General features: G+C 45.2%; 95 protein-coding genes and 14 pseudogenes (2 of these 109 cut by a window edge). 90 read left to right on the forward strand and 19 right to left on the reverse strand.

The features are described from left to right. The 7 genes from pulA (ACTWJ7_RS10240) to ACTWJ7_RS10270 all read left to right on the forward strand — a co-directional run. Positions 1-1,361, forward strand: the 3' portion of a protein-coding gene (pulA, locus tag ACTWJ7_RS10240) for a type I pullulanase (protein ID WP_443145387.1). Its footprint begins 313 nt before the window's first position; 1,361 of the gene's 1,674 nt are visible here — the last part of the coding sequence; its start codon lies beyond the left edge, outside the window; its stop codon occupies positions 1,359-1,361. Further along, on the forward strand, positions 1,307-1,531 hold the full coding sequence (locus ACTWJ7_RS10245) for a hypothetical protein (RefSeq protein WP_443145388.1): 225 nt from the start codon (positions 1,307-1,309) through the stop codon (positions 1,529-1,531). The genes pulA (ACTWJ7_RS10240) and ACTWJ7_RS10245 overlap by 55 nt, the downstream gene beginning before the upstream one ends. A gap of 410 nt (positions 1,532-1,941) precedes the next feature. Continuing rightward, positions 1,942-4,821, forward strand: a complete 2,880-nt coding sequence (gene pulA / locus ACTWJ7_RS10250; protein ID WP_301878288.1) for a type I pullulanase — start codon at positions 1,942-1,944, stop codon at positions 4,819-4,821. A 340-nt stretch (positions 4,822-5,161) separates the two neighbouring features. Beyond that, on the forward strand, positions 5,162-5,329 hold the full coding sequence (locus ACTWJ7_RS10255; protein WP_443145389.1) for a hypothetical protein: 168 nt from the start codon (positions 5,162-5,164) through the stop codon (positions 5,327-5,329). Positions 5,330-5,439: 110 nt separating this feature from the next. After that, a complete protein-coding gene (locus ACTWJ7_RS10260; RefSeq protein ID WP_443145390.1) occupies positions 5,440-7,407 on the forward strand; it encodes an Ig-like domain-containing protein in 1,968 nt (655 codons plus the stop codon). Between the two features lie 372 nt (positions 7,408-7,779). Further along, complete coding sequence (locus ACTWJ7_RS10265; RefSeq protein ID WP_301878285.1) at positions 7,780-9,321, forward strand: pectinesterase family protein; 1,542 nt, start codon at positions 7,780-7,782, stop codon at positions 9,319-9,321. 238 nt (positions 9,322-9,559) lie between these two features. Further along, positions 9,560-10,678 (forward strand): pectate lyase family protein, encoded by a 1,119-nt coding sequence (locus ACTWJ7_RS10270; RefSeq protein WP_443145391.1) that lies wholly within the window; start codon positions 9,560-9,562, stop codon positions 10,676-10,678. A gap of 53 nt (positions 10,679-10,731) precedes the next feature. On the opposite strand, the gene ACTWJ7_RS10275 is transcribed toward ACTWJ7_RS10270, so the two are convergent. After that, positions 10,732-11,580: an AraC family transcriptional regulator gene (locus tag ACTWJ7_RS10275; protein WP_301878283.1), complete on the reverse strand. Its 849-nt coding sequence runs from the start codon at positions 11,578-11,580 to the stop codon at positions 10,732-10,734. A gap of 147 nt (positions 11,581-11,727) precedes the next feature. Between ACTWJ7_RS10275 and ACTWJ7_RS10280 the strand changes: the two genes are divergently transcribed. The 6 genes and pseudogenes from ACTWJ7_RS10280 (at position 11,728) to ACTWJ7_RS10305 (ending at position 18,247) form a co-directional block, all read left to right on the forward strand. Continuing rightward, positions 11,728-13,314 (forward strand): glycoside hydrolase family 43 protein, encoded by a 1,587-nt coding sequence (locus tag ACTWJ7_RS10280; protein WP_301878282.1) that lies wholly within the window; start codon positions 11,728-11,730, stop codon positions 13,312-13,314. A 13-nt stretch (positions 13,315-13,327) separates the two neighbouring features. Continuing rightward, positions 13,328-14,908, forward strand: coding sequence for a glycoside hydrolase family 43 protein (locus tag ACTWJ7_RS10285; RefSeq protein WP_301878281.1), 1,581 nt, complete (start codon positions 13,328-13,330; stop codon positions 14,906-14,908). Positions 14,909-15,167: 259 nt separating this feature from the next. Next, a pseudogene (locus ACTWJ7_RS10290) lies at positions 15,168-15,799 on the forward strand (50S ribosomal protein L25). Positions 15,800-16,082: 283 nt separating this feature from the next. Then, positions 16,083-16,601, forward strand: coding sequence for a hypothetical protein (locus ACTWJ7_RS10295; protein ID WP_301878280.1), 519 nt, complete (start codon positions 16,083-16,085; stop codon positions 16,599-16,601). Positions 16,602-16,871: 270 nt separating this feature from the next. Beyond that, positions 16,872-17,837, forward strand: coding sequence for a helix-turn-helix transcriptional regulator (locus tag ACTWJ7_RS10300; protein ID WP_079350638.1), 966 nt, complete (start codon positions 16,872-16,874; stop codon positions 17,835-17,837). Between the two features lie 47 nt (positions 17,838-17,884). Next, positions 17,885-18,247: an HIRAN domain-containing protein gene (locus ACTWJ7_RS10305; protein WP_301878279.1), complete on the forward strand. Its 363-nt coding sequence runs from the start codon at positions 17,885-17,887 to the stop codon at positions 18,245-18,247. Between the two features lie 27 nt (positions 18,248-18,274). Here the strand turns inward: ACTWJ7_RS10305 and ACTWJ7_RS10310 are convergent, their stop codons facing one another. Then, positions 18,275-19,372: a glycosyltransferase family 4 protein gene (locus tag ACTWJ7_RS10310; RefSeq protein WP_301878278.1), complete on the reverse strand. Its 1,098-nt coding sequence runs from the start codon at positions 19,370-19,372 to the stop codon at positions 18,275-18,277. A 170-nt stretch (positions 19,373-19,542) separates the two neighbouring features. Between ACTWJ7_RS10310 and ACTWJ7_RS10315 the strand changes: the two genes are divergently transcribed. From ACTWJ7_RS10315 to msrA, 6 genes and pseudogenes are all read left to right on the forward strand, one after another. Further along, entirely contained in the window at positions 19,543-19,857 is a 315-nt protein-coding gene (locus tag ACTWJ7_RS10315) for a DUF3817 domain-containing protein (RefSeq protein ID WP_079350635.1), read from the forward strand. A gap of 278 nt (positions 19,858-20,135) precedes the next feature. Beyond that, positions 20,136-20,954: a TerC family protein gene (locus ACTWJ7_RS10320; RefSeq protein WP_024633128.1), complete on the forward strand. Its 819-nt coding sequence runs from the start codon at positions 20,136-20,138 to the stop codon at positions 20,952-20,954. 760 nt (positions 20,955-21,714) lie between these two features. Then, a pseudogene (locus ACTWJ7_RS10325) lies at positions 21,715-22,997 on the forward strand (RtcB family protein). A 20-nt stretch (positions 22,998-23,017) separates the two neighbouring features. Next, positions 23,018-24,297 (forward strand): annotated as a pseudogene (locus ACTWJ7_RS10330) (AAA family ATPase). Positions 24,298-24,824: 527 nt separating this feature from the next. Next, entirely contained in the window at positions 24,825-25,082 is a 258-nt protein-coding gene (locus ACTWJ7_RS10335; RefSeq protein WP_017686880.1) for a GlsB/YeaQ/YmgE family stress response membrane protein, read from the forward strand. 165 nt (positions 25,083-25,247) lie between these two features. Continuing rightward, the gene (gene msrA / locus ACTWJ7_RS10340) at positions 25,248-25,763 is read left to right on the forward strand and encodes a peptide-methionine (S)-S-oxide reductase MsrA (RefSeq protein WP_301878274.1); all 516 of its coding nucleotides are present in this window, start codon (positions 25,248-25,250) and stop codon (positions 25,761-25,763) included. Positions 25,764-25,894: 131 nt separating this feature from the next. Here the strand turns inward: msrA and ACTWJ7_RS10345 are convergent, their stop codons facing one another. After that, a complete protein-coding gene (locus ACTWJ7_RS10345; protein ID WP_301878273.1) occupies positions 25,895-26,761 on the reverse strand; it encodes a putative RNA methyltransferase in 867 nt (288 codons plus the stop codon). 299 nt (positions 26,762-27,060) lie between these two features. Then, the gene (locus ACTWJ7_RS10350; RefSeq protein WP_301878272.1) at positions 27,061-28,332 is read right to left on the reverse strand and encodes a hypothetical protein; all 1,272 of its coding nucleotides are present in this window, start codon (positions 28,330-28,332) and stop codon (positions 27,061-27,063) included. A 256-nt stretch (positions 28,333-28,588) separates the two neighbouring features. Between ACTWJ7_RS10350 and ACTWJ7_RS10355 the strand changes: the two genes are divergently transcribed. The 3 genes and pseudogenes from ACTWJ7_RS10355 to ACTWJ7_RS10365 all read left to right on the forward strand — a co-directional run bounded on the left by ACTWJ7_RS10355 (position 28,589) and on the right by ACTWJ7_RS10365 (position 30,893). After that, complete coding sequence (locus ACTWJ7_RS10355; protein ID WP_079350631.1) at positions 28,589-29,185, forward strand: restriction endonuclease; 597 nt, start codon at positions 28,589-28,591, stop codon at positions 29,183-29,185. Between the two features lie 97 nt (positions 29,186-29,282). Next, positions 29,283-29,507 carry a hypothetical protein gene (locus ACTWJ7_RS10360; protein WP_079350630.1) on the forward strand — a complete coding sequence of 75 codons (225 nt, stop codon included), beginning with the start codon at positions 29,283-29,285 and terminating at the stop codon, positions 29,505-29,507. A 250-nt stretch (positions 29,508-29,757) separates the two neighbouring features. Then, a pseudogene (locus ACTWJ7_RS10365) lies at positions 29,758-30,893 on the forward strand (DNA glycosylase AlkZ-like family protein). A 100-nt stretch (positions 30,894-30,993) separates the two neighbouring features. Here ACTWJ7_RS10365 and fabV read toward each other — a convergent pair. Next, positions 30,994-32,183, reverse strand: a pseudogene (gene fabV / locus ACTWJ7_RS10370) (enoyl-ACP reductase FabV). A gap of 253 nt (positions 32,184-32,436) precedes the next feature. On the opposite strand from fabV, the gene ACTWJ7_RS10375 reads away from it, so the two are divergent. The 3 genes from ACTWJ7_RS10375 (at position 32,437) to ACTWJ7_RS10385 (ending at position 35,290) form a co-directional block, all read left to right on the forward strand. Next, complete coding sequence (locus tag ACTWJ7_RS10375) at positions 32,437-33,717, forward strand: XRE family transcriptional regulator (RefSeq protein ID WP_301878267.1); 1,281 nt, start codon at positions 32,437-32,439, stop codon at positions 33,715-33,717. Positions 33,718-33,991: 274 nt separating this feature from the next. Continuing rightward, the gene (locus tag ACTWJ7_RS10380; RefSeq protein WP_367620518.1) at positions 33,992-34,411 is read left to right on the forward strand and encodes a hypothetical protein; all 420 of its coding nucleotides are present in this window, start codon (positions 33,992-33,994) and stop codon (positions 34,409-34,411) included. 84 nt (positions 34,412-34,495) lie between these two features. Further along, the gene (locus ACTWJ7_RS10385; RefSeq protein ID WP_301878262.1) at positions 34,496-35,290 is read left to right on the forward strand and encodes a hypothetical protein; all 795 of its coding nucleotides are present in this window, start codon (positions 34,496-34,498) and stop codon (positions 35,288-35,290) included. 148 nt (positions 35,291-35,438) lie between these two features. Here ACTWJ7_RS10385 and ACTWJ7_RS10390 read toward each other — a convergent pair whose 3' ends face one another. The 3 genes from ACTWJ7_RS10390 to ACTWJ7_RS10400 all read right to left on the reverse strand — a co-directional run bounded on the left by ACTWJ7_RS10390 (position 35,439) and on the right by ACTWJ7_RS10400 (position 38,146). Then, positions 35,439-36,227, reverse strand: coding sequence for a MerR family transcriptional regulator (locus ACTWJ7_RS10390; RefSeq protein WP_301878260.1), 789 nt, complete (start codon positions 36,225-36,227; stop codon positions 35,439-35,441). A 95-nt stretch (positions 36,228-36,322) separates the two neighbouring features. Further along, positions 36,323-37,138, reverse strand: a complete 816-nt coding sequence (locus tag ACTWJ7_RS10395) for a class I SAM-dependent methyltransferase (protein ID WP_301878258.1) — start codon at positions 37,136-37,138, stop codon at positions 36,323-36,325. Between the two features lie 105 nt (positions 37,139-37,243). After that, positions 37,244-38,146, reverse strand: coding sequence for a helix-turn-helix transcriptional regulator (locus tag ACTWJ7_RS10400; RefSeq protein ID WP_443145392.1), 903 nt, complete (start codon positions 38,144-38,146; stop codon positions 37,244-37,246). Between the two features lie 127 nt (positions 38,147-38,273). Between ACTWJ7_RS10400 and ACTWJ7_RS10405 the strand changes: the two genes are divergently transcribed. Continuing rightward, positions 38,274-39,707, forward strand: a complete 1,434-nt coding sequence (locus ACTWJ7_RS10405; RefSeq protein ID WP_443146360.1) for a glycoside hydrolase family 1 protein — start codon at positions 38,274-38,276, stop codon at positions 39,705-39,707. A 124-nt stretch (positions 39,708-39,831) separates the two neighbouring features. On the opposite strand, the gene ACTWJ7_RS10410 is transcribed toward ACTWJ7_RS10405, so the two are convergent. Further along, a complete protein-coding gene (locus ACTWJ7_RS10410; protein ID WP_443145393.1) occupies positions 39,832-40,500 on the reverse strand; it encodes a phosphatase PAP2 family protein in 669 nt (222 codons plus the stop codon). Between the two features lie 120 nt (positions 40,501-40,620). Here ACTWJ7_RS10410 and ACTWJ7_RS10415 point away from each other — a divergent pair, with 120 nt between their 5' ends. Continuing rightward, a complete protein-coding gene (locus ACTWJ7_RS10415; RefSeq protein ID WP_301878253.1) occupies positions 40,621-41,184 on the forward strand; it encodes an undecaprenyl-diphosphatase in 564 nt (187 codons plus the stop codon). On the opposite strand, the gene ACTWJ7_RS10420 is transcribed toward ACTWJ7_RS10415, so the two are convergent. From ACTWJ7_RS10420 to ACTWJ7_RS10430, 3 genes are read right to left on the reverse strand one after another with little or no spacing between them, the layout of a single operon-like run. Further along, on the reverse strand, positions 41,144-42,106 hold the full coding sequence (locus ACTWJ7_RS10420) for a sensor histidine kinase (protein WP_443145394.1): 963 nt from the start codon (positions 42,104-42,106) through the stop codon (positions 41,144-41,146). The two genes, ACTWJ7_RS10415 and ACTWJ7_RS10420, sit on opposite strands and share 41 nt — an antisense overlap. Before the next feature lie 29 nt (positions 42,107-42,135). Beyond that, positions 42,136-42,564, reverse strand: coding sequence for a hypothetical protein (locus ACTWJ7_RS10425; RefSeq protein WP_443145395.1), 429 nt, complete (start codon positions 42,562-42,564; stop codon positions 42,136-42,138). Beyond that, the gene (locus ACTWJ7_RS10430; protein ID WP_301878251.1) at positions 42,561-43,232 is read right to left on the reverse strand and encodes a response regulator transcription factor; all 672 of its coding nucleotides are present in this window, start codon (positions 43,230-43,232) and stop codon (positions 42,561-42,563) included. Before ACTWJ7_RS10430 ends, ACTWJ7_RS10425 begins: the two co-directional genes overlap by 4 nt. Positions 43,233-43,643: 411 nt before the next feature. On the opposite strand from ACTWJ7_RS10430, the gene ACTWJ7_RS10435 reads away from it, so the two are divergent. Further along, the gene (locus ACTWJ7_RS10435) at positions 43,644-44,279 is read left to right on the forward strand and encodes a hypothetical protein (protein ID WP_443145396.1); all 636 of its coding nucleotides are present in this window, start codon (positions 43,644-43,646) and stop codon (positions 44,277-44,279) included. A gap of 178 nt (positions 44,280-44,457) precedes the next feature. On the opposite strand, the gene ACTWJ7_RS10440 is transcribed toward ACTWJ7_RS10435, so the two are convergent. Together ACTWJ7_RS10440 and ACTWJ7_RS10445 are read right to left on the reverse strand one after the other, a co-directional pair. Continuing rightward, positions 44,458-45,243 (reverse strand): AraC family transcriptional regulator, encoded by a 786-nt coding sequence (locus ACTWJ7_RS10440; RefSeq protein WP_301878248.1) that lies wholly within the window; start codon positions 45,241-45,243, stop codon positions 44,458-44,460. A 21-nt stretch (positions 45,244-45,264) separates the two neighbouring features. Further along, positions 45,265-45,846 (reverse strand): LysE family translocator, encoded by a 582-nt coding sequence (locus ACTWJ7_RS10445; RefSeq protein ID WP_079350617.1) that lies wholly within the window; start codon positions 45,844-45,846, stop codon positions 45,265-45,267. Positions 45,847-46,053: 207 nt separating this feature from the next. Here ACTWJ7_RS10445 and ACTWJ7_RS10450 point away from each other — a divergent pair, with 207 nt between their 5' ends. From ACTWJ7_RS10450 to mmsB, 6 genes and pseudogenes are all read left to right on the forward strand, one after another. Then, positions 46,054-47,061: a substrate-binding domain-containing protein gene (locus tag ACTWJ7_RS10450; RefSeq protein ID WP_443145397.1), complete on the forward strand. Its 1,008-nt coding sequence runs from the start codon at positions 46,054-46,056 to the stop codon at positions 47,059-47,061. Between the two features lie 52 nt (positions 47,062-47,113). After that, complete coding sequence (locus ACTWJ7_RS10455; protein ID WP_443146361.1) at positions 47,114-49,006, forward strand: cache domain-containing sensor histidine kinase; 1,893 nt, start codon at positions 47,114-47,116, stop codon at positions 49,004-49,006. Next, positions 49,003-50,279, forward strand: a pseudogene (locus ACTWJ7_RS10460) (response regulator transcription factor); the annotation flags it as partial. The gene ACTWJ7_RS10455 and the pseudogene ACTWJ7_RS10460, both read left to right, overlap by 4 nt. Before the next feature lie 334 nt (positions 50,280-50,613). Next, a pseudogene (gene chvE, locus ACTWJ7_RS10465) lies at positions 50,614-51,698 on the forward strand (multiple monosaccharide ABC transporter substrate-binding protein). A gap of 22 nt (positions 51,699-51,720) precedes the next feature. Then, positions 51,721-53,271: a multiple monosaccharide ABC transporter ATP-binding protein gene (gene mmsA / locus ACTWJ7_RS10470; RefSeq protein ID WP_301878245.1), complete on the forward strand. Its 1,551-nt coding sequence runs from the start codon at positions 51,721-51,723 to the stop codon at positions 53,269-53,271. Next, a complete protein-coding gene (gene mmsB / locus ACTWJ7_RS10475; RefSeq protein WP_079350611.1) occupies positions 53,255-54,418 on the forward strand; it encodes a multiple monosaccharide ABC transporter permease in 1,164 nt (387 codons plus the stop codon). The genes mmsA and mmsB overlap by 17 nt, the downstream gene beginning before the upstream one ends. Before the next feature lie 352 nt (positions 54,419-54,770). Here the strand turns inward: mmsB and mgtE are convergent, their stop codons facing one another. Beyond that, complete coding sequence (mgtE, locus tag ACTWJ7_RS10480) at positions 54,771-56,141, reverse strand: magnesium transporter (RefSeq protein WP_301878244.1); 1,371 nt, start codon at positions 56,139-56,141, stop codon at positions 54,771-54,773. A 176-nt stretch (positions 56,142-56,317) separates the two neighbouring features. Here mgtE and ACTWJ7_RS10485 point away from each other — a divergent pair, with 176 nt between their 5' ends. The 8 genes from ACTWJ7_RS10485 to ACTWJ7_RS10520 all read left to right on the forward strand — a co-directional run bounded on the left by ACTWJ7_RS10485 (position 56,318) and on the right by ACTWJ7_RS10520 (position 62,436). Continuing rightward, the gene (locus ACTWJ7_RS10485; protein WP_301878243.1) at positions 56,318-57,022 is read left to right on the forward strand and encodes a DNA alkylation repair protein; all 705 of its coding nucleotides are present in this window, start codon (positions 56,318-56,320) and stop codon (positions 57,020-57,022) included. A 62-nt stretch (positions 57,023-57,084) separates the two neighbouring features. Continuing rightward, positions 57,085-57,639, forward strand: coding sequence for a methylated-DNA--[protein]-cysteine S-methyltransferase (locus tag ACTWJ7_RS10490; RefSeq protein ID WP_443145398.1), 555 nt, complete (start codon positions 57,085-57,087; stop codon positions 57,637-57,639). Positions 57,640-58,151: 512 nt separating this feature from the next. Next, entirely contained in the window at positions 58,152-58,904 is a 753-nt protein-coding gene (locus ACTWJ7_RS10495) for a DUF1361 domain-containing protein (RefSeq protein WP_443145399.1), read from the forward strand. A gap of 102 nt (positions 58,905-59,006) precedes the next feature. After that, positions 59,007-60,230, forward strand: a complete 1,224-nt coding sequence (locus ACTWJ7_RS10500; protein WP_301878239.1) for an amidohydrolase — start codon at positions 59,007-59,009, stop codon at positions 60,228-60,230. A gap of 216 nt (positions 60,231-60,446) precedes the next feature. Then, a complete protein-coding gene (locus ACTWJ7_RS10505) occupies positions 60,447-60,878 on the forward strand; it encodes a GNAT family N-acetyltransferase (protein ID WP_301878238.1) in 432 nt (143 codons plus the stop codon). 65 nt (positions 60,879-60,943) lie between these two features. Further along, positions 60,944-61,354 (forward strand): DUF6157 family protein, encoded by a 411-nt coding sequence (locus ACTWJ7_RS10510; protein WP_079350604.1) that lies wholly within the window; start codon positions 60,944-60,946, stop codon positions 61,352-61,354. Positions 61,355-61,469: 115 nt separating this feature from the next. Beyond that, a complete protein-coding gene (locus ACTWJ7_RS10515; RefSeq protein WP_079350603.1) occupies positions 61,470-61,943 on the forward strand; it encodes an NUDIX hydrolase in 474 nt (157 codons plus the stop codon). Between the two features lie 31 nt (positions 61,944-61,974). Next, positions 61,975-62,436, forward strand: coding sequence for a DUF6896 domain-containing protein (locus ACTWJ7_RS10520; RefSeq protein WP_079350602.1), 462 nt, complete (start codon positions 61,975-61,977; stop codon positions 62,434-62,436). A gap of 86 nt (positions 62,437-62,522) precedes the next feature. On the opposite strand, the gene ACTWJ7_RS10525 is transcribed toward ACTWJ7_RS10520, so the two are convergent. After that, positions 62,523-63,425, reverse strand: coding sequence for an ArsR/SmtB family transcription factor (locus tag ACTWJ7_RS10525; RefSeq protein WP_301878237.1), 903 nt, complete (start codon positions 63,423-63,425; stop codon positions 62,523-62,525). A gap of 789 nt (positions 63,426-64,214) precedes the next feature. Between ACTWJ7_RS10525 and ACTWJ7_RS10530 the strand changes: the two genes are divergently transcribed. The 10 genes from ACTWJ7_RS10530 (at position 64,215) to ACTWJ7_RS10575 (ending at position 73,673) form a co-directional block, all read left to right on the forward strand. Then, positions 64,215-64,520 (forward strand): YfzA family protein, encoded by a 306-nt coding sequence (locus ACTWJ7_RS10530; protein ID WP_079350601.1) that lies wholly within the window; start codon positions 64,215-64,217, stop codon positions 64,518-64,520. A 759-nt stretch (positions 64,521-65,279) separates the two neighbouring features. After that, the gene (gene yfmF, locus ACTWJ7_RS10535) at positions 65,280-66,320 is read left to right on the forward strand and encodes an EF-P 5-aminopentanol modification-associated protein YfmF (protein ID WP_443145400.1); all 1,041 of its coding nucleotides are present in this window, start codon (positions 65,280-65,282) and stop codon (positions 66,318-66,320) included. A 5-nt stretch (positions 66,321-66,325) separates the two neighbouring features. Beyond that, positions 66,326-67,612: an EF-P 5-aminopentanol modification-associated protein YfmH gene (gene yfmH / locus ACTWJ7_RS10540; protein WP_079350599.1), complete on the forward strand. Its 1,287-nt coding sequence runs from the start codon at positions 66,326-66,328 to the stop codon at positions 67,610-67,612. Positions 67,613-67,720: 108 nt separating this feature from the next. Then, positions 67,721-68,572 (forward strand): ABC transporter ATP-binding protein, encoded by an 852-nt coding sequence (locus ACTWJ7_RS10545; RefSeq protein WP_079350598.1) that lies wholly within the window; start codon positions 67,721-67,723, stop codon positions 68,570-68,572. After that, positions 68,573-69,223 carry an ABC-2 transporter permease gene (locus ACTWJ7_RS10550; RefSeq protein WP_079350597.1) on the forward strand — a complete coding sequence of 217 codons (651 nt, stop codon included), beginning with the start codon at positions 68,573-68,575 and terminating at the stop codon, positions 69,221-69,223. It abuts the gene before it with no gap. Between the two features lie 308 nt (positions 69,224-69,531). Further along, on the forward strand, positions 69,532-72,144 hold the full coding sequence (gene lanKC, locus ACTWJ7_RS10555; protein WP_301878235.1) for a class III lanthionine synthetase LanKC: 2,613 nt from the start codon (positions 69,532-69,534) through the stop codon (positions 72,142-72,144). 88 nt (positions 72,145-72,232) lie between these two features. Then, positions 72,233-72,358: a class III lanthipeptide gene (locus tag ACTWJ7_RS10560; RefSeq protein WP_218672001.1), complete on the forward strand. Its 126-nt coding sequence runs from the start codon at positions 72,233-72,235 to the stop codon at positions 72,356-72,358. A 35-nt stretch (positions 72,359-72,393) separates the two neighbouring features. Next, on the forward strand, positions 72,394-72,522 hold the full coding sequence (locus tag ACTWJ7_RS10565) for a class III lanthipeptide (protein WP_218672000.1): 129 nt from the start codon (positions 72,394-72,396) through the stop codon (positions 72,520-72,522). 33 nt (positions 72,523-72,555) lie between these two features. Further along, a complete protein-coding gene (locus ACTWJ7_RS10570) occupies positions 72,556-72,684 on the forward strand; it encodes a class III lanthipeptide (RefSeq protein WP_218671999.1) in 129 nt (42 codons plus the stop codon). A gap of 155 nt (positions 72,685-72,839) precedes the next feature. Continuing rightward, complete coding sequence (locus tag ACTWJ7_RS10575; protein ID WP_301878234.1) at positions 72,840-73,673, forward strand: class I SAM-dependent methyltransferase; 834 nt, start codon at positions 72,840-72,842, stop codon at positions 73,671-73,673. A gap of 754 nt (positions 73,674-74,427) precedes the next feature. On the opposite strand, the pseudogene ACTWJ7_RS10580 reads toward ACTWJ7_RS10575, so the two are convergent. Next, positions 74,428-74,505, reverse strand: a pseudogene (locus ACTWJ7_RS10580) (GNAT family N-acetyltransferase); the annotation flags it as partial. Positions 74,506-74,755: 250 nt separating this feature from the next. Then, a complete protein-coding gene (locus ACTWJ7_RS10585; protein ID WP_079350594.1) occupies positions 74,756-75,658 on the reverse strand; it encodes an ArsR/SmtB family transcription factor in 903 nt (300 codons plus the stop codon). A 177-nt stretch (positions 75,659-75,835) separates the two neighbouring features. Between ACTWJ7_RS10585 and ACTWJ7_RS10590 the strand changes: the two are divergent. The 21 genes and pseudogenes from ACTWJ7_RS10590 to ACTWJ7_RS10690 all read left to right on the forward strand — a co-directional run. After that, a pseudogene (locus ACTWJ7_RS10590) lies at positions 75,836-76,851 on the forward strand (glycoside hydrolase family 43 protein). Continuing rightward, complete coding sequence (locus ACTWJ7_RS10595; protein ID WP_443146362.1) at positions 76,793-77,326, forward strand: hypothetical protein; 534 nt, start codon at positions 76,793-76,795, stop codon at positions 77,324-77,326. The pseudogene ACTWJ7_RS10590 and the gene ACTWJ7_RS10595 overlap by 59 nt, the downstream one beginning before the upstream one ends. Before the next feature lie 131 nt (positions 77,327-77,457). Beyond that, positions 77,458-78,027 carry a hypothetical protein gene (locus ACTWJ7_RS10600; RefSeq protein ID WP_443145401.1) on the forward strand — a complete coding sequence of 190 codons (570 nt, stop codon included), beginning with the start codon at positions 77,458-77,460 and terminating at the stop codon, positions 78,025-78,027. A 110-nt stretch (positions 78,028-78,137) separates the two neighbouring features. Further along, entirely contained in the window at positions 78,138-78,683 is a 546-nt protein-coding gene (locus tag ACTWJ7_RS10605) for a GrpB family protein (RefSeq protein ID WP_301878229.1), read from the forward strand. A gap of 41 nt (positions 78,684-78,724) precedes the next feature. After that, positions 78,725-79,147 carry a hypothetical protein gene (locus tag ACTWJ7_RS10610; protein ID WP_301878228.1) on the forward strand — a complete coding sequence of 141 codons (423 nt, stop codon included), beginning with the start codon at positions 78,725-78,727 and terminating at the stop codon, positions 79,145-79,147. Positions 79,148-79,193: 46 nt separating this feature from the next. Then, positions 79,194-79,721, forward strand: a complete 528-nt coding sequence (locus ACTWJ7_RS10615; RefSeq protein WP_301878226.1) for a cysteine hydrolase family protein — start codon at positions 79,194-79,196, stop codon at positions 79,719-79,721. Positions 79,722-80,194: 473 nt separating this feature from the next. Beyond that, positions 80,195-80,641, forward strand: coding sequence for a GNAT family N-acetyltransferase (locus tag ACTWJ7_RS10620; RefSeq protein ID WP_443145402.1), 447 nt, complete (start codon positions 80,195-80,197; stop codon positions 80,639-80,641). Positions 80,642-80,885: 244 nt separating this feature from the next. Next, positions 80,886-81,368: a DinB family protein gene (locus ACTWJ7_RS10625; RefSeq protein WP_079350586.1), complete on the forward strand. Its 483-nt coding sequence runs from the start codon at positions 80,886-80,888 to the stop codon at positions 81,366-81,368. 57 nt (positions 81,369-81,425) lie between these two features. Further along, complete coding sequence (locus tag ACTWJ7_RS10630) at positions 81,426-82,310, forward strand: phosphotransferase (protein ID WP_079350585.1); 885 nt, start codon at positions 81,426-81,428, stop codon at positions 82,308-82,310. 214 nt (positions 82,311-82,524) lie between these two features. Next, positions 82,525-82,722: a hypothetical protein gene (locus ACTWJ7_RS10635; protein ID WP_443145403.1), complete on the forward strand. Its 198-nt coding sequence runs from the start codon at positions 82,525-82,527 to the stop codon at positions 82,720-82,722. A gap of 430 nt (positions 82,723-83,152) precedes the next feature. Further along, the gene (locus tag ACTWJ7_RS10640) at positions 83,153-83,701 is read left to right on the forward strand and encodes a hypothetical protein (RefSeq protein ID WP_079350583.1); all 549 of its coding nucleotides are present in this window, start codon (positions 83,153-83,155) and stop codon (positions 83,699-83,701) included. A 214-nt stretch (positions 83,702-83,915) separates the two neighbouring features. Next, the gene (locus ACTWJ7_RS10645) at positions 83,916-84,203 is read left to right on the forward strand and encodes a serine hydrolase (RefSeq protein ID WP_301878222.1); all 288 of its coding nucleotides are present in this window, start codon (positions 83,916-83,918) and stop codon (positions 84,201-84,203) included. A 53-nt stretch (positions 84,204-84,256) separates the two neighbouring features. Further along, entirely contained in the window at positions 84,257-84,625 is a 369-nt protein-coding gene (locus tag ACTWJ7_RS10650) for a serine hydrolase (RefSeq protein WP_301878220.1), read from the forward strand. Positions 84,626-84,725: 100 nt separating this feature from the next. Further along, the gene (locus ACTWJ7_RS10655) at positions 84,726-84,902 is read left to right on the forward strand and encodes a hypothetical protein (protein ID WP_179132922.1); all 177 of its coding nucleotides are present in this window, start codon (positions 84,726-84,728) and stop codon (positions 84,900-84,902) included. Between the two features lie 394 nt (positions 84,903-85,296). Next, positions 85,297-86,115 carry a purine-nucleoside phosphorylase gene (locus ACTWJ7_RS10660; RefSeq protein ID WP_079350582.1) on the forward strand — a complete coding sequence of 273 codons (819 nt, stop codon included), beginning with the start codon at positions 85,297-85,299 and terminating at the stop codon, positions 86,113-86,115. Between the two features lie 196 nt (positions 86,116-86,311). Beyond that, positions 86,312-86,518 (forward strand): hypothetical protein, encoded by a 207-nt coding sequence (locus tag ACTWJ7_RS10665; protein WP_443145404.1) that lies wholly within the window; start codon positions 86,312-86,314, stop codon positions 86,516-86,518. Between the two features lie 263 nt (positions 86,519-86,781). Beyond that, positions 86,782-87,111: a hypothetical protein gene (locus ACTWJ7_RS10670; protein WP_218671998.1), complete on the forward strand. Its 330-nt coding sequence runs from the start codon at positions 86,782-86,784 to the stop codon at positions 87,109-87,111. A 146-nt stretch (positions 87,112-87,257) separates the two neighbouring features. Next, a pseudogene (locus tag ACTWJ7_RS10675) lies at positions 87,258-88,180 on the forward strand (DUF7638 domain-containing protein). A 250-nt stretch (positions 88,181-88,430) separates the two neighbouring features. Further along, positions 88,431-88,970: an SMI1/KNR4 family protein gene (locus ACTWJ7_RS10680; protein WP_079350580.1), complete on the forward strand. Its 540-nt coding sequence runs from the start codon at positions 88,431-88,433 to the stop codon at positions 88,968-88,970. 45 nt (positions 88,971-89,015) lie between these two features. Beyond that, positions 89,016-89,456 (forward strand): GNAT family N-acetyltransferase, encoded by a 441-nt coding sequence (locus ACTWJ7_RS10685; RefSeq protein ID WP_079350579.1) that lies wholly within the window; start codon positions 89,016-89,018, stop codon positions 89,454-89,456. A 139-nt stretch (positions 89,457-89,595) separates the two neighbouring features. Continuing rightward, a pseudogene (locus tag ACTWJ7_RS10690) lies at positions 89,596-89,958 on the forward strand (LLM class flavin-dependent oxidoreductase); the annotation flags it as partial. A gap of 153 nt (positions 89,959-90,111) precedes the next feature. Here the strand turns inward: ACTWJ7_RS10690 and ACTWJ7_RS10695 are convergent. After that, complete coding sequence (locus ACTWJ7_RS10695) at positions 90,112-93,261, reverse strand: alpha-mannosidase (protein ID WP_079350578.1); 3,150 nt, start codon at positions 93,259-93,261, stop codon at positions 90,112-90,114. Between the two features lie 248 nt (positions 93,262-93,509). Between ACTWJ7_RS10695 and ACTWJ7_RS10700 the strand changes: the two genes are divergently transcribed. The 17 genes and pseudogenes from ACTWJ7_RS10700 to ACTWJ7_RS10780 all read left to right on the forward strand — a co-directional run. Next, positions 93,510-95,324 (forward strand): cache domain-containing sensor histidine kinase, encoded by a 1,815-nt coding sequence (locus tag ACTWJ7_RS10700; RefSeq protein WP_443145405.1) that lies wholly within the window; start codon positions 93,510-93,512, stop codon positions 95,322-95,324. Next, a complete protein-coding gene (locus tag ACTWJ7_RS10705) occupies positions 95,321-96,163 on the forward strand; it encodes a response regulator (RefSeq protein WP_443145406.1) in 843 nt (280 codons plus the stop codon). The genes ACTWJ7_RS10700 and ACTWJ7_RS10705 overlap by 4 nt, the downstream gene beginning before the upstream one ends. Beyond that, positions 96,100-96,879: a helix-turn-helix domain-containing protein gene (locus ACTWJ7_RS10710; protein ID WP_443145407.1), complete on the forward strand. Its 780-nt coding sequence runs from the start codon at positions 96,100-96,102 to the stop codon at positions 96,877-96,879. Before ACTWJ7_RS10705 ends, ACTWJ7_RS10710 begins: the two co-directional genes overlap by 64 nt. Positions 96,880-97,163: 284 nt before the next feature. Next, positions 97,164-98,068, forward strand: a pseudogene (locus ACTWJ7_RS10715) (ABC transporter permease). 24 nt (positions 98,069-98,092) lie between these two features. Continuing rightward, positions 98,093-99,049: a carbohydrate ABC transporter permease gene (locus tag ACTWJ7_RS10720; protein WP_079350575.1), complete on the forward strand. Its 957-nt coding sequence runs from the start codon at positions 98,093-98,095 to the stop codon at positions 99,047-99,049. A 57-nt stretch (positions 99,050-99,106) separates the two neighbouring features. Then, positions 99,107-100,605: pseudogene (locus tag ACTWJ7_RS10725) on the forward strand (ABC transporter substrate-binding protein). A 98-nt stretch (positions 100,606-100,703) separates the two neighbouring features. Further along, positions 100,704-103,361, forward strand: a complete 2,658-nt coding sequence (locus ACTWJ7_RS10730; RefSeq protein WP_301878204.1) for an endo-beta-N-acetylglucosaminidase — start codon at positions 100,704-100,706, stop codon at positions 103,359-103,361. Positions 103,362-103,685: 324 nt separating this feature from the next. Beyond that, positions 103,686-104,693, forward strand: a complete 1,008-nt coding sequence (locus ACTWJ7_RS10735) for a zinc-dependent alcohol dehydrogenase (RefSeq protein ID WP_079350572.1) — start codon at positions 103,686-103,688, stop codon at positions 104,691-104,693. A 12-nt stretch (positions 104,694-104,705) separates the two neighbouring features. Continuing rightward, on the forward strand, positions 104,706-105,533 hold the full coding sequence (locus tag ACTWJ7_RS10740; RefSeq protein WP_301878203.1) for a sugar phosphate isomerase/epimerase family protein: 828 nt from the start codon (positions 104,706-104,708) through the stop codon (positions 105,531-105,533). A gap of 35 nt (positions 105,534-105,568) precedes the next feature. Continuing rightward, positions 105,569-106,447, forward strand: coding sequence for an AraC family transcriptional regulator (locus ACTWJ7_RS10745; RefSeq protein WP_079350570.1), 879 nt, complete (start codon positions 105,569-105,571; stop codon positions 106,445-106,447). Between the two features lie 99 nt (positions 106,448-106,546). Then, the gene (locus ACTWJ7_RS10750; protein WP_179132919.1) at positions 106,547-106,978 is read left to right on the forward strand and encodes an RrF2 family transcriptional regulator; all 432 of its coding nucleotides are present in this window, start codon (positions 106,547-106,549) and stop codon (positions 106,976-106,978) included. A gap of 74 nt (positions 106,979-107,052) precedes the next feature. After that, positions 107,053-107,921 (forward strand): annotated as a pseudogene (locus ACTWJ7_RS10755) (aldo/keto reductase). 219 nt (positions 107,922-108,140) lie between these two features. Further along, entirely contained in the window at positions 108,141-109,637 is a 1,497-nt protein-coding gene (locus ACTWJ7_RS10760; protein WP_301878201.1) for a dockerin type I domain-containing protein, read from the forward strand. A 21-nt stretch (positions 109,638-109,658) separates the two neighbouring features. Further along, the gene (locus ACTWJ7_RS10765; protein WP_301878200.1) at positions 109,659-112,058 is read left to right on the forward strand and encodes an S-layer homology domain-containing protein; all 2,400 of its coding nucleotides are present in this window, start codon (positions 109,659-109,661) and stop codon (positions 112,056-112,058) included. 235 nt (positions 112,059-112,293) lie between these two features. Beyond that, the gene (locus tag ACTWJ7_RS10770) at positions 112,294-115,077 is read left to right on the forward strand and encodes a histidine kinase (protein WP_443145408.1); all 2,784 of its coding nucleotides are present in this window, start codon (positions 112,294-112,296) and stop codon (positions 115,075-115,077) included. Between the two features lie 40 nt (positions 115,078-115,117). Continuing rightward, a complete protein-coding gene (locus ACTWJ7_RS10775) occupies positions 115,118-115,285 on the forward strand; it encodes a sensor histidine kinase (protein ID WP_443145409.1) in 168 nt (55 codons plus the stop codon). 23 nt (positions 115,286-115,308) lie between these two features. Then, positions 115,309-115,343 carry the beginning of a response regulator gene (locus tag ACTWJ7_RS10780; protein WP_079350564.1) on the forward strand. The gene runs 1,096 nt beyond the window's last position, so the window shows 35 of its 1,131 coding nt (coding positions 1-35); it begins with the start codon at positions 115,309-115,311; its stop codon lies beyond the right edge, outside the window.

Here is a 115,343-nt window from a genome sequence, read left to right on the forward strand (position 1 = left end):
TTACCGAGACGGGCCTACGCGATTCAAACGGGAATACGCTGGGGATCGATCATTTGGCTGAGCTGGGCATCACTCATGTACACCTGCTTCCGGTATTTGATTTTGCGACCGTAGATGAATCCAAGCCAGATGACAGGACTTCCGATGACTCACGCTATAACTGGGGATATGATCCACTTCATTACAATGCCCCAGAAGGTTCCTATGCTTCACGTGCAGATGAGCCCGAGACCAGAATTCGTGAGTTCAAATCGATGGTGCTTGCCCTTCATGAGAAGGGAATCGGAGTCATTATGGATGTGGTGTACAATCATACGTTTGACACCGCAGCCAGTTCATTTGAGAAGCTTGTCCCAAGGTATTACTACCGTCAGAATCCGGATGGCACGTACAGCAATGGATCGGGTACAGGCAATGAAGTGGCTACGGAGCGCCCTATGGTGAGGAAGTTTATCATCGACTCCGTACGGTACTGGGCAGAGGAGTACCATGTGGACGGGTTCCGTTTTGACCTGATGGGTCTGATTGACACGGCAACGATGAAAGAGCTCACAGCAGAACTGCATGCTGAGGTCTCACCGTCCATCCTCTTGTACGGCGAACCATGGGGAGCACTGGAATCACCACTTGGGGATCAAATGACCCTTAAGGGAGCACAGCGTGAAGCCGGATTTGCTGTATTTAACGATAACTTCCGTGGAACAATCAAAGGCGATAGCGACGGAACGGGAACCGGATTTGCTACAGGAGCGGAGGGAAAGGAAGATGGTATATGGACAGGCGTGCGGGGAGCTATTACCGATTTTACGTCCAGTCCATCGGAAACGATTAATTATGTAACTGTACATGATAATCTTAACCTGTGGGACAAAGTCGCACGGACACAAGGATTGCACGATACGCTGGGATTTATCACATATAGCGAGGATGGTCGTGTGAAAGGCAGCGACAGCGTGGAAGAGGCTGTAAAGCATGCGAAGCCCTACTTGCACGTTAACCCGGATTGCATACTGGAGAACGAGACGGTCCGGCGCTGTCTGCTTGCTAGTGGCATCGTGTTGACTTCCCAAGGGGTTCCATTGATTGCGGCTGGAGATGAATTTCTGCGTAGCAAGTATGGCGATGCCAACAGCCACAAGAGTGGGGATTCAATTAATGCCATTCGGTGGGAGCAAAAGCAAGCATTTAAGCCTGTTTATGATTATTATCGTGGCCTGATTCGTCTTCGGCACGAGCATCCTGCGTTTCGTCTTCGCACCCGGGGAGAGATTGAGGCGCATATCCGATTGCTTGAAAAGGAGAAGGAATGTTGGCCTATGAACTGGCAGGAACGGCTGTCGGAGATTCATGGGGACGGATGATCATTATCTATAATGCTTCCAAAGAAACCCGTACAACCTCCGTCCCTTCAGGTATATGGAATGTGGTTGTAGAGCAGGGGCGAGTCGGCACCGATGTGCTGCGCACGGTCAAGGACGGTCAGGTCAGCGTTCCCGCGATATCCATGATGGTTATGTATTCAAACGAATGAACCTTTTCCCTTGGTCTAAAGCTGGCTCAGATTGACATCCGTGTTTCATGTCGGCTCCGCGAGAAGCTGCCCGTGCAAAATTATAATAGCGTGTCCTCGATTCGTTAGAATGGAATAAGGTTTCAAAGGGGTGTTCCCGTCATGCTGATGACTTGGGGACACCCCTTTTGGTGTGCTTTCTTCTTTTTCATCAGGACAGGTACAAATGCTGTCAATCTATGGCACTTGTTTACATATGCTATATCTTGAAAGCGATTGCTATCAGGATTTGCATCGCTTTTACCATGCTAATTGAAAGCCTCTGTTCAACCGATAATGTTGAGTACAGACAACCCCGGGTTGACAAATGACGTCCTGCTCCGTAACATCGGGACAACACGAAATCAATGGATATAAAGGCGGTGGGAACGATGCCGGAATGGACAGCTTATCGATATGAAGGCAACGATCTTGGCTTAGCATATACTCGTGCGGCAAGCACATTCAAACTGTGGGCACCTACAGCACAGCAGGTTTCCCTACTCATTTTTGATGATGAGGGACGTTATGATGCAAGTGGAAAAGTAACCGAACATGATGATGGACAGAAGCGGTTGATGACCCGTGACCCGGACGGAATATGGAGTGTACAGCTTGAAGGGGATTGGGCCGGACATTATTATATGTATTCCATCACGCATGATGATCAGCATGTTGCCGTGGCACCCGATCCATACGCACGTGCTGTATCCGCGAACGGGCAGCGAACGGCCATAATTGACCTGGATACAACCGATCCAGTGGATTGGGAAGAGGATGTGAAGCCCGTATTTCTGCGTCCGGCAGATGCTGTTCTATATGAATTGCACGTGCGTGACTTCTCCTCCGACCCTCATGCCGATATTCCTTATAAGGGAAAATATTTGGCATTTACCGCCTCCGGGTTGACGGACAGAGGTGGCAACTCCATCGGCGTAGATCATCTTGTCGAACTTGGCATTACGCATGTGCATCTTCTGCCTGTAGCGGATTATCAGACGGTTGATGAACTGGCGGCAACAACGGAAGCCGGTTCGAATGCCAAGTTGCCATACAACTGGGGGTATGATCCTCAGCACTACAACGTGCCGGAAGGTTCCTATGCCACCGATCCTCGTGATCCTTCGGTTCGGATCCGGGAGTTCAAGGCGCTCATTCATTCCCTTCACCGACAAGGCATTCGTGTCGTGCTTGATGTGGTCTACAACCATACGTATAGCGTGGATGAGGGACCTTTTGAACGAATTGTACCGGGTTACTATTATCGTTATCGTGAGGACGGCACATTGAGCAATGGCTCGGGTGTAGGCAATGAACTGGCTACAGAGCGCCCCATGGTGCGAAAATACATTTTGGACTCTCTCCTGTACTGGGCAGAGGAATATCATGTGGACGGGTTTCGCTTCGACCTGATGGGTCTGATTGATACAGACACAATGAACGAATTGACCCGCGAGCTGAGAGAACAGATTGATCCTGCGTTTCTGATCTACGGGGAGCCGTGGACAGGCGGAGATTCGCCTCTGGAGCGGAAAACGTTAAAAGGAACACAGCGAGGTCAGGGATTTGCCGTATTTAACGATCATTTCCGCAGTGCCATCAAAGGGGACAGTGATGGCATCGGCAAAGGCTTTGTTACCGGAGCAGACGGTAAGGAGTACGAAATTGCCCAGGGTGTAGCCGGAGCGCTGGATGATTTTACGTCTTCACCTGTGGAATCCGTCAATTATGTGACAGCGCATGATAATCTCAATCTGTGGGACAAAATCGCCACAACGATGTACCTCAGACATGATCTCGGGTTTCCGGTATGGAGGGATGGTCAGCCTGTGGAAGGAGGCAGTGCGGAATCGGCGGTTAAGGCGGCAGACCCTTATCGGTATGTTAATGCAGATGATGTGCTTGACCATGAGATGGTCCGCCGTTCCTTGCTCTCGACGGGAATTTTGCTTACCTCACAGGGTATTCCATTCCTCCACGCAGGGGATGAGATATTGAGATCCAAAGCAGGAGATCACAACAGTTATCGCAGCGGGGACGCCGTGAATACGATCACTTGGGCGAACAAATCTCGCTTCAGACCTGTTTTTGACTATTATTGTGGCCTGATCCATCTGCGCCGCACACATCCGGCTTTTCGCATGATGAATGCCGAGCAGGTACGACATCATCTTCGCTTGATGCGTGCAGAAGGAAATGTGGTTGCATTTACACTGGAGGACGGAGCCAATCAGGATACCTGGAATCAGATCGTGGTGATCTACAACGGAACAGGTCAGCAGCAGCAAGTGAGTCTGCCGGAGGGTGACTGGCATATCGTGGTGAACGATCATCAGGCAGGTACAGACCTCATTGAGACAGTGAGCGGAACCGCAATGGTAGAACGGTGGTCATTGATGGTACTGTATGATACGGAGTATGGCGGCGGTGCTGAACCCGCTGTGATTGAGATTCATTCGCCGCGTCTTGTGTACAGTGTCGGAGAGATTGCTGGCTTACGTGCATCGGTCAGAGACCGTTTTGGTAATGTGGTGGAGAACGCATCGGTGACCTGGAGCTCTTCGAACCAGGACATTATTGCGATTCAATCCGATGGGACCATTCATACAGGGGAGACCGGTGACGCGACTATTAGCGTCCATTGTGGCACGATTACCGCAGAGTGTACGCTGCAGGTGGATCAACTCCATCCGGAACGAATTGAAATTGTAGGGGAGTCTGTGATGTATACGACACGTGTCAATCGATTCCGCGCCCTGGTTCTGGATCAATTCGGCCAGCCCTTACAAGGGATGAAGATACGGTGGAGCTCGTCGCACCCGGATCATGCAGCTGTCAGTACAGCAGGAATTGTGCGTGCTTTAACACCAGGTTCCACCCAGATAATCGCGGAGGCGGGAGGGATTCAGGCATCGCTGAATATCAAAATCCACAAATCCATCTCCCGAATTGTCACTCTCCGATATGAACGGGAAGATCAGTGTTATGAGGGATGGGATGTCTGGGTATGGGGCACAGGTATGGAGGATGGGGCTGTCCCGTTTGAGCGAGTGGGCAATACAGCAGAAGCCCGTTTTCGGGTCGCTCCAGGACTGCATCATCTGGGCCTAATCATTCGACTGAATGAATGGGAAGCCAAAGATACCTGCGGAGATCGTTATGTTGACATCGGTCCTGAAGACGGAGATGTGCAGATTATCGTTCACAGTGGGTCGGATCAGATGCAAGTTATCCGTGAAAGTGATGCAGAGGATGATCGTAACAGTGCATAATTTTGCTTAAGTACTAATAACATTCATACAACTAGTTGAGAAGTGTATGCTTAACAAGCGGTCGGAAGGTATTCCGGCTGCTTTTTTGTTTTATGGATGATTACCTACTTGATAACGATCTAAATACCATTAGCCTTTGCTTCCGACAAAGAACATTGCGATATGGAGAATAAAGTAATTTATATATAATTTTTCTTCCCCTCGGTATATTAAGATAAATAACCAGGGATGACATCAGTGGACGCTTCTAGCTGACCTTCTCTTATTTGGACAGTTAGATGAAAAAGCACTGACGCGGGGATATAACCTGTTTTCCCAATTCCTACATTGGAGGTAGAGTATGAAAAAGAAGTGGTTAGCCATGGCATTAAGCGCGAGTATCCTCACAACATGTATACCGTTTGGGGGCGTGGAAGCCGCTTCATCGGAAGCGCTTCCTGCATTCCCTGGAGCGGAAGGCGGCGGCAAATATGTGACGGGGGGCGGGCCACAACTGTCTACGAAGTAACAACGCTTGACGACTACAGCAAAAAGGAGAAACCCATTAAAGGTTCCCTTCGGGATGCTGTAAGCGGAAGTAATCGAACGATTATTTTTCGTGTTGGGGGAACGGTACATTTGAAAGAAGCCCTCAAAATTACCGGTTCCAACCTGACTATTGCCGGTCAGACTGCTCCTGGGGATGGAATTACAGTAGCCGATTACACGACAAGCGTAGAAGCTGACAATATCATTATGCGGTACATGCGCTTCCGGCTGGGTGACCGTGTAGTGAGTGAAGACGATGCCTTTGGCTCCAGGTATCATAAAAATATTATCATTGACCATAGCTCATTCAGCTGGTCGGTGGATGAAGTGATCAGTTTGTATGATAACGAGAACACGACAGTTCAATGGTCAATTTCCGCTGAAAGCATGCTGATGACAACTCATCAAAAAGGTCGCCATGGATATGGCGGCATCTGGGGCGGAAAAAATGCCAGCTACCTCCACAATCTAATTGCTCACAGCACCAGCCGCAACCCTCGATTGCCTACAGTGACAAAGCTCGTCGATCTGACGGAAATGACGAATAATGTCATCTATAACTGGGGATTTGCTTCAACCTATGGAGGCGGAGCAGAAGATTATCGATATAATATTATAAATAATTATTACAAGTACGGTCCAAATACCTATAACAACGTAAAGTCGCAATTATTTGGTGAAGTTGCTCCGGAAACCAGATTGTTTATTGATGGGAATATCATGGATGGCAGCTCGGAAGTTACAGCGGATAACTGGGCTGGTGTACAAAAATACTCCAATATATCGAAGCTGACGGAGCCTGCCGATATGCCTAACCCGTATACGGCTGAATCCGCGGTGGATGCATATGGTAATGTACTGTCAGACGCTGGTGCTACTCTTCCCAGACGTGATGCTTACGATGCACGTATCATCCAGGATGTCAAAAACCGTACCGGGCAGCATATCAACTCTCCAATTGAGATTGGCGGATATCCTGATTATTCTCAGACGCTGTCCAGTGTGGTCGACAGAGATCATGACGGAATGGATGACGTATGGGAGTTAGCCAATGGCCTGTCTCCTTCGGACCCCAAAGATGGCAACGAAACAACGCTTTCCGAAGAAGGATATACAAATCTTGAAGTTTATCTAAACGACCTAATCGTTCAGGGCAAAGCAGAGGGAAGGCATACGGATAATCCTGAAACCGCTATCCATTATCCCTTTAATAATCAAATTTTTGAAAAAGGCAGTAATATCTGTGTTACCGCCTCTGCGAGCGATCGTGACGGTATTGCAAAGGTTGAATTTATTGTAAATGGTGAGAAACAGGGGGAAGCCACAACCAAGCCCTATCGTTTTCATTGGAAAAACGTCCAGGATGGTACACATTATCTCGTGATTCAAGCCACCGACAAAAAAGGATTAAAAACCCAGTCCGACAATGTGGCCATCCATGTTAATACGACCGGCTCCACTCTTCCATGGACTTCGGTAGACATTGGCAACCCGGGCATTCCGGGGCATACCACTGTACAGGAGCAGAACGGTACAATCACTGTCAAATCGGCTGGATTGATTGGAGCTACCGCGGAAAGCGAAAGCGAGGTGGATAATTTTCATTTTGCCTATCAGTCTCTAGAAGGAAATGGGGAGATTATCGCCCGAATTGAAACAGTAACACCAACTGACAACTATGCCAAAGCAGGTGTAATGATTCGTAACTCACTTGGGGATCGCTCTGAAATGGCTTTTCTATCCATACCCTATGTTAAATTTGGGAAGAAGGGTGTTCTGATTACCCGTTCATCTATAGGTGCAAAAGCGGTTAAGATAGAACCTGAAAACTTCATCAACACGCCATACTGGGTCAAATTGGTCCGAAACGGAAATGAAGTTACAGGGCTTATTTCTACGGATAAGGAGACATGGAGCAAGATCGGAACAGTGGACCTTGACCTAAATGATACCGTTTATTATGGTTTGGCAGCGGATGCCGCCAAAGTGGATAACGAGGTCAACCGTTATAATACGTCTGTCTTCAGCGGAGTGGAGCTGAACAAACTTGAAGAATAACTTCCGAATACTCCCCGAGGAATGGAGAGCGCGTACACACCTTAATATTGAATCAGTCTGAAATAGAACCATGATTGCTTAAGAAGCCGTTAACAGCGGCTTCTTTATTTTTAACTCAGGACTTAGATGCAGACAATAATCACAAAAAATCCGCAAAAACAAAGCAATAAACCGAACGAATGAAATATCATTTTATAGTATGATGAGCACATGTTAGATGAAGAGATCGTTTCTGCTAATCCTTTAGTGGACAATTATGAAAGCGGATACATTGTGTCGCAGTCTAACATAAAAAGCGATGCAATAATTTCAGGGAGGTTGATATGTGCAAGTCTCAACGTACACATCGAAATGTAAAGGAGAGATTTTAACATGATCAATTGGCGTACCATTATGATAAGTGTTTTAATTTCTGTTCCCTTGTTCAGCATCATTCCCACAGATGATGCATTGGCATCCACGCTCCTGGATCACAGCCATTTTAACTCTACTCCGTCTGACGCTATGCCCTCCGGTTTCACTATCTCAGAGGCTGGCGGTCAGGTCCGCGCGGCAGAGGTGCCGAGCCCCTCGAATCGAAGTGTTTTTCTTAACGATACAAGCATCACAGCCATTTCCAGTTTGAAAAAAACGATTACTGCTCAAACAGGTTACATAGACGCTGAATTCAAGTTTATGCAGCCTGCACTGGGAAACAACACGAAAATTTTTCGCCTGCTTAACGGTACAAAAGCAGCCGTTTCCATTGAAACGGTAGGCGGAAACATATCGTACCGAAACATGGATAACTCATACATCACACTTCAAAGTGGTTATGCAGCTAATACTTGGTACAGTATTCGGATTGTCGCCAACACCGCTACCAATACAGCTGACGTATATGTCAACGGCTTGCTGAAAACAAGTGGTGCTGGCTTTTATACAACGGTTAGTCACATTGACGGGTACGAATCTTTTACATCCAACTCCAGCGAAGGCGCCCACTATTTAGACGATATTCTTGTAAAGAATGCTACAGCAACGATTCCATCCGACGCACTCGTCGTTAGCAAGAGTGGCGAAAGCGGTGTGTTCACGACGATACAGGCAGCCGTAGATGCCATCCCTGTTAATCAGACCACCTCCCGGACGATCTATGTCAAGAACGGGGTATACAGAGAGAAGATCACGTTTCCCGCAAATAAACCGAATATATCACTTATCGGTGAAAGCGCGCTTGAAACGATTTTGACTTATGACGATACAGCCAGTTCTGCCGGCGGAACAACCAATAGTGCGAGCGTTTACGTGAAAGGGAAAAACTTCAAAGCAGAGAACGTTACCATTCGAAATACAGCCGGAGTTACAGCGGGTCAAGCCGTTGCGCTTTACGTATCCGGTGACAGGGCAACCTTTAACAATGTGCGCATCTTAGGGAATCAGGATACTTTGTATGCGCATAGTGGCAGGCAGTATTATCGCGATTCCTACATTGAAGGAACCGTTGACTTTATTTTTGGTTCAGCTACTGCTGTGTTTGAGAGCTGTGAGATAAAAAGTTTGAATAACGGTTTTATAACAGCGGCTTCAACAGATCAATCTGCAGCACATGGCTATGTATTTATTAATAGTAGTCTGACACAATCGGCATCAATGACTGGTACTGCCTTTTTAGGAAGTCCATGGCGCCCGTATGCCTCGGTAGTTTATGTGAACTCATATTTGGAATCGCATATTAACCCGACAGGTTGGGATTATTGGGGGAACGAAGCAAATAAGAGTACGGCACGTTATTCCGAATATGGCAACTCAGGTCCTGGTGCTTCTACGGAAAGTCGCGTAAGTTGGTCCCATTCATTGAGCCCTGCTCAGGCAGCCGTAATCAATACCCAATCCGTGCTTGCTGGAAGCGATCAATGGGACCCCATTAATTAAAGAAAGGAATGATATTAATGATCAAATCGATTTTCAGCCCAAAGTATTTATCAGTCGTACTTGGAGCAATATTCATTCTTCTCATATTCCCATGGTCTGCTCAAGCCTATACGCTCGGAGATGACACCCCTTACGGATATGGTGCTGGTACTACGGGCGGGGGAGCGGAACCCCTTATTCGGTAACAGCCTATGATCAATTTATTACGCGAATAGCAGCAATCAAAGCAGATTCCTCCTTGTCAAGGGTCATCCGTATAGACTCAGATATCGTATGTACCCGAGGCACACGAACAAAAACAGACATGTCGGACAACAAGCCTTATACATTCAGCACTGCTGCCTTGATTAACCTGCCTTCTAATTTCACCTTATATAGCGAAGGCGGATATATGCTTCATCATTGCGGGCTTATGATAGATAAAGCGACGAATGTAATTGTTCGAAATATTGGCATTGGTGAGAGCTTTGTCAGTCAGACAGCATTTCCATATCCGGATACATTCACTTATACACTGCAAACCAATGCCAACGGTGCAGGAACTGCCGGAACGGTAGTCACGTTCAAGAAATCGGATGATATTAACACTCAATTAAAAGCAGCCAAATGGATTGATACGGATTCCACGAACCGATCTATGTCCGGTTTTTTGATTTATCAAGCACTGGTGGGTGATTTATATGGAACAGATGGAATTTTGATTCAAGATTCAACACAGGTTTGGATCGATCATTGTAAAATATGGAAAACAGAGGATGGAGGAATCGACGTTATTAATTCACCTAGCGTTACGATTTCAAACAATGAATTCAAGTACATCGACAAGGTGCTGAGCATTTTTTCGAAATCCACTTCAACACCATCAAGGGTTAGTTTGTATAATAACTATTTTCATTACAGCAATCAAAGAATCCCCAAGGTTGCAGATTCATCTATTGTGGACTCGTTCAATAATGTATACGACAATGTAGCGCAGGAGATCTCCCCTGCAGCAGTGACCAACAAAAATATCTATGAAATTTCGAATTGGCAGCGGGGGGGTTACGCCGTCAACGCGGCAGTAGGTTCGGATACCGGAACTGGCGGAATTATATATGCCACACAGAACGGATTCGGCCCTGGCGTACCTGCCAGTGAACGTTATATTTCCAATCCTGGTGGTTCGATAATGTTCGTAAGCAACTACCATAAGACTGGTCCTTCAACCATGGAGGCCATTGAAGATTATATCAAGGTCAACTCCGGCGTTACAATCAATCTTTACCCGGGTATGATTATAAGCTCCATGTCAGACATAGCGACCTACAATGAGATTATTAACAGAGCAGGGGCATGGAATGGAGCGCTTGCCTATTAAGCTTATACGTATAATGAATGGGTAACTCTACGGATAATTCACGTTTAGCAGGACTAACGACTGCTTTTTCGATAGTAGCTGGGGGTAACGCCTGTGATTTTTTTAAAGATAACATTGAAATTAGCTGCATGCTCATAACCAGTTTTCGCAGCAATAGTTGAAATCGGCTCCTTGCTCTCTCTGAGCAAACGCTTTGCTTCCCGTAGCCGGACGGTTTGCACATATTCTTTGAACTGAAATCCAGTTACTTTCTTGAAGGTCCGACTTAAATAGGAAGGACTTATATAGAATCGTTTTGAAATTTCCTGTAATGAAATATTGTCCTGAAAATGCTCGTTCAGATACGCGGAGATTTCAGTCATTTTCTGATGCATGGGATGGGTAGACACCATTTGCTTTAAACTTCCCTTGCTCCCAAGACGGTGCATGTGAATTAATAATTCAATAAGAAGCGCTCGGATACTGGTTTCGTAGGCGACCTGCTGTGTCTCGCACTCGCGCAGCATCTTTTGCAAAAGTTTCTCAACGATGGCTTGCATATCAACCGGAAAATGGAGCAATGGAGTATCGCAGCTCCCGATTAATAAAGGGACAGCACAACGCGATAGTTCTAAAGACAGGAACGATTCACTGAAATTAACCAAAATGCGCTCGCACTTTAATGCGTCAGAGCTGGTCGTGCGATGTATGTCGTTCGGGTAAACAAAAATCATGTCTCCTTTTTTTGCGGTATAAACGGTTCCATTAATGAAAAAGACACGTCCGCCATTCAAGACATAATACATTTCATAGGTTGGGTGGGCGTGTGGCTTAAACATAGAAACATGCCCGGTTTGATGTAGATACTGAATGGTAAATTCGTTATCTTCTGTAGCATATTTGGTTCCAAGTATCTCCTTCATCGTATTCATCCTTTACGGTATATGTAAATTAAAAAGACAATAATAACAAATTATAAAGCAGTTTTCAGCTTTAAAACAGAACTATTTTTGTTTTTATTGCCCTATAATGAGTTCATTCATATTTTTTAATCAATAGGGGGCATCAAAATGAGTACGTTTCGCAATCCCGTGATCCCGGGCTGTTATGCTGATCCTTCCGTCTGCAGAGTCGAAGAGGACTACTATCTAGTCACTTCCTCGTTTGAATATTTTCCCGGTGTTCCGATTTTTCATAGCAGGGATCTTGTCCATTGGCGGCAGCTCGGACATGTGTTGGATCGCCCGTCTCAACTCAACCTGAAAGGCACACCTTGCTCCAAAGGAATATACGCAGCAACGATCCGGCATCATAACGGCATTTTTTACGTGATTACCACTTTTGTTGAAAGCGCAACCGGTGCTCGCAATAACTTCTATGTAACGTCAACCGACCCTTCTGGCCCTTGGTCCGATCCGGTATGGCTTCAAGATGCTCCAGGTATCGACCCCTCGATATTTTTCGATGATGATGGAAGATGTTACATGATGGCAAACCGTCTTCCACCGGATGGACAGCAATATCCAAAGCACATGGAGATCTGGATGCAGGAGCTGGATGTAACTAAAGGTTGCCTGATTGGGCCCAAATTCAGTTTGTGGGATGGGGCTATGAAGTTTATTCACGCTCAGGAAGGACCGCATATGTATAAGCTGAACGGATACTATTATTTGATCATCGCGGAGGGCGGAACAGGCCATACCCATTCAGTAACTATCGCGCGCAGTACAGGCATCACAGGGCCATACGAAAACTGCAAACGTAACCCGATCCTTACTCATCGGCACTTGGGGCTTAATCACCCTGTTACGAACATTGGACATGCTGATATTGTGCAGACGCAAAACGGCGAGTGTTGGATGTTTTGTTTGGGTTCGCGCCCTTATGGAGGCTATTACAGAAACTTGGGTCGAGAAACCTTTCTTGTGCCATTGGTTTGGGAGGAGGGTTGGCCCGTTGTTAATCCTGGCAAAGGAATCGTTGAGCTTGAGCTGTCGCGGCCATGCCTTCCGGAACACCGATGGCCATCGCATCCGATATGCGACCATTTCGACGCTGAATGTCTTGCACCGGAATGGAATTTTATCAGAACTCCACTCGGGAACTTCATGTCCCTATCGGAACGCCCGGGACATTTGCGATTAAGACTTAAGCCTGAAAAAATGACTGATTGTGGCAATCCCAGCTTTGTTGGCAGGCGACAGCAGCATATTTGTTTTGCGGTAAGAACAGTACTTGAATTCGTTCCGCATTCTGCGAAGGAAACAGCAGGGCTGATTCTTCTACAGAATAACGACTTTCAATACCGTGTGGAATGCACAATCAACGATACGAATAAGACTGTTCGACTCATTCAGTGTGTTGAAGGAACCGATCAATTACTGGCCCAACATGATGTTGCACCTGCACAATCGATCGGGAGGCTATACCTCAAAGTGGAAGCGATAGGCCAAGACTTCAGCTTTTACTTTGGCACGCAGCCGGAAGAATGGAAGTCGTTAATTGAGCATGCCGATGGAACCATATTAAGCGTTGATGTTGCAGGGGGTTTTTCAGGAACCTATATTGGCTTGTTCGCAAGCAGCAATGGTGAAACCAGCGCGAACTATGCCGATTTCGATTACTTTGAATATGCGCCTTTGGATTACAAAGAATGAGAGGAGGATTTCAATGAAAATATCCATACAAGAGCAGCAAGTTTGGCTGGCCGACCTCGGAAACGGCAGGTACCAAAATCCGATTTTGCATACGGATTACGCAGATCCGGATGTCATTCGAGTTGAGAGTGATTTTTATATGGTTGCCTCGAGCTTTTGCAGCTCGCCTGGCATTCCAATTTTGCATTCTAAGGATTTGATTCATTGGACAATCATCAATTACGTTTATGACAGACTGCCCTACGAATACTATGATACGGTTCGTCCTTCCGAGGGCGCTTGGGCACCAAGCATTCGGTATCATGACGGACAGTTCTGGGTGTTTTTCAGCATGCCTGATCATGGCATTTTTATGAGCAGCGCCGTAGACCCAATGAAGAAGTGGTCCAAGCTTCATCTGGTTAAGGAGGTCAAGGGGTGGATTGACCCTTGTCCCTTTTGGGATGAGGATGGGCAAGCCTATCTGGTCATCGCTTTTGCCCAAAGCCGCTGTGGCTTGAAAAGCGTTCTGGGGCTTAGCCGAATGAAGCCCGACGGAACGGGGCTTCTGGATGATCCTGTTCATATTTTCGATGGAACGGTAAACCATCCGACGATTGAAGGGCCAAAACTTTATAAACGCGGGGAATTCTATTATATCTTTGCGCCTGCGGGAGGGGTCAGAAACGGGTGGCAGACCATCCTGCGGTCAAAGAACATCTATGGACCATACGAAGATAAAATCGTTTTGCACCAAGGTAACTCAAACGTTAATGGCCCCCATCAAGGAGGATGGATTGAACTGGAATCGGGCGAATCCTGGTTTCTTCATTTCCAGGACAAGGGCGCATATGGACGAATTATACATTTACAGCCTGTGGAGTGGGTAGATAATTGGCCTGTGATGGGGCATAACCATAATGAACAGGGGATCGGCGAACCTGTCCAGGAATGGGCAAAGCCTGACGTGGGTGGGACTTACCCAATTAACGTTCCTGTAGTGAGTGACCATTTTAATGATCCATCATTGCATTTGCAGTGGCAATGGGCAGCGAACGAAAAACCGGAATGGTATTCTTTATCTGCAAAAGCAGGGTTTCTAAGGCTGTATGCGGTAAAACCGCCCAATGGACCAGAAACACTTTTATATGATGTGCCCAATGTGCTCTGCCAGAAAATATCGTCTCCCTCTTATACGGTAACCGCTAAGCTTATGGCTTCCTCCATTGAGGAAAATGATCATGCAGGCGTGGTCATAACCGGAAGGGAATATGCAAGTGTTTCATTAACTCGATGTTCAGACGATCGGGAACGTTTAAAAATATCGTTGATCCTGGGTTTTCCATCAGAAGGCAGGGAAAATGAATATGAATATGCAAGAGTGGAAGCAGATAAACCCTTATATTTAAGAGTAAGCATTGCACCAAATGCTCTATGTATCTTTAGTTATAGTCTGGACAACGTACATTTTAAACAGCTTGGTCCAAAGTTTGAAGCACAACCCGACCATTGGGTTGGTTCGAAGATCGGATTATTTTGTATCAACAAAGGACAACAGGAGAATAACGGATATATTGATTTTGATTGGATCTCATTGGATAAAAATACGATCTAAACCATAAAAAGCTGTCATTTATTTTAATTTTATTGAAAGTCGCTATCTAGCGGCTTTTTTGTTCATCAGAAAGATACATTTCATCTGAAAAATAAAAAAACTGTACAAGTCAGTGTTTGAGATGGCCTTTCATTGGGGTAAATATAGATATGGCCCCAGATTCGGCCAAGCACGATCAAGGCCATTCTGGTCTAAGAGAGAAGCTTATGGCTTCCTAACAAATATGAAGTAAGGATCCCTTGAAGGAGGATGTTCAATCATGAAATCCAACGGAAAAATGGCTCAACTTACGGCAACACCAAGAACTGAAAAGAAAGGTGCAGCATTGCGCCTGTTAAGACAAGGCGGACGTGTTCCGGCAGTCGTTTATGGCCCGGGATTGGAAGGTGCCGCGATACATGTAGATGAAAAAGAAATGCTGAAAGTAGCACGTACAGGTCGCTCCGAGATGTTCAACCTCAATCTGGAGGGGGCAAAACGGTTCCAGTGCTGATCAAGGACCAGCAGGAACGTAACGGACGTCTGCTGCATGTGGACTTCCTGCAGATTTCGAAGAACAAGCCGATCAGCGTTAGTGTATCGATCGATTTCCAAGGCACCGCAGCCGGCTCGAAGGCAGGCGGTGTGTTCCAGACGCAGGAAACTCAACTGGAGGTCGAAGGACTGCCAGCTGATCTGCCAACCTCCATTGAGGTGGATGTCAGCGGACTGGAAATTGGTGATCGTTTGACGGCTGCGGATATCAAGCTGGATAAAGGTCTGACACTGGTGACGGCAGCTGATTCCATCATCGCTTCCGTAATGCCGCCACAAGCGGCTGAGGCAGAGCCTACGGCTTCTGCGGATGAAGCGGAACCGGCAGCATCGGAAGAGCCAGCTAAAGAAGAATAAGGGATCAGAATATTCAATATTCTGACCTTAACCAAGCCCGGTCGTAATGACCGGGCTTTTTTTATATTGGAAAGGTTCTGTCCTAAGTTGGGTCACGGGAAAAGGTGCGGTATCGTATGCAGTTTTATTTATGAAAGATTGCCGCATAGTGGCGTTATTCGTTATGATGGTAAGGCCGAATGAGCCTCTCGTTCAAGTTGCGCAGTTAGGCAAATTGGCAAGCTATTTACCACGGAAAAGCAACTAATCGGAATAATTTGCACAAGAAGGCAGGTTTCGCATCATGTTTGATCCGACGATTTATGACAATTTGAAAGTAGGCTTTGAAAACCACCTGTATGATCTTGATAATTTGGATGAACTTATTTCCATAACGGACCGGAAGGATCAGCTGGAGATGGCGCGTATGTCCAGAGAGTTCGTGTTGCAATTCTGCCTGAGAGACTACCCTCACATAACAGGTGAAGTGGTCTTGAGCACATCGCTTGAGGAGCTCGCAGCTGAAATTCTGGAAACACCGGGTGGTCACTTCGGTTGCCGTTTGCGACTTCGGTTCAGGATGGTTATTAAGGAGCCTGAGACTCAATGTCCGGCGATTAGCTCCATAATACAGCAGAGCTGGCCGGAACAACGAAAGCAGCAGCATATTCATTATATTTTTGAAGATAAGCCAGCAACCTATGCTGTCACAGCTGAAGTACATTTTGATCGCAGTGTAAATGAAGATCAGATGGGAGATATTCCTGAACTGTGCGACCATATGGTCAATGTGTTGACTAAATTATTGCAATTGCACAAATAAACATGAAAAGAGTCTTGTCTCTGGTCAAAGAGGCAAGATTTTTTTCGTTTTTTTTGAATGCCAAGTAGGCTATCTGGCGTAGGTATATGGACTTGAGGTTAAAATTTTACGCAAGCAAGTAAGAGATTGTATATTTAATAAGCCGAACAAGTGCGATTGGACTATACATATAAGGTGAAAGTGCGAAAACAAGTTTGGGACTAAAGATTTAGTACCGGACTAAAGGAACTAGTTTTCCTTGCCGATAAAATATCGAAGGGGAGAAACTACATGACAGAGAAATTAATTCGTCTTCTGCGTATACTTCAGGCTATACAAGCGAATCCCGGAATTTCCGCCAAAGAATTGGCGTTGAAATGTGGTACAACTGTGCGCACGATTTATCGCGATCTCCGAATTTTGGACAGGGTTGCCCCTATCATGAATGAAGGTTATGGCAAAGGGTATCGGTTCATTGGTGAATTTGCCATGTATCCTCTGGATTTTACCGAACAGGAAGCCATGGTATTCTCCATGCTTCCATCCGTGGTGGATACTTCGCAACTCCCGGCTGAATTTGATTCAGCTTTTGATAAGGTGATGACGGCCCATACCAAAATGAAATCGAGAAACAGTGACATTGTAGAAAATATTGCAGGTATTATTCGTATGGGCACACCTGCATACCGGGAAGAAGGGAAGTATCCCAATTTGCTTATTCCAGTCATTGAAGCCATTCTGGATCAACAAACGATTCGAACTCAATATCACACACTTACGAAAAATGAAATCACAGTCCGCGACATTGACCCCTATTACCTCATTCCGCGCGACCAGCGTTTTTATTTGATTGGTTATTGTCACTTGCTGAAGAAAGTTTGTTTGTTTCGGATCAGTCGCTTTCTGGACGTTATACAAACTAATACCCATTTTGTTATGGGGGATTTCAACATAACGCAGTTCATGAAAAACACGTGGTCCATTGATCGTGGGGATAAACTGATTCATTTTAAAGTAAGGTTCAGTAAAGAGGTGGCCCCCTACATAAAAGAAGAAGAGATGTTTGTTCGTCCACGAATGACGGATATGCCTGATGGCGGATTGTTATTTGAAGTAACGCTGAACAGTAGTCGTGAATTCCTGAAATGGTTATATCAATTTGGCCCCGAAGCGGAGGTAATTGAACCCCGTGAATATCGTAAAGAAATTCGTGAACAACTCATAGAGTGGATGAAGCATTATGAGGAAGATCAATAATTTCGACCCTTCTAAATTTAAAATAATGTGTAAAAGGAGCTTTTGTGATGAAAACCAAAATATTTGCCGCCATGTATGGAATGGAACATTATCATGGCGTAGAAGCTTTAAATGTGGGGGATACCTTATTTCTGGTCAAAGATCCCGACAATCGGGTAGATTCTCAAGCCATTAGGGTTGTCGTTCCTCCCATTGGGACGGTTGGATATATTGTTAATAACCCTCTGCTCGCTCCTCACGGCTGCTGGACAGGCTCAGGAATCTATGATGCTTTCCACCAACAGACCTGTGCTAAAGTGAGGTTTACCATGAAAGAGATGATAATTGTGGAATTAATTGAAATGATGTATGTCCCTGTTCCGCATATGGATAGCTTTATTGCAGACTGGCAGTCACGTGAAAAAGCATGACGGAAAGCGCGGCCTTAACCAGATCAATCACCGGATGAGCCTTGTATAAGCTGCTTCGAGATGCATGGCTGTCCTAGCCCAACTGAACTGTTCAACTGCACTTGCACGACCGGCTTCTCCGAGAGAACGGGCGAGAGAAGGATTGTCTGCCAGTTTATACAGGTATGCAGCGAAACTTCGGGGGTTGTGATACTGTCTCACAAGGTATCCATTATTCCCGGAGTCAATGATTTCACGAATGCCCCCATTGTCTGAAGCAATGACGGGTAGTCCCGAAGCCATAGCTTCAACATTCACCAGTCCGAAGGCTTCATGTTCTTGGGAAGGGCACACCAGGCAGTCCACAGCCCGGTACAAACGGTCAATGTGTTCATGGGCGATCTGACCTCGGAAGGCTGCATCAACCTTTAATTTGCGGGCAAGCTGTCGCAGTTTGCGGACGTAGACTTGAGGTCCTTTCCCTGCAATGATCAGTTGTACGGGTACCTGCTGCTGAAGAATAGCTACGGCACGAATCAGTACATCCACACCTTTGCCGGGAATAAGTCGGCCTACATACAGAATGGAGAAAGGCCCTGAAATACCGAACTGCTTGCGCAGAAGCTGCTGCTCTCCTTTTATTGCTGGCAAAAAGCGGCTTAGGTCCACGCCAAGCGGCACCACGCCCATCCGTCGTCTCAAGGATGGAAATCTGCGACCCAGCCTCTGTCTGAGGGATTGACTGTTGACGGCAATCCAATTCGCTTTTTTTAGCAGTGCTAATCTTGCTGGCCCAGGTTGTGCAAAGGTTAACGAGTGAAGATAGAGCACCACTGGGATCGAAGGGAAAGCACGTTTAATTGCAGCCATACTATGGGGTCTGTTGTCTACCTGAATAAGATCGAAGGGTTGAATTTTCAGAAAACGAATAACGGCCCTTGTGTACTCGTTGGGGCTGGATGCTGGCACACGTCGGATCGTAATGCCATCGATTTGCTCTGTGATGGCAAGGGCGGGCATCTGACGGCTTATGATCGTCACCTGGTGACGAAGCGCAAGTTCGCGAGCAATGCCCAGAATGCAGATTTCGACAGATCCGTTACCTGGGACTGGCAATTTTTCAGGTGCTATTAGGGCTATTTTCATCAACAGGATCCTCCTTGTCCATATTCGCAACAATCTTGGTCATATATCCTATGTGCTTCGGCTGGGTTTGGCTCCTGTGGAACTGCGCGTGAGGGTAAATTTCGTTTTTGTGATATACTGTACGGGTTGCAGTGAATTCATTGCGCGTATTTAGAAGCAGGAGGAAAAAAATGTTACATTCTACACTTGGTCGCTTTCGACTGCTGCTGTGGTTGCAGGGGCTTTCATATGTGCTATTGTTATTTGTTGCTTTTCCATTGCGAAATGCGGGGATCATGCCGCAGGCGGTCACATGGTTTGGGAACATTTATGGTTTTTTATTTCTGATGTATTTATTATTTATGGTGAGTATGTATACCACGCAAAAATGGCGCTTACGTCGTCCGATCGCTTTATTTTTTGTATCGTTTATCCCTTTGGGCAATTTCATCTATGATCTGCTGGTCTTTCGCAAGCTGGATCGCAGACTGTCAAATAAAGCTTGACTTTGCTTATCGTTATGAATATGATGAGAACAGGTTATTGAACCCGTTCCAACTAAAAACCGCATATTCCTTATGTTAAAGGGGAGTAGCTTTCACAGTAAAGTCGTCAGTTCGGGATTCCATCCCCGGCTTTATTGGCAGCAATTTTGTTGTTAGCGAGACCTTTACCAAGTTTTCATACTGGGTAAAGGTCTCTTTTGTGAATAAAAAGGACCTTACCAGTAATGGTAAAGGTCCTTTTTTTTGTACATCATAAGGATACTAAGGAGGAGTCAATTTTGGAGTTGTCATTATTATTGGAGTATGGGTGGGTTCTCGCCGTATTAGTAGTCCTTGAGGGATTACTTGCAGCTGATAATGCATTGGTTCTCGCTATTATGGTTAAGCACCTGCCTGACGAAAAACGCAAAAAAGCGTTATTTTATGGTTTGTTGGGTGCATTCATTTTCCGATTGGGTTCGTTGTTCCTGATCTCGTTCCTGGTGGACGTATGGCAGGTTCAAGCGATTGGAGCCCTGTACCTCTTGTACATCTCCATTAATCACATTGTCAAAAAGGTTATGGGCAGCCGAAACAAAACAGATGAAGCGGCGGATTCCACACCCAAAAAACCAAAAAGACAATCTGGTTTCTGGATGACTGTATTTAAAGTGGAAGTGGCAGATATCGCGTTCGCGGTCGATTCGATTCTCGCAGCTGTGGCGTTGGCTGTTGCTTTGCCACCAAGTGGATTGCCTCCGATCGGCGGACTTGACGGTGGACAGTTTATCGTTATCTTCCTCGGCGGATTCATCGGTCTGGTAATTATGAGATTTGCGGCTTCCTTCTTCGTCAAGCTGCTCCATTCACGTCCAGGGCTTGAAGTTGCAGCCTTCGTTATCGTGGGATGGGTTGGGGTTAAATTGGCTGTTATTACACTGGCACACCCTTCGTTGGGCGTTCTGGATGAGCATTTCCCGGAAAATAAAATTTGGAAATTCGGGTTCTACATTGTACTGATTACGATTGCGGTATGCGGTTGGTTCTTGTCCTCTAAGGTTCCTGCAAAAGAAGATGAGAATCCGGTGGAAGAACTGGAACAACAAGCAGGGAAATGACGAAAACATGGTCAACCCTGTCAAAAATAATAATCAATATCTAATATCATGATATGCTTGAGTAAGCAGGGTCTGTTCCTTCAGACCCTGCTTTTTTATAAAATTTATTAGTATGAAGTTCAATCTAACGCATATGCACAATGGGGATTTTCCAAGAAAAGGGTTGACACATTGAAACGAGTCCGCTTAATATAAACATAATATTTACGAAGGGAGGCCGAGAGACATGATGGTTGGTTATGATTTGAAACTCACAATGACACTACGAAGCACAGACACAATTGTATACCCAGTTCATCGTCTCTTTGGCCTCATACGGGCGACATAGGGGAAGATGCATATCGTTTATCATTGGAACGTTATTAATCGATATGCTACTCTCAGCTATAGCAATGGAGAACAGACGCGGCATGTTCATGCAGCTTTTGTTTTCTGTTATTGTCATGAAGGAGTCACGGGCGAACTGTCCGTGGCTTCTTTTTTTGTTTAACTGAATATGGATATGAATTAACAAAGAGTTAGCGTTCGATTTTTGAATTGAACTGAATTAGCTGAACGTACGGAAAGGAAAAAAACATTTATGAATACACAACCCAATTTATTTACAAGCCAAAACGAACTCACAGGTGGATACCGACATAAAGTCAAATTGCCTGCTGGGGACTTAACGGTATATGCGGCACAACAGCTGTTCTCCTCATTGGATTATAAGGTGTTCGAAATGGCGAACAACAATCTTCAAATCCCTGGTATTTCCTACATGAGTTACACGCCTGATGTGCATGTCGGTGTAGGTACCTGCATCGGCACAACAGCGGTATGGGATGCCAAGAGTGGATTTGTATCTCCATCCATCGTAGGCAGCGACATCGGCTGTGGCATGCGGGTGCATATGACCAATTTGCATAAGGACGACCTGAAAGACGTGAAGCTGCGCCGTAAACTTGTGAAAGCAATTGAGAAAATGCTGCCGATGGAGACAAATCAACGCGGTCATTACTCGGATATTCGCCTGGAGCATATCGTGCGCAAAGGCTTGCATGGCTTACCCAAGAAATATATTCCGGACAGCTACACACCGAAAAAATCTACTTCCATTACTCATGTCGAGAGCAGCAAGTTTGCCTTTGACGAGGAAGTGTTGAATATGGTACAAGATATGACATGGCATCGGGCTCATCGCCAGTTAGGGACTTTGGGTGGAGGTAATCATTTTGCCGAGATTCAAGCCATTGAGATTGCCGAGGAAAACCGGGAGATTGCGGAAGCCTGGGGCCTGTACGATGGCCAAATTGTTGTTATGATTCATTCCGGTTCCCGGGCATGGGGCGGGTATGTAAGCCAAACCAGTTCATCGGCGATTGCCAAAGTGATGCAGCGAAATGGTCTGGGAACAGCCGATCCAAGACTCGTTTTTGCTCCGCTTGATCATGCGGAAGGTCGCCATTACGTCAATTTGATGTACTCTGCATTAAATTATGCCGTAGTGAATCGCCATCTGATTGCTTATGCGATTCGCGAAGCTTTTCGGGATGTGTTTGGTCCGAAGTGCGAATTCCGCACCCTCTATGACCTGATGCACAACTATGCATGGGAGGAATCTCACGCGGATCAGGGTTCCGTCTTTGTGCACCGCAAAGGAGCTACACGTGCATTGCCTGCCGGTCATCCGGATAATCCAAAGCCATATCTGGCAACAGGTCATCCCGCGCTCATACCCGGTTCAATGGGGACTGCTTCATATATCATGGTAGGCCAACCCGGGGGAAGGATAATTATTATTCAATCTGTCATGGGGCAGGACGCATTCGTTCGCGTACAGCAACGAAACGTCTGGTTACCGTGGAGGATTTTGCCTCGGCGCTGGGCGTAGGAACTGAAGATGAGATTGTGGTGAACCAGCGTTCGCTTGAAACCATTATAGATGAATCGCCGCAAGCGTATAAAAATGTCGATGAAATTATGGATAGTGTGACCGGCGCAGGTCTGGCTCAAGTTGTAGCCAAATGTAAACCACTTGCCGCTGTGAAGGGAGCTAAGTAATGACCGTAGAGAAAAAACAAATGAATCCTAATGGAGTTATTTATTCCTATGAGCAACAAGACAGTCAAATCCGAAACGAAGGCTATGCCATATATGCCCGCTTGATTCGCGGCATTATTGAAGCGCTAGGCAATCGATATGGTGTTCGTTATGAACTCTATGCCAGCGATGATCCAAACAGTGAATACTGGGATCTGCTTAAAGAAGATCTGCAAAGCAACAGTACCGAAGTGGAGCTGGTTGCCCGGATTTTCGAAGATCTGGAGCTGCGCACACTGCATTATGAAGACGATGGAGATGCGCCAACCTATGGTATACATTATTCGATTCGCAACAATGTATTTGCTTATCCCCACTGGGGCGTAGCACTTGTCCGCATTCCGTTCTTCCGGGAGAACGGGATCTACAATGAGGATTTTGTTTTTGCTACAGGAGAAGAGGAATTGAAGCAGTTTCTGGGCAGTGTAAGAGAACGGGAACGGCAGCAAAATATGAAAAAGGTTACGGTATACACGGATGCCCGCAATGGCAGTGACCGTCATGTCGAATCCATTACCCGCTCTGTGGGGAGAGACGAGGTCGTGCTATCTCCGCAAATTAAACAGGATATTTTTCGTTCTCTGGACCAGTTTTTCGAGGCGGATCGCTCCTTTTATCGAGATTACGATATCCCATATAAACGGGGGATTCTGCTCTATGGACACCCGGGGAACGGTAAGACGACCCTTGTGAAATCCATTGCCGGGAGCATTCCGGGTCCTGCTGCATATTGGCAAATTACCGAATACACCAATAGCGAATCGGTACGTGAAGTATTTGAAGCAGCCAAACGTCTGGCGCCGATGGTGCTGATTATTGAGGATATCGATTCTATGCCGGATGAAGTCCGTTCCTTTTCCTAAATACACTGGATGGGGCAACATCCAAAGAGGGCATTTTCCTCATTGGCACAACGAATTATCCGGAGAAAATAGACCCGGGGCTCATGAACCGTGCCGGACGGTTTGATCGGGCGTATGAAATACCGCTGCCGGATGAAGGGCTCCGCCTGCAATATTTGAACCAGCGAGGCTTTGCTGTCTTCGCAGGGGAAGAGGGCACGCAGGAAGCTGCGCGACTGACGGATACCTTTTCACTTGCACAGCTGGGAGAGCTGTATGTCAGCGCAGCGCTGGAATGGCATCAGAATGGACAGACAGACATTGTGCAGATCATTCAATCGATGCGAGGAGAGCTGGACAAGAGCCATAAACACAACTGGCTGGCCCAGCCAGGCAAGGGGCGTGCAGGGTTTTATTAATTTCTAAATATTTTAACGGTCTTAAAAATTTTGGATAGATAAGGACAATCTAGTGGAGGGTACGAAATCGATTCTGAAGAAGCGAAGCCAAAAGATTTCTGTAAGAAAGCTACTTCGTAAGCATTATCTTGCCTTTATCAACGGATTTTCCCTACTATATAGGGAATGCAAAAAAATCCGGGGATAACAGCGATCGGAAGAACGATTCGTAACCGGAACGGCTTCCTTGCTGTACGCTAACTTTTTAAAATAGACCAAAAATATTCTCACCTCAATTGGTTATACTAAGGCGGTCTGATCTAACATACAATGACTTTCGGGAGGTACATAACGCAGTCTTGAACTGTGTAAGATGCCGGGAAGTGACGCGATCTGTTTTCAATCCTGTGTTAAGGGCTGTTTGGCAGAGAAGAGGGCATATGAACAAAAGGTAATATACAACAATTTTTATGCCAACTGTTTAAATGCTTCTGTAGCGGTTAATAGTAGACAGACAACAACAAAAACTTTAATTAGAGGTGATTGATATGGGTTGGTTATGGTCATTAATTATCGGTGGTATCATTGGTTGGTTGGCAGGTCTGATTGTTGGTCGTGACATTCCCGGCGGCGTTATCGGTAACATCATTGCCGGTTTTATCGGCGGATGGTTAGGCGGAGTGATTCTGGGAGATATGGGTCCTGAAATGGGCGGATTCTACATTGTGCCGGCATTAATCGGTGCTATCGTACTTGTAGCGATCGTAAGCTTGATCTTCCGTTCCATGGGTCGCAGCCGCGGGTAACGCGTTCAAGATCTCTTGAATATATTAAGTCGGCAATGAGCAATTTGAATGACGGTTAATACAAACAAATGATCTTAAGAGGTTGATGGAAGTCCACGAGGTGGCTTTCCATCAACCTCTTTTTGTTTTAAGATATAGATGTACAAAAGAAAGGGATGAATCTGAATGGAAAAAGCTACATTTGCCGGCGGATGCTTCTGGTGTATGGTTACACCATTTGAAGAACAGCCAGGCATTCATGGTATTGTATCCGGCTATACCGGCGGTCACGTCGATAATCCAACATATGAGCAGGTCAAAACCGGGGAGACCGGTCATGTCGAAGTCGTTGAAATTACCTTTGATCCAGAGATATTCCCGTACGAACGACTGTTGGAGCTCTATTGGCCTCAGATTGACCCAACCGATGATGGAGGGCAATTTCAGGATCGTGGTACTCAATACCGGACAGCGATCTTCGTCCATAATGAACGTCAACGTGAGCTCGCAGAGCAGTCCAAGCAAGAGTTGTCAGCAAGTGGACGATTCAACCAACCGGTTGTAACGGAGATTCGGGATGCAGTTATGTTCTATCCGGCAGAAGACTACCATCAGGATTACCACAAGAAAAATGAGAAGCATTACAAGGAAGACCGTGCGATATCTGGACGGGATGAATTTATTGAAGACAACTGGAAATAATTGATTTCAATACATCAGATGAGTTGCCCTCAGATCACATTGAAAAAGCCGGGAAACGTTCCAACAGGAACTTCCCGGGCTTTTTTGATTGTTCAATGATGATGAAAATGATGCCTTAATGGCTATAGAGCTTATCTGCGCTTTCCCACCAGTATTTCTAAATCAATTGTAATCTGCGTCAAGGTCTCTTGAATGCTGGCTATGGCTGATTCTTTTCCATGCCAGGCGAGTGGCGTCATATGAATCAGCGAATCCATCATGACTTTCGTTACAGGCATAGTGTATGTTAGCGGAATACTGTCTATGAGATAATGATGCTCGGTAAATCGGTCCAGTACGTGCTCCCTGCCGTCTAGTTGATGAGATCGGCCCTCAAACAAAAGCTCTCTCATTTCCATTAGATATTGCTTACGGGGGATCACTTTGATGATCCAGCCATCCTTCTTCATCACTCGTCCGAACTCTTCATAATTCGAAGGGGAGAGGATATTCAGAATCACGTCCAATTGCCCCTCTGCAAACGGACTATGAGCAAGATCACCAACAAACCAGACTTGCTGGTCGAAAGTAGAAGAAGCCATGGCAATACCCTCTTTGGCGATGTCGATCCCCCATCCCACGGATGAAGTATTCTGTGTAATCTGCTGCAAAAGAGATCCCTCTCCTGCACCTGCGTCCAGAATATGCAAGGGCTGACTCTTGCTATTGGAGTAACCTTCGATCCAACGGCGAATGATTTCGGTCAGGGGCGTATAGATCGCAGTTTGAGATAAAATATTCCTTTTGGCCGAAAATAACCGTTTGTCATAATTGCCTTTGAAAAAACGTGTCATGAAATTGACATAACCTTGTCTTGCCAAATCAAAGGTATGCTTGGAACTACATTGAATATTGTCCCGACTAACCGTTGTCATGGTTTGATGACAGATGGGACATTTAAGCATATGGATGTATCTATAAATAAGCGCAGCACTACGTACTCTGCGATGGATTGACATGAAATAGCACCCCATTCATTCAGATATGGATAACTGAAGAAAAGGGCATAACAAATAAACCTCTATCGTACATCTTAAAAAAAGAGGTTATGTTATGCCCCAAGTTATCTGTATCGAATGAATTGAATAATCATGGGAAGGTTGCGCTCCTTTGCCAATCAAGAGTAGGGTGAAAAAGTTGACGATACTATTATAACAGTTTGAGCAGAGAGGATAAAAGGGAGGAGACTCTACATCGTTGTGTAAAATAACAGAGCGCTCTGTTAACCGTTAGTCGGTCAACCAGAGCGCTCCATTTATTATTTTGCTGAGGCTGTCTTCAACACATACTTGGATAATGCATCGTCATTGATCTGGTAGATGATATGATCGCTGTATGTTGAGTAACCATCGAGCACACCAGGAGTTGATGCGAATGCATATTCATGGACCGTTTCCAATGTTTGCGGATCAAGAATGTAGCCAGACTTGGCAAAATTCAATTTGTAATTTTCATCCTGTGTACGCTCAACGACCATTAACGGTTCCTGTTGATCTTTGAACGTACGCTCTGTGACTTTGCCTTTCATGGTGTACAGCTCCAGCTTCTGACCTGTAAATACGGTATATCCGCTGCCTGCAGTTTGAACATAGGCATTACCTGCAATGGCACGACCCCAGGCCATCTTGCCATCGGTGCCAAAGCCCATCAGTTTGTTGCCTGTGTTTGCAAAATTGGCACGCATGATCACAGAGCCATCGTCCAGAATGGCCAGCGATTCACCGCCACCGTCTCCCAGGGTGTTGGCATTGCTAGGGAACTGATATAACGAAAGACGATTCAGTGTGCGATCATAGATCTCCACTTTTGGATTAGCCGCTGCTTGCCAGTAGTTGCCGACTTTGGTTTGTTTGCTGGCGTCTACAACGATTCGATTACTGCCTGCCTTGAGTACAGCACCGTTAATGGTCTTTTCTGTAATCAGTTTGCCCTTTTTGTCATATAGCGAGATGGCCGAACGTACGGAACCGTTCGATTGGACACCCGCGCTTGAGGCAACCAGTAATGTATCGTTATCCAGAAGGTAGATGGATGATGAATTATTTACGGTTTTGACCCAGTTGGTTTTGCCGGATGTATTATACGAATATACTTTCTTGGTTCCATCGGAATATTCCATATAGACATAGGCTGTGCCGTAGCTGGAATAGAGGGAGTTGGAATAAGTCGTATAAGGGCCGCTTTTCTCATGGAAGATCACGTTCCACTTCAATTGTCCGGTTGTGGCATCCAGTGCCTGGAGCGAATCCAGCTGCCAATCCAGCTTGGTATTGCTGCTTGTTTTGATCACGGGTTGTGAAGAATGAACGTACACCAAGTTTTTGGAAGGCACAGCATTCAATTCCTTAATGATGACGTCCTTCTCCGTATTCACCTCAGTGAGTGCCAGGGATGATGAGGTCCACGCAGGCTTGGGCAGTGGGGCATTAGACTCTGCTGCGTAGCTTGGTGTATGCAGGCTGAAGAGGAGCATGCCACTGAGAATGAGTGCAGCCCATGTTTTGGACTTTCGTTTGTTGGATGTATGCAAGTTATAAACCACCTTTCTTCGATTCAAAATAGAACCGATTGTTGAATTCTACCATTTCATACATGTGAAATTCAACCTGAGTGTCTGTAACCTTTTATGATTGATATATAATATTATTGTTGTTTGGGGAAGTTCGAGGGTTACAGGGAATTCATCTTCTTTCTGTTAAGAGTGAAGTCTGCTATATTTAGTCGGGTGACGAGGGCTGATAAGGGTATGAGCCTGCCAGATTAGAGGAACGACAAGGAGAACAGCTATGAACTGGAATGAAAATATAACCACTGTGGGTATAGGCGTTATTGTCCTTTTACTGCTCATCGCCTGGATCATTCGTCGAGTCATTCGTCGAGGGCAGCGCATACGAAGTGAGGCCAATCCGCGTAAGATAACGATGAAGGATATTGATAAAATGCAGGATGGATCGGAATTTGAACTGTACCTGTATCATTTATTCCAACAGCTCGGTTATGCCGAAGTACATAAGACGACAAGCAGTCGTGATTTCGGAGCGGACCTTGTATTTGTGGATAGAGCAGGCAGACGGAATGTTATTCAGGCCAAGCGTTACGGAGCGAATCATCCGGTTGGGCTAAGCGCAGTACAAGAGATTTACACGTCCATGCGTTATTATGAGGCAGATCGATCTATCGTGCTCACCTCAGCCAGATATACGGAAGCATGTCGGACGCTGGCAGCAGTCAACGGGGTGAAGCTGCTGGATCGGGAAGATCTGATGGACTTGATCACGCTGTTTAAGTCCAGAAGAATGGAAGAAGCACTGGAATTGATTGAGGAAGACGATCAGGAGCCTGTGGAGACTTGGCAGTCGCGACGAAAAAGAGTTCCGCGTTAGTGGATAAACTGGAGTTGAATCCGCGTAGATCACCTTCACTTGTCTGCCTGCACATGATATATTGAGTGCATACCAATCAAGGGAGTGTGTTCATTCTATGGCACGTACGCAAACGCAAAAAACATTGCGCAAAGCAGAGCGGTCTGGACAATGGTGTCCGGAACAAGGTCGAAGAGTAAATGGAGATTATGGAGCATTATCCCAGCATGTTCGAATCATGCCCACGAAGCAGGAAAAATTGCAAAAGGTTAAACACAAGAAGCGGACCCAGGATGGTGGTGCTTCTTTTTATTTTGTCTATAATGTGCGGAGTGCTGCATAAGCATCCAATTGAAAAAAAAGCCTTTCCTTCGGTTGGAATGGTATCCCATGGACTGTTAAAATCAATATATCGCTTTTGAATTGGATTGCTATCGCTACATATCCTCCTATCTTCGAAGAAGGGAAGAATTCTACATATGACAACAGCGCTGCGCATGAATAAAAAAATCGTTCGGCGATTTTTGCTGCAAACGCAATCTTTATTGGGACGTTGGCCCGTCGCTTCCTCGCCTTCGGGTCCTGAACAGGTCATGCGCCTGATTCGCTCCCTTGGCTGTGTTCAGATTGATCCTGTCGCTGCCGTAACCGGAAACCAGCATTTGGTGCTGAGTGCTCGTGATTCTGGATATACCTCCGATGATTTACATACCTTGCTGAGTGATCACAGAGTGTTTGAATATTTTGCCAACGCTGCATGTGTTATTCCGATGGAAGACTATGCTCTGTTTGAACCCGTTCGTGCCCGATTACGGGATCGTTTGGCTCCTTCCCTACAAGGGCTGGAAAATACAGTGCAGCATGTGCTGAAGCGTTTGGAGGAAGAGGGGCCGTTACCCTCAAGAGCATTTCGTGCCATCGAACGAGTAAGCGGATATTGGGACAGTGCGGATGTACCGAAAACAAAGGATACCACGTTAGCGTTAAACTTGCTGCTGGATTCGGCCGCCATTCGTGTCGTGGCAAGGCAGGGGAATGAACGTTATTTTCATATTACGGAATCCGGGCTGCGGGAGCAGGGCCAATCCATGACATCGGATATCGATATGTTGACTCAAAAGCAGGCTCTGATGGACAAGTACATTCACGCATATCGGGTCGTGGACGCGAGAGATCCACGGTTGGGCTGGATGAAATCCACCGCTGCGGAACGTCGGAATGATATAGCTGCACGTGTCGCAGATGGGCGAATGATCCCGCTGGAGGTGGAGGACGTTGCGACGCCTTATTACATTCGCGCAGAAGATGAAGAGATGTTGCGTGAGATGGAAAGGGAAGAAACGCATTATGATCCATCAGGCCCGGTACGATTCCTGCCCCGCTGGACAACCTGCTGTGGAGACGGGAACGGGTTGTGGATTTATTTGATTTTCATTATAAGTGGGAGATTTACACCCCAGAGGTGAAACGAACCTACGGATATTACGCGATGCCCATTCTTCACGGAGATCGGCTGATTGGACGCATGGACCCACGACTGGATCGCAAAACGGGCGTGCTAACGGTTCGGTTATTATCGATGGAAGAGACTGCTCCGCCTGTGGAGGAATGGATTGCCGATTTTCGAGAGGGGCTCCAATTATTTGCAACCATACATGGAGCACGATCCATTACGGTAGAGAAGGCCGTACCCAAGGGGCTAAAAAAGCAGCTCAAGTCGATTTTGTAGAATCGGTAGACACCAAAAGGGGAGCAATAGCTCCCCAAAGGATGATCTGGACTTGTACTAAACCTGGTTACTACAGTCCCTCAGCAAGATTGGTTTTCAATTAACGCTGATGCAGTACTTCAACGTTCGGATCAACATCTGCTTCATAATCCACGCCGTCGGTTTCGAAACCAAACAGTTGGAAGAACTCCTTACGGTACCCTTCCAGATCGGACAGATCATAGATGTTTTCGGTGTTCAGCTCGTTCCAGAGCTTCGCTACTTCTTCCTGAACGTCCGCTCTCATCTCCCAATCATCGATACGGATGCGGCCTTTTGCGTCGGTCGGAACCTCTCCACCCGTATACAGACGGTCAGCAAACAAGCGTTGTAATTGCTCGATGCAGCCTTCGTGCAAGCCTTTTCTTTCATGACTTTGTACAGTGCAGAGATATACAGCGGCACCACTGGAATTGCGGAGCTTGATTGGGTTACCAGCGCTTTGGCTACCGTGAGGTAAGCACGACCACCCTTTGCACTCAAACGATCATTCAGCTTGTGTGCTGTTGCTTCCAGATGATTCTTGGCCTGACCGATGGAACCATCACGATAGATCGCATGCGTAAGTTCAGGACCGATATAAGAAAAGGCAATGGTTGTTGCATTGTCGGCGAGTACACCACCTTGTTGCAAGGCATCCATCCACAGTTCCCAATCATCTCCGCCCATCACGGTCACGGTCTGGCGAATTTCTTCATCGGAAGCTGGATCGATCGTAACGGACGTTACTTCTCCCGTATGGAAATTGACTGTTTTGTTGGTGTACGATTGTCCAATCGGTTTGAGCACGGAGTTGAATACTTCACCTGTGTTTGGATCGGTACGGCGTGCCGAGGCTACGCTATAAACGACCAAGTCAACCTGACCGAGTTCACTGCGAATCAGTTCAACGGTTTTTTCTCTTGTTTCGTTGGCAAAGGCATCACCTGTGATGCTGTACGATTTCAGTCCTGCTTCTTCCGCAGCTTTCTCAAATGCAGCGGAGTTGTACCAGCCTGCTGAAGCCGTACGTTTTTCAGTGGAGCTGCTCGGGCGGTAAATGCCAATGGTATTGGCTCCGGCACCAAATGCGGATACGACGCGCGAAGCGAGTCCATATCCAGTGGAGGCTCCAATGACGAGGACGTTACGTGGTCCGTTCAATTGCGGTTTGGATTTTACATAATCAATTTGCTCCTGCACTTGTGCAGCACAGCCTACAGGATGGGAAGTTGTACAAATAAAACCACGTGTTCTTGGTTTGATAATCATTCATTTGCATCCTTTCATATTCAACTCTTGTTCATCATTAATGGATCATGCTCTTGTACATACCTTCTTATTGTAAAACAATTGCCTCCGAAACGGAAACCGTTTCGATGGATTTGGCTATAAGGCGGTATTTCGACTTCGCATACGGGGTGCTATTATATAATTTGAACTAAACATTTACACGATAACGGTGAGGACAGAACAAAACTGGAGAAGCGAAGGGTTCGCCTTTATCCTGAAAGGAAGACTAGCCATGCTGAAGGAACGGATTGAATTTCTGTGCAAAAGAAAGCATATCTCCCGCAAAGACCTCGTGGAAGGTCTGGTCACGCAGGCTCACTTTGCCAATATTCTGGCTGATCGTTATCCACTCCCTCAAGATCTGGCAGAGGTTGTTGCGTTACGTCTTGGCGTTACGTCTTCCTATCTGTTAAATGCTTCTGCACAGGATGAGGAAACACTGGCGCGGGCAGAGGCTATTTTTGAACAAATGTCAGTTCCAGCTTCAGTGATAGCAGAAGATATCGTGCACGCGCTGGAGGATCGGGATGATGCGCTGACAGTAGAGCTGACCACGGCCTTGATGAAGGCGGTCTACTATCAGCAACTAAATGATGCAGCAGCTCATGAATATATACATATGTCCTATCTGAATTTTTATTTGGAGAAGTACGGTCGCCCAGACGATGTAGATCTGCCGCATCCGCTGGCAAAGGCGTTATTATATTACAAAGTGCAATACTATCGTTCCAAGCTCGCCTATGTGGATGTGTTAACGCATGCAACAAGACTGAGTGAGTTGGCCCTTCCTGGAAGTGAATTCTGGCTGTCTGTGCAAAATATCAAGATGGAAGCCTACATTCAGGTCAAACAGTACGAAGAGGCCAAGCAGGTGTTCGATCTCACCATGAGACATGTCTATGATCAGCGGCTGTTTCATCGCTTGTCCGGTTTATATGTGGCGTACAGCGGATATTGCTTTGCGATGGGACTGGTACAGGAGGCACTCTCGGCATTGACCATGGCAGAGGCGAATCTGGTGTATGCCGGGAATCAGGGCGATCTGGTCACCGCCATTGCGAATAATCGGATTGTCATGCTAACGATGACGGGAGAGCTGGATCAGGCGCAGTCGGAGATTGAGCGATTCGAATCCCTGTTGCAGCAGGAACCCGAAGAAACCCAGCAGGCCATGAAGCCGTTAGTGAGTGTGTATCGGTGTGAAGTGGCTCTGGCACGAAAAAACTGGGGTTTACTTGCGCAGAATATAGATCAACTGCTCCAATGTGCATCGACTTCGGATCAGCAGATGAGTGCAACGTTCTACCAGAGCCAGCTGGCTCTTGCGCATGGAGATCGTGAAGTGTTCATGGAGCGTGCGCTCGCGTGCCTGCCGTATTTTGAGTCCGTACAGCATGTCATGCGACTTGAACCTTTATATGAGGGAATGGCTGTGGTATCCGAGGATCAGCGAAAATATAAGGAAGCCGCCATGTATTATCGGAAGCTGGTCTACCTATTACGCAAAAAATAGATCAAAAATCGGCTTGGAACAGCCGTTTTTTTGCCTGATTTTGTTCAATACCCGTGCTTTAGGCACAAAATATGCCTCCCAACCTTTTATTAAAGAGTCGTTTTACGGCTCTTTTTTTGCGTAATCAACCAAAAAGCGTGCTAAAGAAACGAAAATCCAGTGGTTTAAACGCCGGAAGTTTCGTTTCTTTTGTATGCAGTCTAAAGGGTATTCAAGGACAAGCCGTGCTGTTTATACTTTAACTATAACCAAAAACAAAAAAAACGAGGTGCTTATTATGGGATGGTTTGGTAAAAAGAACAAACAGGAAGATGCGATTGCCAAGGCGGATAAAATGATGAACAAAGGTCTTAGCGGCATGATGATGAAAGGTTTCGTATCTAAGGAGCATCGGGAGTTGATCAATCAGAGCCTCGATTCGGCGAAGCAGGCACAACTGGCAGAAAGCGGCTCCCTCCCGTTAACTGCAGCAGCCACGGTAATCACGATAACCGATACAGGCAAGTTGATCAATTTTGATCCAATTGTTGTGCTTGTTCTGGATGTGACAGAGACGAACGGCAATCAGTATCAGCGAACACTGGAAACATTGGTGTCCAAGATGCAGATTCCACGCGTGGGAGATCGGGTGGGTTTGGGCCAAAATCCGGCGAATCCATCCGAGCTGATCTACATGGGATTGTTGTCTGACTAGAAGGTTCTTGAGGGAAGAGAGAGTTCTATCATTTAGAAAATACAGTTAACAACGAAAAAAAGAGATATAGAGAGGGTGGGGCAGATGGTGGGATTTCTTAGATTGGTTGGTGTGCTGACTGTATTCGGGGTAGGGTTCTCCCCATTTCTGGCACAACAGTTGTGGAATGATCCTTTTATTATCATGCAGGCATGGTGGTATAAAGCGGCCATTTTTGCCGGATTCGGGCTGATCTTTATTCCCGCCATTTTGGGTAATATCTTCGGCGTGGGGCGGGTGAAGTCAGGATTACCGGCGGTTGGAGTCATTCAGAGCGTCCAGCAGACGGGAACGTATATTAATGAGCAGCCGGAAGTCCGATTGGGTCTGACCGTTTCGCGCAAAGGCCGTGAGAAATATGATACCGAGCTGAGAACCATTATCCCGTTGACATCCATGGCCCAGTTCCAGCCAGGCAGCTTCGTCCCCTTAGTGGTCTCCGTGAAGGATGAGCGCAAGGTAGGGCTTGATCTGAAAGGCCATCTGTCCCAGGAAGATATGCAGCAATTGCTGAATGAGAAGATGGTGCAGCAAGGTGTGGCACCTGAGATGATGGATATTGCAAGAACGGGCGAGAAAGCGATGGCCAAAATTTTGGATGTTACTCCGCTTGGAAGCGGAGGTCATAATAAAATCAAGCTTCAGCTCAAGCTCAGCATTACAAAGTCCAGTGGTGAAACCTTTAATGTGACCACGCACAAAGAAATCTTGCCGTCTGCACTGCCTCAGGTTCAGCAAGGCCATATTATTAACGTGATCTATTCGAAGCAGGACCCATCGAAATTGGTGCTGGCACTGAATGTTCAAGAGGGGCAATTAAGTGACCTGTTCTCCTCCTGATGTGATCAATGTATTTTCTTCGAGAGCGTCAGCTTCTCCTCCTCCTGCACAACCAATGCAATTCATGCGAAGAGCCGCCCTGCATAGGGCGGCTTCTTCAGGTCTTTAGCAGCGCTGATTCCCTGCTGGGCATGAATGAGAGAGCGAATCATTGCTGCCCGGGAAGCTGAAAATCATGTTGTTCCATATAATAGGTCATTACTTGATGAAGCCACTCCTCTTCTTCCGGTGTGAAGGGGGAAGGAGACAAACTTGTCAGTGCTTCCAGGCTATCATCCTCCATCTCGGCCAGCGGTGCGTAATCCGCAAGCGAAGCATTTCCGAGCATGTCCATATTCATCTGCAGCTGCATACGGATCAACTCCTGAACTTCAGGAAGCTCCACCGGGCATCCGGCCAATTTCTTCACTTCCTGGGTCAGTCGAATAAATTGTTGATCGAGTTCGGTTTGTGATTCAGTGGTCCGTTCAAACAGAGAATCAATGACGCTTGAGTCCAGCTGCTGATAAAGCCATTCTTTTTGCTCCTGCTCTGTTTGCATGCCGTGAATAAGACTTAGAAGCGCTGAGCGATCCACCTCCTGTTCCGAGGCAATCAGTTTCAATATGCGATCCATGGTATGCAGGGTAAGTTCGATTTCTTTTTGTTTCTGCTCCAGCATGTTTTTCTGCAACTGGAGGGTATCTGCCCAGTTAGAATCGAACGTTGGTTTACGAATCAGTTCCGAGATATGTTCAAGGCTATAGCCCAATGTCTTCAAACAGAGTATGTGCTGAAGACGCATCATCTCATTGTAGTCATAAAGCCGGTGTCCTGACTTGGGATCTTTATGTGGTGTTAGCAGTCCAATTTCATCGTAATAGCGGAGAGTTCGCACGGATACACCCGTTTTTTTGGAAAAAAGCCCGATGGTAAGTGGCACAATATCCTTGGACATCGCGTTTTGTCCTCCTTTGACGTGGTACCCTGCAGGGGATGAACTCATCATATCCCCTGACGTAACTGGAGGTGCAAGTGTTTTTTGGGCTATCGTCAAATGATCCCAAGGCGCATCCGATAAGAGAACAAAACTTCTCTTGATTCACCGGCAAATATGCGGGCAGCCAGCTGTCTGAACTCCTCTGCGATTGTGAGCAAATCAGTGGCTCCGAGTTTCACTGCCGTTTGCAAGCCGCCTTGGCTCAGGGCCAAATTGACATAACGATCCGCATCGAACGTTTCATGGTGATGAAACACAATTTCACGCGAATAACGGAATAAGCCGGACTGCTCTATCTGCTGCAAATGCCCGTCTTTACTCCATTTATGTGCCTGATTTTCCTGAGGGGCCAGACTTGCTGCCCGGTGATCTGCCTCCGTATTCAGATGCAGGTAGGCTTGTTCCAGTTGCCAATCGATCACTGGCGGCCAGTCACAGTCGTAGGCTGCAAATATGCCTCCTGGACGCAGTACACGTGCAAATTCATGCAGTGTGGATTGGGGCTCCATCCAGTGGAACGACTGTGAACAAGTCACGATATCGACACTGCCATCCGGTAGTCCCAGTTCGTGGGACAGGCCGGATACAAAGCGGAGATGGTCCGGCTTGCCCGCAGCTTCCCACTTGGACTGCGCCACAGCTCTCATGTCGTCGCTTGGTTCCACGCCAATAACACGTTCTGCTTCATTTAACCAAATCCACGAAGATAATCCGGTACCACAGCCAACATCCGCGACCATGCGAGGTTTGCTGCCCAAATAATTCGTCAGAATATCCACGACTTCAGTGGGCGCAGCAGGTCGGTTCTGGTCATATAACGTACCAAAACCTTTGAATCGTTCCACATTATTACGTCTAATGTCTTGCATGGACAAGCCTCCTTCAGGATATGAACGGATAGGAAAGCAAAAGATTCAAAGATCAAAAGCATAAAAGATTCAAAAGAATTAAAACGTAATCAGAGCTCCATTATATCATTCATTTTTCAACTCGTTGTTAACGACCTGCTGCAAATGTTCTACCGCTTTGATATGTCGTCTGAGCAATTCCTGTCCGATGTGAGGAGGTTTAACTACGGTCAGGTCTGAACCGAACGACATCAGGAAGGAATACAGCCATTCGCCTTCATTCAGTTCAAGAGCGACGCGAAGCCTGCCGTCAGGCTCTTTTTCAACGCGCGACGGCTCAAAAACATCATATATCCTGTACGAAATGGCACTGGAAAACAGCATTTCCACAGGAACCTGCTTGTTGGGCACAGGCTGATCGCTGTCTGTAGGTCCGGTGGTTGTATGCTGATCGAGTGGCCGTTGCAGCAGTGTAAGCTCGGAAACGCGCTTCATCTTAAAGGTCAGGGCTTCCGTCTGACCTGGTCTGTTCTGATCCTTTCCTTTGAAGTACCAGGTATTGTTTTTAAATATTAATTTGATGGGGGCGATCGTCTCAACGCTGGGTTCCCCGTTGGAGTCCACATAGTGAAACGTAATCCATTGATTCGTAAATATCGCCTGCTTCACCTGATTGAACAGTTCCCTTTCCTGCAACGGAATGCTGCCCCATGGGGAGAAATCAAACTCGATCCAATCCAGCTTATGATCAAACAGGGTGGTTAAACGTTTGAGCATATGGGCAGTGTTGAGGTGAGGGATGGCGCTGACGCTATATAATCCAAGCAAAATTTCATTCTGATCGTCTTCCGACAAGAGGGATTTGTCCATGACAAAGTTGTCCATCAGATGAATACCGCCATGTTTTCCCGTGGTTGTGTATACGGGGATACCTGCCGCACTCAGTCTGTCGATATCACGGTACACCGTGCGCACGGATATCTCGAACAAACGCGCGAGCTCGGGGGCGGTAGCTTTCTTTTTCTCCAATAACAGCAATAGCATTCTGAATAATCGGTTATTTTCCATGCCGACATTATACCATGACAATAGGTGTCAGGGTATGGGTGGTACACTGGATGTACAGTGTTACGAAGATGATAAGGAGGAATGGATGATGTCGATGAAAGACGGATTTTTCTGGGGTGGCGCAACGGCTGCCAATCAGTTTGAAGGTGGATGGGACAAGGGTGGCAAAGGCCCAAGTACTTCCGATATGATGACAGGTGGAACGCACACGACACCGCGGCGGATTACGCCTGTACTGGAAGAGGGAACCTATTACCCAAGCCACGAAGCGGTTGATTTTTATGGTCATTACCAAGAAGATATTGCCCTGATGGCCGAAATGGGCTTCAAAATGTTCCGCATGTCGATCAACTGGTCCCGCATCTACCCGAACGGTTATGATCTGGAGCCAAACGAAGAGGGATTGCAGTTCTATGACAACGTCTTTGCCGAGCTGAAAAAGTACAATATTGAGCCGCTTGTGACGATTTCCCACTACGAGACGCCGTTCGGTCTGACCAAGAAATATAATGGCTGGGCTTCCCGCGAAGTCATTGATTGTTATATCCGATATTGTACAACCCTCTTCAACCGATACAAGGATCAGGTAAAATACTGGCTGACCTTCAACGAGATCAACTGTTTGACGATGCCAATGGGGTCATATATGGCGGCAGGCATCCTGTTTGAAGGCAAAGAAACGCTGGTTGATGGCGTTGATGATCCACAGACCCGCTTCCAGGCACTGCATCACCAATTTGTAGCAAGTGCAAAAGCGGTGAAGCTGGGACATGAGATCAACCCTGATTTCCAAATCGGCTGTATGGTCGCTTTCATGACAACCTATCCGAACACATGTAATCCAGACGATATATTGCTGGCACAGAAGAAGGACCAAATTTCTAACATGATCTGCGGAGATGTACAAGTTAGAGGAGCGTATCCCGGCTTCGCCAAACGCTTCTTTGCGGAACAGGGCATCCAGATCGAGATGCAGCCGGAAGACGAGCAAACACTGCGTGAAGGATGCGTGGACTTCTACTCGTTCAGCTATTACATGTCGATGGTTGAAAGTGCTGATGATTCGTTGGAGAAAACAGAAGGAAACCTTCTTGGCGGCATCAAAAATCCGTATCTGGAGGCTTCTGATTGGGGCTGGCAGATCGATCCGAAAGGATTGCGTTACACCCTGAACCACCTGTATGACCGTTACCAGATTCCATTGATGGTCGTGGAGAACGGGCTGGGTGCAGTGGACGTGGTCGAGGAAGATGGCTCCATTCAGGATGACTATCGTATTGATTATTTGAAGGGTCACATTGAACAAATGAAAGAAGCCGTTGCCGATGGAGTAGATCTTATCGCTTACACGATGTGGGGATGTATCGATCTGGTTAGCGCATCCACGGGCGAGATGAAGAAGCGTTATGGCTTCATTCATGTGAACAAGGACAATGACGGTAATGGTGATCTGAGCAGAACACCGAAGAAGAGCTTCCATTGGTACAAAAAAGTCATTGAATCCAATGGCGAGGAGCTATAAGTTTTCACTTTAAAATGGATTTATGACTTGAAAGAACCTCACGGGTGCTGGGTGCACCCGTGAGGTTCTTTTGCTTGATCCACTTCTGGTATGGGGCAGATCATGTGCATGAAAACAAGAGAGTCTAAGCCAGGGGCTTAGACTGCAATAGGGAGACTCGCTCCAGGTATCGCTGATAAAACCATATGCATACGGCAAGCCAGCATCCACTCATAAAGTATCCTCCCACCACGTCACTGGGATAGTGGACCCCCAGATAAATTCGGCTCATTCCAATCATTAATATAAACATTGCACTTACGATAATCATCAGTACACGGCCAACTGCGGTGGGGATATGCTTCCAAATCAAGAAGGCCAGTCCACCATACAGGCTGAATGCTGCCATGGAATGTCCGCTCGGAAAGCTGTAACCACTCACTTCAATAATCCGGTGAATGGTTGGTCGGGCGCGGTGAAACATAAGCTTCAGCAGGGTATTCAATATCGCTGAGCCTGCAATGACGCAGCCCAGAAACAGAAGTTCACGTCGGTGTTTCAAAAAGACATACAATACGACCATTGAAAGGATCGTAATGATAACAACAGGTATACCGCTGCCAATCCAGGTGAACAGCTCCATCCAGTGGGTCATGCCTTGTGATTCCATGCCCTGTATCCACGTTATCAGGGAATCGTCAAATCGGTGTATTTGATTATCACTAATAGACAGGGCAATGATTGAAAACACAGCAAGGCTCAGTGCTGCGGAGAGTAGTGGGATGGAAATGTTCTTTTTCAAATTTTGCCTCAATAGTTATGTTCCTCCAGGGTGTCTGTTTTCTTATCGTTTTCTAATTTCCCTTTTAAGCTGCTCCCAGAAAAGAGGGCTATGATCAAAAACAGGTTTTTTAAATTGGGAAAGGGGATGCTTATGTCTTTCATATTATTCGATTACGAACTTTTTCACTGGATTAACCAGCAAGCGGGTCAGCTCACATACTTGAATGGCATCATGATATTTTTAGCGAAGTTTTCACTTTTTATGTTCCCGGTGGGAATGATTGTGTATTGGATATCGAAGAGTCAAAGAAACCGCATGATGGTGCTCCAAGCCATTCTGGCAGCATGTTCCGGTACCGCCGTCAGTTTTATTACAGGTCACTTGCTATACAGAGATCGGCCATTTGTATCCCACTCGGTCATCCAATTAATCAGCCATACCGCAGATGCTTCCTTTCCAAGTGATCATGCGACGGTTGCCTTTGCATGTGCCACTGTCTTTTGGCTGGGTCACGTCAGGTACCGATGGGGGTGGGTTCTCGTTGCCGCTTGTATTGCATTTGCCCGAGTATGGTCTGGAGTACACTACCCTTCGGATGTAATTGCAGGCGCACTCGTTGGTGTGGCAAGCGCTTGGGGAATTGGACGGATCTTTATCCATATCCCGTTTCGATTCAAATTTTTTCAGGATGCACGTATACGGGAAGCAGAATAGTCACGGTGGTTCCTTCATCTTCCCGGCTATAGATGAATATCTTTCCGTTGTATCGTTTGATGAGACGTTCCGCGATGGAGAGTCCCAAGCCCGTACCGCCTTGCTCACGGGTACGGGCTTTATCCACACGGTAGAAGCGGTCAAAAACATACGGCAAATCTTCTACAGGAATACCCATGCCTTTATCAGATACCTGAATAGATACATCGTTGTCACGTCGCGTTCCACAGATCTGAATCTCTTTGGTCAGTGGTGAATATTTAACGGCGTTATCCACTAATATTCGCAGGACCTGCTCCAGATGTTGAGGAAGGATCTCCATTTCAATACCGGATAGGCGCTCCAGATCAATGTCAAAGGTAGCGTCCGGGTGTAGCTGCACCACGTTGGTGAGCGCATGCTGCACAGTCTGGCAAAGATCGACCGCAGCTTCTACTGTAATGTGACCGTACTCGGATTGGCTAAGCATTAACAGTTCATTCAGGATGTTTTTTAACCGTTTAAGTTCCTGGGCCGAGACATCAAGGGACTCATTCAAGATAGTCGGGTCATGCTTGCCCCAACGGTTTAACAGGGAAATATGCCCTTCAATGATGGCCACGGGTGTACGCAGCTCATGCGAAGCATCTTCGACAAACTGTTTTTGTTGCTGAAAAGAAAGCTCTAGTTCATCCATTAGGCGGTTGAACATCCGGGCAAGATTGGACAGTTCATCGTGTTGATCCGGCACATCAACCCGCTCATGAAGTCCTTTTTGCTGGATCTGGATCATCGTTGCATTCATAGTCATAATGGGCTTGACGAATTGGCGTGATAACAAAAATGCGCCCAGAAGGCTTAATCCCACAGCTGCAATCCCCCCGCCAAACATCACCAACACCAGCATATCGCTTAATTGATCCGTATTTTCGAGATTGTTCACGATTTCAATCGTCCCGCTGAAATGTGTGGTTATGAGGGGGATCTCATGATTAGCAGGTGATCTTCGTAATGCCATGCAGTGATCAAAATGCGTTTTTGCACCCTTTGCGGCTCGACCCACTGTTTAGAAAGGCCATTGGTTACTTCAAGCAGCGCATTACCGTTCTGATCTAGAATGCGGATCATCTGGTTCTCCTGATTCAACTTGGTAATGAAAGAACGGTTAGATGCAATTTGCGCTGCGGATACTTCTTTCTCTTGGAGGTAACCTTCGATCTCATTCATGCTCTTCTCAATGTTTTGTTCTTCCTGAACCGTGAGCCATTCAATGATGACAAAGTACTGGACAATGTTATACACAATAAACAGTGTGCCCAGCAAGAGCGAGATCCAGATCGTGAGTTTCCAGCGAATAGAGCCACGGGTATGGGGGAGATATTTTCGAATCCAGCGCATCATTTCTGAATCCCGTAACCCAAACCTCGTATCGTCTGCACAAAGCTGGGGGAGCCTGGAGCATCGATTTTATTGCGCAAATAACTGATATACACATCGACCACATTGGTCTCCACATCAGCATCGTATCCCCACACAAGATCAAGCAGCACTTCCCGAGTCATGACACGACCAATATTTTGCATGAGGATGACAAGCAGATCGAATTCGCGTTTGGTTAATTCAACAATTTCTCCGTATTTTTGAAAAATTCGCGCCTCCAGGTCCAGCTGCAATCCTTGATATTCAAGCAAGGATTGCTTACTCTCCGCGTTGGAACGGCGGAATAAGGATCTCATCCGTGCCAGCAACTCTTCTATGGCAAAAGGCTTGGGAATATAATCATCGGCTCCGCTGTCGAGTCCCATGACCCGATCTATCACACCATCCCGTGCCGTAATCATGATGATGGGCGTTTGTTTGATATTACGTATTCTTCGGCACACCTCTACCCCGTTAATTCCCGGCAGCATGAGGTCAAGCAGGATCAGATCCCAATCCTTTTCGAGTGCTAGTTCTAATCCCTGTCTTCCATCGTAGGCTACACTGACCGTGTAGGTTTCATGCAGCAGTTCCAGTTCTATAAAGCGAGCCAGGTTTTTCTCATCTTCAATCAGTAATATGTTTTTCATTAGAAATCGATCCATTCCTTTAATTTGGAGAAGCTAGATTGAGCTTGTAGGTTAAGCTTACCAAGTCCAGTGTACAACATTCAAATTGGAAAAGATTAAAAAATGTAATCTGATTTTCTTATCAAATTTTAATGAAGAAGGTATAGACTGGGGATTACTTCAGAACGAGAGGGAAGTGATCATGATGAGCCAGTCGAATAGGGTCCAATCTATTCATGCAACAACATCTGCCAACACACCTAATAACAAAATCAAACCTGAGCCTGCCAAGAGTTCATCCAAAACTTCAACAAAGAAAAAATCATCGGGGATAAGGTGGTTTGTTGCCCTAATCTGTATTGGTGCTGCAGGGGCAGCAGTGTTTTTCTGGTCCCTTCTGTCAAAAACACCGTATTACATGCTGTGGAGAATGTGGCTGGAATTCAAGCCACACCGCCTGTTGCATCTGCCAATCCAGTCAAACAAGCGCAATCACCATCATCTACAGTATCGTCGCAAGCACAGCAAACCGTTCAGTCACAAACCACAACTTCAGCGATTCCGGCTGTACAGTCAACAAATCATATTGCTGCAGCCAAGGATATTGCCAAGACTTACGCCAATATGCCTCCAAGCAAAGCTGCTGCAGCACTGGCTCAATTGAGCGATCTGGAGATTGTGTATGCCATGACCGAGATGTCCACAGAACAGAGAGCGCTAATTTGGAGCAAAATGGACCCGGACCGGGTTGCCGACCTTTCGGTGCAAATGAAGCCTCGCAATTCGGCTACCGATCATGAGCTTGCCCTTATTCAGCGTCAAATCAAAAAGCAAAACAGCAACATAGCCAATCAATCGGTCAAGGAACTGGTACATACCTTCTCCAAGATGTCTTCCCCAAGTGCAGCCCGTCTTATCCAAAAATTGTTCCAGACGGATTCTGCCAAAACGATAGAGGTGTTGAAGAAGATGGACGTGAATACAAGAGCGAGTATTTTAACGGTGATGTCCGGTGACTCAGTCATGATGGATACAGCGAAACAGATTTCCCAGTCTTTTCTGAAATAACAAAAGAACAGGACCACAACCCAAGCAATAGTTCGAAAAAGCATCCCATATCGGGCCTTTTTATTAGTATCGGAAATGTCCCGGAACACAAATAATGCCCTCTTGTTTCCTAATAGGAAGTAAGAGGGCTAAAAATATGCTCTTTCGTTTGTATGGAGCTTTGTTAACCTGTTGGAAATCAATTCAATTCATTTAGTTGCAGCATATATTCATACGCCGTAATACCGAATACCCGTTTAAAGTGTCTGTTCAGATGAGTCAGATCGACAAATCCACATTCGGCTACAGCAGAGTAGATATCCTTATGTTTCTCGATGGATTGACGTGCATGTTCTACCTTGCAGTTCAGGAAAAATTGGTAAGGGGATATGCCGGCATGTGATTTGAACTCACGAATGAACTGGAACTTGGACATGTTGAATTCAGCACACAGGTCGTCCAATTTCAGCACATCTTCAATGCTGCAAAACATCATTTCCTTGGCTTTTCGGACCAGATTGTCCTGAGGCCGCCATAGCTTGGTTTCCATTTCCGATTGGGAGAGCAACTGCACTAGGTCAAAGAACAGTTCACTGCACTTCGCTTCATCCTGTCCGTTCTGAACAGCCTCGTTCAGCATCAGAATGCTTCGTGCGAGCTGAGGATCATAGACGATGGGAGTGGTAAACCGCAATTCCTTCTTCCCGAGAATCTCTTCGACCAAATCCGGCTTCAGGTAAAGCATCACGTAGTCTATACCATCTTTGTCATATGAGCTTCCATCGTGGGACTGTTCCCGGTTGAATAACATCACGCCGTTTTTGTGGGAGGCCTGATAATGACCGTCCAGATGGTATTGCTGAATACCACGCAGGGTTACTCCAACCGCATATTCCTCGTGACAATGCTTTTTATAGGCGAAATCCGTAAAGCTGGCGGATAGAGCCAGTACATCCTGTGATTTTTTATAGTTGAAACATTCCACGCGCTGCGCACCTCCCATACCTTAAATGATTCCCGATACCATAATGGCTGAGTATAACAAAAAGAGGGCCATAAGGATACTCAGTACTTTTTGATGACGATTCAGCAGCGTTCTGAACATGGAGCCAAAGACGGCCCAACTAGAGTATGCCAGAAAACCGATGAGGGTAATGAGCAGCACGAATAGTGACGATGATAGCGAACTGTCGTAATAGGGCAGTACATAGCTGGGGATGACCGTAAACGTGAACAGAACCACTTTTGGATTCAGAAACTGCATGAGTAAACCGTTCCAAAATCCGGTAACATGCTTCGTTGCTGTTTCGGTAGAACCCATTTTGTAGACCTGATACGCCAGATACACCATATATAGACCGCCAACAATCTGCATCACACGGAGAATGCCAGGCAAAATGCCAGCAAGAACATGATTGAGAAAAGCTGAAGCAGCAAGCAGCAGCCCGAATGCAAGTGTGGCTCCCCACACATATTTCATCGTTTTCTTAGCACCAACCTGTTGCGCAGAAGAAAGAATCACAATATTGCTGGGGCCTGGTGTGAAGGTAACGACAATGCAATAGATCAAAAATGAAGTGAAATTCATGGTGAACGCCTCTTTTCTGACTCGTCTTATTCCATGAATGATACGATGTGAAGGGATGATCTTATAGTACATTATTGCAGCAGTTAACATTTGAGCAGGAAAAAAATGATGAATTCGGAATAGGTAAAACGGTTTCCTTTTTATATGATTGCGTTTACAATTTAAGCAGAATGTTATAGCTGACAGACGACTTGAGGAAGTGAACAGATGAAAAAACTGCTGCTGGTCTATATTTTGTTAATCTCAGCGTTTGTGTTGTATGTGTTTCAGTTTGAATACGCCGGTCAGGTGAATGGTACCTGGGAAGACCGGGGGCTGCGTGGAGATATTGGCGAAACTTACATGATGATTACTTTCCAGTCCGGACTGGAATATTGGAAGAGTCCCCTGAAAGGCTTCGAAGATGCCGGGGATGCGCTTGGTGTAACCGTGGAATACCGCGGAGCTACCCGGTATGATGCGAAGGAACAGACGACGGTTATCGAGCAGGCCATTGCTCGCAAGCCAGCAGGAATGGCCATATCGGCCATCGACCCGCAATCGCTGATTCCGGTGATTAGCAAAGCAATGGACGCGGGCATACCTGTCGTGTTGTTCGATGCCGATGCACCAGGAAGTCGGGCCTATTCTTTTCTCGGGACGGACAATTACAAGGCAGGCGTAACGGCTGCTGACAAAATGGCTGAACTGATGGCTCGGGAAGGGGAAGTTGCAGTGTTGACCCTTCCTGACCAGCAGAATCATGAAGAGCGAACAAAGGGATTTCGCGATACGATTCAGCAGCGTTATCCTTTGATGAAGATTGTTGAAGTCGCCGATGGACATGGAGACGCAATGGTATCAAGAGACGAAACGATCAGGCTGCTGAAGGCTCATCCGAAGCTGGCTGGCATTTTCGTGACCGAAGCGACCGGAGGAGCAGGTGCGGGTGAAGCGGTACAGAATTTGAAGGGGGCTCGTTCGCTCGCACTTATATCATTCGATACCAATAAAGCCACACTGGACATGATCAAGGGAGGCACGATTTCCGCAACCATCGCACAGGGAACCTGGAACATGGGATATTGGTCACTTCAATATTTGTTCCATCTGCATCACCAGTTGACGGTACCCGCTCCATCCTCTCTGGATGAGAATGCACCACTTCCGGTCACGGTGGATACCGGAATTTCCGTGGTGACCCGAACGAATGTGGATGATTATTATGCCAAATAACGCTGATCCACAGGAGAATTTCCGGGGCAGGGAAGCAAGACGCATTCGAATGATGGGGAGACTGCAACGTTTGCGTTTGCGCAATATGCCGCTGCGTTATCAGTTAATGCTGCTGTTTTTACTATTTGCCATCGTGCCTTCCGTAGGACTGGGCGTGCTGGTGAACTGGACCGTGGAACGGATTGTAGAGCGGCAGGTTGAGGGGCATACGATGCAGCTCATTGGCAAAGTGAATGAAGCGCTCGACAGCAAGATGGAGAACCTGCAAAACATGACGTATCTGATTGCGTTTGATCGGAACGTGGGTGCTTTTATGCAAGGAAAAACAGCATCGGATAAAGATACACGCACAGATTCATCCAGCCAGGAAGGAAATACGGAAGCGGAACAAGATCAGCTGTATGGGATCAAGCAAACCTTGCAGGGTTTTACGACGCTTTATCCGGAGATCGCCGGAATCGTTCTCGTCAATGGAAGCGGTGACTATATCAGCAATGAGATGTACCCCCGATCGAAGCAAAGCCTCACCCAGGAAAACTGGTATGTGAAGGCTTCTCAAAATCCAGGCATTTTTACGGTGCTGGGGCAGCCGCTGGATCGGAATATAACCACACATGTGAGGTACAAGGATAATGAGATTGTATCTGTTGCGCGTTCCATAACGGATGAAGCATCGGGACGTATACTTGGCGTTGTTATGATTGATCTCAAGCTTCGGTCTGTCTCTCAGGCTGCCAGAAATGTAACCCTGGGTAAATCCGGTTATGTGATGGTAACCGATGAGGAAGGGAGGAGCGTATATATGCCTGAACACCCTTTGGTAGAACAGATTCCGGCGGAATGGTTCCAATCCGGCGACAGCGGAACGTTCAATGCTGAGGCGGGTGGAAAGGAGCTTTTATTCATGTACCAGTCCTCTACGTTTACGGGCTGGAGAACGGTGGGTGTATTTCCTGCACGGGAATCGATCACGGAAGTGCGGCAGATTCAGTTTTATGTGGTCAGCTTTGTGTTCGTGGTATGTTTGTTCGGACTGAGCGCCTCCTCTTGGTTCTCGCGTTCCATCGCGCAGCCCATCTTTCGGCTGATGTCTTATATGCGCAGGGCGGAGACGGGAAATCTCAGGGCGGGCCGCTGGAGCGACAGGGCGGATGAAATTGGCATGCTGGGCAGAAGTTTTAACCGGATGCTTGCACAGATCCGTCAGCTTATCTCCCTGAATGAATTAAAGGAACGGCAGAAGCGTGAGGCTGAAATGCGCAGCTTGCAAGAGCATATCAAACCCCATTTTCTATACAATACACTGGATACAATTCATTGGATGGCCCGTAAGGAAGGAGCGGACGATGTATCGAACATGGTTGGCGCTCTTTCCAGACTGTTTCGCATCGGACTCAGCAAAGGGGATGATTTCATTCCTCTCCATTCCGAGCTTGAGCACATAACCAGTTATCTGCAAATTCAACAGACCCGGTACCGTGACCGACTGCAATACGAGCTAATCGTTCCGGACGATCTGCGTGATTTGTTCGTACTCAAGCTGCTGCTTCAGCCCCTTGTTGAAAATGCGATTTATCATGGCATCAAGGGAAGACGAGGGCCAGGCAAGATTCGGGTGGAGGCCAAAACAGAACAAGGAAGACTGCTGCTGCGGATTCAGGACGATGGAGCGGGCATGTCGAGTGAGCGGCTTGCAGAGATGGAAGGGCTGTTGGCAGCACCCTTGGAAAGTCTTGAAACGGCATCCTTGTCCGGAAAGGCTGGCAAAAGCTACGGCATGTTGAACGTACAGGCACGTATACAGTTGGTTTATGGTATCGAATATGGCATTGTGCTGGACAGCAGGGAAGGTGTGGGTACCTGTGTGCAGGTCATTCTTCCGCTGTTGAGAGAGCTTCCGGCAGGACAGTCATTTGATAGGGAAAGGGGGCAGGAGAGCGGATGAAGAAATTCATATCAACGACAACAAACACCGCAGAGGATAAAAGGTCGGCTCCGTTAACTGCGACGGAGGACAGGCTTGCGGAGAAGCTTTACCAGGTACTGATTGCCGATGACGAGCCGATCATTCGTGAGGGCATTCGGGATTCAATCGACTGGGTGGCCCTGGGCATGGAGGTTGCCGGAGAAGCAGAGGATGGGGAGGAAGCGCTGGAACTGGCTGCCAGCCTGAATGTGGATATCGTACTGGTTGATATGAATATGCCTTTTCTGAACGGAATCGAGCTGATTCGTCGTCTTCAGGACGATTGCCCGAATTGCCGCTGTCTCATCATATCCGGACATGATGAATTTGCTTATGCCCAAGAAGCCGTTCGGCTTGGGGTAGAGGATTATATATTGAAGCCTGTTCAGGCAGAACAGCTGTATGCTGCCCTTGCGCGACTGCGCCAGCATATGGATGAAGAACATATGCGAACCACGTATGTGCAACAGGCAGCCGACCAGATTGAACGGAATATCCCGCTGCTGCGCCAGCGTTTTTGCCTGGATTGGCTGGAAGGTTCAGTCAGGGGACGGAGCTGACGGGGCAACTCGCGTTTTTGCGTCTGCCACCTGCGCCGCCTGTACAGATTGGAATCGTCCGCTGGCCTGCTGCAGAAGCACGTCAGACGGTGATGCATGAGAGTGACCGCCAATTGTTTCTTTTTGCAGCAGAGAATATTGTTGATGAATTGCTGGGACAGCTTCCACATGTCCTGTTCAGGGAAGTGAATGGATTGATTGGCATATGTCTATGGCAGAAGGCACCGGAAGGGATTGTATCCACAATGGAGCAGAAAATCAGTTCTTGCCTGAATATCGCTGTTCATGCCTATATGGAGCAACACACAGGGACATTGGAGGAGGCGCCGGACACATATCGACGATGCCGTGAGAAAGTATTTGGAGAAGCCCGGTTGTCTCCGCTGGTTCGCCGGGCACGTCAGCTCATTCAAGAGAATTATGCGGATCGGGAGCTGACATTGGAATCGCTCGCTGTCCGTCTGAATGTATCTGCGGTGTATTTGGGCCGGGTGCTCAAGAAAGAACTGAACGATTCCTTTGTTACTCTGGTTACACACGCCCGCATCCGCAAGGCGGTACAACTGCTCGACGCTACAGCATGGTCTATCTACGACATTGCTGAGCAGGTAGGGTACGATACGCAGCATTATTTCAGCACCGCATTCAAAAAAACGATGGGTATGTCGCCTGTACAATATCGCAAAAGCGGGGAACAGGCAGCAGCAACGATACAGCTAATCAATCTTAGGAAAAGACAGAGAGATACAATTGGATCAAGAGGATATGTCCTACTTCCATGAAGGAGGGCATATCCTTTTTTTGTTCACAGATGTCTTACAACAAACCAGGTTACCTGGGAGCTTTAATTGAGCATAATCAAGTTGAAATTTTATAAAAAAAGTTCAAATGCAGCAAAGACCATACTGTTCCCGAATGCTACGATGGGTTCAGACAGGATTTACAGCTTGGATGTACCCGACATATTGTAAGCGTTATCTTATGATTCATTCAAGTCTGTATGATTTGAGGAAAGGGGAACTTCATATGAAAAAAGGAGCACTGTTCATCTGGCTTCTGGTGATGACTTTGGTCCTCTCTGCCTGCAATCTGGCCGAGAGTGAGACAGGCAGCAAGGCCAAAGGGTATGTCGGCATTTCAATGCCAACCAAATCCTCCGAACGTTGGGTAGGGGACGGGGAAAACATGGTCCGCCTGTTCCAGGAACAGGGGTACAAGACCGATTTGCAGTACGCTGAGGACGTCGTCGAAAATCAAATCTCTCAGATTGAGAACATGATTACCAAGGGTGTGGATGTCATGGTGGTTGCTTCCGTGGACGGCAATACACTAACGGACGTGATCAAGAAGGCGCATGATCAGGGCATACAGATCATTTCGTACGATCGCCTGATTCGCAACACCCCTTACTTAACGTATTACGCCACGTTCGACAATTTCAAGGTGGGTGTGCTTCAAGCCTCTTACATTGAGCAGAAACTTGGGCTTAAAGAAGGCAAGGGACCTTACAACATTGAGCTGTTTGGCGGATCTCCCGATGACAATAACGCATATTTCTTCTTTGACGGAGCTATGTCTGTCCTGAAGCCATACATGGATTCCGGCAAGCTGGTCGTGCGAAGCAAGCAGATGACGATGGCCCAGATTGCGACGCTGCGTTGGGACGGAGCTTTGGCCCAATCACGAATGGATAATCTGCTCAGTGCCTATTACTCGGGAGACAATCTGGATGCGGTGTTATCCCCGTATGATGGGATCAGTATCGGGATCATCTCATCGTTAAAAGGCGTGGGATATGGTAAAGCGAACAAGCCGCTGCCGGTGATCACGGGTCAGGATGCCGAGCTGGCATCAATCAAATCGATTGTGGCGGGGAACAGACCCAGACTGTATTCAAGGATACCCGCAAGCTGGCGGAACAGACGGTAGAGATGGCCAACAGCATTTTGCAAGGGAAACCGGCAGAAGTGAATGATGATAAATCATATAACAACGGAATTAAGATCATACCGGCTTATCTGCTTGATCCCATTTCAGTGGACCGAACCAATGTGGAGAAGGATATTGTGGGCAGTCAATATTACACCAAAGAAGAAATTGGACTGAAATAACCTAGTGAAAGGAGCGGGTCCCATGGCCGGAATTATTCTGGAGATGAAAGGAATCACCAAAACCTTCCCTGGCGTCAAAGCGCTGGAAAACGTCAATCTCAAGGTCAGAGAAGGCGAAATTCATTCGCTATGCGGTGAAAACGGTGCAGGCAAATCGACGCTGATGAAGGTGCTGAGCGGTGTATATCCGCATGGAACATACGACGGGGACATTTTGTTTGAGGGAAAGACATGTGAATTCAGGGACATTAAGCAGAGCGAGGAACTGGGAATTGTCATTATCCATCAGGAGTTGGCTCTTATTCCCTACCTCTCCATTGCGGAAAACATCTATCTGGGCAACGAACGTGCCAGCAAGGGTATCATTGACTGGAAGGAAACGTATGTGGGTACCCGAGAATTGCTGGGCAAGGTAGGGCTGACCGAAAATCCGAATACGCTTGTATCCAATATCGGTGTGGGCAAGCAGCAGCTGGTCGAAATAGCGAAAGCGCTCTCCAAAAAGGTGCGGCTGCTCATTCTGGATGAGCCCACCGCTGCCTTGAACGAGGATGACAGCGAGAATCTGCTTCAATTAATGCTGGAATTCAAGAAGCAGGGCATTGCCTGTATCCTGATTTCTCACAAGCTGAATGAGGTGTCGAAGGTGTCTGATTCAGTAACCATTTTGCGGGACGGCAAGACGATTGAGACGCTGGATATGAGTAAGGACAACGTAACTGAAGACCGGATTATTAGTGGAATGGTAGGCCGTGATCTCACCAGCCGTTATCCGGAGCGCCATGCGAACATCGGTGAAGTCATCCTGGAGGTGAAGGACTGGACGGTCTATCACGAGCATCATGCTGATCGCAAGGTGCTGAATCAGGTCAACATGAACATCAGACGAGGAGAGATCGTAGGCATTGCCGGTCTGATGGGGGCCGGACGCACAGAGCTGGCCATGAGTATTTTTGGCAAATCCTATGGACGCAACATCACGGGACAGCTCATCAAAGATGGCAAACCCATTCAGAACAACAGCGTAACAGAAGCCATTCAGAATGGCTTTGCCTACGTGACAGAGGATCGCAAGGAGTATGGCCTCATTTTAATGGATGATATCAAGCGCAATATTTCGCTGACGGGTCTTAACAAGCTGACTCGAGGCGTCGTTGTAAACGAGCGTGAAGAAGTAGTTGTTGCCGAAGAGATGAAAAAAAGCATGAATATCAAAGCGCCGAGCATTTTGCAGAAAACCGGCAATCTGAGCGGCGGTAACCAGCAGAAGGTAGTGCTCAGCAAATGGATATTTGCCGGGCCGGATATTCTTATTTTGGATGAACCAACGCGCGGCATCGATGTCGGCGCCAAATTCGAAATTTATACGATTATTCATCGGCTTGCTGCAGAGGGCAAGGGTGTCCTGGTGATTTCGTCCGAACTGCCGGAGGTATTGGGCCTGTGCGACCGAATTTACGTGATGAATGCCGGGCGAATTACGGGAGAGGTCAACCGGGAAGAAGCGTCGCAGGAAACGTTGATGAGATATATGACCAAGTCAGGAGGCGGGAAGCATGGAAATGTTAACTAGACTGTTCAAAAACAATATACGCCAGTATGGCATGATTATCGCGCTGGTTGTAATTATGCTGTTGTTCGAGGTGTTGACGGGCGGGCTGCTGCTCAAGCCGATCAACATTACCAATCTGATTTTGCAAAACAGCTACATTCTGGTACTGGCCATTGGGATGGTGCTGGTCATTATTACCGGACATATCGATCTGTCGGTAGGTTCGATTGCCGCCTTTGTCGGGGCGGTTGCCGCGATTATGATGGTTGATTGGCAGCTTCCGGCCTGGCTGGCGGTCATTGCCTCACTCGTGGTTGGGGCATTAATCGGGGCGTGGCAGGGTTTCTGGATCGCGTACGTGCGAATTCCGGCATTTATTGTAACCCTGGCGGGCATGCTGCTCTTCCGCGGTTTGACGATGATTGTGCTGGAAGGCCAGTCCATCTCACCATTTCCGGGCGGATTCCAGAAAATTAGCTCAGGCTTCCTGCCGGATATCCAATTTTCAGGCCTCAGTCTTGTTTCCATCATCGTCGGTCTTGTGCTTACGGTCTGGTATATTGTGAATGAATTGCGCGAACGACGTTCCCAGCGAAAATACGGTTTTGAGGTGGTGCCTCAGGGGCTGTTCCTGCTCAAGCTGGTGGTGGTGGCTGCGGTTACAAATCTGTTTACGTTTATGCTGGCGAGCTACGCAGGCATTCCGAATATTCTGATTCTGCTGTTTGTATTGATCATCGTTTATTCCTTTGTCATGAATCGTACTGTCATGGGTCGTCATGTTTACGCACTCGGAGGCAATGAGAAGGCTGCAGGCTTATCTGGGGTCAAAACGAAAAAAGTGACCTTCTGGGTATTTGTCAACATGGGCGTGATGGCCGCCATTTCCGGACTGATCTTTGCGGCCCGGCTGAATGCAGCGACGCCAAGAGCCGGTACCAACTTCGAGCTGGATGCCATTGCAGCCTGCTTTATTGGCGGCGCTTCCGCTTCTGGCGGCATCGGAACGGTATTTGGCGCCATTATCGGCGGGCTGGTCATGGGGGTTCTGAATAACGGAATGTCCCTCATTGGTCTGGGTATTGACTGGCAGCAAGGGATCAAGGGATTGGTACTTCTGCTGGCGGTGGCTTTTGACATTTATAACAAAAACAAAAGATCGGCATAATCCGGTGTTGTAATGCTGGATGGAGGCAGAGTTCTCCGTAATACATCCTTTGGATGCATCGGAAGGCTAGATGAATTGAACTAAACATTTACACGATAACGGAGAGGACAGAAATAACTTGAAGAAGCGGAGCGTTCGCCTTTATCCCCGGATTTTCCCCTTTGAAAAAGGGAATTCAAAAAAATCTGGGGATAACAGCGATCGGAAGGTTGTTCTGTCATCGGAGTGGCAAGTGTACATATTCTTTAGTTCAATTTATATAGATGAAAAGAATACTTTGAAACAACAAATGAAAAAGCAGAAACAGACCATCATCCGCAGGATTAGGTCTGTTTTCTGTTTTTTTCGATATTCACATCAAGGCATCCAGAAAACGGGTTGCGATGCCGAAATAGATAAACAACGACAAAATATCATTCAGTGTTGTAATTAATGGGCCGGAGGCGACCGCAGGGTCTACTTTGAAACGACTGAGCAGAAGGGGAATGCAAGTGCCGGTCAGTGTTCCGATGACGAGAGTGAAGAAGAGTGATACGCCGATAATCGCTCCAAGCAGCCAGTCACCTTGCCAGAAATAGGCGATGACCGTAATCATCAAGCCGCATACAAGTCCAATCATTAGGCCTACCTTAATCTCCCGGCCAATCAGCGCGAGCACTGTGGCCTTGTCCAGCTTGCGTCCAATCAGTCCACGCACAACGACAGCGAGAGATTGTGTCCCTGTATTCCCCGTCATGCCGGCTATCATGGGCATGAAGAACGCGAGGGCCACAACCTGATTCAGTGTGTCCTCGAAAAAATCCACAATGCTTCCCGAGATCAGTCCGATGAATAACAGTAAAATCAGCCAAGGAAGGCGACGTCTGACAGCAACCAGCGGTTTGGTATCAAAATCGATGTCTTTGCTGCCTCCACCCATTTTGGCGATGTCTTCACTGGCCTCGTCCATAATAATATCAATGACATCATCCATTTGGATCACGCCGCATAATCTGTGATTCTCATCCACGACAGGCAGAGCCATAAACTCATAACGCTGCAACAGCTGTGCGGCTTCTTCCTGGTCCATATCGACGGTTGCATGGATGACACGCCGCGTCATCAGCTCTTCCACTTTGGTCTTATCATCTGCCTCAGCAAGGGATTGATAACTCACGACTCCGACCAGTTTGCCTTCATCATCCGTGACATACAGGTAACTGGTCGCTGGAATGAGCAGCGATGCCTGTGATTCTCTTAGCGCTTCTTTTGCTGTTTCATGTGATAACAGGGTGCGGTAACGATCGGTCATGATTCGCCCTGCCGTCTCCGGTGGATAGTTCAACACGGCGCGGATAATCGAAGAGTGATCCAGGTTCATCGTAGACAAGAGTTCTTCCCTGCGTTTGAGAGGTAGATCATGCATGAAGCGAATCAGATCACTTTTGTCCATCTGCTGCATGACTTCAAGGGTGCGTTCCGGGCCTAATTGTTCGAATAGATGTACCTGTTCTTGAAGCGTGAGCGCTTCTGCCATATCGGCGAGAACGTCAGGCTTGAATAAAAGCAAGAAGCGTTTCGTCTCTTGTTCAGGGAACTTTTTATATATGAGAGAAAGGTCGTATGGATGCAGCTCTTTGGCCCATTTATAAAATTCGGTCAGGTTTTGGGTTTGCACAAATTGCACAAGGAGCTCCGTAATCTCTTCAACCGAAAAATCTTTTTTGAGATGGGATCGGTTCATATGTAGTCTCCTTTCTAGATGGGTTCAACTCCGTATTCTTAAACGAAATGGGATGGCAGTTAAACAGCGACCACGGGAAATGGATATTGTAATCTTGCTAATGCATTCGATATGGGCTTACAAATCAATGCTGCCGGGATATACTTGATGTAGAAAACCCGATGAGGAGGAGACATGTGGAAACGGTTGTAAGAACACAATTGTTATCTCTGGTCGAACCGGAATATCAGAAATTCTCGGCTGCGCTCATTCCGAATATCACGAATCTGTTGGGTGTGAGACTGCCTGAAATACACAAGATGGCGAAACAAATTGTCAAAGAGGACTGGCGAGCCTATCTAAAAACCGCTGATGATGATTATTTTGAAGAAGTCATGCTGCAAGCGATGGCCATCGGTCATGCTCAAGCAGATATTGAAGAATTGCTGCAACATATCGCCTGGTTTGTCCCCAAAATAGATAACTGGTCCGTATGCGACAGCTTCTGCGGTGGATTGAAATATACGAAGGCACATCTGGATCAGGTGTGGCAATTCTTGCAGCCCTATTTGGTATCCAATCAGGAGTATGACATTCGCTTCGGTGTTGTGATGCTGTTGAACTTTTATATGGAAGAAAAATATATCAGCGAAGTTCTTGTCTCATTAGATCGCATTCGTCACGATGGTTATTATGTGAAAATGGCAGTGGCCTGGGCTATCTCCATCGCTTATGTGAAACAACCTGAAGCCACGCTACGTTATTTGCAGGACAATACCTTGGACGACTTTACGTATAATAAGGCTCTTCAGAAAATAACGGAGTCCTATCGTGTTGATTCGGAGACCAAACAGATCATCCGCAGTATGAAACGAAAATCGAAGAAACCGGTTCGTGTGTAGTATGTGTGCATAACGTGAAAAGAAATCAGATATAAACCTACGAGGGAAAGGACGATAGACGTATGAGAAAGAGCATCATGTGGACAAAAATGGAACTGGACGGTCGTCCGTGGGTATTGCTTGGCACCGAAAAAGGGTTATGCCGGGTTATTATGCCCAATGAAACCCTGGAGGATTGGGGGAGCTGGATTGGTCGAATTGCACCTGGCGTGGAGCTCGAAGAGAATGAAGCAGCGTTGAAGCAGACAGGTATGATGGATTGGCTGCAAGCCTATTTTGCCGGAGATAGAGTGGCTTTCACCGATGAAATCCCGCTTGATCTGATCGGAACAACATTCCAACAACAGGTATGGACAGAGCTGGGTCGTGTTCCTTATGGTGAGACAAGAACCTATGGCGACATTGCTGCTGCGGTGGGAAGACCTTCTGCGGTGCGAGCTGTTGGGGCCGCCAATGGAGCCAACCCCATTCCGGTACTGCTGCCATGTCACCGCATCATCGGTGCCAACCGCAAGCTGACCGGTTTTCGCGGAGGACTGGAGATGAAGCGAAGACTGCTGGACATTGAACAGATTGAAGGCGTGACTGATGGCGGGCATGCGCGGTTTAATTTTTGATTAATTATATGAAAACGAAGCGGTAGACTCCTGCGGCCAAGGCTTCGCTTAGTTCTAACAATGTACAGGCACTCTATAGTGCCTGTTTTTACATTTTCTATTGATAGAAGAATGGAGGATAAACGGAAATAACGCGGAGGTTGGTCTTTTCCTTCTGGGTCACGACGCTAACGAATCTCCTACACCACCTTATTGTGAGGAATAGCGTGACATGTAAAACCTAACGAACCTCAGCCGTCTTATTCCAGTAAAAACCTGCAGAATGATGCGCAAAGACTCACAAAGCAATGGAATAAGGCGTCTACGCTTTGTTACGATGACTGATCCGTGGAATTTCACAAAATAGAGTGTGCTCGATTCGTTAAAATAATAACGATTGTCTGAGAGCTGTTCCGGTCACTTGCCCAAACGATCATAAGATGTTCGCATATACCACATTTTGGGTTATGATGTACGTGGATTACTAGGAAGGCGTATTCACGGTTCGTTTTATGAAATCGATGATCGAGGGATTGGAACTGCCTCAGGCATACCAACAAGGAAAGGGAAATCGAAGCGAAGAAATGAACAATAATAAAAATACAATTTATTTAAAAATGAGTAGTGTTTTAATCGTTGCTACCATAGGTTGTCTACTTGTTGCTGTCTACTTGCGTACCAAAACAAACACGAACATGTATCAATTTTTAGCGTGGGACATTTTCTTGGCATGGGTTCCATTTATCATTTCATCTACGATTCGTTATGTATGCCATAAAAAACTTACAAGAATGAGTATCGCATTGGTTGGAGTGATGTGTGCAGGCTGGCTGTTCTTTCTACCGAATTCAGCATATCTTTTCACAGAAATTTTGCATGCATTCAGATACTTTGACCCTCAAGGGGAAACTAAGTTTTGGGTTAATATTGATTTTTGGTATAGTCTCACCCTGACGTTTGTCGTAGCTATACTAGGTTTAGTTCTGTCCATTTGTTCGATACATCAAATCCACGGATTGTTAAATAAACGACTCAGCCAATTTAGCAGCATGGTCGTTGCAGGTGTTATTTTACTCCTGAGCAGTTTAGGGGTGTACATCGGCAGATTTAATCGGTGGAATAGTTGGGATGTCCTGAAGCAGCCTGGCCTCATTTTGAAGGATATCATGACTGACTTAAGTGCAGATAACAGCATTCTGGTTGAATTTGTGGCTATGGTATTTGTGATTCAAATTTTTGGATATATTACACTTCGTATGCTAATAGGGAAGTCCAACAATATCTAAACGATAATCGTATGGATTACCAACGTTTTAACTATTTTTGCTGAATGAAGTCCTATGGTACCATTGACCACATAGACCGAGTGGAAAGAGGGAGTGACCAGGTTGAAGCAGAAATATTGGTTAACCAACGTAGCATTGGAGCAAAGTTATGTAATGGAAGACGGGCAGGTAACTGGCACCCGGACAAGCCTTGGTCATCTGCGAATTGAAGATGGAGTCATTGCAGCTATTGTGAATGGGGAAACGGATTTAACAAGCGAGTTGCCGCAGGTTGATGGTAAAGGACTTCTGCTGCTGCCTTCGTTCGAGGAAGCCCATATTCATTTGGATAAGACGTATTACGATGCACCATGGAAAGCGGTTCGACGCATCTCCAGCATTTTCGAACGTATCGAAGAAGAGAAAGTATTGCTGCCCAAGCTATTACCCGATGCGAAGCGTCAAGCGGAAAGTATTCTGACCTTGATTCAGGGGTATGGGTCCACTCATGTGCGCACTCATTGCAATATTGAGCCGGTCAGCGGGTTGAAAAGGCTGGAAGCGACGAAGCAGGCATTGGAAACATTTTCGGGCAAAATCTCCTCTGAAATCGTCGCTTTCCCGCAGCATGGGCTGCTCCGCTCTAATTCGGTAGAACTGATGCGTCAAGCCATGGCAGAAGGGGCCACTCATGTAGGTGGACTTGATCCTCACGCCGTGGACGGGCATATTGAGAAATCGCTAAATGCAATGGTCGAACTGGCTGTTCAGTATAAGGCAGGCATCGATATTCATCTGCATGAAGCTGGAGAATCAGGTAAACAAATATTATTGCAATTGACTGATTTGACTGAAGAAGCGGGGCTTCAGGGCAAAGTTACCGTTAGTCATGCATTCTGGTTTGCTCATGCGGAGCAGCAGGAAGCGGAAGATATGGCCAAGCGAATGGCTTCCCTTGGTATGAGCGTTGCTTCGACCGTGCCTATCGGTAAAATGATGATGCCACTTCCGATGCTCCATCAACATGGGGTGAACGTGAAGCTGGCGACAGACAGTTTGACGGATCATTGGTCTCCTTTTGGTAATGGAGATCAACTGGAAAAAGCGGGCCGTTTCGCCGAACTGTACGGATATAGCGATGAACGGTCCTTGTCTCAATCGCTTGCATTTGTCACAAGTGGTATCACTCCACTGGATTCAGAGGGGCAACAGGTATGGCCGAAGGTAGGGGATACGGCTAGTTTTGTACTGGTAGAAGCCAGCTGCTCGGCAGAGGCAGTTGCCAGAAGGTCTGCGCGTCAAGCGGTATGGTTTGAAGGGAATCTGGTAAGTGGGCCGGTAGAATAGAGCATACTGGAATGGATGGACCACGGGAAACCGTGGTTTTTTGTTCTGGGTCTGTAAGGAAAGAACTGCTAATCAGCAGGTGAGAAAAGGAGGAAGGAACTGTACGCATATACCACTTTTTGGGTTATGATGGACGTAGTCAGCATTTGAGCGTGAGTTGGTTCTAGGACAATGGTGATAGCATATTAAGTTACGATTTAAGTTGAGGGGTGGAACATGATGATTAGAGAGGCCGAAGCAAGGGATGTCGAGGTTATTGAAAGGCTGTACAATGAATTATTACCGAACAATCTGAATACGAAGGTACTGGCTGAGCGGATTGAAGAAGTAAGGAATAATCCCAACAGCTTCTTATTTGTTTACGAAGTTGGTAATCAGGTGATCGGGACTGCGCATTTACATATTTGTCTGGATGCATTGGTGGAGAATAGACCGTTTGGTGTAGTTGAGCGGGTTATCATTACGGAGCATGTGCAGAGCAAGGGATATGGATCTGACCTTATGAAGTATATAGAGAATGTATGCATACAGAAACAATGTGTAAAGGTGTTTCTCACCAGTGGTTCATCCAGATACGAGGCACACGGCTTCTACACGAAATTAGGATACGATGGTGAATCCAGCAAGGCTTTTAAGAAATATTTATAAAACGATTTCAAACTTGATTGTATATTCGTATCCATATTTTAATGAATAGATGGGAGGATATATTGATGAAAGACATGAACTATTATGAAACTTTTATTGCAGTAGCAGAAGATTGTCCTGTTAAAGTGGCAGAGATCCCCAAAGCCAAAAACGGCGGCAAAACCGTTCCAGTTCTACAGTATGAAATGATTGCAAACCATCCTTATCAATACACGCAAGAGGATGTTATGTTTGAAGTATTTGCGCAGCGCAATGATATCTCAGATGAACAAAGATCACTAGAGAGAACAAAGTTTTTCTCCAAGGGACAACCCTGTCTTCGCACTTCTTCGTTGGGTAAACGTTATGGTTGGGGCCTTCATCATAATTCACAAGGAAAAGTAGCGATCTACGCTGTTGAATCGGAAGCATATAAAGAGTTCTTAAATGATAACAGTTTAAAACATGTAAAGGCGATGCGTTCGAGTCGTCAATAGCTCTATCATTTAACTACCAATGCCTAGAAGTGAGAAATTAAAAGACGATGTCAGAAAGTACATTCAGACATTTAGTACAAAGGAATAAAAACAAACATAGGTTAAGGAGAAAAAAATGAAAATTCGTTCTGTCTCGCTAGCTATTTTGAGGAAAGAAGATCGCATTTTGGTTCAGGAAATTAACTTCCCTGATATTTCAACTACTTTCTACAGACCTATTGGTGGAACGATAGAGTTCGGTGAGAACAGTAAGAAAACTCTGATCAGGGAGCTCAAAGAAGAGTTAGATCAAGAGATCGAAGAGCCCCGATTAATTTCCGTTATTGAAAATATTTTTGGAGTAGAAGCTGAATTAGGTCATGAAATTGATTTTATCTATGAAGCATCATTTATAGATAAATCTCAATACAATCAGGAAGAATTTGTTGGATTAGAAGGTTCCATCCCCTATAAGGCATGTTGGAAACCAATCACTTATTTTTCAATAACAATGGATGATGTAAAGCTAGTTCCTGATGGATTGCTGGATTTGTTATTGGAAAAAGAACAGGAAAATGGGGCTATGGTAAGGCATTTAAGAACTGACTAATGGTGAAAAGAACAGGGGGCAAGAGAAAGAGATGCACGCGTTAACCAAAGAAACAACAGATGAATTACTGGAAGCGATGGACACGTACAAAAGAATTGCACAAGAACTGATCGACAAATTGATCTCGGAAACCAGCCAGGCTGAAAAGGAAAAGGTCATCAATGGAGCATACTACTTGCTTTCTAACGAGGAAGTTGTAAACGGTGAAGAATATTTGAGTGGAAAATGGCATTTCGATGTTCATGGAGAGCATTGCATGTTCGAGAATGCAGAAACAGGGCAAACGTTGGAGGTTTCTCTCGGCAGTAAAGATGATGTGGGAAACATGGACCCTTATTTTTTTTATAACTTTTTGAAATCCACTACAAACTATGAACACCTGATTGCCTATTTCAAAAATCCCTTTGGGGATATGTTGGATTTTTTCGAAAAGTTGGCGGCCCAGAATGTGCTGATTCATGTTCATGGGGTCGAGTATAGAAAGCGTCTTTAACTACGTTAAACAGTATCCCGTTCATTCAAATGGGGTATATATTTTGAAGCCAAGAACGGGATTATTCTTTAATACATAAAGAAAGATTAGCGTTGTACGCGTATGACAATATCCTGGTCATGATTGCCGAACCCGGAACCATAGAGTGTTAATCCACCGACGTTAGCCCCCTCCTCGTCAACCGTGAAACGAAGCGTCCAGAATGGTTCCTCCAGTTTGAGATCCTCGATCGTCACGTCCGACATTCGTTCTCCATCCATATACGTACCCGAGTCATCAACACGAATCGTCTTTAATAATCCATATTGATTCACATTGCGATGCCACCATGTCGGCGTATATTTGCCACGAGCAGCCCTTCCGAAATCAGCGGGGCTTGTCCAGGTTCCAAGCGAAATTCCGTTAAACGTAAATAAGATATCCGATGGCCAATGATCTCTTAAACCCGGAGCTTCAGAAGCTATTTCCACTGAAATTTCAATGGTACTGGCAGTCTCATCAGGAAGCATATAGTTAGGCGTTTTGTATTCGACATACCCCCTTCCAAACCAGAGGATGGCAGCGTGAACCCGCTCAGGATCAAGAAAGTAGCGTGGGTCATCCCAAACACCGATTTCTTTCTCGTGTGTCCCAAGACCGCAGGTAGGATGGACCTCAAATGCAGTATAGTGACCCACTGAAATTGTCTGCTCTCTAACCCTTGCTGTTCGACTAGCGGATGGCAGTTCGATCTCGATGTTATTTTGTTTGAGGAAACATAATTTGTGCGTGCCTCCATTCAGGGGTATCCTGCGGCTATCGATCAGTCCGGCTTGCTCAAGCTTGCGGATGTGCATTGTAACGATGGAGGGGCTAAGTGCTAACGCAGCGGCTATATCCTTTACATTCATTTCGCTATCTGCAATCAAATCCATGATTCTCCATCTAACCTCGCTTGCCAGCGCTTCGTATAACGGTATGAATTTTGGATCTCCGTTCGCTTTGATCATCCTTAACAATCTCCTAACCGGATCTATTGAAATCATATATATATTAATTTAACTTTCGGTGCGTCCAAGCCTAGGTTGTGAAGTTTAGCAGGTGGAAATCTGCTTGGAAAGGCTAAAGCGAAGCCACCAATAGCGATTCTTGGACGGCTGGAAGTAATTTCAGACGTTAAGCGTAGACAGCCAGACAGTAGGCCTGAAAGTGATAGAGCCTCGAAAAGAGTAAACCGGAGAGGTCGACGTTGTCGAAAGTATGGAAGACCTCTGCGCTAAAGGCAAGTAGAGACGAGCTCTCCTGGAGTCGTAGACCAGGCCTCGCAGAGCGAATTGAAGAAGTGAGGAGTGATTCCAACATTCTCCTGCTTGTATATGAAGTTGATGATCAGATTATTGGGACCTGCGAATTTACATATGTGTCTGGATGCCTTGGTAGAAAAAAGACCGTTTGGCGTGGTAGAGCGGGTTATCATACAGATCAGGCACAGACACCGCTTTTATACGAAATTAGGATATGATGGGGAACAAAGCTTTTGAAAAATATGTATAAAACCAGTTCAACATTTATGGTGTGAAGCCAACTTACATTCAGATATATAAAACAGCTAGGTGTATTCGGGAGATGGCTATATTAAAATAAAAGGATATGAAAATAATTCAATATTTAGAAAAAATAACTTGATGGTGCCGTATAAGTGTATATAATGTGGTATAGAATCCTATGTGTTTGCTATATATATATTAAATACAGAGATCAGAGTTAGGAAACAAAATTGTGAGAGGAGAGAAAATGAAATGTCATATTCCACCGAAAAACTTCATACTAATCGAGCAAAACGCTGGATGATTACAATTGGAATATTTATAATTGTACAGTTGATCTTTATCGCCATTGATGGTACTTTGCTGGAGCCTAACATAAACGATAGTGACAACGCATTTGCAAGGATAGTAAGAGGGATGTTGGAATCTAGGTTACTTACAGAATGGATTGCCCCTTATTCTTTTCCGTTTTTTAATTTATTCCTGATCATTTTTGTTGTTGCAATACTGATTCAAGCAGTAAGAGACATGATATCAACCATGTTTGCAAAAAAATAAAGCAGAGAGATGGGCAGTACTGATAACGAGTTCTTGAAAAAAGTCATAATCTGTAAGCTGGTTTCAATACGAATTGGAGCCAGCTTGTTAAAATTTAATCAAATACGCTCGTGATTGTGTAATTATGGATAAAAGGCTTAATACGCATTCTTCTTCCCACTGAAACCTCCATATTCAAGGTATTCAACCTCTTCTTTTATGATCCCATTTTCCAACTCAAGTCGCTTCACACATCAATTGTATGTGTTTACAGATAGGATTTTACAATGCATGGTTCCCTTTTTTTGGATTTTATTTGATTATAATGGCAATTATGGTGGATTATCATTTTGAGTCATGATACAATAGTGTAAAATATATGAATTTATACTATTTTGTAGTTTTAACACATGATTGAATGATATAAACATAAAAGGGCTATAGTCGTACATATACATATACATATACAATTATATATATATATATATGTATATGTAATTCTGAATTATTCTAATAAAGAAAGTATATCGAGGGGAGCAGATCAGGGTTGGAAGATATACATATAAGTTCGAAAGAATTAAACGGTTTACAGCTTCACCTATATAACACGAATAAATTTAAGACAACTAGTATAATGTTGACGATGAAAGCCCCTCTTCGAGAGGATTTAGTCACTGCAAGAGCATTAATTCCTCATATTCTGATTGGAGGATCAACAAATTACCCGGATCGCAAGCTAATACAACAAAAACTTGATGGGATGTATGGAGCAACTCTTTTTTGGATGTTCAAAAAAAGGGAGAAGATCATAACATTGTTTTTAGAATGGAGATTCCTTCGGATAAATTTCTTAATGATTCTGCTTCTTTACTGAAATCCTCTCTTGACTTATTGCATGAAATTGTTTATTGCCCATTTCTTGAAAATGGAACATTCCATTCTTTGATTGTTGAACAAGAGAAGCGCGCTCTAAAGCAACGGATTGATTCAATATTTAATGAAAAAATGCTATATGCCAATGTCCGATTGCTAGAAGAAATGTTTAAAGGTGAACCTTATCAAAATCCAGCATTCGGGAAAAAAGAGGATATCGATTCTCTCGATGCTGCGTCCATTTATCAAGTATATAAAGATTTACTTCAAAATGATCGCTTCGATTTATTTATCGTGGGTGCCTTTAACGAGAATGAAGTCAAACTAATGGTACAGGATATCTTTTGTGAAAAACATAACAATAAAATGATGAGAAGGTTTTCTTTAGATGAAACAGGTGTGAAAAATGTAAAAGTTATTCAAGATAGAATGGATGTACAGCAAGGAACGCTTCTCTTAGGTTATAGGATTTTCTCGACAATACAAGATGAGGATTATGAGGCTGCAAGAGTAGCGAATGCGATCTTTGGTAGGTTTCCATCTTCTAAGTTATTTATGAATATACGTGAAAAGGAAAGTCTAGCGTATTTTGCTCATTCACAAATTGAAAGCAATAAAGGGTTATTATTAACGATGGCAGGAATTGATTTTGATCATTATGAACGTGTCGTTAAAATTATAAGAGAACAAGAGTGTGCAATGAAAGAGGGTGATTTTACTGAGGATGAAGTTGAACAAGGTAAAGTAATGTTGATAAATTTATTACAAGAAGCATATGATTCGCCTCTTGGAATTATGGACATATTTATTCAATCTGTGGATAGTGGTCTGTCTTATGAAATAAATGATCAGATTAAAAAAATTAGTAAGGTGTCAAAAGATGATGTCATTTGTGCTGCTAATAAGTGGGAGCTAGATACCATATACTTCTTAAATAGAGAGGAGTAAATCATTTGAAGTCCATAATTTATGAAAAATTAGAAGAAAAAATATATCATGAAAAGCTCGCTAATGGACTCGAAGTTTACATCCTTCCTAGGGTAGGCTTTCACAAAACAGTTGCGACATTCACAACAAAATATGGTTCAGTAGATAAGGAATTTACTCCTTTAGGAAAAGATAGTTCCACTCAATTTCCAGATGGACTAGCTCATTTCTTAGAACATAAGATGTTCGAATGTGAGAAGTGGGATGTTTTTCATACATTTGCAAAGCAAGGAGCTTTTGTTAATGCATTTACAAGTTTTACTCGTACGTCATATACATTATCAGCTACATCTAACATAAGTGAAAATCTCATAACTCTTCTCGACTTTGTTCAAGAGCCATATTTTACAGATGAAACGGTAGAGAAGGAAAAAGGTGTAATTGAACAGGAAATAAAAATGTATGAGGATAATCCAGACTGGCGTGCTCGATTTGGAATCTTAGAAAATTTGTATAAAGTTCATCCAGTGAAAAATGATTTGGCAGGAACAATACCTTCTATAAATAAAATTACCAAAGAGGATTTATACGCTTGCTATAATACTTTCTATCACCCTAGCAATATGTTGTTTTTCGTTATTGGACCTGTAGTTCCTGAAGAAGTAATATTGCTTATTCGAAAGAATCAAGAACAGAAAAAATTTCCGGAACCTGAAGAGATTCACCGTATTTTCCCTGAAGAAGATTTCAAAGTGAATAAAAGCTCACGTGTATTGAAAATGCCAGTCCAAATACCTAAAGTTTTTGTCGGATATAAAGAAACTAACCTAACAAGACAAGGTAAAGAACTGCTAAAATATGGGCTGTCATTAAACGTTTTGCTTGAGTTGATGTTTGGGAAAAGCTCTGAGGCTTACGAGAAAATGTATGATAATGGCTATTTGGATAATTCATTTAATTATGAATATACAAGTGAAAAGAATTTTGGGTTTTCAATTATTGGTGGGAACAGTACTGCGCCTGAAGAAGTAATAAAAATTATAAGTGAAACGATTGATAGGTTAAAAATGAAATCAATAGATAAAGAAGATGCAGAACGTGTGATTAAAAAAGAAATTGGTAGTTTTTTAAGTGCCATCAACTCGCCTCAATTTATCGCTAACCAATTTACTCGTTATCAATTTAATGAGATGGACTTATTTGACGTATTGCCAACGCTTGAGAATTTAACAGAATCTGATCTTGATGATGTACTGCATTCACATTTTTCTGATGAATCAAGAACAACACTAATTGTAAAAGATAAATATTGATGCAGCTAGCCTGATCACCTCATGAGTACCATGTAGCCAGTTACATTTTTCTAAGATCTAAGGGGTTTCCGTAAACTAGCATTCCACGAAACTAATAGGAGTGAGAGAATGTCAAGTCTTTTAGAAATTAAAAATATTAGAAAATCATACGGTGGCAAGGTTGTTTTAAATGATGTCACATTCAATGTCCCATCTGGAGAAATTGTTGGTTTCATTGGTGATAACGGGGCAGGTAAATCAACAACATTTAAAATAGTACTAGGATTAATTTCTAAAGATGCGGGTACAGTAAAAATTTTTGGTGAAGAAAATATAAATAAACAACCTAAGATCAAGGAGAAGATTGGAGTCGTATTTGATGCCCCAAACTTACCTGCCCATCTTACAGTAAAGCAACTGAATAAAGTTTTTGACAACCTATTTGATTCTTGGGACCAAGACAACTTCCATCGCTTAATTAATTCTTTTTCTCTACCCATAGATAAAAAAGTAAATGAATTCTCACGTGGGATGTCAATGAAACTTTCTGTAGCTGTAGCTTTATCGCATAATGCGAAATTATTGATCCTAGATGAAGCGACTGGAGGGCTTGACTCCTCATCTAGGGAAGAAATGTTATATGAATTAAAAAACTTTGCAAGTAAAGGAAATGGAGGTATATTACTTTCCTCTCATATTATGAGTGACATTGAAAAGATAGCTAGCCATCTTGTCATTATAAAGGAGGGTGAAATTTTGCTGAACGAACAGAAAGATAAGGTTTTTGAAAGGTATGCTATTGTAGATATTGATGAAGAGAAATTAAACTTACTTAACCAAGATATAGTGGTGGCCAAAAGAGATTATGATTCTTATTACAGTGTACTTGTATCAGATAAACAACAATTACCAGAAGAAGTGGCGATTAAACCTATCTCGATGGATGAAATCAGTTTATTACTAACAAGGAGTAATGAATAAATGAAAGGTTTATTATTGACAAGTTATTACTTAGTTTATCGAAGTTCTTTTTTGTATACGGGACTAGCCATTCTATTGTCTGGAATCATTCTAAGTTTTGCAGATGCTTCAATGCACCGTTTAGTTGCAATGTTAAATATCTTGCTTATGGTGATGTCTGCACTTGACGTAATAAAGTTTGAGGGTAAGTCTGGTTATGATAAATATGTACTTACTTTGCCTGTTAGTAGAAGTAATATTGTACAAAGTCACTACCTTTTCTATTTCTTGGTCGTAATTTACGGGGTTCTATTATCATGTGGAATATTTTATCTATATGATTTAATTTCTGGCACACCAATAGACGGCATGCTCAACTCTATCTTTTTTGGGACTTTTGCAGTTCTTCTTACTGGTGCGATAAATTTTCCGCTCTACTATATTTTTGGCCCAGAAAAATCTGATTCCATAACATTGGGAAGTGTAGGTGGGGCGATAGTAATTACTATCGTTTCTCAGGACCTAGTTGGATACCTTGCAAAACATTTAACACTACCGAATTCGAATGATCCGGATCTCTACGCTCCGATCATATACTTAATAATTGGTGTTATCACTTATGCTCTATCATTATTTTTCGCTATTTTTATATACAGGAAGAAAGAATTTTAGAACAAAACTAATTCTAATGGTCTTTATTGACTACGAAGCTTCCGTTACCCACTCTCGCGGCTTTCAATTTCTTACCCTGCATTAACGTTGAAATAGGGTCAAGTTCTTTATTGGAAGGCTGCTTCATTATAAATATTCTTCTAACAACATAAATAGATTAGTGAACGTGTTTTGTGTGAATTCTTAAGCTCGTCGAATGGAGCCAAGAACCCAGATCCACTTTCTTGCTCTTAGTTAATACTTAACTTTACTACTGTATGAAATATGCAAAATGTAGTTGTAAGTTAACGCTAAATAGGAGGGTTATTATGGAAGGGAATATGCTTTACAATTTGTATTTGAAACCAAATTCTGAATACTATGGGAAAGTTGAAAGTGGCGAAAAAATGACGGGTATATACGAACTCGATGATATTCCTGATACATATGCTGTTATTTCAGAAGTGGACTCGGTGTGGAAGCACTATCATGTTAAAGGTTCAAAACTCCCAGATCAAGGATGGAAAATTCATGTTACAGCGTTATTTGATGAGTCACAAAGCTTACTAGATAAGGTTTCCAGAATATGCATAGATGAGAAGATTGAGTTCAAGCACCTTAAGGATAGACAAAGTTTTATCAAGGTCAATTCGAAGAACGCTAACCGTTCTTCTTCTGGTAAATTTATGACAATATACCCTGTGAATATCGAGGTCTTTATTAAATTGTTAGAAATGATATCTCTAGCAACCCTGGAGTTTAAAAAAGGCCCATATATACTTAGTGATAAAAGATGGAAAAAAAGCAATGTATTTTACAGATATGGAGGTTTTAAAAGTATTCTTAATGAGAATGGTGAACATTGTATTAAGGATGAACAAGGCAATTTAATTAAAGATGAAAGAACTCCCTTTTATCAGGTTCCTGACTTTGTGAAGGATTTCGACGATTATCTGAACACGTTAAATAATTCTAATGACTTAGAAAATAATGGGAATAGCAATTTAAATCGATATGAGATTGAAACCGCACTTAGCTATAGTAATGCTGGTGGGGTGTACCGTGCGACTAGAAAGAAAGATAATTTGAGAGTGATTATCAAGGAAGCTAGACCAAATGCTGGGTTGGATGGAGCAGCTCATGATGCCTTATCCAGACAAATAAAAGAATATGATGCCTTAGTAAAACTTAAAGATGTACAAGGTGTTGTGAGTTTAATTGAGTATTTTCAAGAATGGGAGCATCACTTTTTGGTAGAGGAATTTATTGAAGGTGGAGACTTAAGGCAATGGCTTGCTCAGAATTTTCCATTCTTTAGAGATGGTGAAAGCATGAGTAATCATGCTGAAAGTGTTAAAAAGATATTGTTACAACTTTTTACGTTGATAGATCAGATGCATAATAATGGAATTGCTATGGGTGACTTTCAACCTGCGAATATCATGGTGTCCGATGACTTAACCGTAAAGCTAATCGATTTTGAAACAGCTTTACCTGTAAACTCTCAAGAAAAGCCTAACATGATGACTATTGGATTTGCTTCGCAAGAAATGAAAGTGAGTGGTGCAAGAGATTGGTTTGGATTGAAGAAACTAATAAGGTATTTGGCGCTTCCAGTCCTATCTTCAGAAGTTTTAGACGACTGTCTACAATATAACCACTTTAGACGGATAAAAGAGATTTATGAAGATTCATTTTATCGTTTTATTGTAGATTTACAAGATAAATGCGACAACAGAATAAGAAGCTATCAAGAGTATCTCCCTGAAGAAATCAACCTTGCGGATAAAACAAGTGACTTTAACATATCTTCCATTACTAATAAGTTAATCAAAGGTATGAAGGAAAATTTAACAAATGATGAAAGATTCATTAATGGTGATATTCGTCAGTTTGAGATGAGCGGAGGAAAATTCAACTTTTTAACGGGAGGAAGCGGTGCTGCTTTTACACTTTCCAAAATTCAAACCACTACTGTAGAAGTTAATAAGTGGATCCAAGTTCATTTGCTGAAAAACTTATCTCGAATTGATGAAAATGGATTATTCACTGGAAAAACAGGGATGTTAGCTTTGCTATATGATACAGGCTATGAGGAAGTTGTTTCAAATGAACTGAAAAATTTAAGAGATAATATGAACGAAATTAACATTTCCTTACGCTCCGGCCTTTCAGGAATAGGTTTATTTGTAATTAGTTTATATCTAGAGACAGGAAATCATGAATATTTGCAATTCGCAAAAGAAATAGAAGAGTTAATTGAAATGAATCGAGATAACGACGGGCGGTTAAGCACGAATGACTGGATGGCGGTAGGCATAGGTTCAATTGACGGGCTATCAGGTGTATCTCTCTTTTATTCTGCAATTTACTCAGCAACTAATAATATACAGTATTTGAAAAAAGCCGAACGATTAATAAAGGAAGATTTAGAAAAGACAATATTTGATGAAGTAACCGGCTCACTACAAACATTGGATAATAGAAATCGGCAATTGCCATACCTCTCAGGAGGAACTATAGGAATCGCTATTTCAATATGGTTTTTAAACCATGTAAGTGGAAAAGATCTCTATAGAGAAGAAATGAATGCGATTTTAAAATTATCAAAGATCTGTTCCACTATTAGTGGCGGCTTATTCGATGGCGCAGGCAGCTTTCTATTGCTTCCTTCCTTGGTGAAACATGGTGAAGAACGTGAAGAAATTCTTGAAGATGTATTGAATTTACTTAATATTTTTTTAATTGATAAAAATGGATATTATGTATATCCAGGTCAGTTCTCTTATAGACTAGCCGATGATGTTTATACAGGTAGCTCAGGAATAATATTAGCATTAATGGGAATTGTCAAAGATAATCCACTCTACTGGTTACCTCTGGTTAATATAGATGAATTTACAGCAAGAACAAAAGCTAAGGATTTATTATTAACTAATTAACAAAAAAATGGACTGAAATTGCTTTCCTCACGATAGTAAGTAACTATTGCTAAAAAAATAATCTGGATTCAGGAAAGGAGGTGGAACAATGAACGCTGTATTGGAATTGCAAAAATTAGCGCATAACAAAGAGGGTAAAGGTCAAGCCGTGGAAGCAACAATAACAACATGGACCGTAACCGTTTTTCTATCAACAATTAGTAACAACTGCTAAAAAAATGATCTGGATTCAAGAAGGGAGGTGAAACAATGAATGCTGTATTGGAATTGCAAAAATTAGCGCATAACAAAGAGGGTAAAGGTCAAGCCGTGGAAGCAACAATAACAACAACATGGACGGTAACAACTTTTCTATCGACAATTAGTAACAACTGCTAAAAAAATGATCTGATTCAGGAAAGGAGGGGAACAATGAACGCTGTATTGGAATTGCAAAAATTAGCGCATAACAAAGAGGGTAAAGGTCAAGCTGTGGATGCAACAATAACAACAACATGGACGGTAACAACTTTTTTATCAACAATTAGTAACAACTGCTAAGAGAAATCTATGAAAATTATAATTGTAAAAAAAAGTGAATAATACAACTTTAATTAAAATTAATAATCACTGGTTGCTTAGCTGATCTTCAGCTAAGCAACATACCATTATCAAATACACAAAAACTATAAAAAATCATTAGGAGGATGGGGAAAATGGATAAATTATTAGAAGTAGCAAAAATTCCAGAGCCATTTGAGGAAGGAACAATACAAATCTGGCTTGACTCGGATCGGGCTGACTTAGTTTTAAAAGCTCATTTTGATGAGAATATTCCTGGCGGTAGTAGAGATAGCGGCTTTATTGATGAGACCATTGGTTTTATTAGTGAAATCGCACCTTTAGAGAACTATAAAAAAGTTATTGATTTAGGTTGTGGCCCTGGCTTCTATTCTCAGAAGTTAGCAGTTAAGGGATATGATGTTGTTGGTGTGGATTTTAATAAAAAGTCAATTGAATATGCAGTTAATGAAGCTGAAAAAAAGAATTTATCAATTGATTACAGGAATGAAGATATCACCGACATTGAGATTGAAAATGAGTTTGATGTGGCTCTACTAATTTATCAAATATATAGTGTATTTAGTCCAGAGAATAGAAAAAAAATACTAAGTAACATCCATCGTGGTTTAAAATCTGGAGGATTAATTCTATTAGATGTGTTATCAGAGACTAGTTATGAAAAATTCGAGCAAAATTTTATGTGGGGATTATCTAGAAAAAATAATCCATTTTCGGATAAAAAACATTTATCCTTATACGCCTCAATTAAATATCCTGACAATGTTTCTTTGTCAAAAAATGTTATGGTTTTTGGTGATGGTGAGGTAGTTAACTATCATTACTGGAATCAACATTTTACGATTGAAAGTATGGAAAAAGAAGCGAATGATGCTGGATTTACACTCGAAAAGATTTACGCAGATGTTAATGGCGGAGATTACAAAGCCGATAGTGAATCTTTTGCGGCGGTTTTAAAGAAGAAATAAAGATAGTAGATTAATTAAAAATTAATGAGAACAAATTATATTGAGTCATCGGATGATCGCGAGCCGACTTGAATTTCACTCCTAAGGGTATATCGAAAATTTCCTGCTATCGACAATCGTAAACTACTCAATAATGATGCTTTGGTTTATCCGTTCCAAATTGCTATGGGAAAATATACATGAATATTACGGGTCTTGGAGCGATACACCATGATTGAAAGAATGATACTTTATAAAGTTTCAAATGTCGAAAAATCCTTCTTTGTGGTTGGTTCAGGTTTGGAATATCATAGGGGGAAGCACGGACCTATAACTCTCCGTTCAGTTGCATCATGGTGAGCATGGTAAATTCCCTTATTTGTTTGCCGTCTTCTCCCTAGTGAGATGCTAGGAGATATCCTGCTTCTTTACCGAATCTGGTCGAGCCAATAACACTTGATCGATATACTTCTTATACAGACAAAAATTTAACAACTTAACCACGTCAAACCATATCTTGTATTCCTGATCGGATTCCAGACTGTACACCCAGTACCTCCGTAGTATAGGGAATGAGTGCAGCCGAGAATTGCTGATATTCCAGCTCAGTCAGGCAAGTATATCTTGAATGGTTGAGCAAGACTTCAATCCCTTTTCCAAACCCCTGCAGATTAAGGTCTCCTCCACTTTTAGTAACCTCAGTACTCTTTTCTTCTTTCAAATTTGCCCTTGTTCCATACAGAAGGTAGGCGAGTAAAAAACGATGACTATGCAGATGCACCACTTTTTTGCCGAATCCGCCGTTTCGATAAGGTTCATCAATCCAGATCATATTCATGAAGGGAAGGTTGTCCTAAAAGTATAGATGAAATACTGTTTGCAAATACGTTCCTTACCGATCCGTATAGACAGGTCATTCGTTTGATGTATTTTTGCAGAACCAAAGATCATCAAGTGAATCTTTCAGAAGAACATAGTGAATACATATGGGAAACCAGATCTGAATTATATCATTACCTGCCCTGTGCTGTTACTTCAGATCTGGAGAAATATAATGTTTTTGAGAAAATAGAGTTAATCGATTAGATAACTATAAGGCAAAATTAACCCAGTACACGAATAACAATCTCCTGATCATGGTTACCGAAACCTGCACCATAGATCGTTAATCCGCCAACGTTGGGGCTTTCCTCGTCAACCGTGAAACGAAGTGTCCAGAACGGTTCCTCCAGTTTGATATCCTCGATCGTCACGTCTGACATTCGTTCTCCATCCATATACGTACCCGAGTCATCAACACGAATCGTCTTTAATAATCCATATTGATTCACATTTCGGTGCCACCATGTTGGCGTATATTTGCCACGAGCAGCTCGTCCGAAATCAGCGGGACTTGTCCAGGTTCCAAGCGAAATTCCGTTAAACGTAAATAAGATATCCGATGGCCAATGATCTCGTAAACCCGGAGCTTCAGAAGCCAGTTCCACTGAAATTTCAATGGCGCTGGCGGTCTCATCAGGAAGCATATAGTTAGGCGTTTTGTATTCGACATACCCCCTTCCAAACCAGAGGATGGCAGCGTGAACCCGCTCAGGATCGAGAAAGTAGCGTGGGTCGTCCCAAACACCGATTTCTTTCTCATGCGTTCCAAGACCGCAGGTAGGATGGACTTCAAATGCAGTATAGTGACCCACTGAAATTGTCTGCTCTCTAACCCTTGCTGTTCGACTAGCGGATGGCAGTTCGATCTCGATGTTATTTTGTTTGAGGAAACATAATTTGTGCGTGCCTCCATTCAGGCGTATCCTGCGGCTATCGATCAGTCCGGCTTGCTCAAGCTTGCGGATGTGCATTGTAACGATGGAGGGGCTAAGTTCTAACGCAGCGGCTATATCCTTTACATTCATTTCGCTAATTGTAATCAAATCCATGATTCTCCATCTAACCTCGCTTGCCAGCGCTTCGTATAACGGTATGAATTTTGGATCTCCGTTCGCTTTAATCATGTTGAACAATCTCCTAACCGGATCTATTGAAATCATATATATATTCATTTAATGAAATTAACTGGACTCTTCAACTCTAACGCATTGAAAGTATGTTTGCGATAGTGTTTAATTTTTTTATCTGCTTATGAAGCTGGATTCTTAAATATGTGAATTATAGAAAAAGAGGTGGCTCAAATGAAATACAATAATCCGGTCATTAAAGGGTTTTATCCAGATCCAAGCATCTGCAAGGTGGATGATACTTATTATCTGGTGTGTAGTTCCTTTCAATACTTTCCGGGTGTTCCGCTTTTTGAAAGCAAAGATTTATTGAACTGGACGCAAATCGGTCATTGTTTAACCCGAAAAAGCCAGATTCATCTGGAGACGGTGAGCAGCTCAGGTGGCGTCTTTGCCCCTACAATACGATACAACAACGGGCGATTCTATATGACCACAACCAACGATACCACGCGTCAGAATTTCTACATATGGACCGATGATATATACGGGGAGTGGTCAGAACCAATTATTGTGGATCAAGGGGGAATCGATCCGGATTTGTATTTTGAAGACGGGAAGGCCTTCTTTATGAGCAACGGGACCGACGATGAAGGGATTGGGGGATCGTTCAGTGTGAGATTGACATTGAAACGGGTAACAAAAAGACCCCAAGTCGTTCAGTATGGCAGGGATCAGGCGGACGTTATCTGGAAAGCCCACATTTGTATAAAATGAATGGATACTATTACCTTATGGCATCTGAAGGCGGAACCGAATATGGCCATATGGTCACTTATGCACGTGGAGATTCTCCTTCCGGTCCTTTCGAGCCCTATGCTAATAATCCCGTTCTTACCAACCGCAATCTGGGTGGTTATGAACTGCAAGGGGTTGGGCATGGCGACCTGATTCAGGACGAGGAAGGCAATTGGTGGATCTTCCATTTGGGATTCCGTCAGAGTGGACAGTGGCTTACGTATCATCATCTTGGACGAGAAGTATTCCTGACGCCAGTTACCTTTGATGAGGAAGGCTGGTTTACGGCAGGGCAACAAGGTACCACACTTATGAGCTTTGAAACCGATCGTATTTCTGACACATTCATTCAACAAGAAAAAAAGCTATACGTTCGAGAACACAGATTGGAATCTGGACTGGTGTTATCTTCGTCATCCCAATACGGAAAATTATTTGTTAGAGCAAAGTAAGATAAAGTTAAAAGGAACCGAAGTGACACTGGATGTTCCAGCATCCCCGACATTCATTGGCCTACGTCAAAAAGACTTTGACGCGACCATCTCTGTTGATGTTAGTCTTACGAACGGAGAGGCAGGCATCACCATCTACATGGATGAACAGCACCATTATGACTTGGCCATTCGTAAAGAAGAGCAAAGTGGGTATAAGGTGATTGAGCGTCTGAATATTGGGGACATCAAATCCGTCGAAAATGAAATGGAACTAGGAAATGAGCATCAGGCCACATTGGTTATACAGGCAAGTCATGAACGTTACAGCTTCCTTATTCATGCAGATGGCAAGGACATCCTCTTAGGTACAGCTCAGACGAAATACCTTTCCTCGGAAATTGCCGGGGGATTTACAGGGGTGCTCATTGGTCTATACGCTAGTGGCGCAGGTTCCGAAGCTGAGTTTTCTAAATTTAAGTGCGATTATATTTGAAAAGGTAAGGGGAGGGACTTCTGTTCCTTCTCTTTTTTTGGCATACCCACTAATTATAATAATAAGTCTAATTTTTAATTTTATTTGATAGAATTGTACATAGTTATAATGCTAGGAAGAGGTGTTTAAACGTGAAAATAAATTATGAAATGCCCAAATCTTTAGAACATATCGTCCGAATAGATAAAGAATTACGTGAACAACATGCTGGAACCTTCCAAGATTATGTGGGATTTTATATTAGTTTTAATAATGATGATGATAGATACTACTGTACTCCGGATGATGCCATCATATTTGGAAGAACTGGAGCAGATGGTGATCACTTTGCTTTTTTTACGTTTAACGGATCCATTAGTGATCTGGAAGAAGCTCCCGTTATCTTTATTCAGCCTATGGCATCTGGAAATCAAGTAACTTTAGTAGCCAGAAACCTTAAGGATTTTTTAGCTGTGTTCATTAATCTTAAAGAAATTTATGTATTGGAGCGATTTAAATTCTATCAGAATAAATTAGATTTTATTAATGATTATAATGAGAACTACTTAAAAGGTGTAAGGCTGAGAGAGAGTGATAGTAATTTTATCATTGATCTATTGAGGAAGAATATCGAAGGTATAGTAAATATAGATGATGTATACGAATATATTATTGAGATAAACAAACAGAATAAACTAGGCATAAATAATGGTGATTTTTAGATTTCGGATAACACCTTTATTGCCAATTAAATAATCTAAAAATGCAACAAAAGTATACAAGGCCTTGTTGTTAATCATATAGCTGGATTAGACGCCTAAGGGAGGACTATATGGAAGATCTATGGAGAATTGCATCATATGATCCTGCTTGGAGGCAAATGTTCCTCGAAACGGGGATGACACTAAGAGAAGCGTTGGGTGAAAAGGCTGTGCGGATTGACCATGTCGGATCAACTTCCATTGTGGGAATGGATGCCAAACATATCATAGATATACAAATTTCCGTATCTAATTATGATGATTTGCTAATTTACAAGCATGAAATCGAAGCGGTCGGCTTCGTATTCAGAGGAGAAAATCCGGATAAAACCAAGCGGTATTTTCGTGAAGTACCAGGAAGCAGGAGAACGCATGTACATGTAAGACAGGCAGGCAGTTTCTCTGAGCAGATGAACTTGCTTTTTAGAGATTATTTGAGGGAACACCAGGAAGATCGATTGAAATATGCGGAAGAGAAGCACAGGCTTATGTCATTATACAAAGACCAGCGGACCAAGTACGTGGAAGGCAAAGGACCGATGGTGTGGAACATATTAGAGAAGGCTCATATATGGTCCCAAGAAATCGGATGGCAACCGGCAAAATCTGATGCATAGGAATATTCCACGAATACAAGTAACCTAATGGGAGTGGTGAGATGAATATTGGAAGAAAGCTGCTGACGACCGTGTTAACCATCATTAGTTTTACTTTAATTGCAAGTATAATATCCATGAATGATTCCTACAGCTTTGATTTTTATATTATTGTTTATTTTGTATACGCGACTCCCCTGATCTTATTTATCGGGCTACCTTTATCCCTATTGCTGGATTATTTGTTGAGCCGAATTCAATTCGCCAATTATGTCTTGTATCTAACTACGAGGATACTTGGCTATGGATGTGCTGGAGTACTAGGGATGTATATCTATTATTTGCTCATGGGCGCTGGCGAAGAGGTTTTAAATTTTAGAGAGTCATTAAATTTGACCTTATTTGGCGTCATGGCTGCTATACTGTTTGTACTGGTCGATCTGGGTTTGGAAAGTTTGTTAAAGGTACGAAAACGGAAGACGTAGTTATATCAAGTGCTGGAGTAATATCATTTGTCAGGAGGAATATAAGGTGGCAACTCATTGTGCACTTCTTGTAATCGATGTTCAGGTAGCCATGTTCGATGAAGTAGATCCCGTATATCAAGGGGACTTATTGCTTCAGAGAATACAACACATTATTTCCAAGGCTCGGCAAAAAGGTCACTCCGTCATCTACATTCAGCATAGTGAAGGAGCTGGGAGTCCCCTTGAACGTGGAACGGCAGGTTGGGCGATTCACCCGTCCATTGCGCCGATCACTGGTGACCTTGTCATTGAAAAGCAGACACCGGATTCATTTCACGAAACAGATCTGAATCTGAAATTACAAGAAAACGGAGTGACGGATCTTATTCTGACGGGCATGCAGACGGAAATATGCGTGGATACGACTTGTCGCAGAGCAAGCAGCCTTGGCTATGAAATAACCTTGATTCGAGATGCTCACAGCACATGGAATTCCAACATTCTTCAAGCTGAGCAGATAATAGAACACCACAATTCGGTTCTAAGCATGTTTGCAAATGTGGTAGATAGCGAAAATGTCATGAATGGATGAGATGAATTGACGTTTAATAAAAGAATATTTAATCTTTCAGCCTGGCTTGCTGTATTAGCTGTGATCTTTATTCCAGGAACAGCCTACACGGAGGGGACTTTACGAACAGAGTATGGTTTTCCATTGCGATTCTTTACTGATTATCACTATAAGAAACCTGATGATACAATATGGTTCCTTTCTAATGTACATGTGAATGCTCTTCTGTATTTATTTAATGTCCTGTTTATTTACGCTGGAATTCATGTTTTACTCTATGTAAAGAAGAGAATGACGACGCCAAAAGAGTAGGGAGCTGCGACGATCGCGGCTCTTTTATTTTTACCATATCATGGGTTATGATAGACACGAATAGAGTGGAGTGATGATATGAAACAGATTCCAGCAGAATAGAATTCAGACCGACTTTTCATGTCCGATTTGAAAGAATCTGAGATTTTTGTTATTCATCCATTGTTGATACGAGTAAATACGTGCAGGAATGGGACGGACGAGATCCTGAGCCGGATTATGTGAGAACGTGCTTTGAGAAAGGCGATCTGCCTCCTGGGGGAAGGTTGGAAAACTACCGAATTCAGACCATTCGTACGATTCAGGAAAACGAAAGTATAGGTGTGCTGAGCCTGTACCATGGCTACCCTATGGCGGATTCTATTTACCTCGAATTTTTATATATCCATAGTGAGATCCAGAAGCAAGGTTATGGACAAGAAATGATGCATGCGTTGACCCAATTATTTTCTGAGCTTGGTTATTTGGAAATCCAAATCAACGTAGCACTCAAAAATTGGCCTGCATTACGATTTTGGACCAAATCGGGATTTGATCAGATTAGCGGGATTTACGGAGACCGTGAACATTCGGACAAGACTTTTGCCAATATGGAACTGATCAAAACACTCAAAGCGCAAGATATATAAATTGAACTAAACATTTACACGAGAACGGAGAGGACAGAAATAATCTGAAGAAGCGGAGCTACAAGCTTTCTGAAAGAAAGCTGCATCGGAAGCATACACCTCGCCTTTATCCCCGGATTTTCCCCGTTGTAAAAGGGAATCAAAAAAATCTGGGGATAACAGCGATCGGAAGGTTGTTCTGTCATCGGAGTGGCAAGTGTAAATTATTCTTTAGTTCAATTATGTGGAAAAGGAGAATGGCTAAATGGAATCTTTCTTTCGTTATAACTGGATCGTGCGTGAGCAGTGGTTTCAGTGGTGTGAGGATGTGCCGCTTGAAGAGCTGCTTCGGCCTCGGACGGGCGGAGTAGGCAATATATTGCAAACGTTTTTTCATATCATCGATGTAGAGTGGAGCTGGCTTCAATTATTGCAAGGCAAACCGGATGGTATGGAGAATTTTGATAATTATAAAACACTGGAGGCCGTACGACAATTCGATCGCAAGCTGCGACCTGATGTGGAAGCATTTGTTCTATCCTGGGACCCCAGCATGGAAAAGAGACCTTTCATCGATCCCGAATTGGATAGCGCCGTCGTCAAGGAATCGTGGGGAGAAGTGATGCGTCACGTGATTGCTCATGAAATTCACCATATGGGGCAATTATCGGTATGGTCCAGAGAATTGAACAAGAAGCCCGTATCTGCCAATTTCATTGGTAAAGGACTAATTTCACCTGACAACTAGAGTGAAAAGGAGATTATAGGATTCAAATTCTAATTTTACAGAGAAGGGTCGGACAAAATGAGGTTATTGCTGGAAAGTATCCGCTGGGTGGAGCTGAGCGAAGAAATTCGTTGCTTGCTTGAAAAACCATACAAGGTGCTTCCCCTGTCACCAGGACTGGAAGCGGACGTTGTGAAGATCGAATGTGCTGACCGCTCTTACGTGTTAAAGGTATGGAATAAGGACTCCAGACCCGATATTGGCAATCAGTATGAACTATTATCTAGACTATACGAGAGTGGAATACAAGTCTCCAAACCGTACGGTTGGGGCATGGATGTGGATTCTAATCAAGTTCTGTTAACGAGTTATGATGGAGAGCCTATAGCCAAGTTAAACAAAAACAAGCTGGAGCATTTGGCTAAAATGTTAGTTCAAATTCATGGTTATGATATACATACTATCAATAACGCGGAGGCAAATTTCATACCACAATATGATTTTGTTGGCTATTTCTTTCCCTCCATTGAACTTCATGAGGATATGCATCTGATTCTGACAAGCCTTCTTCAACGGATTAAGCTTAGACAGGATACGTTGATCCACGGTGATTATAACCTGGGGAATGTTCTGGAGGCAGGTGATCAATATACGATCATCGATTGGACAAACGGGCAGCGCGGTGATCCCAGATACGATATGGCGTGGTCCATTTTTTTGATGACGATCTATACGGGGGAACGAAACGGTAAGATGTACAGTGCTCTATTCAAGAGTCTGACGGAATACACACCAGACGATGCAGAGATGTTTGAAGCTATGGCTTGTTTGCGCTGGATTCTTTTGAAGCGAGTGGCATATGTCCCTGATGGACCAGGTGTAATGAAGCGAATTAGAACAATCCTTGGAAATAATCCCTATTTAAATGAAGCACTTTTATTTCATCAAGAGTCATTGAAATAAACCTCAAGGTCCTGTCCTAAATCGTCCTCATTAGCATACCTATGGTATAGAGGAGCGTGATAGGTATGGAACAGAAAGTGCAAACCTATTTTGAATTAAAGCAGCAGCAAAAAGAAATTGAACAACAGCTCTCTGTACTACGAGATGAAATTGTAGGGTATTGTGAGGAGCAGGGTGTCTATGAGACGAAGGTTGGGGATACGCCGTCAAAACGGTGCTTCAGCACCGCAAGGAATATGATGATCAGAAGCTGTACGCTTCTCTTCCCGATCCTGATATCTGGCGACTGCTGTCCAAGGTGGACAGTCATAAGCTGAAAAGCCTGATCAAGCTGAACATATTGACAGAGGAGCAGATTAGTCCAGCTTGTACGGTGAAGCCGGTAACTATATTACAGGTGGACAAGTTGTAACTGGACAATTTCCCAGTGCGTTGACGCAAAAACTGGTCTTTATGTTCGATCAGCAGCTACAGCCCAAGGAGTCGTTTTGGCACATCATTATAAGCAGTATCAATCATAGACTACTACTTCATTTACACATATACACCAACGCTCCCCGAGGAGCTGATTGAATCGGTCACGAGATGGCCGGTTTTTTTGTTGTATACAAATGTTTTGCCGATTTCAGCCGTGCGCTTTAAAAACATATCTGAGCATAAACTTGATTCAGTGCCGGAAAGAAGATCCAGTCGAATGCTTTAAACCGTTATGCAAGTAGTTTATATGTTATAATCTGTAATTAATTCATGTACCATCTTCGATAAGGAGGGGAGAAAATGAAGATCAGGAAGAGACTGTATATCTTCAAAAGCTGTAGAACGATGAGTTGAGGAGATGGACTATGAAGAAAAAAATCATTTCGATCATACTTGCCATCTGGGTATTGATGATTGTGATCAGTGTGGTTCTACTATTTCTGCCCAGAACGATTCATCTTGATGGAGAGGCTGTAAAATATCGGTTGGGAGAAGACAACAAGGAACCAGAACAAAAAGTCCATATCAACATGAATGGCAAGCGTTATCTAACGACCTCGGGTGATTACATATTCAGAGGAACCATTGATATTGAGGGTGAACCTTTACCCGTACCTGAAGATCAAAAGAGGCTCGAAATTCGTTTTCATAAAGGATACGGATTGATGGAATACATCATTTCTGAAGATGAGAAAACGGATATCTTCGTATACGGAACACTATTCGTAGATCGTGCATTCACCAAACTCACCATCGCCATTTCGGAGGAGGATTCGAACGGAGAGCAGAACAGTAAAAGCTGGAGCTCCGAAGATGGTCTTATGCTATCCATGCCCGCAACGAATCGTTCCGAAGCCATTCAGCTCTCTAATGAACTGATGGAAAACTATCTCGGGGGCTATACATTAAAATGAAAAAATTAAATAAAACAGGCAAGTCTTTACCTTGGAGGTTGGATCGCTATCTCCTTGTGTAAATGACATGCCTGTTTTTTTATTTATGCAGCAAATCTCTAGTGATTTTGCATCCCGTCAGGATCTGAACGAGACCGCCGCTACCAGGAGTGGAATCAAAGCCTGTGCATTATTTTATCATTCTAGCGAGCAACAGGAGCGCTATCCATGATCTTTGGGATGTTCCCTTCGATGCTCTTCATTCATCATCTTCGTATGCTGGACCCTCAAAGCGGATTGTTCTGTTGTTCAGATTGTCTGGAGAGGGGAGCTAGTTTATAACAGCGCTGCGGGCCTTGCTGACCGGGAGAAAAACAGATCCATGGAGCAAAATGCATTATTCAGATATGCTTCCGTAACTAAACCGATTGTATCCACAGCTGCCATGGTGCTGATATCCCGAGGTAAATTAAAGCTTGATGATCTTGTGAGCCCGGGCCCCTGTGGAGATATTCGATTGTAACGGATATACTCGGATACCTTGATCCTTCGGCCTATCTCTCGGGTGGTGCGGGGATGATTGGAAGTGCAGGAGACTTCCTTGTGTTGCTTGAAACGCTGCGTCAAGGTGGAGGTTCGCTTCTTCCCAAAGCGCTGGTCACCGATATGACGACCAATCAGATTGGCGATCTTACGATGCCTTATTGGCCGGGCCGAGGATTTGGCCTGGGGTTCACGTTGCTGAAAGATCCGGTCGCCGCCAACACATCAGAGTCCCCCGGAACATGGCGCATGGGCGGAACCTATGGTCCCTCGTGGTTTGTTGATCCTGCAAAAGAACTGAGCGTTGTCGCGTTCACAAATACGGCTCTGGAGGGCATGTCGGGCAGGTTCACAACTGAACTATGCGAGGCTGTCTATGAGGGAATCGGTGGAAAGCAGTAAGTTGAACTCTGGATTAATATGGAAAAATATGATAAGGTAGAGCAGTAGGTTCAGTAGGTTACAGTGAGTCCTGAATTTGATTCCGAAATGAGATGAGAAAATGGATCGCGTCCGCAGTTACCTGTTTGTTATTGCAGGCAACTTTGCAGTTGCCTATATGATCTTTCCTGAAAGAACTATTGGAAAATCTATGATATTCGCTGCACTGATGCTGTTGCTGAGCATGGGGATGGATTTCATGAAAAGCAAAAATCAGCATTCGCTTGAGCAGCAGTGAGCCAGCTTGCCATTACATTTTGGTGCGAAGTACCTTGTCTATTTTAATGAATGAAACCGATTCTCGACAGAGGATCGGTTTTTTGTGTAATGTTGAAGCGTGGATGACACAAAGGATGGCCAAGTCTGAAGGAGAGGGAGTTTTTCATATGATTCGAAACCAATTTAATCAATGGGCCGTGCGTCAGGCGGAACGGTATGACGAGTCTGATTTTGATGAGATTTTGAGAGAATATTTCGAGGTGTTACAGTCCGGACTAAAAGCTTAATCGGCTTATGGGGAAAGCCAGAGTCCTCCTTTATCCGGCTCCCGTTTACATCATGTCTATTGTTCATTACACTTGGTTTATAGCAACTACTAAAATCCAAACTCGGATTATCAGGGGAATATATTCATGCATCAATCCGCACATATTCAGGAAGCCAGAGATTACATATTAAACCGGATTAACTCCAAACCTGTCGTGGGCATGATTCTGGGATCAGGGCTGGGAGCACTCGCGGACGAAATCGAGAATGCTACCGTCATTCCATACACGGACATTCCGTATTTCGCTCAATCCGAAGCTATCGGTCATGCCAACGAATTGGTTATCGGAGAACTGATGGGCAAGACCGTCGTTGCCATGAAAGGCCGCCTTCATTATTATGAAGGGTTTACGCTGGATGAAGTAACGTTCCCGGTTCGGTTTATGAAAGCACTGGGTGTGGAGCAGCTGATTATCACTAATGCGTGTGGAGCGATCAATACCAGCTTCGAACCGGGACAGCTTATGCTGATTACGGATCATATCAATCTGGTAGGCAACAATCCGCTGATGGGGCCGAATAACGCTGAGCTGGGTGTACGCTTCCCGGATGTATCACAAGTGTATAACCGCGAGCTGCGCAGCATTGCCTTGAAGGTGGCAGAGGAGCAGAATGTTAGTTTGCAGCAAGGAGTGTATGCATGGTGGAGCGGTCCGGCGTATGAGACTCCAGCGGAGATTCGCATGATTCGGACGATGGGCGCGGATGCTGTGGGCATGTCGACGGTACCTGAAGCGATTGTAGCCATTCATGGCGGCATGAAGGTACTGGGCATTTCCTGTTTGACCAATATGGCCTGCGGCATTCTGGACCAGCCCTTAAGTCATGATGAAGTGATTGAAGTCGCGGCAAAAGTGAAAACAACCTTCATCGGACTGGTCAAAGGTATTTTGAAAGAGATGTAACATGTAATCGAGAGGGTGCTTTACTTTCAAAGCAACCGTGTATGAAGCATTGTCCATAACGGAATATTTCCGTTGGGCAGTGCTTTTTTTACAATTGAACATGTGCAAAATATTCCTATATCGGTTAAAACGACCTATAATAATAGAGATTCAAGCAAAAGGATCGGCTATAGGCTGAAGAAGGAGACTGATAGAAATGGAAGAATTGGGCCCTCATGAACACGTCATTTTTGAAAGGATTCATGCAAACTGGTTAAGAGGTTTTGAAGGAGTAGGAGGAAAGCTTTTTCTAACTAATGAACGATTAGTTTTTATTCCTCATGCTCTGAATTTTCAGACGGAATGGGTTCAAATCGAGATCTGGGCTATGACTAAGATTGAGAAAAGTGCGACATGGGACTAATCCCGAATGGAATTACTATTACATTAGACAGTGGACATGTCTTCAAGTTTGTTGTCTGGAATCGTTCTAAGATTATCAAGGAGATTGTACAAGCCAAGAGAATTAATAACGAAATAATGTAAGAGTTTGAGATGAAGTACATAAACCGAAAAATGTGGGGTAATAAAGTGAGGATTCCACTCTGGTCTAGGGCCTAGGGTATTTTCAAAATCTAAATAGTTATGTTTTATATTTAATGGAACACAAAAGAATCGCTCCTTGGAGTGCAGGCATCGATATTTCAGGGACTTATGGCTGGTTTTGATCTCACCTCGATTACACTGATAAGAAACAATACACCGGAGAAGCATGCAGGTTATGCGCTTGGTGTCATCTTCACATCTCCGGCTACCGGGGGCCACTTTTGGGGTGGTTTACTAAGCCATTGGATTGGGCTGCGGATGTCAGTAGTGCAATACTTATATTGGCCTGCGCAAGGTGTCTATGAATGGTGGAATGGCCCGTCATTCATATATACCCGCCGAGATTCGCATGATATGGCTCGTGTCTCATTTCAAAGGGCAATACAATGGACACTGTCTATACGGAGTTAATCCGTTGGGCGGTGCTTTTTGATTTAGGAAAATGATGGGATTAACAAGATCGTCATGCCCTCCCTTGTATTTCCTATCTCTGATATCGTACAGTTGGAAGACATGATCGTATGAATGCATGATGGGAAGAAAGTGAGGTGCCACGGATGCAAAAGATTAGAAGAACAAAACAGATTGAGGGCACAACGACCCCTGGCATCATACATAATGGCGGCCAGCATTTTCTCATTCCGGTGCAGATCTATGAAGACGGGATGATTAATTGCTGGGAACTGGTTGATTTGAAGGGATTGAAGCGGAAGATTGACGATTACTGGTTAGGCTCTCATATACCGAATGGAGAGTTGCTTTCCATCATGGGTTGGGTGCCTACCTAGTCGAACACGCGAACTGGGCGTATAACGACAATGACTACTACGAACATATACAGTGTAAGATCAGAATGCTCAATCCGGAATTCCAAAATATAGCTGAAATCACACCACGTCAGCAGCAGCTGATGGAGACAAGAAGATTTTCACATTCGCCTAAAGCGATTGATTTTGCAGTTGTGAGCGAATTGTTCTATAAAACGATACAAGGGGATGGATTCTCCATTTTCATGAGGTATGAAGGTCAGCACTACCTGGTTCATCTGGTTGTGTATGAGGATGGTCAGGTGGCCATCTATAACTTGCCCAATCCCGTGAAGGTTTCAATTGATGAGCTGGCGGTCTGGTTCAGGGACGGGACCTTTTTTACAACCATTGAACGCCCGATAATAATCACGATATTGGATCTGGGAGAGGTTACATTCTCGGAGGAAAGCTACGCGGAAAATGTGGATGACAAGTATATGGAGCTGCTGGATATGTACAAGAAACTGAGTGGAGCACAAACGACGGTGGAAGAGTGCCGCCACGCCTACCATATGTATTTGGAAGACCCTAGTGAGTTTAACCGGGCTCAGCTGAAGGAGAAATATGAACAGGTGCCTGAACATCAACGGATGTACCTGGGCGATATGAATACCAAGGACATGGATTATCAGCGAATTATCTATACTCCTGAGGATAAACGCGAAGTCTAGATTTTCTATATCATTAAACTATATAAATTGAAATAAACATATACACGATAACGGAGAGGGCAGAAATAACCTGAAGAAGCGGAGCGTTCGCCTTTATCACCGGATTTTCCCCTTTATATAAGGGATTTCAAAAAAATCTGGGGATAACAGCGATCGGAAGGTTGTTCTGTCATCGGAGTGGCAAGTGTAAATATTCTTTAGTTCAATTTATATAGACAATCTATAAAGCGCACAAGAAGGAGGATGGAGAATGACCAAGCAAGCAGAACTGCTGTGGGAACGTATTATTGCAAAAGGGACGGGAGCAAATGCAGATGGTAGAGTTACGCTCAAGCTCCAGCCGGGTGCGACGGATGAAGATATTCAATCCGTGGAAGATCAACTTGGTGTGACATTGCCTGAAGAGATGAAGGCTTTGTATCGTGTGCATAACGGACAAGCCTGGAATATAGGCGTAGCTCCATTTGTTCGTAACCTGACATTGTCACCTCTGGATCAGGTGAAGGAGAACTGGGCGTTTTTGCAGGAGGAATTTGAACCGGACGAGATGGAACTTGAGATTGACGATGATGCCATTAAGCCCGTGCTGTGGAACCCCAGATGGATACCTATTGCTGAAAATGGTGGTGGGGATTATCTGTGTCTGGATACCGATCCGTCAGGAACGGGGACGGTGGGACAGGTACTATATTTTTGGCATGATTGGGGACATCGGTCAGTTGAGGCTGCGGGGTTATTTGAATTTATTCAGAAGTGCATGGAAGAAGAGGATGAAGACGAAGCAACGTAGGTAGTCGAATCTAGAGTGAATTAATCCGAAAAAGGAGGTCATTCAATGATCCAAATAACCATGCGTCAATCCGAGCAGGCAGATCAGGAGCGTCTTGCAGAGTTGCGAGCCTTGGTTCTATATGATGATCTACATAGGCTGAAAAGGTACGATGAAGTGAAGGTTCGTGAACGTTTCCGTAATACATTCGACCCTGTTCACACGTGGATTATCGAGGTCGAGGGAGCATTGGTGGGGTGTATAGCGCTGAAGCCCAAGTTGGAGGAGATGCTACTGGAACATTTCTATATCCATCCCGATTATCAAGGTCAGCAAATAGGGACTCAAGTGCTGGACATACTGCTGAAACGGGATGACGTTAAGGGCAAACGTGTTATTTTAAATGTATTGCAGGGCAGTCCGGCTCGTCGTTTGTATGAACGCTTTGGATTTGTCTTGGACAGTGAAGATGAGGTGGATGTGTTCATGTCCGTCCAAGTACAATAATCGTTACGGTCAAAATAGAAGCATCTATTTAAGTTGAACTATTCATTTACACGTAACGGAGAGGACAGAAAAAACCTGGAAAAGCGAAGCTAAAAGCTTTCTGAGAGAAAGCTGCATCGGAAGTATATGCTTCGCCTCTATCCACGGTAACAGCTTCCGCAGTACAACGCGCAGTACAACGGACAAGATCAAGCAGCAGGCACGAGAACAGGGGTTGACCCTCCGCCAAGTCGCATTGCTTGCATCGACGCCTCGCACATCCTTTATCGGTACACTGGATCAGATCGCCGATCAGATTCAGGAGTGGTTCGAAGGCGAAGCCGCGGACGGTTTCAATATCCGTACGGTCGTACCGAACGGACTGGCGGACTTCGTGGATCTGGTCGTACCTGTTTTACAAGAGCGCGGGCTGTTCCGTACCGAGTATGAGCATGAGACACTGCGGGGTAATCTGGGTCTTGAGATTCCACGCAATCGTTATTCATTGGAGACGGCAAAATAAATCAATTATGGCACATCGAACTTGCTTCCAGTTCAGAATGCTTTAAAGGCGATCCATAAAGTCTCCATAATAACGACAGCACGAAGAAACCAGCAAGTCGCCCATCATCGGGGACTTGCTGGTTTCTTTGGTTGAGCTGTTGCAGTTATACGATTATACTCTCAGATCAATCTCAAACGTCTTGATCTCATACGGCTCAAGTGTAAAAGTTACCGGCGTATCATGCAGGAGTCCACCATCCGGCAATTCCATTAGATTGCATTCTCTCCACGCGTGAATCCGCAGATCACTTGTCAATTCCAGCGTATTCATGCTGCCGGAATAATCATGAACGCGTACGATGACACGATCGGAATCCTCGGCCTTCTTGACCGCCGAGATCATGGCTGTACTGCCGGACAAGGTGAACATGGAGCGACTTGGCTGCTCTGATTGACCTTGTGTATATCGAAGTGGAGCATTCAGAAGCCAGGCCTGCTGCACGGTTCCACCCACCAGCCAATCCCCTTGGTGCGGAAGAAGAGCATAGGTGAAGCGGTGCAGTCCTTGATCGGCATGTGGATCAGGATGCGTCGCGCTCTTGATCAGGGTTAACCGCATGACGTTATCTTTGATGTCATAACCGTATTTGGAATCATTCAGCAAGCTGACGCCATAACCTCTGTCGGACAGATCGGCCCATTGATGGCCAACGGATTCGAAACGTGCCCAGTCCCAGCTTGTGTTCCAATGCGTTGGCCGTTTAACGTTGCCGAACTGAATGTCATAGGTGGCTTCGGTGGAGCGGATACCGACAGGGAAGGCAACCTTCAGCAGCTGCTGTTGTTGATGCCAATCCACCTCAGTGTCATAATCGATCCGCCGATGCCCGGTATACACAGTCATGTTCTGCGTAATGGTAGAGCCAAGGTATGCCCAAGCGAAGCGGATCACGGCCTGAAGCGGCCCAGTCTCTATGACTTCAATGCTGGTGCATTTCGTAATCTCTCGCATATCTTCCTGATAGAAGATATCAATATCCCAGGCCTCGTGGGCAAGTGGTTTGTCCTCGAACACCTGAAGCACATTGCCTCTCGCGCCTTTGGCAAGCACCTCACGGTGTGACTCTTTATCGTAAAGGCGGGTCAACTGCCCATTCTCATTCCACTCGAGCAGATAGTACGGCGTCTCGATTCCATTGGCTGTGTGGATGAATGGCGAATGCTCAGGGATATCGTTTACCGTATTGCTCTGGAAGTGAATTGTGGTGTACCCCAGCGAAGGAATATCCTTCACCTCGACGGACCAATGTGCATCCTGGTATTGAGCGTTCAGAATCTCACCGGAATCGCTCAGCCAGGTTCCCGTTTCCAATTCGCCTGATGCCGCAGGAATGCTCACGATTTCTGTAACGACCCATGGGGAAGCATTCCAGATGGTGTACGTATGAGGAGATTCTCCGCTGCCAGCGATAGCGGTCCGAGCCTGCGTGTCCACGTTACGGCCAATCTGCTCGGCTTCTGCATATTCAATTCTACTGTCCTCATACACCTCCGTGATGGAGGAACCGGGAATGATGTCATGGAACTGGTTGCGCAAAATGATTTTCCATCCCTCGGTCAAGGACTTCGCTTGGTACAGATTCCAGTCATTGTGCACAATACTTTGCAATGCATTCAGCCATTCCGCTTCACGGTAAGCCAGCTCAAGCTTGCGGTTCATCCGTTTGTTGTACGCCTGGCTGGTATACGTTCCGCGGTGATATTCCAGATACAGCTCGCCATCCCATGTATGGATGTATGAATCGGTCTTCTCCACCGTTTCCTGCAGCTTCTCAAAATAATCATCTGCGCGTCCTGTCTTGACCTTGGGAAGTCCGGGCAGTTGATCCAGCCGTCGTCTCATCTCCAGCATTTCGCGGTTAACTCCGCCTCCGCCGTCTCCGTATCCGTACGACAGAAGCAGATCCTGGTTCATCTCCTTATCGCGGTAGGCATCCCAGATACCCTTGACCGTCTTCGGAATGATTTTTCCGTTATAGGTATAGAACCATGAACCCGGCTCCGACCACGGCTCGGGTGTGGTAATGAAGTGGGTCAGTACTTCTGAGCCGTCAATTCCGCGCCAGTGAAATGTATCGAATGGCATGCGGTTGTATTGGTTCCAGCTGATTTTGGTCGTCATGAACGTATGAATGCCGGATTTTTTCAGAATTTGCGGCAGAGACCAGCTGTAGCCGAATACATCTGGCAACCATAGATATCGGCATTCTGTCCCGAACTCTTCTTTTAGAAAACGAGTGCCGATCAGTAACTGCCGAACCAAAGACTCGCCCGAGGTCAGGTTGCAGTCTGCCTCCAGCCACATGCCGCCGCCCGCTTCCCAGCGACCTTCAGCGACACGTTCCTTGATGGATTCGTACAGTTCCGGGTAGTCCTCTTTCACATATTCGTACAACTGAGGCTGTGTTTGGAGGAAAACATACTCCGGGAACATTTCCATCAGGCGCATTACGGTGGAGAAGGAACGAGCGCATTTCTCACGTGTATGCTTCAACCGCCACAACCAGGCAACGTCAATATGAGTATGGCCGATACAGGTGACAGTCACATCAGAAGCTCTGTCCATCGTACTCAGTCGCGCACTCAGGTCATCCCTTGCGTCATGGACAGATGCATAGAAGAGATCGGACTTAGGCTGCGACCAGTCAATGAGGCGGAAAGATTGCTGGAGCGCATGAAGCAGCTTCGTACGTTCCGGTGCATGGGCATCCAGAATTCGGACCGTTTCCAGAATCGCTGACCCTGTAAATACAAGATCATCCACAGCATCATCCAGCCAGCACAGTTCAGCTTGTCTGAACGTATGTGTCTGATTGCGGGGCTGACCGCCACCTTCCAGACCAGACCATAAGCGGAAGACCAACTCGCTGGTGCTGCCTGCCGCAGAGGCTGGGAAGAACACTTCCTTGTGGTTGGAATCCACGCCTTGATAAGGCTTGCCATCCCAGTAGAATAGCGACTCAAAGCCAGAATTGTTACCACCGCCGGTATCGCCAAAATCAAATAGGCCGACAATTCGTTTATCCTCCCAAGAGGAAGGGAACTCGGCTTTTGTTCTAAGCCACAAATAGAGATCTCGACCGGTCCAGTTCTCTCCTGTATGCATAGGCTTCCAATCGCTATCGTCCCCCGGTAGGGCAGGGTTAATCTCTTCTCTGCGGTCTTCGCAGGCAAGAAAAGCATGTAAAGGTAAACGATCCCGGTAACGGAGCTCGGATAATTCATTGATACGTGCTTGAAGTTTGTTTTCAGTAAGAAACATCGTTAAGAACCCCCAGTACATTTTATCGGGGAGTGATCCATAGTTAGAGAGCATCCAAAGCGAGTATGTATTACATATATTCATAGGGGAATGCGCCCATTATAGCGCTTCCATTCGCTTTTGACAAACCAAAATATGGATTACGTACCTGGGAGCAGGTGATTGTCGAATTTAACCAAACGGTGATACACTGAGTTGGAAATGGGTCTGAAGGAGGTGTTCAGGCACGAATGTCCAGGATACGAACCATGTATAGAAATTACCTGAAGAAAAAAATGTTTAACAAAATTCTGTTGTTTTATTCCATGGTCATGGTCCTGTTGTTCATCAGTGTCTCCGTGCTGGCCTACCGCTACTATGAGCAGCGGGTCGTACAGGAACAGATGGATGCCAGTCTGCAGGAACTGGATATTGTCAGTATTAATCTGAATCAGCAGTACGAACGACTGTATAACGCCGTGCAGCAGATTTATACCGACGCTATGATCGGCGACGATTTGAAGTATTTTCTGACTCATGAATATGAGGATTTTCTCAATTGGCGCCTGAATCAATATGCTTACAGCTACCGTACGGAGCGTGGGAACTTTGATTATCAATTGCGTCTGCTGCTAAAGGATGAAGCCTCGATTGCAAATGTCGTGTTATACAGCACGGATCAGGATTTCTTCTATGTTCTCAATCGGGAGACCCAGCACTTTTACTATCAGCCCAAGTTGTCAGCAGGGCATAAGGACTGGTTCCAGCGGCTGCGAAGTGCACCGTGGCAGTACATGGGCAGCGAACCGCTTTTCGAAGGGAAAATGGATGATGTCCCTACCCCATACAGCTATGCCAATGTGCTCAAGGACTCCGTGACATTGAAGCAGTATGGTGCAATTATGTTTGAACTGAATACAGATCGGATCAAAGGGCTGCTGCGAGACAGACTCGACGGCAAAGACAACAGGATCATGCTGATGACCGGGGAGGGTCAGGTGATTTTTGATTCGCAGGGCAAGTATGATAACACCGTCTACCCTTATTGGGGGCAGATGAATTTACCGGAGGATTGGGTGAATCTGGAGGAACGCTCCAAGGTGCAGTTGCTGAATATCGGGAATACAGGAATGGTCGTGGCTGCCATTATTCCGGAGTCGCGCATTAAACAGAGCCTTCAAGCGATTCGTCTCAGTCTTATCGGGATTGTCATCCTGTGCATCATTGTTAGTTTTGCGGTAACGTTCACCATCATCCGCCGATATTCCAAAAAAATTCACAGGCTCGTCCTTTACATGCGGCGCTGGCAGGAGGGTGATCTGAGTAAACGGATCGAGATGGAGGGTGAAGATGAATTACAGCAGATTTCGCAGAGATTTAACCATATGTGTGATCGGCTGGAGTCTTACATAGAGACGGTATATGTGTCGGAGATCAAGCAAAAGAATGCGCAGCTCGTGGCTTTGCAAGCCCAGATCAATCCCCATTTTCTGTACAACACGTTGGAAAGCATCCGCATGAAAGCCATCAGCATGGGAGCCAGGGATGTTGGACAAATGATTTATATTCTTGCCACGATGTTCCGGCATTTGATCAAAAAGCAGACGCATGTAACCTTGGCAGAGGAAATCGAGCTGTGCGGCATGTACCTGGCTTTGGTTCAGTACAGGTATGAGGACAAGTTGGAAGTGGAGACTCATATTGAAAATGCAGCAGCGGGGAGCATGATCGTCAAGTTGTTAATCCAGCCAATCATTGAAAATTACATTGTGCATGGTTTTCGTACGAATGATGATGATAACCGGATTATTATCACCGCCGCAGAAGCAGATGGTGTGATCCGTATTCGCGTAAAGGATAACGGAAAGGGGATCTCTGCGGAGAGGTTGCTTGAACTGCAAGACGCGCTTCACACGGGCGATGAAACTACTGGGACATCCGATCAATCTTTGGGTCTTAAGAATGTCCACGACCGCATACGTCTGAATTATGGCAGTGATTATGGTCTTCACCTGAACAGTGTGGAGGACGAAGGATGTGAGGTGACGATCAGTATTCCAGTCACAAGGGAGGAAGCGGGATGAGAAGTGTAATGTTGGTCGATGATGAGCCGCTCATTGTAAAAGGAATGCAAGCCATCATTGATTGGGATCAGAATAATATGCAGATTGCGGGTACGGCTTGCAATGGGTTGGAAGCGCTAGCAATGATGGACGAGGGACCTGTCGATCTGATTATTACGGATATCATGATGCCGCAAATGACCGGACTTGAGCTGATCCGGGAGATCAAAGAGCGCAATCCGTATACCAAATTCATTATTTTGAGCGGTTACGAAGAATTCAAATATGTGCGGGAAGGCATCTCGCTGGGGGTAGAGAACTACCTGCTCAAGCCAGTCAATATGGACGAATTGGAAGCAACCATCAAGCATATGCAGCGCGACTGGGAGCAGGAGGAAATCCGCCAGATTCAGATGGATCAGAGCTGGAGAATTCTGCGCAACAATATTTTGCAGCGGTGGGCGAATGAGACCATTGACGCCAAAGAATTTAGGGAGCGTGCGCAGCTGCTGGAGATTCCCATGAACAAGTCCAGTTATTGTGCAGCCGCTCTGCGGATTGTAGGTGATGACGAAGGGAATGATCCGCAGATACACCTTGCGGGAATCGCTGAGAAGTGCGAGCTGCTCGGAAATCAAGGCCTTCCGGATGGCTGCGTGGTAATCTGCTTTCCCGATCAGGAAGGAGACATCATGGTGCTGTTCGTTTCAGGCCTTACGGAAGATCGTGATGAATGGCAGCTTCGGGCACTCAGCAGGATGAAGCAAGCGGTCGCCGAGGACACAGATGCACGTGCATGGGGATCATCGGCCAATCGGAGTCGACCTATCTGGGTTTTCCGAAGAGCTGCAAGTCTGTAAAGCTGTGGCTTCAGAATCATTTGTTTATGGATGGTGATACCTTCATTATGCAAGTGGAGAGCGAAGAAGACGCCAATCCGCATCAGGAGAAGCCTGGGCCAGCGATGGAGCAGTTCCACAAGCTGCTGCGGGATGGGGAAAGTACAGAGGTGGACCGGTTCATCGACGAATTTTTCATGGTTGAGGGTAAGGAACGCTGCTTCCCGAGAACGCCGTTCTTCAATTCTGCTATCCAGCTGATGCTGGCTGCCAAGGAATTGGAGAAAACACCTGACTACGGCGAAATCTTCGGCCCCCTGTCCAGAATTCATACGCTCAGCCAACTGAAGCAGCTGGTGAGAAAAACCGTTCATCGTACGCTAAATACATATCACACCGCCGAGAAAACGTACAGCCCGCATATCATGGCTGTGCTGGAGGTAGTGAAGAATCACTACCAGGATGAGCTTTCACTAAAGACGCTCAGTCAGCGGCTGGAGCTCCATCCGAACTACCTCGGCCAATTGTTTCAACAGGAGGTCGGCACCACCTTTTCCGATTATGTGAACCAGTACCGAATTGAGCGAGCCACTCATTTGCTGTTATATTCGGACAAAAAGACGGCCGAAATCGCGGGCGAGGTAGGCTACTGGGACTCCACTTATTTTTACAGACAGTTCAAGAAATATGCGGGTGTTTCTCCCACGGAGCTGCGCTCCATCTACATGAAAAAATAAGCCGGGCTTGCCGGCTGAGTGAAGACACACCCCGTGCGGGTGTGTTTTTTGCTATGGAATGAATGCACGATCTTTAATTAATCCATCAATTTATTGGGTTTTTCAACTATCCCCAAATTGGTAGCGCTTGCATAATGGAGGAAGGAGTGAACGAGGAATCCAAAGCACCAAGAGGGCTTAGGTCTGCCAGTGTTGGTCATAGGGGATTAATACTGGGTGCAGCTAAGCGACAGTGAATGCGATTATAAGGAGGGACAGCCGTGCTGGGCATCTTCAAAAGTCTGATGAAGAACAAGGCGTTTCTTCTGCTGGTACTGCCGGGAGCAGCGTGGTTTATCATTTTTGCCTATTTGCCAATGTTCGGAACGATTATTGCTTTTAAGGACTTCCGGATTCATCCGGCGGATTTCTTGAAAGCGTTCTAAAAAGCGATTGGGTCGGGTTCAAGAACTTTGAGTTTCTGTTCTCCACCAGTGACGCCTATATCATCACACGTAATACTATTTTGTATAACCTGGGTCTCATCTTTCTCGGATTGGTCCTCGCGGTGACGCTTGCGATCATTATGAACGAACTGCTGAATAAACGGCTCGCGAAGATCTACCAGACCGCGATGTTTATGCCTTATTTCTTGTCCTGGGTTATTATCAGTTATTTCGTCTTTTCGTTTCTGAGTGTGGAAAAGGGTGTGTTCAACCAGATCATTACCTATTTCGGAGGAGATCCGGTCAGTTGGTACAGCGAGACAGGGTATTGGCCGTATTTTCTCATTCTGCTCGGCCTGTGGAAAGGTGCAGGATATGGCAGCGTAGTCTATCTGGCAGCAATCGCGGGTATCGACCGCTCTTATTATGAGGCAGCGATGATCGACGGCGCCACCAAGTGGAAACAGATCCGGTACATTACGCTGCCGCTGCTCAGGCCGCTGATGATCATTCTGACCATTCTGGCGATCGGCGGCATCTTCCGTTCCGACTTTGGACTGTTCTATCAGGTTCCACGGGATTCCGGTGCACTGTATCCGGTCACCAATGTCATCGACACTTTTGTATACCGCGGCTTAACCATTATGGGCGATACGGGAATGAGTACGGCTACAGGATTGTATCAATCGGTTGTTGGTTTGATTCTTGTCCTGCTGGCTAATTATGCTGTGCGTAAAATTGAAAAGGATTATGCCGTATTCTAGGCTGCGGCAAGGGAGGTGCTATCCATGAGTAACTTAAGCGAACCGATAAAGCGGGCATCTGCTCCTGCGAAGAGGAGCAGAAAGAAACCAAAAGATCTGAATGCCATTTCACCGTTATCCAATGTGGTTTTTAATATAGCCATCGGTCTGTTTGCCTTATCTTGTATCTTTCCATTTCTGTTCATCATCATCATCTCATTTACCGATGAGAAGACGCTGGCGATCAATGGATTTAAATTAATTCCTGAAGTCTGGACGCTGGATGCCTACCGATTTCTTATGGAATCCGGGCAGCAGATGGCCCAATCGTTTGGGGTTACCTTAACGGTGACGGTTGTCGGAACCGCGCTGACATTGTATTTGGTCACTACGTATGCGTATGCCATCTCGCGCAAAAATTTTGCACAGCGTCGGTTTTTCAGCTTTTTGGCCTTCTTCACCATGCTATTTTCCGGCGGTCTCGTTCCCAGTTACATTGTGGTTACGCAGGTGCTGCACTTGCGGGATTCGATATGGGCGCTGATCCTGCCGTCGATCATGAACGCTTTTTACATTATCGTTATGCGTACATTTTTCACGACCACCGTGCCGGATGCAGTTATTGAGTCGGCCAAAATCGACGGAGCTACTGAATTCGGTATCTATACGCGCATCGTACTGCCGATTTCGTTGCCGGGCATTGCGACTATTGGATTGTTCAGTACGTTAGGATTCTGGAATGACTGGTTCAATGCGCTGCTCTATATCGACAATGCGAAATTGATTCCGCTCCAGACATTGTTGATTCGAATACAGAACAATATGGATTTTGTTGTGCAAAACAGCAGCCGGGTCGTGTCCTACGACATTGCCTCGACACTGCCAACGGAGACCGTCCGCATGGCGATGGTTGTCTTGGCTACACTGCCGGTTGCGCTGGCGTATCCGTTTTTCCAAAAGTATTTTATACAGGGCCTGACCATTGGTTCGGTCAAAGAATAAGTCTGGTTGTGCCTGCCCCAAAGGGCAGTAACAATAACATTAATAAGGGGGATACACATGAAGACAAGAAAAATCGCTCTGCTCATGGCTGCTTTAATGCTTGCTTTTGCTACGATGCTTGCAGGCTGCGGTGGCAGTAATACCAATGATACTAGCGGGAATACGGCATCCGGGGAGAGTCCGGCGATAAGGACCCGGTAAAGCTCAAGGTATATCTGATCGGTGGTCCACAGCGCGACCTGCCCATTGTACAGGATGAAATGAACAAATATTTAATGGAGAAAATAAATACAACCGTCGACATCACGATGATTGACTGGGGCGATTATTCCAAACGGATGCCGGTCATTACCGCTTCGGGCGAAAATTATGATATCGCTTTCACCTCTTCGTGGGCTTATGACTATTTGCCAAATGCTACTAGAGGGGCGTTCCTGCCAATCAATGATCTGTTGGATAAATACGGTCAGGGCATTAAAGAGCAGCTTGATCCACGCTTCCTTACAGGCTCACAGATCGGTGGTCAAAACTATGCCGTGCCAGTTAACAAAGAGCTGGCTTCACAATGGGTATGGCGCTTCAACAAGCAGTACGTGGATAAATACAACATGGACATCACCAAGATTCGTACATTAGAGGATCTGGAGCCTTACCTGAAGCAAATCAAAGACAATGAGCCGGCCGACATCACTCCGCTGGCTGTTCCGAAGGGCTTTAAGCCTTATCTGGCATTCGACTTCCTGTTGGGTGACGAATTCCCGGTCGGCATCAACATGAACGGTGACACCAGTAAATACGTTAATGTGCTGGAATCCGAAGAGCTGAAGAGTTCCTTGAAAACCATCCGCAAATACTATCAGGCTGGTTATCTGCGCAAGGATGTAGCAACATTGGAAGGTATCGACAACATCAAGACAGGCAAATGGTTTGTTGACCGTGAACAGACTCAGCCTTACGCCGAACTGGGATGGTCCAGAAGCGCTGGCTATGATATCGTGACTACACCGATGCAGGATCCGGTTATTTTCACCGGCTCGGCAACAGGTGCTATGCATGCGATTTCGGCGAACTCCAAAAACCCTGAACGGGCCATGATGTTCCTGAACTTGCTGAATACCGATCCGTATCTGCGTAACCTGATCAACTACGGCATTGAAGGTACACATTACAAAAAGATTTCGGATAATGTCATTGAGGACCTGCCAGCGATGAAGGACGGATTCCAGATGCCTGGCTTTGCCTTGGGTAACCTGTTCCTGACTTACATGCACAAGGAAGATCCAGCCGATAAATGGGAAGCGTTCAAAGAGTTCAACAATTCCGCGAAAGTTGCTCCAAGCTTTGGCTTCAACTTCAATCCTGACCCGGTGAAGACGGAAGTGGCTTCAATCTCCGCCATCGTGAAGGAATTCTACCCATCCATCATGACGGGTGCGGTTGACCCGGATGAGCATCTGCCGAAAGCGATCGAGAAGTTGAAAGCGGCAGGTCTGGATAAAGTGATTGCAGAAGCGCAAAAGCAATACGATGAATGGCAAGCTGCAAATCCAAAATAAGTCTGAATTATAAAGTAGACATGGAAACGTCTGTCCGGTTTGACGGGCGTTTCTTCTTACCCTGATTGGATTGCCAAAATTGGATTGGAGGGTATGGCATGAAAAAGCTTGGTGCTAGTCTCATATTGGTCATAATGGTATGCGCTGCTCTTTCCTCAGCGGCCTTGGCGAAGCAACCTTATTCATCGTATTGGTTGCCGGAGCAATTGCTCCAATGGAATCCGGTTTCCGACCCGGATGCGGCCTTCAACCGGAGCACTGTTCCGCTCCAGAGCCGTTTCACGGGGGACGGTGTTAACCCCAATGCAACGAAAGATGCGAAAGTAATGGCGTTGTCTGCGCTGAATCAGGGAACCAGCGGCGTTCCATCGCAGGGCTCGGATACATTCTCTGCGAATACGTTCTCTTACTGGCAGTATGTCGACAAGCTCGTATATTGGGGCGGCTCGGCGGGAGAAGGCATTATTGTGCCGCCAAGCGCTGATACGATTGATGCGGCACACCGGAACGGAGTGCCAATCATGGGCACGGTGTTCTTCCCGCCATCCGTGTACGGTGGCAAATATGAGTGGGTGAAGCAAATGCTTCAGCAAAACAGCGACGGTTCTTTTCCGGCGGCGGATAAACTGATCGAGGTCGCTGAGTACTACGGTTTTGACGGCTGGTTTATCAACCAGGAGACCGAGGGCGGAACAGCCGCAGACGCACAGTTGATGAAGGCATTCCTCCGTTATCTTCAGGACCATAAGCCCGCGGGAATGGAGATCATCTGGTATGATTCCATGACGAGGGAAGGCAATATTTCCTGGCAGAATGCGCTGACGGACCGGAACGCGATGTTCCTGCAGGATAACGGGAACAAGGTATCAGACAGCATGTTCCTGAACTTTTGGTGGAATGACCTTGGCAGTTCTGCTGCCAAAGCCAAGAGCCTGAGCAGATCACCATTCGAACTGTTCGCAGGCATCGATGTCGAAGCTAAAGGGTACGATACCAGTCTGAAATGGAATTCGCTGTTTCCTGAGGGAAAACCGGCTGTGACTTCGCTCGGCATTTACCGACCTGATTGGGCGTTCAACAGCGCGGACAGTATGACTGATTTCTTTGCTCGTGAGAATAAATTCTGGGTAGGACAGAACGGCAACCCGGCCAATACGGCGACAAGCCAGGCTTGGAAAGGGATTGCGAACAATGTGGTTGAATCTTCGCCGATAGATCAGCTGCCATTCACCACCAGCTTCAATACGGGCAGTGGCGAGAAATTTTATGTGGATGGCACGCAGGTGCGGGAGACCGGATGGAATAACCGCAGTTTGCAGGATGTGCTTCCGACATGGCGCTGGTTAGCAGAGAGTAAAGGCACGGCGTTGAAGCCTTCTCTCGATTGGTCGGATGCCTACTATGGCGGCAGTTCCCTCAAGGTAGCGGGTACGCTAAGTTCAGCAAATACCACCCATCTAAAGCTGTATCAAACCGATCTGAAGATTGAGCCAGCTACCAAGCTGTCGATCACGTATAAAACGCAGAACAAGCCGAGCATGAAGGTTGGGCTAGCTTTTGCAGACCATCCGGACCAGTTCGTCTTTCTGGATGTAAAAGACAAAAAGGCATCGGGTTGGACGACGGACATCTTGAATCTGACGCCTTACAAAGGAAAGCGGATTGTGGCACTGTCTTTGTATTTTGACAGCAAGGAAATCATATCGGATTATGACATCCATATCGGTCAGATTTCCATTCATAACAATTCTAATCCAGTGAAGCCACTTGAAGCGGTTCAAGAATTAAATGTCATCCAATCCGACTTCCGCGGGGGCATTTACGGCGATGCCAGGTTGCAATGGAAAGCGTTGGACGAGGAAGTTCAACAATATGAGATTTACCGCGTGCTGCCCGACGGCAAAGAGACTTGGGTCGGTGCGACCGCCAATAACGTCTTCTATGTGCCTGAGATGAAGAGAATCAACGCGGAACAGGCAACTGTACTGAAAGTCGTGGCAGTGAATGCAAAATATGAGCCCGGCCAGGCTGCCAGCGTGACCATCCAGTGGCCAGCGTATCCGAAGCCGGAAGCAGGATTCAAGGCCGATGCAACACTTATCGCACCGGGTCAGCAAGTGCATTTCACCGACCTCTCTTCCGAGGTGACGGAAGGCTGGTCGTGGACTTTCGAGAACGGCAGTCCAGGGATCAGCACGGAACAGCATCCAGTGGTAACGTATGACAAGGAAGGCACGTACCGTGTGACGCTTACAGCTACCAACAGCTCGGGGCAGGATACGGTAACGAAGCAAGCTTTGATCACCGTCAGCAAGGGCGCTTCCGGGGTCAAGAATGTCGCACTTGGCAAAACGGCGACTGCGGACCATGCCTGCGGACCTGCTGAAGGCGCGGGAAAGGCGATCGACGGCAAGGTGACCGACAACAGCAAGTGGTGCGCACTGGGGAATCAGCAGCATTGGTTGCAGGTTGATCTCGGCAATGAACATCAGATCAGTGGTTTTGTCATCAAACATGCGGAGAGTGGTGGGGAATGGTCCGGTTTTAATACGAGCGACTATTCCATCCAGGTCAGTGCTGATGGCGTGAACTGGTCCGATGTAGTTCAAGTACAGGGGAACATGGCAGCCGAAACATCGGACGCGATTGCGCTGGTTAAGGCTCGTTATGTGAAGCTGAATGTGCTGAAACCTACGCAGGGCGGCGATACGGCAGCCCGAATCTATGAGTTTGAGGTTCATGGGTTGCAGCCGTAGTTGGCGGTTGAGAAGTGACAAGTGTAGCTGTGGAATTAGCAAAAAAGGAACCATGCGGCCAATCCGGTTTCAATGACGGCTGGCTATGATGAAGCAGTCAATCGTCTAGCGGGAGTACGGCACCGCATCACACCACGGCTGAATAGGATTGAACTTGAGGCTCACAGATCATTGGATCTTGTGAGTCTTTTTACGTTTATGCTGGATTCACTTACAAAGGTTTTAAAATCGTTGTTTTAGATAAAAAATCGGTTTTGCAATCAAAGACATGGCTAATGAAAAGTCTTATATTGTAGTTAAAACGATAAGAAGGGAGTGAAGGTAATGAAGAATAGAAAGATCATGTTTACTCGTCCGCTGCAAGTGGAGACGGTAGAGGAGGACTTTATTTTGCCACCCCTAGGTGAGAAGGAAGTATTGGTAAAATTGATCTATTCCCTTATCAGTCCAGGAACGGAGCTGGCGATGTTATCGGGAAAAGAAGAATGGGCCAAGCTTCCCGTATGTCCGGGGTATGCGAGTGTAAGTGAAGTGATCGAGGTGGGGCAGGGTGTAGACCATGTTCAGCCTGGGGACGTTGTGTTCCATTATGGTCATCATGCTGAATATCAAGTGGTATCCACAGATCATGTTTTCATCAAAGTTCCTGAGAAGCTGGATTTGAAGTGGGTTCCCTTTACCCGTATGGCGACTGTAGCGTTCACCTCGGTTCGTGTATCCAATATTGAACTTGGGGATGTTGTGGGCGTGACGGGGCTCGGATTGGTAGGGAATTTGGCTGCTCAATTGGCGCGCCTGCAAGGTGCAACGGTGATTGGTGTGGACCTGTCAACGGAACGAATCCGTACAGCTCAGGCATGTGGGGTTGACTATACGCTTCATGGCGGAGAAGATAAAGTAAAAGAAAAGATACACACCATCACGAATGGAACAGGTGTCTCTACCCACATTGAAGCGACGGGTGTGCCCAGTGTAGGTGTTCAAAGTCTGGAGTGGATCGCAAAGCTGGGAGAGATTATTTTCCTGGGCAGTCCACGAGGCGAATATAACACAGATGTCACCGATATATTGAACTATTGCCACCTGTATGGACGAGGGTGCATTACGTTTAAAGGAGCACATGAATGGCGCTTCCCGGTGGAGCCGAATGAATTCGTCAAGCATTCCCTGGTGAGAAATTCGAACATTGTATTTGAACTGATGTTAAAGAACCAGCTGCATATCGAACCATTGATCAGTCATGTGATGAAGCCGGAACAAGCGCAAGAAGCATACGAAGGCCTAAGAATAAATAAAGACCAATATAACGGTGTACTGTTTGACTGGTCCTAGGAGGAGATTGGAATGATTAGAGGGTTAACAAGAGCAGGCTTGGGGAACATCGAGTCCAACGAACAATATATTACGAATGCTGCAAAATACGGATTTCAGTCTGTAGATTTGAATCCGCTCTCATTGATTCAAGAGGTGGGTCAGGAGCAGGCCAAATATCTGTTGGAAAGTAATCAGGTGATCATCGGTTCATCCGATCTGACCGTAGAATGGAGAACCACAGATGAACAATTCCGCGAAGGACTTCAATCTCTGGTTCAAATGGCAGAAGCCGCTGCTTCGTTGAACTGTTACAGCTGCTGTACCTATATTTTACCTTCCACGGATCAGCAAGCAGCATCGTTTATGGCGGCAGCTACCAGACGACTGAGACTGTGTGCAGATATTCTGGACGCATATGGAATTCGACTAGGATTGGAGTTTGTTGGTTGCCATCATCTGCGAACTCAATGGAAGAATCCATTCATTTGGAGTGTGGAGGATACGCTGGACTGGATCGAAACGATCCATGCTCCCAATGTAGGTTTGTTGGTGGATTCCTACCATTGGCATACGAACGGTTTAGCGATCGAAGAAGTGTTGAATCTAAAGAAGGAACAAGTTGTTCACGTCCATATTAATGATGCCTATGATCTACCCATTGAAGAATTGCTGGATTATGAGCGTTTATACCCTGGTGAGGGAGTAATCGATCTGCAGGGGTTCTTGAAGAACCTGCAAGCGATTGGTTACACAGGCGTCGTATCTCAAGAGGTGCTGGCACCAACGCTAACCCTCGATTCAAGTGAATTGTTTGCCAAGTCCAAAGCAGGCTTCGATAGCGTGTTTGCCAAAATATAAACCGGATCAGAGAGAAGGCAGTTGGGGGATCACATGTGTATGAGCCATGGATGAATAGCATTTCGCCATTCGTAAGGGCGGCGAGAATGACGGAATCCTTTTCTTTGGCAGGGGAATGGATAGACCACGATCACGTGTATACATACATTGAACAAGGGGAAGCGGAGTTCTTCTTGAGTGGTGTGAAATACCTGGTCCAAGAAGGCGATATGGTGCTGATGCATCCATTCATGTCTCATATCATTCGGTCCACCTCCACGCAGCCATTGATTCAGTATATTTTTCATTTTGATCTGTATTATGAGGAAGAGCGAAGTTTATTGAAGAACACGAGTGCAACTCATACTGAAAGACCCGATATGGCGGATAGAGAAATGAATCTGGCTTCCATACGCCCCATCTCTCATTTGCAGCTAGCTGATCGAATCGAATGGAAAATGAGATTTGCGCTCATGCATAAGGAGTTTCAGGAGCAACGGGGAGGATCTTCGTTAATCACGAAATCCATATGTTTGGAATTGCTGCATCTGTTCTTCAAAAATCAATCCGAAGATCAGAACCAAGAGGGGAACCTAACCAAGGGGTGGGCATTCATTGAAAAGTCGATTCGTTATATTCATGAATGCTACGCCGACCCTCAATTAAATAATGCTGCCATCAGTAGACATGTCGGTGTATCGACGAACCATTTATCGCATTTGTTCAAAAGCAAGCTGGGCATTACCCTTCACAAATATGTGACACATATCAGAATAGAGCAATCCCAGAAAAGAATTATAGAAGGAACACATAATCTAACCCGGATAGCCGAGGATGTTGGCTTTTCGAGTATTCATCTGTTCAGTCGGTCTTTCAAGGCTGCTGTAGGCATCACGCCCAGTAAATATGCAGCGATGAAATCGAGGGTAGAGTGAACTCAGTAAAGTTAAGGGATGGAGATTGTGTTGTAGTTGCTAACTAAACATAAAAGATATATAGTATATTCAGAAAAGAAATAGTAAGGATGAATCAAAGTGGCATATTCTACAGCCTTATCACAGGGAATCTCTATTCTTCTCTACGTTCACTCCTATACCGAGAAGAACTGTTACAATTACCTATCGACCAAAGTGATATCGGAGCAGCTAAATATTCCGGTACCTACGACGGTAAAAGTCATTCGAAACCTGAATAACGCCAAACTGACGATGGCCAAAGAAGGTGCCAAGGGCGGCATACTGCTTGCTCAGCCTTTATCGGAAATCACAATGTTGGATGTATTCCTGGCAGTTGAACCCGGCAAAGACTTGTTTAAAATTCATACCGATGTAAAGCTCCAGGGACAAGACGTGGACGACGTGAAACGAAAGGTCATTCATCATCTTGAAGGTGCGGAGATCGCAATGCACAATTATTTAAAAGAAATACGGTTAACCGATCTGTTCCATGAAGAGAAAAAGGGTTAACCTCTTTTTTGGATTTAACTAGATATAATATATATCAAGTATATTATGATTTGTTTTTGGGAGGAGCGGTCAAAATGAATTTGCATACCAAAGTGGTTGAAGCCAGAAACGGGGTTCCCATTCCTCAACTGGGGTTTGGAGTTTACAAAATAACGAAAGAAGCAGAATTTACAACAGCGATTCGCGAGGCCATTCAGGTCGGGTACCGACATTTTGATACTGCCCGAATCTATGGGAATGAGAAAGCGCTGGGGCAGAGATCCGTCATAGCCAGATCCCGCGTGAGCAATTCTTCATTACGTCGAAAGTCTGGAATACAGATCATGGCTATGAAGCGACCAAGAACGCTTTTCAGAAAACGATAAACAAACTGGGTGTGGATTACCTTGACATGTACTTAATCCATTTTGCCTCGCCCAAGTATATCGAAACGTGGAAAGCGATGGAGGAATTATACGAGGAAGGCAAGATCAGAGTCATTGGGGTCGCCAACTTTGAGATTCAGCATCTGGAGGAATTAAGGAAGCACACGAAAATCTTGCCGATGATCAACCAGATTGAGACGCACCCGGAGTTTCCGCAAAACGAATTACGTGCCTATATGGACAAACATCAGATTTTGCATGAGGCGTGGGGTCCGTTGGGGCAGGGAAACAAGGTATTGTTGCAGCATCCTGTATTGAAGGAAATCGCCGATCATCATCACAAAACGGTGGCTCAGGTCATTTTGCGCTGGCATCTGGAACGGGGCGTCATCTTGATTCCCAAATCATCCAATCCAAAGCGGATCAGAGAAAATAGTGAGATCTTTGATTTTGAGCTATCCGCTGAGGAAATGGAAAAGATCAGTCGTCTGAACTCGGGTAAGAGGTATTCGATCCAACCGACAGGTTATATTGTGAATCCGGTTTTTAATACATTGATGAAACTTTTTATTCGGTAGAACGAAGCGATCGATCAGTTGCAGTGTCATGTCTAATTTATATGAATAAAACATTAGCGATAGGGATTAACGGGTGTATCCGTCAATTCCTTCGTTTTTTTTTGAGGAAAAAAGGGCTTCCCCTCCGTATTCTATTGGTTCTGAGGTTTTCAGTGATTGTTAAGAGCTGCTATGTATATTGAAACAGTAAGTCATCAGAAAGGCTAAGGAGGAGAACAATTGAGTCTATACATTGGAAGGGGTACAAGAGTGAAGTTTATACGGTGGACTGTGCTTGCTCTTGTCATTACATTACTCACAAGCGTGGGTTTTCCAGCTTCATCGGTACTGGCTGCAACAACACCCATTTCGTTAAGCCAACCTACAGACATTGAGTTCTATAAGACGGTTGATGGTGAAACAGAGATGTTGATCGCAGACAGCGGCAACAATCGGGTTATTCGGGCTACAGCGGAAGGCGAAGTGCTGTCCACCATGGAGGTCAACCAAGTAACGGCGGTAACGATGGATAACGATGGATTAATCTATGCAGCCCAATCAGGGGCATCCTTACAGATCCATATTTTTAACCCGGATGGCACAGTAAACGCACCACCCATCGACTTGAACAATAAATATTGGATGAACTTTGGTCAAGGCGTGGATCAAAGGTATATTCGAAATGTCATCAGATTTAAACAGTACAACAAAGAAGCTATAGGTGTAACCTATAGCGAGAACAGCTTGGTGAATAATGCTATACAGAAAAATACTAAATTTTCTTTTACTAACCTGGACAACTCAGGAAGTGGAAGCAGGATCAATTTGGAGGAATACTCCAGTGTAATCTCCGGTAATAACGAGGTGGGACAAAATATGTGGTATACCTATAATAATGGAGTCTATATCTACCCTTTGGTTAGTATACAGAATTCAACAGACAAGCTTGCAGATCTGACACTGGATGTAGTAAACAAACGTTTATACGTTGTGAGCGAGAATCAGATTATGCAAACGGGCTATGAAGGCTTCGTATATCCTAACGCTCCTGTCTTGAGTACATGGGTGAGTGGAAACGAGACTTATCCCATTGACCTCAGTAATCAGATTGCTTTCGGACCGGAAGGCGAAGTGTACATGGCTGATACGGCGAGAGACCGTATCGTCATTTTCAGTGCAGACGGAACTTCTGCTCGTACTCTGGGTCTCAGCCAAGATAATACGCCTAAGCCGGCTGTGGGTGCATTTTCCAAAACAGTTAAACAAGGGCTACCAGTAACCTTTACATCCACCGATTTTGAAAGAAATTATGCCGATCCAGAGGAGCGGCCTATGACGGATATACGCATTACGTCTCTCCCTGACAGCGGCAAATTGCAGCTGAATGGCATTGATGTCGTGAAGAATCAGGTTATTCCTGTCGCAGAGTTGAACACATTGGCCTTTGTTTCTGCTTCAGCTTTTACAGGGATAAAGACAACGTTTGGCTGGCAGGCCAACAATGGAGCTGTATTTTCGGATAGCGTGGATGTAACGATTATGCTGCGAATTAAAGGTGATGCCAATGGTGATGGTGTGATTACACCTGCAGATGCCTTATTAGTGAATAAATATATCAAAGGTTTAATCACGTTAACACCGAGTCAGATTGAAGCGTTGGACATGAATGATGATGGTGTACTAGATGCCAAAGATTCAGCCCTGATTATGGGCGTTTTCTTGGGGATTAATTCGTAAAATTAGAAGGGAGTGACTATCTTGCCAAAGCATAAGGGACATTTAATTTCTGTAAAATCCAAACGGTCCATGAAGACGCTTCTGACTATGCTGCTCACGGTTTCCATGATCTTTTCGTGGCTTCCTCAGGCACAGGCCAGTGTAGATCCTGTCATTCATATCGGAGAAGTATCCGGTAAACCAGGAGACATCGTCGAAGTGCCTGTATCCTATGATTCAAAAGGCTCAGAATTTTCTTTTTATCACTCAGAACTGTCTTTTGCCTATGATTCGGCTGTGCTTGAACTCGTGGAAGGGGACGAGGTTGTAAACCGCCAAGCCTATGAACATTATCAGGGAGTTAGCCTAACTGAAGATACGTCTGCTCCAGGGAATATTTCAGTGGTAATGACGACGCAAAATTTCATTCAGGAATCCACGGCGCTATATTCCCTTCATTTTAAAATTAAAGAGAGTGCGGTTATCGGTTCAAGCTTAGTAACTCTTCATGCGGGCGCACTGGTGAAGGAATTTGATCCGTTCCAGGTGACTGGAGAAGCCGGGCAAGTTACTGTGCTGGCAGATGAGAAGCCGGTTGGGAATGTTATTGTCTACATCGGATCAGAAGAAGGAAAAGCAGGTGACAAGGTAACGCTAACGGTCGAAACGGTGACGCTTAACCAACCGATTGGCTCTTACGGGGTACGCATGAAGTTCAATCCTGCAGCCTTGCAAGTTACTGATGTTACAGGCAATCCGGGAATACGACATCATGCGAATAATGAGACAGGATCGCTTATCGTGGGCTGGAGTGATGCAAATGGAGGGCTGAGTCCTATCCCGGCGGCGCCCAAGACCTACCAGACGTTGTTCAAAATTGAATTCACGATTACCTCCAATGCTGTTGCAGGCGAGTATCCGGTGGAGTTCGTCAACGAGACGCTACTCGAAAACTTCACCGTGACGGATACGGATGGGATTGAAATGAAGAAACAGGCAATATCAGGCGATATCACGGTCGTTGGTGAGCCAACAACACCAACAACACCAACAACACCAACAACACCATCCAATCCGGGTTCGTCCAGTTCAGGAAGTTCATCCGGTGGTTCGTCAACACCATCCACGCATGCAAGCACTTCCGAGAAAATTACAGTAAATGTGACTAATGAACGGAATGCGAATGCTATTGTTTCAGCAACAATCATCGAAAGAACAACAGGGGCAGATGGACGCAAAAAAGACGAGGTGAATCTGACGGCTGAGCAGACTTCTCGTGCAATTGAAAGCCTGAAGAAGGCCGGTTCGAATATTGCCCGGATCATGATTCCGGATGAGAAGGACGAGGTATCCGAACTGAACGTGAAGCTTCCAGCCAAGTCTACTTCACTGATGGCTGATGAGAAGATGAATCTGTATATTGAAACGGATAATGCTTCCCTGCAACTTCCGGCGAATTCTTTACAGGGACTTGTCTCGGATATTTTCTTCCATCTTGTGCCGATCAAGGATGCCGCAGGACGTGAAGTGGTGGAGCAGCGTATCCAGAAAGATCCATTAATCGTCAAACAGTCAACCAATACCGCCGATTTCCGCTTGGTAGGTCGTCCAATGACGATTGAGACGAATATGAGCAGTCGTCCAGTGACGGTTGTGCTGCCAATCAGAGATACAAACCTGACGCAGAAGGAACTGGACAAGCTGCAAGTATTTATTGAACATAGCGATGGAACGAAGGAACTCGTTAAGGGTAAAATCGTTAAGTTTAATGGAACAGATCAACCCGGAATTGAGTTTGAAGTCACCAAGTTCAGCACATTTTCCATTATTTTGATGAACGGAGACCAGTCATCAGCCTACATTCAAGGCTATGCGGATGGCACGTTCAGACCGAATCAGGCGGTTCAGCGTGCTGAAATGGCAGCCCTACTGTCTCGCGTATTACCGTCGGACAGCGATGAAGCTACGCTCAGTTCATCCTATCGGGATATGCCTGTTGCTGAATGGGCACGCGAAGCGATTAAAAAGGCGACTGCGGCAGGATATATGCGAGGCAATGATGCCGGAGATTTCATGCCAGGGCGTTCCATTACACGAGCCGAGATGGCTGTCATTATTGAGCGGATTTTGAAAACTCAGGAATTAGCTGCGGATGTAAACGCAGAAGCAACTGCAGCAACAACGGCTGTGCCAAACGAAGCTACTGATCTTACACAGCACTGGGCTCGCGAAGCAGTTCAGCGTGTATTGGCAGCAGGTATCATGAGTGTGTCGCAAGACGGAGCATTTCGTCCGAACGATGCTGTGACACGAGCAGAGGCCGTTACATTGCTGAATCGTCTGGTTCATATCGAACCTGATCTGTCCGGTACATCCAGATGGAAGGATGTATCTGTAAATCACTGGGCTTACGGCGCAGTCCAGGCTGCATCCCAGAATTAGAATGTTGAGTGCTGATCATGCTTGTTCCTATCCTGAGCTAGGGACGAGCATGATCAGATGAAGTCCAGGAGGCATCTGCGGATGCCTTTTTTCATCGTTATATCCTAGCTTTGAAAAAGGATGGACAGCATCAAGCGTGAGTGCGAAAATAACGCTATATTGAGAGGTAGCTGCTACGGAAGAAGGAGAGATGACTGTCATCAGAAAGGATCGGTTTTTGTTAGGGGTTGGATTAATGACAATGCTGCTTGCACTCGTGGTTGTGCTGCAGATTACGGGTGAACGAGAGACGCCTGTTGCCAAGCAGGGAACTCTGGAGCTGGCAGATTTCTCATGGACAAGCCATACTATTATTCCACTGGATGGAGAATGGGAATTCTATCCTGAGCAGTTGCTCTCACCACAGCAGATTCATCTAATGCGTATCAAGCCCATTATGATGCAAGTGCCTGGTAACTGGGATGAGGATGTGATCAATCAAGGCTATCCAATGAGCGGGAAGGGGTATGGAACCTATCGCCTGATTGTGCGGAATGTCCCTCAGGGAGAGCAGCTGGCAATTGCGAAACGGTATGTTCGCTTCGCGGATACGATGTATCTGGATGGGCAGCTGATGAGTCGATCAGGGCTTCCCGGCACGTCTGCGGAATCCTATAAACCGCGCAATGAGCCATATACGATTTATTTTCATACGGAACAAGCAGATCTCGAAATTGTGTTACAGGTAGCTAATTTTGATTTTCGCAGCGGTGGCATCTACAACTCGATTGAACTGGGGTATGCCAGTCAGATTGAAAGAAGAACGATGATTCAGTCTGGACTGGAGCTGTTCATCATGGGGATTGTAGTCATCTTTGGTTTGCTGTTTTTCTATCTCTATCTTCGTCTGCATCGTGATCGCATTCAGTTGCTTTACGCACTATTCTTCTTGGGTTTTGCCATTATTGTGGTGACGAATGGGGAGCGTCTCTTATTACAGCTTGTACCGGGAATTCCCTTTGAATTCGCGTTCAAAATGAAATATGCAGCGGTATATGGCGTATCCGTCGTTGTTAGCATGATTACATGGAAATTTGCCCCTGGACAGGGGAAAACGATCAGAAGATGCCTTCAGCTGCCAAGTGCTTTGCTTGCTCTATACGTCGTCCTGATCGTGCTATCCCCATTTCGAGTGTATTCCTCCATTCAGGAAGGCATGTATATCGTTAACCTGTTGTCTTATGTCTTATCATTTGCTGTCATCCTGCATCACTATGTTATGAAGAAATATGAGAGCAAGAGTCGTTCGCAGTTACAACTGCTCATCATATGTATCTGGCTTATGCTTGTAAACAACGTTCTTGGCATCCTCGTAACGTGGTATCCGGTGAGTCAGATTCTACTGAATTGTACAACATTAGTTATTTTGAGTGTCTTCGCCGTGCTCCTGATCTATCAATATGTTCGAGCTTATGATGCGATGCAGCAGCTTACGAAGCAGCTCCAATTATCGGACAAGGTAAAGGATGAGTTTTTACTTTTGACATCGCATGAGCTGAACTCGCCGCTTCATAGCATCATTCATTTGTCCCGTTCTCTTCTCGGAACGTCGTTGAGACGTACGAATGAGATGGAAATTCGAGGCAAGCTTCAGCTCATACGCAATACGGCATACCGGATGTCCAATCTTGTAAATGATCTGATTGATATGTCCCGATTTAGAGACGGCAATATGAAGATTGCGGTAGGCAATGTTGATCTGGTGTCCTGCCTTTCTTTGGTCACGGAGGTGCTCGGGTTTCTGGCTACAGGAAAAGGAATCCTTATGGTACGGCGGCTGGAGCCTGAGGCCCGCTATGTCATTGCAGACGAGAGCCGTCTACTGCAAGTGCTGTACAACCTTGTCTATCACATGATTGGTCAGCATAGTCACAGGGAGCTGGTATTCGAGTGCGAGCGGCATCAAGAGCGAGTGCGGATTATACTTCGTTTTGAGGCACGTACGGAGCAAATTGCCCGATTTGGGACAGAAGAATCCCCTGATTTAGAGAGTATGCACAACGGTTCAGCAGGCTTGTCTGTTGCAGCAGAGCTTGTCAGCATTATGGGGGGCCGGCTTAGCGTCAATGATGAATCAGAATCAATTCAGATCGAGCTTCCATCCGCAGCAGATGCTGACATGAAGAACGTCATAGAGACTGCAGTATCTCAGGAGAAGCACGGAGAGGATTTATCGGGATTGCCGTCCGGCAATGTTTCAGCAGCCATATTGATTGCAACAACTGATCTTGTGGATATGGAGCACTTGAATACATTACTTTCTACAGAAGGTTTTCAAGTGAGTTTTGCGGACTCTGACATGGAGGTGCAATCGCTACTTGCAAGCGGTAAGCTGCCCGATCTCGTTATTGTAGATGCGATGCTGCCCTCGGTTACCGGTTATGAGGTGTGTAAGCAGATTCGGCTGGAATTCAGCCAGGTGGACCTGCCGGTTCTGTTTATCAATATGCGCAGTACTCCAGCGGATATTGAGGCTTGCATTAAGGCAGGAGGCAACGATTTTATTACACGCCCGCTGGATGCGGGTGAGATTCTGGTCCGAGTACATACCTTGCTCGGTATGAAACGGTTGGTGAAGGAAGCGGCGAACAACGAAATGGCGTTTCTTCGTTCACAGATCAAACCGCATTTTCTGTATAATGCCTTGGGTACGATTATGTCGTTATGTTTCACAGACGGGCCTAGAGCGGGAGAACTGTTAGGCAGCTTCAGTCGTTATTTGCGAATTCTTTTTCATCTGGATAACTCGGAGGAATTGATTCCGCTCAGCAAGGAGATGGAGTTGATTCAGGCCTATGTAGAGATCGAGCAGGAGCGCTTCGGTTCACGTCTTCAGGTTGAATTGAATGTGGACAGATCACTGTATTCCTGTAAAGTGATGCCACTCCTCATCGAGCCACTGGTGGAGAATGCTATTCGGCATGGGGTGTCGAAGAAGATTGATGGAGGAACGGTTTCGGCTATTCATTCAAAAATGTGAAAATCAGGTTCAAGTGGTGGTTGAGGATGATGGAGTTGGCATGTCTCCTGAGCAAGTGGAAAGTATCCTGGACAGAAGCCATGCCGAGCAGGGAATTGGTTTGCAAAATGTGCAGAGGCGACTGAAACACCTGAACGGACAAGCACCTGTGATCCAGAGTGAGCAAGGTCACGGGACGAAGATAACGATTGAATTTCCATACCAATAAATGATGTAAAGGGGGAACTTGCATTGATCCAAGCGTATTTGGTGGATGACGAGCCGCA

Origin of the sequence: Paenibacillus sp. 1A_MP2 (genome assembly GCF_052244825.1) — a bacterium.
In the GTDB taxonomy this organism is placed as follows: domain Bacteria; phylum Bacillota; class Bacilli; order Paenibacillales; family Paenibacillaceae; genus Paenibacillus; species Paenibacillus vandeheii.

Bases quoted from the DNA above. Each gene is read 5' to 3' on its own strand.
- ACTWJ7_RS10455 (WP_443146361.1), top strand. From the start codon at position 47,114: ATGGGGAGACTGCAACGTTTGCGTTTGCGCAATATGCCGCTGCGTTAT.
- ACTWJ7_RS10245 (WP_443145388.1), top strand. From the start codon at position 1,307: ATGTTGGCCTATGAACTGGCAGGAACGGCTGTCGGAGATTCATGGGGA.
- ACTWJ7_RS10570 (WP_218671999.1), top strand. From the start codon at position 72,556: ATGAACGCTGTATTGGAATTGCAAAAATTAGCGCATAACAAAGAGGGT.
- ACTWJ7_RS10510 (WP_079350604.1), top strand. From the start codon at position 60,944: ATGAAAGACATGAACTATTATGAAACTTTTATTGCAGTAGCAGAAGAT.
- mgtE (WP_301878244.1), bottom strand. From the start codon at position 56,141: ATGAACCGATCCCATCTCAAAAAAGATTTTTCGGTTGAAGAGATTACG.
- ACTWJ7_RS10665 (WP_443145404.1), top strand. From the start codon at position 86,312: ATGGAAGAATTGGGCCCTCATGAACACGTCATTTTTGAAAGGATTCAT.
- mmsA (WP_301878245.1), top strand. From the start codon at position 51,721: ATGGCCGGAATTATTCTGGAGATGAAAGGAATCACCAAAACCTTCCCT.
- ACTWJ7_RS10640 (WP_079350583.1), top strand. From the start codon at position 83,153: ATGAAGAAAAAAATCATTTCGATCATACTTGCCATCTGGGTATTGATG.
- ACTWJ7_RS10550 (WP_079350597.1), top strand. From the start codon at position 68,573: ATGAAAGGTTTATTATTGACAAGTTATTACTTAGTTTATCGAAGTTCT.
- ACTWJ7_RS10695 (WP_079350578.1), bottom strand. From the start codon at position 93,261: ATGTTTCTTACTGAAAACAAACTTCAAGCACGTATCAATGAATTATCC.
- ACTWJ7_RS10360 (WP_079350630.1), top strand. From the start codon at position 29,283: ATGGCACGTACGCAAACGCAAAAAACATTGCGCAAAGCAGAGCGGTCT.
- ACTWJ7_RS10775 (WP_443145409.1), top strand. From the start codon at position 115,118: ATGTCTCCTGAGCAAGTGGAAAGTATCCTGGACAGAAGCCATGCCGAG.
- pulA (WP_301878288.1), top strand. From the start codon at position 1,942: ATGCCGGAATGGACAGCTTATCGATATGAAGGCAACGATCTTGGCTTA.
- ACTWJ7_RS10680 (WP_079350580.1), top strand. From the start codon at position 88,431: ATGACCAAGCAAGCAGAACTGCTGTGGGAACGTATTATTGCAAAAGGG.
- ACTWJ7_RS10575 (WP_301878234.1), top strand. From the start codon at position 72,840: ATGGATAAATTATTAGAAGTAGCAAAAATTCCAGAGCCATTTGAGGAA.
- ACTWJ7_RS10710 (WP_443145407.1), top strand. From the start codon at position 96,100: ATGGGGATCATCGGCCAATCGGAGTCGACCTATCTGGGTTTTCCGAAG.
- ACTWJ7_RS10605 (WP_301878229.1), top strand. From the start codon at position 78,138: ATGGAAGATCTATGGAGAATTGCATCATATGATCCTGCTTGGAGGCAA.
- ACTWJ7_RS10490 (WP_443145398.1), top strand. From the start codon at position 57,085: ATGAGAAAGAGCATCATGTGGACAAAAATGGAACTGGACGGTCGTCCG.
- ACTWJ7_RS10515 (WP_079350603.1), top strand. From the start codon at position 61,470: ATGAAAATTCGTTCTGTCTCGCTAGCTATTTTGAGGAAAGAAGATCGC.
- ACTWJ7_RS10335 (WP_017686880.1), top strand. From the start codon at position 24,825: ATGGGTTGGTTATGGTCATTAATTATCGGTGGTATCATTGGTTGGTTG.
- ACTWJ7_RS10375 (WP_301878267.1), top strand. From the start codon at position 32,437: ATGCTGAAGGAACGGATTGAATTTCTGTGCAAAAGAAAGCATATCTCC.
- ACTWJ7_RS10655 (WP_179132922.1), top strand. From the start codon at position 84,726: ATGGATCGCGTCCGCAGTTACCTGTTTGTTATTGCAGGCAACTTTGCA.
- ACTWJ7_RS10585 (WP_079350594.1), bottom strand. From the start codon at position 75,658: ATGATTAAAGCGAACGGAGATCCAAAATTCATACCGTTATACGAAGCG.
- ACTWJ7_RS10430 (WP_301878251.1), bottom strand. From the start codon at position 43,232: ATGAAAAACATATTACTGATTGAAGATGAGAAAAACCTGGCTCGCTTT.
- ACTWJ7_RS10345 (WP_301878273.1), bottom strand. From the start codon at position 26,761: ATGTCAATCCATCGCAGAGTACGTAGTGCTGCGCTTATTTATAGATAC.
- ACTWJ7_RS10405 (WP_443146360.1), top strand. From the start codon at position 38,274: ATGTCGATGAAAGACGGATTTTTCTGGGGTGGCGCAACGGCTGCCAAT.
- msrA (WP_301878274.1), top strand. From the start codon at position 25,248: ATGGAAAAAGCTACATTTGCCGGCGGATGCTTCTGGTGTATGGTTACA.
- ACTWJ7_RS10275 (WP_301878283.1), bottom strand. From the start codon at position 11,580: ATGAAGGAGATACTTGGAACCAAATATGCTACAGAAGATAACGAATTT.
- ACTWJ7_RS10315 (WP_079350635.1), top strand. From the start codon at position 19,543: ATGTTACATTCTACACTTGGTCGCTTTCGACTGCTGCTGTGGTTGCAG.
- ACTWJ7_RS10305 (WP_301878279.1), top strand. From the start codon at position 17,885: ATGAAAACCAAAATATTTGCCGCCATGTATGGAATGGAACATTATCAT.
- ACTWJ7_RS10300 (WP_079350638.1), top strand. From the start codon at position 16,872: ATGACAGAGAAATTAATTCGTCTTCTGCGTATACTTCAGGCTATACAA.
- ACTWJ7_RS10720 (WP_079350575.1), top strand. From the start codon at position 98,093: ATGAGTAACTTAAGCGAACCGATAAAGCGGGCATCTGCTCCTGCGAAG.
- ACTWJ7_RS10425 (WP_443145395.1), bottom strand. From the start codon at position 42,564: ATGATGCGCTGGATTCGAAAATATCTCCCCCATACCCGTGGCTCTATT.
- ACTWJ7_RS10625 (WP_079350586.1), top strand. From the start codon at position 80,886: ATGGAATCTTTCTTTCGTTATAACTGGATCGTGCGTGAGCAGTGGTTT.
- ACTWJ7_RS10310 (WP_301878278.1), bottom strand. From the start codon at position 19,372: ATGAAAATAGCCCTAATAGCACCTGAAAAATTGCCAGTCCCAGGTAAC.
- ACTWJ7_RS10285 (WP_301878281.1), top strand. From the start codon at position 13,328: ATGAAAATATCCATACAAGAGCAGCAAGTTTGGCTGGCCGACCTCGGA.
- ACTWJ7_RS10415 (WP_301878253.1), top strand. From the start codon at position 40,621: ATGTCTTTCATATTATTCGATTACGAACTTTTTCACTGGATTAACCAG.
- mmsB (WP_079350611.1), top strand. From the start codon at position 53,255: ATGGAAATGTTAACTAGACTGTTCAAAAACAATATACGCCAGTATGGC.
- ACTWJ7_RS10685 (WP_079350579.1), top strand. From the start codon at position 89,016: ATGATCCAAATAACCATGCGTCAATCCGAGCAGGCAGATCAGGAGCGT.
- ACTWJ7_RS10545 (WP_079350598.1), top strand. From the start codon at position 67,721: ATGTCAAGTCTTTTAGAAATTAAAAATATTAGAAAATCATACGGTGGC.
- ACTWJ7_RS10735 (WP_079350572.1), top strand. From the start codon at position 103,686: ATGAAGAATAGAAAGATCATGTTTACTCGTCCGCTGCAAGTGGAGACG.
- ACTWJ7_RS10265 (WP_301878285.1), top strand. From the start codon at position 7,780: ATGATCAATTGGCGTACCATTATGATAAGTGTTTTAATTTCTGTTCCC.
- ACTWJ7_RS10255 (WP_443145389.1), top strand. From the start codon at position 5,162: ATGAAAAAGAAGTGGTTAGCCATGGCATTAAGCGCGAGTATCCTCACA.
- ACTWJ7_RS10525 (WP_301878237.1), bottom strand. From the start codon at position 63,425: ATGATCAAAGCGAACGGAGATCCAAAATTCATACCGTTATACGAAGCG.
- ACTWJ7_RS10770 (WP_443145408.1), top strand. From the start codon at position 112,294: ATGACAATGCTGCTTGCACTCGTGGTTGTGCTGCAGATTACGGGTGAA.
- ACTWJ7_RS10520 (WP_079350602.1), top strand. From the start codon at position 61,975: ATGCACGCGTTAACCAAAGAAACAACAGATGAATTACTGGAAGCGATG.
- lanKC (WP_301878235.1), top strand. From the start codon at position 69,532: ATGGAAGGGAATATGCTTTACAATTTGTATTTGAAACCAAATTCTGAA.
- ACTWJ7_RS10450 (WP_443145397.1), top strand. From the start codon at position 46,054: ATGAAAAAACTGCTGCTGGTCTATATTTTGTTAATCTCAGCGTTTGTG.
- ACTWJ7_RS10730 (WP_301878204.1), top strand. From the start codon at position 100,704: ATGAAAAAGCTTGGTGCTAGTCTCATATTGGTCATAATGGTATGCGCT.
- ACTWJ7_RS10295 (WP_301878280.1), top strand. From the start codon at position 16,083: ATGTTTGATCCGACGATTTATGACAATTTGAAAGTAGGCTTTGAAAAC.
- ACTWJ7_RS10385 (WP_301878262.1), top strand. From the start codon at position 34,496: ATGGTGGGATTTCTTAGATTGGTTGGTGTGCTGACTGTATTCGGGGTA.
- ACTWJ7_RS10630 (WP_079350585.1), top strand. From the start codon at position 81,426: ATGAGGTTATTGCTGGAAAGTATCCGCTGGGTGGAGCTGAGCGAAGAA.
- ACTWJ7_RS10565 (WP_218672000.1), top strand. From the start codon at position 72,394: ATGAATGCTGTATTGGAATTGCAAAAATTAGCGCATAACAAAGAGGGT.
- ACTWJ7_RS10560 (WP_218672001.1), top strand. From the start codon at position 72,233: ATGAACGCTGTATTGGAATTGCAAAAATTAGCGCATAACAAAGAGGGT.
- ACTWJ7_RS10660 (WP_079350582.1), top strand. From the start codon at position 85,297: ATGCATCAATCCGCACATATTCAGGAAGCCAGAGATTACATATTAAAC.
- ACTWJ7_RS10395 (WP_301878258.1), bottom strand. From the start codon at position 37,138: ATGCAAGACATTAGACGTAATAATGTGGAACGATTCAAAGGTTTTGGT.
- ACTWJ7_RS10530 (WP_079350601.1), top strand. From the start codon at position 64,215: ATGTCATATTCCACCGAAAAACTTCATACTAATCGAGCAAAACGCTGG.
- ACTWJ7_RS10740 (WP_301878203.1), top strand. From the start codon at position 104,706: ATGATTAGAGGGTTAACAAGAGCAGGCTTGGGGAACATCGAGTCCAAC.
- ACTWJ7_RS10650 (WP_301878220.1), top strand. From the start codon at position 84,257: ATGATTGGAAGTGCAGGAGACTTCCTTGTGTTGCTTGAAACGCTGCGT.
- ACTWJ7_RS10505 (WP_301878238.1), top strand. From the start codon at position 60,447: ATGATGATTAGAGAGGCCGAAGCAAGGGATGTCGAGGTTATTGAAAGG.
- ACTWJ7_RS10705 (WP_443145406.1), top strand. From the start codon at position 95,321: ATGAGAAGTGTAATGTTGGTCGATGATGAGCCGCTCATTGTAAAAGGA.
- ACTWJ7_RS10445 (WP_079350617.1), bottom strand. From the start codon at position 45,846: ATGAATTTCACTTCATTTTTGATCTATTGCATTGTCGTTACCTTCACA.
- ACTWJ7_RS10355 (WP_079350631.1), top strand. From the start codon at position 28,589: ATGAACTGGAATGAAAATATAACCACTGTGGGTATAGGCGTTATTGTC.
- ACTWJ7_RS10700 (WP_443145405.1), top strand. From the start codon at position 93,510: ATGTATAGAAATTACCTGAAGAAAAAAATGTTTAACAAAATTCTGTTG.
- ACTWJ7_RS10280 (WP_301878282.1), top strand. From the start codon at position 11,728: ATGAGTACGTTTCGCAATCCCGTGATCCCGGGCTGTTATGCTGATCCT.
- ACTWJ7_RS10390 (WP_301878260.1), bottom strand. From the start codon at position 36,227: ATGTCCAAGGATATTGTGCCACTTACCATCGGGCTTTTTTCCAAAAAA.
- ACTWJ7_RS10610 (WP_301878228.1), top strand. From the start codon at position 78,725: ATGAATATTGGAAGAAAGCTGCTGACGACCGTGTTAACCATCATTAGT.